Annotated in this window: 122 protein-coding genes and 4 pseudogenes (1 of these 126 cut by a window edge); 60 read left to right on the top strand and 66 right to left on the bottom strand. The window is 63.3% G+C overall.

Going from position 1 to position 110536, the window contains the following annotated elements; genetic code table 11:
• Together SKA58_RS18675 and SKA58_RS18670 are read left to right on the top strand one after the other, a co-directional pair.
• Nucleotides 1-409 carry the 3' portion of a DUF1622 domain-containing protein gene (locus SKA58_RS18675; RefSeq protein WP_004212663.1) on the top strand. It extends 35 nt beyond the left edge of the window, so 409 of the gene's 444 nt are visible here — the last part of the coding sequence; the start codon falls outside the window, past its left edge; it ends in the stop codon at nt 407-409.
• A gap of 14 nt (nt 410-423) precedes the next feature.
• The gene (locus tag SKA58_RS18670) at nt 424-864 is read left to right on the top strand and encodes a four-helix bundle copper-binding protein (RefSeq protein WP_026109687.1); all 441 of its coding nucleotides are present in this window, start codon (nt 424-426) and stop codon (nt 862-864) included.
• A gap of 146 nt (nt 865-1010) precedes the next feature.
• Here the strand turns inward: SKA58_RS18670 and SKA58_RS18665 are convergent, their stop codons facing one another.
• The 5 genes from SKA58_RS18665 to SKA58_RS20540 form a co-directional block, all read right to left on the bottom strand.
• Complete coding sequence (locus SKA58_RS18665; protein WP_009824013.1) at nt 1011-1757, bottom strand: HAD-IIB family hydrolase; 747 nt, start codon at nt 1755-1757, stop codon at nt 1011-1013.
• Nucleotides 1754-1876, bottom strand: coding sequence for an HAD hydrolase family protein (locus tag SKA58_RS19975; RefSeq protein ID WP_009824012.1), 123 nt, complete (start codon nt 1874-1876; stop codon nt 1754-1756). Before SKA58_RS19975 ends, SKA58_RS18665 begins: the two co-directional genes overlap by 4 nt.
• A 269-nt stretch (nt 1877-2145) precedes the next feature.
• Nucleotides 2146-3171 (bottom strand): IS110 family transposase, encoded by a 1026-nt coding sequence (locus SKA58_RS18660; RefSeq protein ID WP_009824011.1) that lies wholly within the window; start codon nt 3169-3171, stop codon nt 2146-2148.
• 55 nt (nt 3172-3226) lie between these two features.
• Nucleotides 3227-3766 carry a hypothetical protein gene (locus SKA58_RS18655; RefSeq protein WP_009824010.1) on the bottom strand — a complete coding sequence of 180 codons (540 nt, stop codon included), beginning with the start codon at nt 3764-3766 and terminating at the stop codon, nt 3227-3229.
• A gap of 2 nt (nt 3767-3768) precedes the next feature.
• Nucleotides 3769-4782, bottom strand: coding sequence for a universal stress protein (locus SKA58_RS20540; RefSeq protein ID WP_083784943.1), 1014 nt, complete (start codon nt 4780-4782; stop codon nt 3769-3771).
• A gap of 180 nt (nt 4783-4962) precedes the next feature.
• On the opposite strand from SKA58_RS20540, the gene SKA58_RS18645 reads away from it, so the two are divergent.
• Nucleotides 4963-6021 carry a DUF6538 domain-containing protein gene (locus SKA58_RS18645; RefSeq protein WP_009824008.1) on the top strand — a complete coding sequence of 353 codons (1059 nt, stop codon included), beginning with the start codon at nt 4963-4965 and terminating at the stop codon, nt 6019-6021.
• Here SKA58_RS18645 and SKA58_RS18640 read toward each other — a convergent pair.
• Nucleotides 5987-7113, bottom strand: a protein-coding gene (locus SKA58_RS18640) for an IS3 family transposase (RefSeq protein WP_115288562.1) whose coding sequence is annotated in 2 segments (ribosomal slippage) — nt 5987-6882 and nt 6882-7113 — 1128 coding nt in all. Because the reading frame shifts where the segments join, the coding sequence is not laid out codon by codon here. The genes SKA58_RS18645 and SKA58_RS18640 overlap by 35 nt on opposite strands.
• Between SKA58_RS18640 and SKA58_RS18630 the strand changes: the two genes are divergently transcribed.
• The 3 genes from SKA58_RS18630 to SKA58_RS19250 all read left to right on the top strand — a co-directional run bounded on the left by SKA58_RS18630 (nt 7102) and on the right by SKA58_RS19250 (nt 9264).
• Nucleotides 7102-7974 (top strand): site-specific integrase, encoded by an 873-nt coding sequence (locus SKA58_RS18630; protein ID WP_083784942.1) that lies wholly within the window; start codon nt 7102-7104, stop codon nt 7972-7974. The genes SKA58_RS18640 and SKA58_RS18630 overlap by 12 nt on opposite strands.
• 151 nt (nt 7975-8125) lie before the next feature.
• Complete coding sequence (locus SKA58_RS18625; RefSeq protein ID WP_009824005.1) at nt 8126-8641, top strand: hypothetical protein; 516 nt, start codon at nt 8126-8128, stop codon at nt 8639-8641.
• Nucleotides 8641-9264 (top strand): hypothetical protein, encoded by a 624-nt coding sequence (locus tag SKA58_RS19250; RefSeq protein WP_050763084.1) that lies wholly within the window; start codon nt 8641-8643, stop codon nt 9262-9264. The genes SKA58_RS18625 and SKA58_RS19250 overlap by 1 nt, the downstream gene beginning before the upstream one ends.
• On the opposite strand, the gene SKA58_RS18615 is transcribed toward SKA58_RS19250, so the two are convergent.
• From SKA58_RS18615 to SKA58_RS18545, 15 genes are all read right to left on the bottom strand, one after another.
• Nucleotides 9216-9761 carry a multicopper oxidase domain-containing protein gene (locus SKA58_RS18615; RefSeq protein WP_009824004.1) on the bottom strand — a complete coding sequence of 182 codons (546 nt, stop codon included), beginning with the start codon at nt 9759-9761 and terminating at the stop codon, nt 9216-9218. The genes SKA58_RS19250 and SKA58_RS18615 overlap by 49 nt on opposite strands.
• A gap of 103 nt (nt 9762-9864) precedes the next feature.
• Nucleotides 9865-10251, bottom strand: coding sequence for a copper-binding protein (locus tag SKA58_RS18610; protein ID WP_228222244.1), 387 nt, complete (start codon nt 10249-10251; stop codon nt 9865-9867).
• Complete coding sequence (locus SKA58_RS18605; RefSeq protein WP_009824002.1) at nt 10230-13397, bottom strand: efflux RND transporter permease subunit; 3168 nt, start codon at nt 13395-13397, stop codon at nt 10230-10232. Before SKA58_RS18605 ends, SKA58_RS18610 begins: the two co-directional genes overlap by 22 nt.
• Nucleotides 13394-14890 (bottom strand): efflux RND transporter periplasmic adaptor subunit, encoded by a 1497-nt coding sequence (locus tag SKA58_RS18600; protein WP_009824001.1) that lies wholly within the window; start codon nt 14888-14890, stop codon nt 13394-13396. The genes SKA58_RS18605 and SKA58_RS18600 overlap by 4 nt, the downstream gene beginning before the upstream one ends.
• An 8-nt stretch (nt 14891-14898) precedes the next feature.
• A complete protein-coding gene (locus SKA58_RS18595; RefSeq protein WP_228222245.1) occupies nt 14899-16065 on the bottom strand; it encodes a TolC family protein in 1167 nt (388 codons plus the stop codon).
• Nucleotides 16066-16250: 185 nt separating this feature from the next.
• Entirely contained in the window at nt 16251-16610 is a 360-nt protein-coding gene (locus tag SKA58_RS19245; protein WP_232209509.1) for a hypothetical protein, read from the bottom strand.
• A gap of 117 nt (nt 16611-16727) precedes the next feature.
• Entirely contained in the window at nt 16728-17432 is a 705-nt protein-coding gene (locus tag SKA58_RS18585; protein ID WP_009823999.1) for an NAD(P)-dependent oxidoreductase, read from the bottom strand.
• A gap of 108 nt (nt 17433-17540) precedes the next feature.
• Nucleotides 17541-18029 carry a DUF6692 family protein gene (locus tag SKA58_RS18580; protein ID WP_009823998.1) on the bottom strand — a complete coding sequence of 163 codons (489 nt, stop codon included), beginning with the start codon at nt 18027-18029 and terminating at the stop codon, nt 17541-17543.
• Nucleotides 18026-18490 (bottom strand): DUF305 domain-containing protein, encoded by a 465-nt coding sequence (locus SKA58_RS18575; protein WP_008603933.1) that lies wholly within the window; start codon nt 18488-18490, stop codon nt 18026-18028. Before SKA58_RS18575 ends, SKA58_RS18580 begins: the two co-directional genes overlap by 4 nt.
• Before the next feature lie 70 nt (nt 18491-18560).
• Complete coding sequence (locus SKA58_RS18570; RefSeq protein WP_008603934.1) at nt 18561-18977, bottom strand: potassium channel family protein; 417 nt, start codon at nt 18975-18977, stop codon at nt 18561-18563.
• Entirely contained in the window at nt 18974-19705 is a 732-nt protein-coding gene (locus tag SKA58_RS18565; RefSeq protein WP_009823997.1) for a glutaredoxin family protein, read from the bottom strand. The genes SKA58_RS18570 and SKA58_RS18565 overlap by 4 nt, the downstream gene beginning before the upstream one ends.
• A 130-nt stretch (nt 19706-19835) precedes the next feature.
• A complete protein-coding gene (locus SKA58_RS18560; protein WP_269572094.1) occupies nt 19836-21137 on the bottom strand; it encodes an APC family permease in 1302 nt (433 codons plus the stop codon).
• 337 nt (nt 21138-21474) lie between these two features.
• Nucleotides 21475-21939: a DUF411 domain-containing protein gene (locus tag SKA58_RS18555; RefSeq protein WP_008603937.1), complete on the bottom strand. Its 465-nt coding sequence runs from the start codon at nt 21937-21939 to the stop codon at nt 21475-21477.
• A complete protein-coding gene (locus tag SKA58_RS18550; protein ID WP_009823995.1) occupies nt 21936-22640 on the bottom strand; it encodes a class I SAM-dependent methyltransferase in 705 nt (234 codons plus the stop codon). The genes SKA58_RS18555 and SKA58_RS18550 overlap by 4 nt, the downstream gene beginning before the upstream one ends.
• Nucleotides 22641-22960: 320 nt before the next feature.
• Nucleotides 22961-23992 (bottom strand): IS110 family transposase, encoded by a 1032-nt coding sequence (locus tag SKA58_RS18545; RefSeq protein WP_009823918.1) that lies wholly within the window; start codon nt 23990-23992, stop codon nt 22961-22963.
• A gap of 139 nt (nt 23993-24131) precedes the next feature.
• Here SKA58_RS18545 and SKA58_RS18540 point away from each other — a divergent pair, with 139 nt between their 5' ends.
• The 9 genes from SKA58_RS18540 to SKA58_RS18505 all read left to right on the top strand — a co-directional run bounded on the left by SKA58_RS18540 (nt 24132) and on the right by SKA58_RS18505 (nt 30811).
• Complete coding sequence (locus tag SKA58_RS18540) at nt 24132-24428, top strand: hypothetical protein (RefSeq protein ID WP_009823994.1); 297 nt, start codon at nt 24132-24134, stop codon at nt 24426-24428.
• A gap of 3 nt (nt 24429-24431) precedes the next feature.
• Complete coding sequence (locus SKA58_RS18535; RefSeq protein WP_009823993.1) at nt 24432-24866, top strand: Spy/CpxP family protein refolding chaperone; 435 nt, start codon at nt 24432-24434, stop codon at nt 24864-24866.
• Between the two features lie 6 nt (nt 24867-24872).
• The gene (locus SKA58_RS18530) at nt 24873-25457 is read left to right on the top strand and encodes an RNA polymerase sigma factor (protein ID WP_009823992.1); all 585 of its coding nucleotides are present in this window, start codon (nt 24873-24875) and stop codon (nt 25455-25457) included.
• A gap of 31 nt (nt 25458-25488) precedes the next feature.
• Nucleotides 25489-27297, top strand: a complete 1809-nt coding sequence (locus SKA58_RS18525) for a copper resistance system multicopper oxidase (RefSeq protein WP_037544129.1) — start codon at nt 25489-25491, stop codon at nt 27295-27297.
• Nucleotides 27294-28607, top strand: coding sequence for a copper resistance protein B (locus SKA58_RS18520; protein ID WP_009823990.1), 1314 nt, complete (start codon nt 27294-27296; stop codon nt 28605-28607). Before SKA58_RS18525 ends, SKA58_RS18520 begins: the two co-directional genes overlap by 4 nt.
• A 24-nt stretch (nt 28608-28631) precedes the next feature.
• Entirely contained in the window at nt 28632-29150 is a 519-nt protein-coding gene (locus SKA58_RS18515) for a YybH family protein (protein ID WP_009823989.1), read from the top strand.
• Between the two features lie 27 nt (nt 29151-29177).
• On the top strand, nt 29178-29909 hold the full coding sequence (locus tag SKA58_RS18510) for a PepSY domain-containing protein (protein ID WP_009823988.1): 732 nt from the start codon (nt 29178-29180) through the stop codon (nt 29907-29909).
• Between the two features lie 4 nt (nt 29910-29913).
• Nucleotides 29914-30048: a hypothetical protein gene (locus SKA58_RS20535; protein ID WP_266101055.1), complete on the top strand. Its 135-nt coding sequence runs from the start codon at nt 29914-29916 to the stop codon at nt 30046-30048.
• A 91-nt stretch (nt 30049-30139) separates the two neighbouring features.
• Nucleotides 30140-30811, top strand: coding sequence for a DUF2231 domain-containing protein (locus tag SKA58_RS18505; protein ID WP_009823986.1), 672 nt, complete (start codon nt 30140-30142; stop codon nt 30809-30811).
• Nucleotides 30812-32170: 1359 nt separating this feature from the next.
• On the opposite strand, the gene SKA58_RS19240 is transcribed toward SKA58_RS18505, so the two are convergent.
• Both SKA58_RS19240 and SKA58_RS19235 read right to left on the bottom strand, forming a co-directional pair.
• Nucleotides 32171-33118, bottom strand: a complete 948-nt coding sequence (locus SKA58_RS19240; RefSeq protein WP_009823985.1) for a TIR domain-containing protein — start codon at nt 33116-33118, stop codon at nt 32171-32173.
• Nucleotides 33111-33923, bottom strand: a complete 813-nt coding sequence (locus SKA58_RS19235; protein WP_009823984.1) for a helix-turn-helix domain-containing protein — start codon at nt 33921-33923, stop codon at nt 33111-33113. Before SKA58_RS19235 ends, SKA58_RS19240 begins: the two co-directional genes overlap by 8 nt.
• Before the next feature lie 79 nt (nt 33924-34002).
• Between SKA58_RS19235 and SKA58_RS18490 the strand changes: the two genes are divergently transcribed.
• Both SKA58_RS18490 and SKA58_RS19970 read left to right on the top strand, forming a co-directional pair.
• Nucleotides 34003-34878 (top strand): hypothetical protein, encoded by an 876-nt coding sequence (locus tag SKA58_RS18490; protein ID WP_009823983.1) that lies wholly within the window; start codon nt 34003-34005, stop codon nt 34876-34878.
• Between the two features lie 1089 nt (nt 34879-35967).
• On the top strand, nt 35968-36414 hold the full coding sequence (locus SKA58_RS19970) for a hypothetical protein (protein WP_156784277.1): 447 nt from the start codon (nt 35968-35970) through the stop codon (nt 36412-36414).
• A 143-nt stretch (nt 36415-36557) separates the two neighbouring features.
• Here the strand turns inward: SKA58_RS19970 and SKA58_RS18485 are convergent, their stop codons facing one another.
• Both SKA58_RS18485 and SKA58_RS20155 read right to left on the bottom strand, forming a co-directional pair.
• Nucleotides 36558-38024: a multicopper oxidase family protein gene (locus tag SKA58_RS18485; RefSeq protein ID WP_009823982.1), complete on the bottom strand. Its 1467-nt coding sequence runs from the start codon at nt 38022-38024 to the stop codon at nt 36558-36560.
• A gap of 621 nt (nt 38025-38645) precedes the next feature.
• On the bottom strand, nt 38646-38867 hold the full coding sequence (locus tag SKA58_RS20155) for a hypothetical protein (RefSeq protein ID WP_009823981.1): 222 nt from the start codon (nt 38865-38867) through the stop codon (nt 38646-38648).
• Between the two features lie 397 nt (nt 38868-39264).
• Between SKA58_RS20155 and SKA58_RS20150 the strand changes: the two genes are divergently transcribed.
• The 13 genes and pseudogenes from SKA58_RS20150 to SKA58_RS18410 form a co-directional block, all read left to right on the top strand.
• The gene (locus SKA58_RS20150; protein WP_021224453.1) at nt 39265-39663 is read left to right on the top strand and encodes a hypothetical protein; all 399 of its coding nucleotides are present in this window, start codon (nt 39265-39267) and stop codon (nt 39661-39663) included.
• 149 nt (nt 39664-39812) lie between these two features.
• Entirely contained in the window at nt 39813-40121 is a 309-nt protein-coding gene (locus tag SKA58_RS18470) for a hypothetical protein (protein WP_009823980.1), read from the top strand.
• 89 nt (nt 40122-40210) lie between these two features.
• A pseudogene (gene istA / locus SKA58_RS19675) lies at nt 40211-41707 on the top strand (IS21 family transposase); the annotation flags it as partial.
• A gap of 11 nt (nt 41708-41718) precedes the next feature.
• Entirely contained in the window at nt 41719-42525 is an 807-nt protein-coding gene (gene istB, locus SKA58_RS18455) for an IS21-like element helper ATPase IstB (RefSeq protein ID WP_009821099.1), read from the top strand.
• A 361-nt stretch (nt 42526-42886) separates the two neighbouring features.
• On the top strand, nt 42887-44407 hold the full coding sequence (locus SKA58_RS18450) for an aldehyde dehydrogenase family protein (RefSeq protein ID WP_009823976.1): 1521 nt from the start codon (nt 42887-42889) through the stop codon (nt 44405-44407).
• A gap of 26 nt (nt 44408-44433) precedes the next feature.
• Nucleotides 44434-45459, top strand: a complete 1026-nt coding sequence (gene adhP / locus SKA58_RS18445) for an alcohol dehydrogenase AdhP (protein ID WP_007683342.1) — start codon at nt 44434-44436, stop codon at nt 45457-45459.
• A gap of 25 nt (nt 45460-45484) precedes the next feature.
• Nucleotides 45485-47191: a copper resistance system multicopper oxidase gene (locus SKA58_RS18440; protein ID WP_007683343.1), complete on the top strand. Its 1707-nt coding sequence runs from the start codon at nt 45485-45487 to the stop codon at nt 47189-47191.
• The gene (locus tag SKA58_RS18435) at nt 47188-48174 is read left to right on the top strand and encodes a copper resistance protein B (RefSeq protein ID WP_009823975.1); all 987 of its coding nucleotides are present in this window, start codon (nt 47188-47190) and stop codon (nt 48172-48174) included. The genes SKA58_RS18440 and SKA58_RS18435 overlap by 4 nt, the downstream gene beginning before the upstream one ends.
• Complete coding sequence (locus tag SKA58_RS18430; protein WP_007683345.1) at nt 48168-49409, top strand: MFS transporter; 1242 nt, start codon at nt 48168-48170, stop codon at nt 49407-49409. Before SKA58_RS18435 ends, SKA58_RS18430 begins: the two co-directional genes overlap by 7 nt.
• 79 nt (nt 49410-49488) lie before the next feature.
• Nucleotides 49489-49926: a DUF411 domain-containing protein gene (locus SKA58_RS18425; protein WP_007683347.1), complete on the top strand. Its 438-nt coding sequence runs from the start codon at nt 49489-49491 to the stop codon at nt 49924-49926.
• Nucleotides 49927-50310: 384 nt separating this feature from the next.
• Nucleotides 50311-50574 (top strand): type II toxin-antitoxin system RelB/DinJ family antitoxin, encoded by a 264-nt coding sequence (locus tag SKA58_RS18420; RefSeq protein WP_004212689.1) that lies wholly within the window; start codon nt 50311-50313, stop codon nt 50572-50574.
• Complete coding sequence (locus SKA58_RS18415; protein WP_004212690.1) at nt 50561-50842, top strand: type II toxin-antitoxin system YafQ family toxin; 282 nt, start codon at nt 50561-50563, stop codon at nt 50840-50842. Before SKA58_RS18420 ends, SKA58_RS18415 begins: the two co-directional genes overlap by 14 nt.
• A 401-nt stretch (nt 50843-51243) precedes the next feature.
• Nucleotides 51244-51558 (top strand): annotated as a pseudogene (locus SKA58_RS18410) (CorA family divalent cation transporter); the annotation flags it as partial.
• Nucleotides 51559-51620: 62 nt separating this feature from the next.
• On the opposite strand, the gene SKA58_RS18405 reads toward SKA58_RS18410, so the two are convergent.
• The 9 genes from SKA58_RS18405 to SKA58_RS18365 all read right to left on the bottom strand — a co-directional run bounded on the left by SKA58_RS18405 (nt 51621) and on the right by SKA58_RS18365 (nt 59296).
• Nucleotides 51621-52028, bottom strand: coding sequence for a response regulator (locus SKA58_RS18405; protein ID WP_007683354.1), 408 nt, complete (start codon nt 52026-52028; stop codon nt 51621-51623).
• 81 nt (nt 52029-52109) lie between these two features.
• The gene (locus tag SKA58_RS18400; protein ID WP_007683357.1) at nt 52110-52733 is read right to left on the bottom strand and encodes a response regulator transcription factor; all 624 of its coding nucleotides are present in this window, start codon (nt 52731-52733) and stop codon (nt 52110-52112) included.
• Nucleotides 52723-54258: a two-component system sensor histidine kinase NtrB gene (locus SKA58_RS18395; protein WP_007683359.1), complete on the bottom strand. Its 1536-nt coding sequence runs from the start codon at nt 54256-54258 to the stop codon at nt 52723-52725. Before SKA58_RS18395 ends, SKA58_RS18400 begins: the two co-directional genes overlap by 11 nt.
• A 58-nt stretch (nt 54259-54316) precedes the next feature.
• Nucleotides 54317-54790 carry a DUF305 domain-containing protein gene (locus tag SKA58_RS18390; protein WP_007683361.1) on the bottom strand — a complete coding sequence of 158 codons (474 nt, stop codon included), beginning with the start codon at nt 54788-54790 and terminating at the stop codon, nt 54317-54319.
• A 90-nt stretch (nt 54791-54880) separates the two neighbouring features.
• Complete coding sequence (locus tag SKA58_RS18385; protein WP_007683363.1) at nt 54881-56029, bottom strand: copper resistance protein B; 1149 nt, start codon at nt 56027-56029, stop codon at nt 54881-54883.
• Nucleotides 56029-57954, bottom strand: a complete 1926-nt coding sequence (locus SKA58_RS18380; protein WP_007683365.1) for a copper resistance system multicopper oxidase — start codon at nt 57952-57954, stop codon at nt 56029-56031. The genes SKA58_RS18385 and SKA58_RS18380 overlap by 1 nt, the downstream gene beginning before the upstream one ends.
• Nucleotides 57955-58020: 66 nt before the next feature.
• Complete coding sequence (locus SKA58_RS18375; protein ID WP_007683367.1) at nt 58021-58587, bottom strand: RNA polymerase sigma factor; 567 nt, start codon at nt 58585-58587, stop codon at nt 58021-58023.
• Entirely contained in the window at nt 58584-59024 is a 441-nt protein-coding gene (locus SKA58_RS18370) for a periplasmic heavy metal sensor (RefSeq protein ID WP_007683368.1), read from the bottom strand. The genes SKA58_RS18375 and SKA58_RS18370 overlap by 4 nt, the downstream gene beginning before the upstream one ends.
• Nucleotides 59024-59296, bottom strand: a complete 273-nt coding sequence (locus SKA58_RS18365; protein ID WP_007683370.1) for a hypothetical protein — start codon at nt 59294-59296, stop codon at nt 59024-59026. Before SKA58_RS18365 ends, SKA58_RS18370 begins: the two co-directional genes overlap by 1 nt.
• Before the next feature lie 133 nt (nt 59297-59429).
• Here SKA58_RS18365 and copC point away from each other — a divergent pair, with 133 nt between their 5' ends.
• The 4 genes from copC to cueR all read left to right on the top strand — a co-directional run bounded on the left by copC (nt 59430) and on the right by cueR (nt 63903).
• Nucleotides 59430-59807, top strand: coding sequence for a copper homeostasis periplasmic binding protein CopC (copC, locus tag SKA58_RS18360; RefSeq protein ID WP_007683372.1), 378 nt, complete (start codon nt 59430-59432; stop codon nt 59805-59807).
• Between the two features lie 4 nt (nt 59808-59811).
• Nucleotides 59812-60756 (top strand): copper homeostasis membrane protein CopD, encoded by a 945-nt coding sequence (gene copD, locus SKA58_RS18355; protein ID WP_007683373.1) that lies wholly within the window; start codon nt 59812-59814, stop codon nt 60754-60756.
• Between the two features lie 394 nt (nt 60757-61150).
• Entirely contained in the window at nt 61151-63508 is a 2358-nt protein-coding gene (locus SKA58_RS18350; RefSeq protein WP_007683374.1) for a heavy metal translocating P-type ATPase, read from the top strand.
• Nucleotides 63505-63903, top strand: coding sequence for a Cu(I)-responsive transcriptional regulator (gene cueR, locus SKA58_RS18345; protein WP_004212744.1), 399 nt, complete (start codon nt 63505-63507; stop codon nt 63901-63903). Before SKA58_RS18350 ends, cueR begins: the two co-directional genes overlap by 4 nt.
• Nucleotides 63904-63929: 26 nt before the next feature.
• On the opposite strand, the gene SKA58_RS18340 is transcribed toward cueR, so the two are convergent.
• The 4 genes from SKA58_RS18340 to SKA58_RS18325 all read right to left on the bottom strand — a co-directional run bounded on the left by SKA58_RS18340 (nt 63930) and on the right by SKA58_RS18325 (nt 69016).
• Nucleotides 63930-64565, bottom strand: coding sequence for a response regulator transcription factor (locus tag SKA58_RS18340; protein WP_007683376.1), 636 nt, complete (start codon nt 64563-64565; stop codon nt 63930-63932).
• Between the two features lie 562 nt (nt 64566-65127).
• A complete protein-coding gene (locus SKA58_RS18335) occupies nt 65128-66036 on the bottom strand; it encodes a ribose-phosphate pyrophosphokinase (RefSeq protein WP_009823969.1) in 909 nt (302 codons plus the stop codon).
• Entirely contained in the window at nt 66033-67571 is a 1539-nt protein-coding gene (locus tag SKA58_RS18330; protein WP_007683378.1) for a thymidine phosphorylase family protein, read from the bottom strand. Before SKA58_RS18330 ends, SKA58_RS18335 begins: the two co-directional genes overlap by 4 nt.
• Entirely contained in the window at nt 67568-69016 is a 1449-nt protein-coding gene (locus SKA58_RS18325; protein WP_013849921.1) for an MBL fold/beta-CASP domain-containing RNA metallo-hydrolase, read from the bottom strand. Before SKA58_RS18325 ends, SKA58_RS18330 begins: the two co-directional genes overlap by 4 nt.
• 252 nt (nt 69017-69268) lie before the next feature.
• On the opposite strand from SKA58_RS18325, the gene SKA58_RS18320 reads away from it, so the two are divergent.
• Together SKA58_RS18320 and SKA58_RS18315 are read left to right on the top strand one after the other, a co-directional pair.
• Nucleotides 69269-69532 carry a DUF2933 domain-containing protein gene (locus tag SKA58_RS18320; protein WP_007683380.1) on the top strand — a complete coding sequence of 88 codons (264 nt, stop codon included), beginning with the start codon at nt 69269-69271 and terminating at the stop codon, nt 69530-69532.
• Nucleotides 69529-70326, top strand: a complete 798-nt coding sequence (locus SKA58_RS18315) for a methyltransferase family protein (RefSeq protein WP_009823968.1) — start codon at nt 69529-69531, stop codon at nt 70324-70326. The genes SKA58_RS18320 and SKA58_RS18315 overlap by 4 nt, the downstream gene beginning before the upstream one ends.
• On the opposite strand, the gene SKA58_RS18310 is transcribed toward SKA58_RS18315, so the two are convergent.
• On the bottom strand, nt 70318-70887 hold the full coding sequence (locus SKA58_RS18310; protein ID WP_009823967.1) for a hypothetical protein: 570 nt from the start codon (nt 70885-70887) through the stop codon (nt 70318-70320). The two genes, SKA58_RS18315 and SKA58_RS18310, sit on opposite strands and share 9 nt — an antisense overlap.
• 221 nt (nt 70888-71108) lie before the next feature.
• On the opposite strand from SKA58_RS18310, the gene SKA58_RS18305 reads away from it, so the two are divergent.
• From SKA58_RS18305 to SKA58_RS20430, 16 genes and pseudogenes are all read left to right on the top strand, one after another.
• Nucleotides 71109-71870, top strand: coding sequence for a helix-turn-helix transcriptional regulator (locus SKA58_RS18305; protein WP_007683383.1), 762 nt, complete (start codon nt 71109-71111; stop codon nt 71868-71870).
• Between the two features lie 13 nt (nt 71871-71883).
• Entirely contained in the window at nt 71884-72630 is a 747-nt protein-coding gene (locus SKA58_RS18300) for a LuxR family transcriptional regulator (protein ID WP_007683385.1), read from the top strand.
• Nucleotides 72631-72705: 75 nt separating this feature from the next.
• Nucleotides 72706-73317, top strand: coding sequence for an acyl-homoserine-lactone synthase (locus SKA58_RS18295; protein WP_007683387.1), 612 nt, complete (start codon nt 72706-72708; stop codon nt 73315-73317).
• A gap of 11 nt (nt 73318-73328) precedes the next feature.
• Nucleotides 73329-74261 carry a phytanoyl-CoA dioxygenase family protein gene (locus tag SKA58_RS18290; RefSeq protein WP_007683389.1) on the top strand — a complete coding sequence of 311 codons (933 nt, stop codon included), beginning with the start codon at nt 73329-73331 and terminating at the stop codon, nt 74259-74261.
• 63 nt (nt 74262-74324) lie between these two features.
• On the top strand, nt 74325-74663 hold the full coding sequence (locus SKA58_RS18285) for a hypothetical protein (RefSeq protein WP_009823965.1): 339 nt from the start codon (nt 74325-74327) through the stop codon (nt 74661-74663).
• Complete coding sequence (locus tag SKA58_RS18280) at nt 74660-75325, top strand: lytic transglycosylase domain-containing protein (protein WP_009823964.1); 666 nt, start codon at nt 74660-74662, stop codon at nt 75323-75325. Before SKA58_RS18285 ends, SKA58_RS18280 begins: the two co-directional genes overlap by 4 nt.
• On the top strand, nt 75322-75660 hold the full coding sequence (locus SKA58_RS18275) for a TrbC/VirB2 family protein (protein ID WP_009823963.1): 339 nt from the start codon (nt 75322-75324) through the stop codon (nt 75658-75660). Before SKA58_RS18280 ends, SKA58_RS18275 begins: the two co-directional genes overlap by 4 nt.
• Nucleotides 75657-76007 carry a type IV secretion system protein VirB3 gene (locus SKA58_RS18270; RefSeq protein WP_009823962.1) on the top strand — a complete coding sequence of 117 codons (351 nt, stop codon included), beginning with the start codon at nt 75657-75659 and terminating at the stop codon, nt 76005-76007. The genes SKA58_RS18275 and SKA58_RS18270 overlap by 4 nt, the downstream gene beginning before the upstream one ends.
• Nucleotides 76000-78411: a VirB4 family type IV secretion/conjugal transfer ATPase gene (locus SKA58_RS18265; RefSeq protein WP_009823961.1), complete on the top strand. Its 2412-nt coding sequence runs from the start codon at nt 76000-76002 to the stop codon at nt 78409-78411. The genes SKA58_RS18270 and SKA58_RS18265 overlap by 8 nt, the downstream gene beginning before the upstream one ends.
• A gap of 3 nt (nt 78412-78414) precedes the next feature.
• Nucleotides 78415-79128, top strand: a complete 714-nt coding sequence (locus tag SKA58_RS18260; protein WP_007683402.1) for a type IV secretion system protein — start codon at nt 78415-78417, stop codon at nt 79126-79128.
• Entirely contained in the window at nt 79125-79343 is a 219-nt protein-coding gene (locus SKA58_RS20595; RefSeq protein ID WP_150132838.1) for an EexN family lipoprotein, read from the top strand. The genes SKA58_RS18260 and SKA58_RS20595 overlap by 4 nt, the downstream gene beginning before the upstream one ends.
• Nucleotides 79344-79364: 21 nt before the next feature.
• Nucleotides 79365-80309, top strand: coding sequence for a type IV secretion system protein (locus SKA58_RS18255; RefSeq protein ID WP_007683405.1), 945 nt, complete (start codon nt 79365-79367; stop codon nt 80307-80309).
• A gap of 336 nt (nt 80310-80645) precedes the next feature.
• Complete coding sequence (locus SKA58_RS18250) at nt 80646-81344, top strand: virB8 family protein (RefSeq protein WP_007683408.1); 699 nt, start codon at nt 80646-80648, stop codon at nt 81342-81344.
• Nucleotides 81341-81670, top strand: a pseudogene (locus SKA58_RS18245) (TrbG/VirB9 family P-type conjugative transfer protein); the annotation flags it as partial. The gene SKA58_RS18250 and the pseudogene SKA58_RS18245, both read left to right, overlap by 4 nt.
• A 32-nt stretch (nt 81671-81702) precedes the next feature.
• Nucleotides 81703-82386 carry an ATP-dependent endonuclease gene (locus SKA58_RS18240; RefSeq protein ID WP_009823959.1) on the top strand — a complete coding sequence of 228 codons (684 nt, stop codon included), beginning with the start codon at nt 81703-81705 and terminating at the stop codon, nt 82384-82386.
• A pseudogene (locus tag SKA58_RS20430) lies at nt 82364-82981 on the top strand (UvrD-helicase domain-containing protein); the annotation flags it as partial. The gene SKA58_RS18240 and the pseudogene SKA58_RS20430, both read left to right, overlap by 23 nt.
• Here the strand turns inward: SKA58_RS20430 and SKA58_RS20425 are convergent.
• Nucleotides 82979-83371: a hypothetical protein gene (locus SKA58_RS20425; RefSeq protein ID WP_232209506.1), complete on the bottom strand. Its 393-nt coding sequence runs from the start codon at nt 83369-83371 to the stop codon at nt 82979-82981. The pseudogene SKA58_RS20430 and the gene SKA58_RS20425 sit on opposite strands and share 3 nt — an antisense overlap.
• 174 nt (nt 83372-83545) lie before the next feature.
• Nucleotides 83546-84403: an ATPase, T2SS/T4P/T4SS family gene (locus tag SKA58_RS18230; protein WP_009823955.1), complete on the bottom strand. Its 858-nt coding sequence runs from the start codon at nt 84401-84403 to the stop codon at nt 83546-83548.
• Between the two features lie 71 nt (nt 84404-84474).
• Between SKA58_RS18230 and SKA58_RS18225 the strand changes: the two genes are divergently transcribed.
• The 3 genes from SKA58_RS18225 (at nt 84475) to SKA58_RS20145 (ending at nt 85978) form a co-directional block, all read left to right on the top strand.
• Nucleotides 84475-84744 (top strand): hypothetical protein, encoded by a 270-nt coding sequence (locus tag SKA58_RS18225; RefSeq protein ID WP_037544115.1) that lies wholly within the window; start codon nt 84475-84477, stop codon nt 84742-84744.
• Nucleotides 84745-85002: 258 nt separating this feature from the next.
• On the top strand, nt 85003-85695 hold the full coding sequence (locus SKA58_RS18220; RefSeq protein ID WP_232209504.1) for a hypothetical protein: 693 nt from the start codon (nt 85003-85005) through the stop codon (nt 85693-85695).
• A gap of 124 nt (nt 85696-85819) precedes the next feature.
• Entirely contained in the window at nt 85820-85978 is a 159-nt protein-coding gene (locus tag SKA58_RS20145; RefSeq protein WP_007683426.1) for a hypothetical protein, read from the top strand.
• A 48-nt stretch (nt 85979-86026) separates the two neighbouring features.
• On the opposite strand, the gene SKA58_RS18215 is transcribed toward SKA58_RS20145, so the two are convergent.
• The 13 genes from SKA58_RS18215 to SKA58_RS18165 all read right to left on the bottom strand — a co-directional run bounded on the left by SKA58_RS18215 (nt 86027) and on the right by SKA58_RS18165 (nt 94297).
• Nucleotides 86027-86230, bottom strand: a complete 204-nt coding sequence (locus SKA58_RS18215) for a hypothetical protein (RefSeq protein ID WP_007683427.1) — start codon at nt 86228-86230, stop codon at nt 86027-86029.
• A gap of 263 nt (nt 86231-86493) precedes the next feature.
• Nucleotides 86494-86892 (bottom strand): nucleotidyl transferase AbiEii/AbiGii toxin family protein, encoded by a 399-nt coding sequence (locus SKA58_RS20530; RefSeq protein ID WP_009823951.1) that lies wholly within the window; start codon nt 86890-86892, stop codon nt 86494-86496.
• Nucleotides 86889-87542, bottom strand: a complete 654-nt coding sequence (locus tag SKA58_RS20525) for a nucleotidyl transferase AbiEii/AbiGii toxin family protein (protein ID WP_009823950.1) — start codon at nt 87540-87542, stop codon at nt 86889-86891. The genes SKA58_RS20530 and SKA58_RS20525 overlap by 4 nt, the downstream gene beginning before the upstream one ends.
• Nucleotides 87535-88143: a DUF6088 family protein gene (locus tag SKA58_RS18205; protein ID WP_007688042.1), complete on the bottom strand. Its 609-nt coding sequence runs from the start codon at nt 88141-88143 to the stop codon at nt 87535-87537. The genes SKA58_RS20525 and SKA58_RS18205 overlap by 8 nt, the downstream gene beginning before the upstream one ends.
• A 168-nt stretch (nt 88144-88311) precedes the next feature.
• On the bottom strand, nt 88312-89433 hold the full coding sequence (locus SKA58_RS18200; RefSeq protein WP_007688043.1) for a relaxase/mobilization nuclease domain-containing protein: 1122 nt from the start codon (nt 89431-89433) through the stop codon (nt 88312-88314).
• The gene (locus SKA58_RS18195; RefSeq protein ID WP_031295761.1) at nt 89426-89962 is read right to left on the bottom strand and encodes a plasmid mobilization protein; all 537 of its coding nucleotides are present in this window, start codon (nt 89960-89962) and stop codon (nt 89426-89428) included. Before SKA58_RS18195 ends, SKA58_RS18200 begins: the two co-directional genes overlap by 8 nt.
• Before the next feature lie 230 nt (nt 89963-90192).
• Nucleotides 90193-91140 carry a ParB/RepB/Spo0J family partition protein gene (locus SKA58_RS18190; protein ID WP_007688045.1) on the bottom strand — a complete coding sequence of 316 codons (948 nt, stop codon included), beginning with the start codon at nt 91138-91140 and terminating at the stop codon, nt 90193-90195.
• Nucleotides 91140-91904, bottom strand: a complete 765-nt coding sequence (locus SKA58_RS18185; RefSeq protein WP_007688046.1) for a ParA family protein — start codon at nt 91902-91904, stop codon at nt 91140-91142. Before SKA58_RS18185 ends, SKA58_RS18190 begins: the two co-directional genes overlap by 1 nt.
• Nucleotides 91905-91916: 12 nt before the next feature.
• Nucleotides 91917-92093 (bottom strand): hypothetical protein, encoded by a 177-nt coding sequence (locus tag SKA58_RS20140; RefSeq protein ID WP_007688055.1) that lies wholly within the window; start codon nt 92091-92093, stop codon nt 91917-91919.
• A 191-nt stretch (nt 92094-92284) separates the two neighbouring features.
• A complete protein-coding gene (locus SKA58_RS18180) occupies nt 92285-92677 on the bottom strand; it encodes a DUF3768 domain-containing protein (RefSeq protein ID WP_007688057.1) in 393 nt (130 codons plus the stop codon).
• 307 nt (nt 92678-92984) lie between these two features.
• Nucleotides 92985-93212, bottom strand: a complete 228-nt coding sequence (locus tag SKA58_RS18175; protein ID WP_007688059.1) for a hypothetical protein — start codon at nt 93210-93212, stop codon at nt 92985-92987.
• 213 nt (nt 93213-93425) lie between these two features.
• Nucleotides 93426-93947 carry a hypothetical protein gene (locus SKA58_RS18170; protein WP_031295760.1) on the bottom strand — a complete coding sequence of 174 codons (522 nt, stop codon included), beginning with the start codon at nt 93945-93947 and terminating at the stop codon, nt 93426-93428.
• Nucleotides 93948-94054: 107 nt separating this feature from the next.
• A complete protein-coding gene (locus SKA58_RS18165) occupies nt 94055-94297 on the bottom strand; it encodes a hypothetical protein (protein ID WP_009823947.1) in 243 nt (80 codons plus the stop codon).
• Between the two features lie 227 nt (nt 94298-94524).
• On the opposite strand from SKA58_RS18165, the gene SKA58_RS18160 reads away from it, so the two are divergent.
• The gene (locus tag SKA58_RS18160) at nt 94525-94959 is read left to right on the top strand and encodes a thermonuclease family protein (RefSeq protein ID WP_009823946.1); all 435 of its coding nucleotides are present in this window, start codon (nt 94525-94527) and stop codon (nt 94957-94959) included.
• 75 nt (nt 94960-95034) lie between these two features.
• Here SKA58_RS18160 and SKA58_RS18155 read toward each other — a convergent pair whose 3' ends face one another.
• The 12 genes from SKA58_RS18155 to SKA58_RS18100 all read right to left on the bottom strand — a co-directional run bounded on the left by SKA58_RS18155 (nt 95035) and on the right by SKA58_RS18100 (nt 106645).
• Nucleotides 95035-95442: a single-stranded DNA-binding protein gene (locus SKA58_RS18155; RefSeq protein ID WP_007688067.1), complete on the bottom strand. Its 408-nt coding sequence runs from the start codon at nt 95440-95442 to the stop codon at nt 95035-95037.
• Between the two features lie 407 nt (nt 95443-95849).
• The gene (locus tag SKA58_RS18150) at nt 95850-96518 is read right to left on the bottom strand and encodes a hypothetical protein (RefSeq protein ID WP_007688068.1); all 669 of its coding nucleotides are present in this window, start codon (nt 96516-96518) and stop codon (nt 95850-95852) included.
• A 112-nt stretch (nt 96519-96630) separates the two neighbouring features.
• Nucleotides 96631-97572 (bottom strand): DUF2493 domain-containing protein, encoded by a 942-nt coding sequence (locus tag SKA58_RS18145; RefSeq protein WP_007688069.1) that lies wholly within the window; start codon nt 97570-97572, stop codon nt 96631-96633.
• Between the two features lie 347 nt (nt 97573-97919).
• Complete coding sequence (arsH, locus tag SKA58_RS18140; RefSeq protein WP_007688070.1) at nt 97920-98660, bottom strand: arsenical resistance protein ArsH; 741 nt, start codon at nt 98658-98660, stop codon at nt 97920-97922.
• Entirely contained in the window at nt 98660-99091 is a 432-nt protein-coding gene (arsN2, locus tag SKA58_RS18135) for an arsenic resistance N-acetyltransferase ArsN2 (protein ID WP_007688071.1), read from the bottom strand. Before arsN2 ends, arsH begins: the two co-directional genes overlap by 1 nt.
• Nucleotides 99088-100155 (bottom strand): ACR3 family arsenite efflux transporter, encoded by a 1068-nt coding sequence (gene arsB / locus SKA58_RS18130; protein WP_007688072.1) that lies wholly within the window; start codon nt 100153-100155, stop codon nt 99088-99090. Before arsB ends, arsN2 begins: the two co-directional genes overlap by 4 nt.
• Entirely contained in the window at nt 100152-100592 is a 441-nt protein-coding gene (gene arsC, locus SKA58_RS18125; protein WP_007688073.1) for an arsenate reductase (glutaredoxin), read from the bottom strand. Before arsC ends, arsB begins: the two co-directional genes overlap by 4 nt.
• Nucleotides 100589-101125: an arsenate reductase ArsC gene (locus SKA58_RS18120; protein ID WP_007688074.1), complete on the bottom strand. Its 537-nt coding sequence runs from the start codon at nt 101123-101125 to the stop codon at nt 100589-100591. Before SKA58_RS18120 ends, arsC begins: the two co-directional genes overlap by 4 nt.
• 12 nt (nt 101126-101137) lie before the next feature.
• Nucleotides 101138-101476 carry an ArsR/SmtB family transcription factor gene (locus SKA58_RS18115; protein ID WP_013849891.1) on the bottom strand — a complete coding sequence of 113 codons (339 nt, stop codon included), beginning with the start codon at nt 101474-101476 and terminating at the stop codon, nt 101138-101140.
• Between the two features lie 52 nt (nt 101477-101528).
• Nucleotides 101529-102452 carry an ArdC family protein gene (locus SKA58_RS18110; RefSeq protein WP_007688077.1) on the bottom strand — a complete coding sequence of 308 codons (924 nt, stop codon included), beginning with the start codon at nt 102450-102452 and terminating at the stop codon, nt 101529-101531.
• Nucleotides 102453-102544: 92 nt separating this feature from the next.
• On the bottom strand, nt 102545-104557 hold the full coding sequence (locus tag SKA58_RS18105; protein ID WP_007688079.1) for a ParB/RepB/Spo0J family partition protein: 2013 nt from the start codon (nt 104555-104557) through the stop codon (nt 102545-102547).
• Nucleotides 104558-104668: 111 nt separating this feature from the next.
• Entirely contained in the window at nt 104669-106645 is a 1977-nt protein-coding gene (locus tag SKA58_RS18100; protein WP_009823943.1) for a strawberry notch C-terminal domain-containing protein, read from the bottom strand.
• Between the two features lie 229 nt (nt 106646-106874).
• Here SKA58_RS18100 and SKA58_RS18095 point away from each other — a divergent pair, with 229 nt between their 5' ends.
• The 4 genes from SKA58_RS18095 to SKA58_RS18085 are packed head-to-tail and all read left to right on the top strand — an operon-like array spanning nt 106875 to nt 110453.
• Complete coding sequence (locus SKA58_RS18095) at nt 106875-107681, top strand: integrase (RefSeq protein WP_009823942.1); 807 nt, start codon at nt 106875-106877, stop codon at nt 107679-107681.
• The gene (locus SKA58_RS20420) at nt 107678-108100 is read left to right on the top strand and encodes a tyrosine-type recombinase/integrase (RefSeq protein ID WP_232209503.1); all 423 of its coding nucleotides are present in this window, start codon (nt 107678-107680) and stop codon (nt 108098-108100) included. Before SKA58_RS18095 ends, SKA58_RS20420 begins: the two co-directional genes overlap by 4 nt.
• Nucleotides 108097-109452: a tyrosine-type recombinase/integrase gene (locus tag SKA58_RS18090; protein WP_009823940.1), complete on the top strand. Its 1356-nt coding sequence runs from the start codon at nt 108097-108099 to the stop codon at nt 109450-109452. The genes SKA58_RS20420 and SKA58_RS18090 overlap by 4 nt, the downstream gene beginning before the upstream one ends.
• A complete protein-coding gene (locus SKA58_RS18085) occupies nt 109449-110453 on the top strand; it encodes a site-specific integrase (protein ID WP_009823939.1) in 1005 nt (334 codons plus the stop codon). The genes SKA58_RS18090 and SKA58_RS18085 overlap by 4 nt, the downstream gene beginning before the upstream one ends.
• Nucleotides 110454-110536 lie beyond the last annotated feature (83 nt).

Here is a 110536-nt window from a genome sequence, read left to right as displayed (position 1 = left end):
CTTCCGGCTCGCGGTGATCGGCCTGGAACTGGCGGGCACGCTGACCATCCTGGTCGGCGCGGGGCTCGCAACCTTTCTGTTTGCGCGGCGGGCGAGGGCGGGCGACCGAACCGAGGCCTATAGCGCGTTCCGATCGGCGCTCGGCCGCAGCATCCTGCTCGGCCTGGAATTTCTGGTCGCCGGCGACATCGTCAAGTCGCTGGTGATCAACCCGACGCTCGACGATCTCATCGTGCTGGCCGGGCTTGTGCTGGTGCGGACCTTCCTGAGCATCTCGCTCGGGGTCGAGATCAACGGCCACTGGCCCTGGGAGGAAACCCGGATGGCGCGGGAGAAGGCGCGTGCGGCGTCGGATGGGTCGCCGGCTACGGCTGAGGCCGCCGGATGCGGCACAGCGCTCAAGCGATAGCAGATGGAAGGCGCATCATGATCGAGAGACGCGAATTGCTGATGGCGGGCGCCGGCCTTGCCGCCGCCGGAACGCTGGCTGCGCCGGCGGCGGCGCAGCAGCATCGAATGGAAGGGATGGCGATGTCGATGACGGACTGCATCGACGATTGCGTGGCGTCTCACCGCATGTGCCTGGAAACCGCCGCCTGGCTGACGAAGCAAGGCGGCGCGTCAGCCACGGCGTCGCTGATCGCCATGCTGAACGACTGTGCGGAACTGTGCCAGGCGACCGCCAACTCGATGCTGCGCGAATCCCCGCTCCATACCATCCTGTGTCGCGCCTGCGCTGACGCCTGCGAACGATGTGCGCGGGAATGCCTGAGCCACGTCGTGGACGAGCGGATGAAGCGTTGCTCGGCTACCTGCAAGGACTGCGCCGCCAGCTGTCGGATGATGGCGGACATGGCGAGCTGAGTTTCCTCGAACGCGCCCAGGCGTAGTGAGGTCAAGCAGCTCCAGCACCATTGAAGCGATCCGTCGGCTCTACAATGTGGGACCGCTGCGAAGCTGGGTCGTATGGGTGCGAAAGCGGGACTGGTTAAGGATCGGCGGTAGCGCTTCTAGACCAGCCAGGCAGCGATCGCGCCAACCACCGACTTGGTTTCGGCAACGTCGCGGACTCGCACGGTATCCAGCCCGAGATGCTTGGCCGGATAATCATTTCCGCCCGGGAAGATCGCGTCACCGAAGAAGATCATCTCGTCGAGTGCGACGCCGGTCTGCTCGGAAAGGCGCTTAAGGCCATAGGCCTTGTCTATCCCTTCGCGGGTGATGTCGATCGATGTCGCCCCGCCGATATTGATGGCAAAGCCTGGCAGCAACGGCTGGAGCAGGGCCTGCAATTTCTTGCGCTTGGCGTGATCGGGATCCCACGTGTCCTTGGCCTCGAGCGGCGCCTGCTGACCGAGCGCGGAGAATGTGATCTGGCTGCCGCGATCCTCGATCTGCTCGCCCCAGATGTTCTCGTTTGCATAGCCCGCCTGCTCGACCGCCTTGGTCAGTGCTTCGCGGATGCGCTGGCTTTCGTCGCCGGTGAACAGATCGGCATAGATACGCGTCCATTGGCCGTCGGCGTGACGATATAGCTTGGTGCCCGTGGTCGGCTGGATGATAAAATTGTCGAGCCGCGCACGGGCGGGCATGCGCGACACCACCTGTTTCTCGAATTGCGGCCAGTCGCCTCCGGAGATGATCGCTACCATCGTCACGTCGAGCAGGCGGGTAAGCAGATCCGCCATTTCATCGTCGAGCGGCTGCTTGCTGAGCGCGAGCGTTCCATCGAGGTCGAAAGCGGCCAGTCGCTTCATGATGATCCTCCCACAAGCGGCAGCAGAAATGCGTCGATGGCATCGGCGATGCCATCTTTGTCGTTGCTGGTTGAAATGTAATGCGCTGCGCTACGGATCTCCTCAGGCGCCTTGCCCATGGCGTTCGTTAGTGCAACGTATGGCCCGCCCCGTCGGCAAGCGGTTTGTGTTGGATGTACTGAGCAGTCTGCGAAAACGTATCCGGCCTTTCGATGCGAGATCGTTGGCCAAGATGGAGATCCGCGCGTCCTGGTCCTCATAAAGGGGCCGGCATCGAGTGCCATTTTGCGCCATAGGGTTCCAAGACACCGGTCGACTGTCAGGCCATCTGTCACTTACCTCCCGCAGACGTCATCCAGTCGGTGCGAGGTGCATCGACCGAACTCATTCAGGCCGCTTGCGCAACCGGATTGAAGGTGCGCTCGTGGCGGAGCAGCGCCCAGACTATACGTGCCATCTTGGCAGCCAGGGCGACCACGACGGTGTTGGCGTGGGAGCGCGCAAGCAGACCGCGCAGCCAGGCGCCAAGGCGTGTGTCACTCTTGCTCATCGTTGGTAACGACGAACGCGCTCCCTGGATAAGGATCTTGCGAAGATAACGGCTACCGCGCTTGCTGATTCCCAGCAGTCGCGGCTTGCCCCCCGTTGTCGCTTGTCGTGGTACCAAGCCCAGCCACGCGGCAAGATCACGGCCACGCCCGAAAGTGCGGGCATCGCCAACTGCGGCCACAAGCGCGGTCGCATTAAGCGCCCCGATGCCGGGTATGGTCAGCAGGCGCCGCGTGCGCTCGTCCTCCTGCGCCGCTTGGGTGAACTCGGCATCGAGATCGCCGATCCGCTCGTCGAGTGCGGTCCAGCGCTGCCGCATATCACTTACAAGCCGGTGGATGCGGCAGCCAAGCACTGGCTCGTCTGCGTCAAGCAACTCGGCAAGCCGGACGGCGAGCTTTGCACGGCCTTGGGGTACGATGTGGCCACGTTCCAGAAGCAGGCTCCGAATCTGGTTCATTAGCGAAGTGCGTTCACCGACGAGCTGATCACGAATGCGATGCAGCGTCTGCATGTCCAGCTGTTCTTCGGACTTCAGCTCGACAAATCGCATAGTCGGCCGTGTCGCAGCTTCCGCGATCGCCTCGGCATCGCGGTCGTCATTCTTCTGGGCCTTGACGTAGGGGCGGACATACTCAGGTGACATCAAGCGAATGGTATGCCCCTGCCGCTCCAGCGCACGGCCCATGTGATGCGCACCGCAGCAGGCCTCCATGGCCACGACGCACGGCGGCAGAGTGCCTGCATATGCGATGACCGTCTCGCGCCGCATTCGCCGGCGGACGACGACCTTCCCGGTTGCATCCAGACCAACCACGCTGCAGCTGTTCTTGCCCAGATCTACTCCAAGAACCGATACGTCCATGACCGTCGCTCCTTCCTAAATCCCTCCCGCTGCTACGAGATGATAGCGGTTCGGTTTAGGGGCGGGCCATCCATAAAGGGGGAGCGACTTGAGGAAAAAGTTGGGTGAAACCCGTAACGATCATTTCAAGACAAACGATACGTAGCATCGTAGGAATCGCCCAGGTTTCAGCTATGCTGAGCGGCATCTTATTCTGATATCGAACGACGAATTCGACAGCCGAGGACAGTGAGACTTGCAGGTGAGACGCCAGAAGCAGAGACTGCGCGACTTGATGGGCGCGTGGTCGCCTGAGGCCGTCTTCAGCAAGACCGGGAAGTTTCGCGTAGAAAGCCTTCGGAAGACCCTCACCAATTTGCAGGATCGCGCGCTGGATCTGATAGTCGTTGTCGAGTAGCCATTCGGCTGCGGCGCTGCCGCGCTGGTCGGCTTGCGTGGCTGCCTGGCGGGCTCGAGCCAGCCAGTCTTTCATGGCGTCGAGATGCGCCCAGATGGGAAGAGGCGCTGAGCGACCGATCAATCCTGTCAGCTGATGGCGTGTGGCGGTCTCGTCGGCCGCCCCCGAAATAGGGTCGGTCCCCTCAATATCGGCCATGATCAGGCTTGGGCGGCGAGGGGTAGCCGGAGGCAATTATGCCCTACGGCGATCTGCGCTTTTCCCGAGCGGATTGTCGCAGGCGTTACGAGCATTGGTACATTGCAATGCGTCATCAGGTAGGAGGCGACCGTTCCATAGGGTACGTCGGAAACATGCCGATGGCTGTGGCCGCGCGCGGGCAGGACGGCAATATCGGCCCTCTCGCGCTGAATAAGATCGCACAGCACCTCGCGTACATCCTCGCCACGGATCGAAATCGTACGCATTCGTAGACCGGACGCCGAGAGGTTGGATTTCGTTCGATCCAGGTAGCTGCGTGCTGCTTGCTCATTTCGCTCTATAAGGGCTTGTTGAAGCTTCTTGTCCTCGACTTCCAGGGGCCGTGCCTCGATCATCTCGGGCGTAGGGACGACATGGACGAGCAGGAGTTCCGCTTCCGAGGCCTTCGCAAGACGCACAGCTAGGGGCAGCACGCTCTCAGCCCAACGAGAGCCGTCAAGCGGCACCACAACCCTTCTGTAGGGCGCTGCCGGAAGCGGGGCCTCTACCGGTACGAGCAGGACCGGGGCTGGCGTCTGCATGAGCACCTTGTGCACGGTTGCCCCCATGCCCGGGCGACCGGCCTCTTGCCTGCCTCGTCTTCCCAGTACGACCATGCCGTCGTCGCACTCTCGGACAAAGCGGCAAATTTCCTCCGCGGTTTGGCCTTCGGCCAATTCGATGGAGGTTTTGGTTGGAGGTGCGCTGGTCGCGGCGGCGCATCGATCGAGGGCGCGCAGGGCTTCGCGCCGCCGGAGGTTACATTCAATCGGGTCTGGACGAGAGCGCGTCGAGCCCTCGCCGTCAAGTACTTGTAGCAGGGTAATAGGGACGTCGAGCGTTGTCGCGAGCGCACGAGCGTGTGAGTAGATCCACGCATCATGATCGGAGCAATCGATACAGGCGACAATCCCGGACTGCGGTCGGGGGGACGCCTGCGCCAGAGCTGGAAATGCTGAAGCGGCTGATATCAAATGCTCCTCTTGCCTTGGATCTCCATCGAATTCGTGGCGGCTAGGACAGCGGGAACAACCGGCATTTCGGCCTGGCGTCCCCTCCCGTAGGGGTCACCAGAACGCTTGAAGCGCGCGGAATCTCAGGATTCAGCCCTTTTTTACCGCTGCTTGTACAGTAGACTTGTACAGCGAGACGGTATGAAAAAGACAAAAACCCCAGGACTCTACGTTCACCAAAACGGCGTCTATTACCTGCGCCGAGAGATCCCCGAAGCCCTGCGCAGCCAGTTCGGCGGCAAGTCCGAGTGGAAACAGTCGCTCGGCGTTCGCGACTATGAAGCCGCAAAGCAGCTGTTCGCGGCCGAAGATGCCAAGTGGCAGGCCCGAAAGAAGGTCGCCCTCGCCGCCCTCGGGCCGGACGCCGCGCCGATGACGGCCGAGCGAGCAGCGGACATCGCGGCCGAGTTCCTGCTCGGGAATCGGCGCGATGCTGCTTCGGTCAGGAAGGCGTCCGACCGCGCGGCCTTTGCGCTCGCCTTCGTCGCGGGCCACATCGAGATCGAGCAGACCGCCAAACAGAACCAACTGGCTGACGACGTGGAGTTCGGCCCCGACGGGACGGTCGCGGACGCCCGGGCGATGCCCTTCCCCGATCCGATCGAGGCGTTGCGGCAGGAGTTCGAACGCGGAGATTACAGCCGGGCGAGCATCATCCTTCCCGAAGTGCGCGAGTTTGCCGGTTTGCCCGACAAGCAGCCCGGCCGCCGCGAATCGCGTCTCCTCGCAGAAGCCTTGCTAGCCGAGCTCCTGAAGCCCGAGGTTCACAAGAATCCCACCAGCGTCGTGCCGGCCACCTGGGCTGCCCAGCTGGCGGCAGCGCCGCCGCCGGCCTGCGGCACCATGCGGGACGCCTATGAGCTGTGGAAGGAGTTCCAGGGCCCCAGCAGCCAGACTGCAGGCGAGTATCTGGTGGCCGTGAATCGGTTTCACGATCTGTTCGGCGACATGCCTCTGACGGCCGTCACCGCGCGGCATGGCCGGATTTTCCGCGACGCTCACATGGCGATCCCGGCGTACCTCACCAAGGATGAGCGCAGGCTCTCCTTTCACGATCTCTACGTCCATTTCGACCGGGTCGGACGCGAGGACCGTCCCGCGCTCTCGCCGGCATCGATCAAGAAGTATTGGACTTGTAACGGTTTTGTGCCGGTCACCTATCTCATTATGCCACCTTGGCTTCGAACGCGAGCGGGCTGATGCCGCCTAGATATGAATGGCGGCGACGGGTGTTGTAGAAGCCATTGATGTACTGAAAGATGGCGGCTTCTGCCTGACGCCGCGTCGGCCAGCTCTGCCGCCAGATGAGTTCCGCCTTCAGGGATTTGAAGAAGGTCTCGACGGACGCATTGTCGTAGCAATTTCCCTTGCCGCTCATTGATGGACGCAGGCCATAGGCCTGCAGCTTTTTCTGATAGTCGTAGGAGCAATATTGGCTACCGCGATCCGAATGGAAAAGGCAGCCCTCGGGAGGCTGGCGCAGGCGCACCGCCATATCCAGCGCCCTGATCGCCAGGTCTTTCTTCATCCTGTCGCTGACTGCCCAGCCTACGACGCGACGGCTATGCAGATCGAGAATGACGGCAAGGTAGAGCCAGCCTTCGGACGTCCAGATATAGGTGATGTCGCCGGCCCATTTACGGTTGGGCGCATCTGCGGCAAAATCGCCGTCCAGCCAGTTCGCTGCGACACCCAGGCGATGGTGGCTGTCAGTCGTAACCTTGTGCTTGCGCGTGCGGACTGGCTTGATCCCGTTGATCTTCATCAGCCGCCCGACCCGGCGCTCGCCAACATCGAGCCCTACCTCCTTCAACTCCATCGTCATGCGAGGACGGCCGTAGCTGCCAAGGCTCAGCCTGTACTGTTCCCGGATATGGGCCAGCACTTTCATATCTGTCCGCTCCCGCCTGCTGATCGGGCGCGAGCGCCAGGAACGATAGCCGCGTTCACTGACATCCATGACACGGCAGAGCAGTTCAACGGGCCACCGGTGCCGCCAGCTATGCACAAATGCGAACTTCACGGCCTTTGGCTCGCGAAGAACTGCGTGGCCTTTTTTAGCACTTCCCTCTCCTCCCGCAGCACACGGTTCTCAAGGCGAAGGCGTTCATTCTCACGCGCCAGATCTGCCTGCGGCGCTGAAACCAGATCACTGGGCCGATACTGCGATACCCACTTGCCCAGCGTCGACTTCCCTATCCCCAAATCCGATGCAACCCGATCGCGCGGCAACCCGCTGGTCAGCGCGATCCGTACCGCCTCTTGCTTGAACTCTTCTGTATGCTTGATCATCTCGTCGGTCTCCTGTTGCGAGCTCTAATCGCTCAGGTGACCGGCGCAAAACCGTTACAAGTCCAGTATGTCGGCGGCCTTTCGGCGATCATCTCCTCTGTCCTGGAAGAATATGATCTGGACGGAAACCCGATGGCTCGCATCCGCATGATCGGGGAGAAGCGCGGGCGGGTGGTCGCCCAGACGGAGCGTCGACCGTTCACGGACGCGCACATGCACAAGATCTTCGCCTCGCCCATGTTCACAGGCTGCGCGGGCGAGGCGGATTTCCGGCGCTGCCTGCCGGGCGAGGAGGTCTATGCGGACGATCTCTACTGGGTGTTCCTGCTGGCGGCTGCCACCGGAGCCAGGATCGAGGAGCTCGGCCAGCTCCTTGTCAGCGACGTGAGGACCGAGAAGGGCATCCACTATCTCTGGCTGGATAACCTGGGGGATGATCAGGAGCTGAAGACCGACAGCTCGAGGCGCCGGGTGCCCTTGCACCCGAAGCTGATCGAGCTCGGCTTCCTGGAGTGGGCGCGGCGGGGTCGCCAGCCGGACCAGCGGGTGTTTCGGGACGTGAAGCTCAATTCCAACGAGAAGCTGACGCACAATCTCAGCCGGCGTACCAACCGCTATCTCGACCGGATCGGCATCGATGAACGCAACTACGTGTTCCACAGCTTCCGCCACAAGTTCAAGGACGAGTGCCGGGACGCCGGGATCTCGAAGGAGATCCATGACCAGCTGACCGGGCACTGGAGGCCCGATATCGGCAGCAAATACGGCGATGGCGCACCGCTCACTCGCCTCGCTCGTGAGGTGGCCAAGCTCGAGCTGCCCTACTTCCCCGCGCCGGTGGCTCGGCGGGAGGCCGCCTGACGAAGATGCGCGGCGAACAGGCGTTCGCCGCTCACAAGTGGAGCAAATGAACAAGCGGGAAGCTGCGACTTCCTGAAGAGATGAAAATCGAAGGGAAGCCTAGGAGCCGATCAAACGGATCGGCTCCTCTCCAGCAAGAGGGTTTTCCCTGATGAACTATACCGAACCGCACTATGAAGGCTCGCGCACGTCCTCCAGCGTCCTGCGCCACACTCTGAAAATCCTGCCGCACCCGATGGGCCGCGCCGTCGCTTATGGCCTACCTGCCGGATCCATCCGCCTCAGCCAGGCTGGACTGATCCTCGCCGCCACTCCCTGTACCTATCCGCTCTTCCGCGAGGCGATGGAGCGTGCGGCAATGAAAACGGGCTGCGACGTCCTCCTGGCGCGGCACGGCCTCCATCCGGAGGTTCTGGATCCGGTGCTGTGGGATGCGGTGATCTGGAGCGGCGATCAGACGATCATGCTCCCCGATCTCATTCTTTATTCGGGGAATGGCGACCATTGGCTCGTGCCGTCCCGCAAGGGCGCCCACGTCCGAATGGCCGCTGATGGTCTGCATATCGAGGCGGAGCCAGATTTCGTCACCTGGCAGGAGCGCTGCGACGGCGTGTGCCGCGCGGCCAAGGAGATCATCAAGGCCACGCGCGGAACGGAGGTGCTGTGATGCCGGTCAGGAAGCACAACGCACCGCCAGGCCTCGATTACGATCCGATCACCGGCGAGGAGCAGAACATCTCCTATGGGGTGGTCGGCGCCGATGCTGGTCAATCTCAGCCGCGTCGCAGGCTGGAGGATGTGATTGGTCGGCGCCTCTATCCGACCGACAGGCCGGCTGTCGGCACGAAGTGGAACGATCCGACAGCGGAGCGGTGGGATGTCCTGCTGCCGCGGGGGGCGCCCGATGAATTTCGCGATCCCCAGCGAATGTGCGAGGCCTTTCACATCAACGACGATGGAGCCATCAAGCACCTTGCAGCCGTGATGACCTTGAAATTTCCGGAGGCAGACAGCATACCTTCCGAGATGCGCCTGCACGAGGTCTGGGAGCTGTCGCGAGGCTTCGGACTCCTGCTTGCTCTCCAGCTCGAGGTGGCGGCTGTTGCCGTTCTGCATGTGCCCGGAAGGCATTGGGGGCATGGTGTGCCCCACTGCCATCTGATCTGCCCGGTGCGGACGGTGCGACCCGGCTCGGGCTTCTCGACGTTCGTCATGCCCCTCATCAACGGTGAGGAAGGCCGCTACCGGCTCGGCAGATCGAGGCGATCCTCTTCCTCGTCGCGCACGTAGATCGGGGCAGCAAGTCCGGCATAGACCTGTGGTCCGGCCCGGCGATGCAGATGCGAATGATACCAGTATAACGAAGCGCGCTGGCGTAGTTCGAAGGACGGGCTCCAGCGCTCACCGGGCCGTATGAGCTGGTGCGGCCCGCCATCCGCTGTGGCGGGAAGTTCGAAACCATGCCAGTGGACGGTCGCATCTTCGGCAAGCTTGTTGTCGATGTGAAAGCGAACCTGTTCGCCGCGGCGCATTTCGAGGGTCGGGCCGAGATAGGATGCGTCGATACCGATCGTCGGAGACGGAGTGCCGGGCACGAATTCTTTCTCGCCCGGTGTCAGGGACAGGCGAAAGACACGCTCGCCCCGTTCGATCGTTCCTGCTTGTAGCGGAGGAATAGCAAGGGGACTGCTTGCGCCTGATCGATCGAGCGACATCTTGCCTTGCGTGTCGCAACCCAGCAGCGGCAGCGCCGCGAAACCCGTCGCCGCGAGGCCGGCGCTTTTCATGAAGTCGCGGCGATCCTGAAAGTTGGGCCTGTCGATACCTGGCATATTCACCTGTTTTCGCGTGGGAGGCACCGGCGCAACCGAGCGCCTCCCACCCACCGTCCTATCGCGGCGTTACCGAGGTAACGACGCTGCCTTCGGTTCCAGTACGAAATTCAAAGGCTATCCCCTCACCGACACTGACCTGTTCGAGGATTGGTTCGTCGGCTTCGAAGGCCATGGTCATCGCGGGCCATCCGATACTTTCGACCGGACCATGCTCGATGGTCACGGTGCCCGCCTCGGAATCGATGGCTGTTACCGTTCCCTCCGCGCTGGCGCTCTGCTCGCCGCCGGTCTCTTCCGCCATCGGCATTTCGCCTGACATGGGCATGCTGTCCGAGTTCGCCATGTCGTCAGACATCATGGTCTCTGAGCTGTCGTCTGCAGCGTCGCAGGCTGCAAGCGCCAGCGGTGCCGCGAGCAGGATCATGTAGGTTGGGGTACGCATTCTTCTTCTCCTTGAGAATTGGCCGATTTTTCCGGACGGGGGCGCCGCAACAACAGATAAGCGGCGGGAAGCAGGAACATGGACAGGAGCGGCGCGGTAATCATGCCGCCGACCATCGGCGCGGCGATGCGGCTCATGACTTCCGAGCCCGCGCCGGTGCCGATCAGGATCGGAAAGAGACCGGCAAGGATGACTGCGACGGTCATCGCCTTGGGCCGCACGCGCAGGAGCGCGCCCTCCCGGATGGCCTCGTCCACTTCTTCGGCGCTCAGGTCAGCTTGTCGCCGTTCCAGTGCGGCTTTCAGGTAGATCAGCATCACGACGCCGAATTCGGCGGAGACGCCGGCGAGCGCGATGAAGCCTACCGCAGTCGCCACCGACTGGTTGTAGCCCATCAGATAGAGCAACCAGTATCCGCCCGTCAGCGCAAAGGGCAGCGTGCCCATGATCAGCAAGGCTTCGTCCCAGCGTCGGAAAATGAGATAAAGCAACAGGAAGATGATCGCGAGCGTCGCGGGAACCACGATCTTTAGTCGCTCATAGCCGCGCGTCAGATATTCGAATTGGCCCGCATAGGACAGACTGACGCCGGCAGGCAGATCGACGCCCGCGGCGACGGCCTCCTGAAGATCGGCGACCACCGAAGTAAGATCGCGGCCCCGGACATCGACATAGATGTAGCTGGTCAGACGACCCTGCTCGCTCTTGAGCATCGGCGGACCGTCGCTGACGGCGATACGGGCGACAGTGCCGAGCGTAATCTGTTGGCCGGACGGCGTCAGAACCGGCAGGGCCCTGAGTTCATCGACGCTGTCTCTGATTTCGCGGGGATAGCGCACATTGATCGGATAGCGCGCCAGCCCCTCGACGGTCCGTGCGACATTGGCGCCGCCTATTGCACCAGAGACGATCTGCTGGATGTCGGCAATGTTGAGTCCGTATCGCGCGGCCGCCATCCGGTCGATATCGACATCGACATAGCGACCGCCCGACAGCCGCTCGGCCAGCGCGGAACTCACGCCAGGCACGGTCTTGGCGATACGCTCCACATCGAGTGCAACGCGTTCCAGTTGATCGAGATCGTCGCCTGACACCTTGACCCCGATCGGGCTCTTGATTCCGGTCGCGAGCATGTCGATCCGGTTGCGGATCGGCGGCACCCAGACATTGGCGAGGCCCGGCACCTGGACGACCCGGTCGAGTTCCTCGACCAGCAGATCGGGCGTCATTCCCTCGCGCCATTCTTCGCGGGGCTTGAAGCGGATCGTCGTTTCGAACATCGTCAGGGGAGCCGGATCCGTCGCCGTATCGGCGCGCCCCGCTTTACCGAACACCGTTTCCACTTCCGGGACCGACTTGATCAGGCGATCGGTGCGCTGCAGCAGCGCCGACGCCTCGCCGGGGGAAAGGCCGGGCAATGCACTCGGCATATAAAGCAAATCGCCTTCATCGAGCGGCGGGAGGAACTCGCCGCCAAGCCGGGTGAAGGGGATCGCGGTGGTCAGAAAGATCAGCGCCGCGATCGCCAGCGTTGCCTTGGGGCGCCGCATGACCCAGTCGAGCCCCGGACGATAGATTTTCGTCAGCCAGCGGTTTAGAAAATTGGAATCTTCCGAAGGGATCTTCCCACGGATCAGCCAACCCATCATCACCGGCACCAGCGTTACCGAAAGAATGGCCGCGGCAGCCATCGCATAGGTCTTGGTGAAAGCAAGCGGTGCAAATAACCGCCCTTCCTGCGCCTGCAGGGTAAAGACCGGTAGGAACGACAGCGTAATGATCAGCAGGCTGAAGAACAGCGCCGGTCCCACGTCCTTCGATGCATCGGCGATGATCCGCCAGCGTTCCTTCACCGCGAGCACGGTATCGGGATTCTCGTGTTCCCATCGCTCGAGATGCTTGTGCGCGTTCTCGATCATCACAACGGCGGCATCTACCATCGCACCGATCGCGATGGCTATTCCACCCAGCGACATGATGTTGGCATTGACGCCCTGGAAGCGCATCACGATGAAGGCTGCGAGCACGCCCAAAGGCAGGGTGATAATGGCGACGAGTGCCGAACGCGCGTGCCAGAGGAACAGTGCGCATACGAGCGCCACGACAATAAACTCTTCGATAAGCTTCGTGGTGAGGTTCTCGATCGACGCATCGATGAGCTGGGATCGGTCGTAGGTCGTGACGATCTCGACGCCTTCGGGAAGGCTTGCCTGCAACTCATCGAGTTTGAGTTCCACGGCCTGTATTGCGCTTCGCGCATCCGCCCCCTGGCGCAGGACGATGATGCCGCCGGCAACCTCGCCTTCGCCATTGAGCTCGGCGATGCCTCGGCGCAGTTCGGGGCCGACCTGGATCGTCGCTACGTCGCCCAGCGTGACCGGAACGCCGCCGCTCACCGCGCGCAGCGGGATCGCCCTGAAATCGTCGAGGTCGCCGAGATAGCCCGAGGCACGCACCATATATTCGGCTTCGCCCATCTCGACGATCGAGCCGCCCGCTTCCTGGTTGGCGGCCTGGATTGCGCTCACGATCTCGGCGTGAGTCACGCCGAGCGATGCCATCCGGTAAGGTTCCAGCACGACCTGGTATTGCTTGACCATTCCGCCGACGCTGGCGACCTCGGCAATGCCGGGAATCGTCTTGAGCTCGTAGCGCAGGAACCAGTCCTGCAGGCTGCGCAGTCCGGCAAGGTCGTGCCCGCCGGTCCGGTCGACGAGCGCATATTCGTAGATCCACCCCACACCGGTTGCATCGGGCCCAAGCGTGCTCGTGACGCCATCGGGCAGGCGGTTCTGCACCTGGTTGAGATATTCGAGCACGCGCGAGCGTGCCCAGTAGAGGTCGGTACCGTCCTCGAAGATGATATAGACATAGCTGTCACCGAACATCGAATAGCCACGGACGGTTTTCGCCCCCGGCACCGAGAGCATGGTCGTTGCCAGGGGATAGGTGACCTGTTCCTCGACGATCCGGGGGGCCTGACCCGGATAGTTTGACCGGACCACAACCTGCACATCGGACAGATCGGGCAACGCGTCGACCGGCGTCGTGCGCACCGCCCAGAAACCGGCCAGCGTTACCGCGACGGCGGCGAGAACGATAAACAGGCGGTTGGCGATCGAGGCATCGATTATCCGAGCAATCATTGTCCGGCCCTCGTGATAGACTCGATCCGGGGGCCGGCATCCTGCTGGGTGAAGGTGAAGCGCACCCTGTCTCCCGTCTCGAGCCCGCGCATTTGCGCCGCGCTCTTCGTGCGGAAGGTCATGGTCATCGCGGGCCAATCGAGCCGGGGCACAGGACCATGCCGCAGCGTCACCGAACCATTGGCGATCGACTGGATCGTGCCGGTGGCACCGAAGGTCGCTGGTGCGTCCTCGCCGCCGGTGGAAGCGTCATCTGCCTGATCTATCGGACGGACGTCCAGTCCGGTGAGGCTTGCTTCGGAATCGAGCAGGAACTGACCCGATGTCACGACCTGGTCGCCTGCCGACAGACCGGCCAGCACTTCGGTCCTTCCACCCGCTTCGCGGCCGATCCGGACCTCGGCGGGCATGAAACCGCCCTCGTCCTGCTTCACCATCACGATGGTTCGACGTCCGGTCCTGATAACCGCTTCGGACGGTACCAGCAGCGCGCGGCGTGTGTCCGGGGTCAGCGAGACCTGTGCGAACATGCCCGGCTTGAGGCGCCCGGATGCATTGGGCAGTTGCGCACGAACGGTGATCGTACGGCTTGCATCCTGCGCGCTCGGCAGGATAGCGATGATGGGCCCGGAGAAGCGTTCCTCGGGGAATGCGGTCAGCGTCGCGCTGACAGGTTGCCCGACGCGGACAGTCGCCGCCTGCCTTTCAGGCACCGCGGCTTCGAGCCAGATCGGTGAGAAACCGGTTATCTCGGCGAGCGTCTGTCCGGCCATGACTGTCATTCCCGGACGCACGCCGAGCGATGTGATGGCACCTCCAATCGGCGCGGTAACGGTGATCGTGGACTGCGGACGTCCATTGCGCCCTACCGATGAGATCAGGCCTGGAGGCATGCCCAAAAGGCGCATGCGTTCGCGCATGGCCTGCGCAAGTTCTTCATCACCGCTGTTCAGGACGGCCAGATACTCCTGCTGCGCTCCGCCCCATTCGGGAACCAGGATATCCGCGAGCGGCGCGCCCCGTCCAACGACATCGTCGGGCGCGCGGCCGTAGGTTCTTTGTACATAGCCTCCGGCACGTGGCTGGACGATCGCGACGTCGCGTTCATTGTAGGCCAGAACGCCTGTGACGGTTATTTCCGGCTCGAGGACGCCGTACTCGGCTTCAGTGGTGCGGATGCCGAAATTCTGCACCAGGCCGGGATCTATCCTGACGCCTGCAGTGGCCTCCTCGCCCGCGCACTTGGGCACCAGCTGCATATCCATGAAGGGCGACTTGCCCGGCTCGTCGAAGTGCTGCCCCGGCACCATCGGGTCGTACCAGTAAAGGACCTCCTCGCATTCGGTCGCACTGCCGCCCGCGTCGCTTGCACCACCCTGGCCTTCGCCGAGCTGCGAGAGACCATAGCCGGCGGCAAGACTGATGAGCGCGACCGTGCCTGCCATCATCCAGGATTTCTGGCGCGGCGACAGCCTGTCCCACGCGGCTCCCATTGCGGGTCTCATCGGCCATACTCCCCATAAGTCAGTCGCAGGTTCGCGGCGGCCTCGACGGACGCCTCTTCGCGTTGCAGAATTTCCACCCGCAGCATGGCGAGCGTTTTGATGGCGTCGATGATGTCGAGCAGATCCGCGCGGCCTGCGGCAAAGCTCGCGCGTTCGAGGTCCACGCGGCTTTCGGCAAGAGGGAGCAGTTCGTCCGTCGCGCGCTGCCATTGTCGATAAGCGCTGCGCCATGCGGCGAGATCGGTCTCGAACTGGGCTTCGAGTTCACGGAGCCGGTCTGCTCTGGCCGACTGCGCCGCCGCCGCCTCGGCGTCGGCGGCGGCTACACGCGGGTTTTGGCGCCGGTCGGCGAAAATCGGGAGCGTGATCGAACCCATCACCGAGACGACATCGCCAAAGTCGGGATCGCGCCTTCCATAGCTCACATTGACGCCGAAATCCGGACGCCTTTCCGATCGGGCAAGATCACTTCGCGCTTCCGCTTGACGAACCTGCGCAAGCGCCACGACAAGTTCCGGATTGCTTTGCAAACTTGCCCGCAAACCTTCGGGATCGAGATCGGGCGAAGGCGTGGTTCCGGTCGCGATAGCGTTCGTCAGAGCGGTATAGCGCGACAGCATGGCTTGCGCGGCCTCTCGGTCGGCTTCAATCTTGGTCCGCATATCTTCGACCTCGAGCACGGCACGGCGTATTTCGAGACTTTCGGCGGGTCTGGCCGAACCGGCGGCTACAGAACTGCGCGCGAGTGGCACGAGCCCCCCGATTTCAGCAAGCGCATCGTCGGCCACGGTCAGAGCCCGTTGGGCGTAAGCCAACGAGATCCATGCCTTTCCTGCGCTGACGCACACCCTGTAACGGGTTTGAATCAACTGTGCTGCGGCAAAGTCGATGTCGGCGTCCGCCATTCCAGACCGGGCCCTGCGCTTTGCGAGATTGGGAATCTCCTGTTCGATTCCGACTTGGATCTGCGTGGGAAGCTGGCGACCCAGATCAAACGCGGCCGGCCCGCTTACCGGCAGGTTCTGGATGCCCGCGCGAAGGCGCGGGTCAGGCAGTTCATCGGCAGCGTCGGCGATCTCGCGCCGGGCGTCCAGTCGCAGCTCGCTTGTTCGAACCTGCGGCTGGTCGCTAGCCGCTGCTCGCAAAGCTTCTTCATAGCCCACCGACTGGGCATTACTTGCCGGCGCAATGGCCAGCAGGACCGGAAGCGCGGTCCAGCATACTCGTTTCATGATTGTTCATTCCGCAAAAGGAGCGCGTCAGGCACGCGTTCCGGATCACCGGCCCGCGTCGAGCGCAGGCCGTTCATCCAGAGGCAGGAGCGCGCAGGCTTAAGCCTGCACGCGGGTCATGCCGGAAATTGCGGAGGTGGCGGTTCTGGCCCCAGCCTTGGGGCGGCGAGCGAATTGGAGATCAAACCGCTGAATTGAGCAGCCTGCGCCGGTAAGTCTTCGGAAAGGGTCGCATCAGCGCCGGGAGCGAGCGGCGCAATGCACCCGAGCGCCACCAGACAATCCAGCCGAAGGTTCTTGCAAGGTGCGCTGCCGTCATCTTCCGTGGAAGTCGCGCCCGCCATCGTTTCCATCTCTGCGCAGGCCGGATCGCCTGCGTCGACGACCTGAGGAAGAGCAGAAGCATGCGCGGCCGACTGGACGAATAGCCCGCAGGCGATCAATAACAGTCCTAGGGTACGCAAGGCTCGCATCACACTCACCTAGAGCTTTGCCGCTTTTAAGACAAGGTCATGCAGCCTGCGGAGAGTCTCAAAATTATCGTGACCCCTCCCGATTGTCGCCGTACGTGTCTCGAACATGCCGCCTCCTCCTCAGTCGATTCCCAGTTCGGCTTTCAGCGCTGTCATGCTTTCGAAGCGGTCTTCTTCTGGGCGGGCTATTGCGGGCTTGGCGTTGACCCAGGTGTTCTCGCAGACGAATTCGAGCATCGCTGCCGCAAGATCCGCGTGCCGGCAGCGAAAGCAACCTTCGGCAAGGCGCTCGTCGGAAATGACGGCTTCACCGGTATAGGGTTCGTCCAGGAGCCAGCCCGGTCGCGCAGCCGTCCATTCCAGGCCTTTCGCGCGCTCCAGAAGATCTTCCATTGCGCGCATCTGTGCGAGAATTTTGTGCAAGGCTGGTCTTGCTGTGAGCTCGAACCATGCAGGAACGCTGGACTGCGCCTCTACGAACGCTGCCGATATCACGACGATCCGGGAAATGCCGGTTGCCGACATCGCTTCCACCAGCCTGCGGGTTCCCTCCGTGTAAAGCGGAGGCGGATCGATCGCCGTCGATGGACTAAACCCTATACCGAGTGCGGAAATAACAGCACGGCAACCTTCGAGCTCGCTGCTGAAGTCGTCATTGAGTACATCGCATTGGAAGTACTCGACGTTATCGACCCGGTCCGATGGTTCGGGCAAGGTGTGCTCGAACGCTCGAACCGCGATGCCCTTGCGAACCGCATGGCGCAGTATTTCCGTACCGGTCTTTCCTCCGGCACCGAAGACCGCAATGGGTGCTGCATCGGTCACAGGCTCTGCTGCCACTGTCGTACCTCATTATGAATCTGGCCGCGCGTGCCGGGCCCGTCGTGATCATGGAGCGGGCGCCGACGCACGCTGGCGCCCGCTCGCTCGTGTTCACGCCTCGCTGTTGCCGCAGGTCGTGTACCCCCAGAACCCGAACTCGTCCTTCATCCGAGGTCCGGCGACGATGAGTTCCTGCATCTGCAGGCCCGCGTCTCCTTCGTCATCGAGAAGGCGCGTGCGGATACGAAGCTCACCATTCGCATACTCACCCGAGGCGCTTGCTGTGACAGGGATCAGCTTGCCGTTGATCTTGATCGCGCCGCCACCGCTGTTGTCGTAGACGAACGACGGAAACGCGACCTCAGTCAGGCGAAACTGACACGTGTTCTCGGCTCCCAGCGTGGCGAGGTCCGCGTCGCTCATGGTCTCGGGCAGCATGAGGCCCGGGCTGAGGTTGGCAAGAGCGCTCGCAGCACTCTCTATCGGCGCCGCAGTTGCCGGGGGATCGAGCTGTGCTTCGCGATCATTGCCGACCGCGGTATTGGTGTTGCAGGCCGCCAGAGGGAGGGCTGCAAGCGTCAGGATTGCGATCTTGTTCATTGCTGCATCTCCTCGGGCAGGCGTTCTTCGGTGCGCGGACCGTTTTCCTCGATGTCCTGGATGAGATATTTCATCTCGGCGATCTCGCGCCGCTGCGCGACGATGATGGCCTGCGCGAGTTCGCGAACCCGCGGATCCTTCAGGCTCGCCCTCTCGCTAGTCATGATCGCGATCGAGTGGTGCGGGATCATCGCGGCCATGTATTCCGTATCGTCCACCGTGGTCTGGCTGCGTACGAGCCATAGCGCGAGCGCGAAGACGACGGCTCCGACACCCAAGATGATGAAGTTCTTGGTCCGGTCCTTGTACATGCCCCACATGAAGAGAAGCATGACCACCATCATCATCGCGCCCATGACGAACATCATCCAGAAGCGCGTCTCGCTCCAGAAAACGTCGTCCATGTCGAAGCTGTTGGCATACATCAGGAAGAACATGATCACGGTCGAGGTCGATACCATTGCCATGAACCGCCAGTAGTTGCCGCCCCCTCCACCTTTTTCGTGTGCATCGTGCCTAGCTTCAGCCATATCAATTCTCCTTTTCGCTCATGGTTTGATAGACATATTGGGCGGTGCAACTGATCATCAGGAACCCGGTAAGGGCGGCGATGCCGGAAATGGCGCGCATGTGCCCGGCGGGCAGAATATCGCCGAGACCGACCGTCGAGATCGTGATCAGCGCGAAGTAGTAATAATCCATCCAGCTGTTGATGACGTCCTTCTCGAGCCCGCCAAGGCCCCAGACGGAAGCGAGATACATTCCGCCCGCGAATATGCCGGCGATGACCAGATGGCTGAGAAGAACGAGGCTGGAGCCTGCAAGCAGCCGGAAATGGCGTGGGTCCTTGCCTGGCGGAGAAACGGCTTTCGCCCCGCGCAGCATCAACATGTGGAAGTAGAGAGAGATCGCGAACAGCGCGAAACCGAGAAGCAGTGCCCAAATCATAGCGAGACCCAACCCAGGGCCTTGGCACCCATCCAAAGACCCATACCGATCATGAACAGGTTCTCGGTCAACGATACGAAGCCGAGCGGCACGTTGCTGCTTCCGCCGACGCAAGCGCATTTCAACTCGCGCTTGTCGATGTAGACCGCCTTGAACACGCTGACCGCGCCGACCGTCCCTATGAACAGCGATACCGGAACCGAGACGATCGGAAGCGCGTGCGCGACCATTAATATTCCAGCCAAACCCTCACCGAACGGATATAGAAATCCATATCGTACCCAGCGTCGCGCCAGCAGATCGTAGTTGAGGAACATGGTCGAGAAGCTGCGCACGTCCTGCAACTTCTGGATCGCGAGCAAGGCCATCGATAGGCTGACAAACCATTCGACCGCTTCCACCGTGAAAATCGTGTCGAAAACGTACCAGCTAATTGCCAGACCCAGGAGGAAAGCGACGCCGAAAATGGCAATGACGGGCTGGTAGCTGGTCTCGTCATCACCGGCTTGCGTTCTTTTCTTGCCGACATGCTCACGGACATCGTCGTAACCTCCGATGCGCTTCCCGCCGATGAAGGTTTGGGGGGTGGTTTCTACCCCATGCTGCTCTTTGAACGCATCGGTCTCCTCGCGCGTTTTCAAATGGTGGTCGTCCACCTCGAAACCTTCGCGTTTGAGCAAATCGACCGTTTTCAATCCATACGGACAAACGTGGTCCGGCATGACCATTCGGTAAACGGTGGCAGTTTTAGTCGTCACGATATGCTCCGTCTTGAATTTCTTTTGATCCGCGAACTTGGCGCCTCGATCCTCGTCGGCTTTTGGTCGCTGCCTTTGCGCTCGTGTTCTACTAACGGGGTCACCGCCTCTCTTCCGCCGGTCTTTCTGAAGCGGAGTCCATCGCTTGCGAACGCCTGGACAAATAGAACCATTCGGCGATGAAAACGGCGGCAATGCCTGCGACCGCATAGGCGACGACCGCAGGGTCGGTTTTGAGCTTGGCGAAGGCAAAAGCGGTCAGGACTACGCTGTCCGCCACGAGTGCCGACCATAGCACCCAGGCACGCGCACCGATCTCTTCCCGCAAACCGCGCAGCACGCCCCAATGCACAAGCATGTCCATTACGAGATAGAAAAATGCTCCGAGCGAAGCGATCCGCGACAGATCGAACAGGACCGCGAGCGTGCCGGCAATCACTACGGTATAGACCAGCATGTGACTGCGGATCGGTCCGCTCATGCCGAAATGGCTATGCGGGATCATCTTCATCTCGGTCAGCATCGTCAGCATTCGCGAAACGGCGAAAACACTGGCGATGACACCCGAGGTCGTGGCTGCGATCGCGATTGCGACTGTGAAATAGAAGCCAAGCTCTCCGAGCGCGGGGCGCGCAGCTGCCGCAAGAGAGTAATCGCGCGCCTCGGCTATTTCTGAAGTGCTGAGGCTGGCGCCGACCGCCACCGCGACGAGAAGGTAGACGACCACGCATACTGCGATCGAAATGATAATGGTTCTGCCGACATTCCGATGCGGATCGATGATTTCGCCGCCGCTGTTGGTGATGGTGGTGAAACCCTTGAAAGCGAGGATCGAGAAAGCGACCGAAGCGAGCAACGCGTCGAGGCCCGAAAGCGCGACCGGCTCTGCGAAGGCACCGCCTGAAAATCCGGTGGCCCAGATCGCCGCAATTGCGAACAGGGCGATGCCGCCGATCTTGATTGCCGACATAATGAGCGAAAACCCGCTGACCGATTTGTTGCCGGCAGCATTCACGAAATAGGCGAAAACGATGAGGGCCAGTGCCGCGACGGAGACCAGAATGCCGCTGCTTTCGAGCCCAAAGGGCCGCAAGGCATAGGTCGCGAAGGTCCGAGCGACCAGGCTTTCGTTGATGACCATCGACAGCGCCATCAGGAGCGATGCCGATGCTGCAACGACGCCCGGTCCGTAAGCCTTCTGAAGGATCATCGCGATGCCGCCAGAGGAGGGCCAGCGGTTCGACATCTTGATGTAGCTGTAGGCGGCAAGCGAGGTAACCAGCGCGCCGACTATGAAAGAAAGCGGAAATAACGGTCCAGCCAGTTCGGCAATCTGGCCGGTCAGTGCGAAGATACCTGCGCCAATCATGACGCCGGTCCCCATCGCGACACCGCCCAGCAACGTTATCGAGCCCGCATTCTCGCTATGTTGATCGTCGCCATCTGTCTGCAAGTCTTTCCCCTGTCTATGTCATCCCGTCCGAGAAGCATCACGACAAGCAGTACGTTGGGCAGAGGTTCACCCCTTAAAAAGATCCAGCATTTCTGACCGAGCTTTTGACTATCGCATTTCTCCTATTTCGTGCGTGCTGCAATCATACAAATTGGAAGGGTCCGGGACTGTGGGGGCAGCCAGCCCGGACCCGGCGAGAAGTTCGACAGGCTTCTGTGTCGCTTCCCGCAATTAGTCCTCATCGCCTGCAACCTTTCATGCCGACGCATGGAGTGGCTTCACCCCCTTACGGAAAGGACGCGAAGACGCTCTGTCCGGTTGGGCCAAAGGCGATGACGTCGTAAGGCTGGATCCGGTTTCCGGCCTCCATGCCGGGCGATCCCAGAGGCATTCCCGGAACCGCGAGGCCGGCAACGCCGGCGGGCCGTTCGCGCAAAAGCTTGGCGACGGCTTCTGCAGGCACGTGACCTTCGATGATGTATCCATCGACCTCCATCGTATGGCATGACCATAACTCTTGGGGTACGCCCCGCGCGGTCTTGATCGCCGCCATGTCGTTGCTGTCGACCGATGCCACCTTCGTGTTCATCCCGTCTTCGACATGGCCTGCCCAGTTGAGACAGCACCCACATCCTGGATCCCGGAACATCGTATAGGTCGCTGCCTGAGCCACGTTCGAACAGGCTGCCAGCACGAGCAAGGCCGCGCCGCTAATCGATCGCCGGAGCAGCGAAGGCTTTTTCAAATTCATTGTGCAATTCCTTTCTTGTATCCGCGCCATAGCGAGATCGTCCCGGTTGCCGTCGGGAACCGTTGGAGCAGGCATGGCTCGGTGAAGATTTCGGCGAACAGTTTTTCGACTTCGCCGTCGGCGCTGGGCTGCGTGTCGCTTATGCCGTCAAGAGACTGGACGGTCGCCCGGAAGAGGCTCCGCATGAGTGGGCTATCCTGCTTCATATAATCGGAGATCAACACGGTTCCGCCTGGCACGAGCAAGCTTTCGATGGTTTCCGGGATTGTCTGCTTCTTGCGCAAGGGGACCTGGTGCAGGACGAGGCTGCTGACGATCTTGTTCGGCTGCCACCCTGCGGGTAGCTTGAGGCTTTCGAGAAAGCCATTGTGCCATTTCACGAGATCGGCTCCCGCGCCAAACTTGCGCCGCGCAAGCGCGAGCGCATCCGGGTCGGGTTCGACACCGATCAGACCCGCTTCCGGACAATCCGTCATCAAGGCCTTGAGAAGAGTGCCGGTTCCGCTGCCAACATCGATCACCCGGTCGCCGGGGACAAGGTGCAGCTCTTCGACAATCCTTTGGCGCCAGAGATGTTCGCGGGTGAACAGACCGATCGCCCGGTCGTAAAGCGGCGTCAGAAAGCTCTTGCCAAGAAGAGGCGTAAATTCGCCGTGATCTTCAGGTGCGGTGATATTGCTCACGAGTTGGTTTCCATTCATCCCGGGTTCGACCCGATTCTGACAGACCCGTCTCGATTACGTATGGTGGTGGACATTCCCTCAAAAAACGTATGGCCCGCCCCGTTTGCAAGCATGATTTTGAGGTGATCTGATCAGTCTGCGTCAACGTATACGGTCTCACGAGCAAGCCCGTGGCCAAGATGGAGATCCGCGCATCTGGAGCCGCAATAAAGACGTCGGCAGCAAGTGCCATTTTTTTGACCGGGCTTTCCAGATGCTGGTCGACTGTCAGGCCATCTTTCCAATCCTTCCTGCAAACAACGTTGGCCTATGCCCAGATGAGCATCAGGCCGATCGGTTCAAACGGCGACGGGGTAGCTGCGTTCGAAGGTTGCGCCCTTGCGCAAAGCGGCCCAGGCGATCCGCGCCAGCTTATTGGCCAGGGCGACCACGGCAGCATTGCGGTGAACACCTCGTTCCAGCATCGCTTTGAGCCATCGCCCGAGCGGTGTGTCACTTCGAGAGATCGAGGGCAGGCTGGCCCTGGCACCATGGATCAGCAGGGTTCGCAAGTAGGTGTTGCCGCGTTTCGAGATGCCCAGCAGTCGTGGTTTGCCTCCGGTGGTATGCTGGCGTGGGACAAGACCAAGCCATGCCCCCAGATCTCGGGCCTTGGCGAAGCTACCGGCATTGCCGACCGCTGCGATCAGCGCGGTGGCGTTGAGCACCCCGATTCCGGGGATGGATGTCAGACGCCGGGCGGCGGCATCATTGCGGGCAAGTTCAACAAACTCGGCGTTCAGGCTCTCGATTTTCTCGTCGAGGTGTCGCCATTCTGTACGAAGATCGCCGATGAGCCGGCGAATTCGAGGGGACAACCCTGCCTCCCCCTGAAGGAGCAAAGCATCAACACCGAGTTCCAGCTTGCGGCGACCAACCGGAAAAATCGTGCCGCGCTCCAGCATGATGGCGCGCAACTGGTTGATCAGGCTCCTGCGCTCAGCCACCAAACGGGACCGGACGCGGTGAAGGGTCTGGATATCTAACTGATCCTGGCTTTTGAGTTCTACGAAGCGCATCGTCGGGCGTGATGCTGCCTCAGCGATGCCTTCGGCATCCCGGTCGTCATTTTTCTGCGCTTTCACGTAAGGGCGAACGTATTCCGGTGACATCAGCCGGATCTCGTGCCCATGACCGGCGAAGAGACGGCCCATATGATGAGCGCCGCAACACGCCTCCATCGCTACAATGCATGCTGGTAGCTTCGAGACGTAATCGATCAATGTTTGTCGGCGCATCGACCGGCGCAGGACAACCGCCCCGGTCGCATCCACACCGACGATGCTGCAAGCGTTCTTGCCCAGATCAACGCCAAGGATCACAATAGACATCGGTCCGTTCCTTTCCCTTCTCAAGCACCGGCATCATACCCGCTGCCGGGGAAAAGGGGCGGGCCATCCTATAAAGAAGTTTAAGGGATTGTGCAGGCGAGCGCGTATAGGACACGTGCAACCCACAGGAGTTTTTCGGATGCGTGACAATCACTCTCTTGATGCGGTGCTCGGAACCCTTTCCGCCACCGGCACCAGCGAGGTCCCCGCGGACTTCATGGATGGCGTTTGGCAGCGCGCCGGACAGCTTGGCGAAATCGCCGACCGACGCCGCCGGACGGCTCTGTTCGTCGGTCTGTTCGTCGTCGGGCTTGGAGCTGGCGCCGGAACGAGCGGTTGGCCCGGCGGCTATGGCACGTCTTCCGCGTCATTTGGCGAGAGTCTTATCCTCGGCGAACAGCTGTCCCCATCGGCGCTCCTCCATGTGGAGCAATAGGGTTTGAAGACGACGCATATCGTTCTCGCGGTGCTTCTCGCAGCACTTGCAGGATGCCTCGGCGCGATTGCCGCGGACCGCTGGGCCAATCACGAGGCTGGCTCCGGCCTCCACGATTTCGTGCACGACGAACTCACCCTGACGGCCGACCAGGAGCAGCGTCTCGATGCGCTCGAGGCTCGTTTCGCTGTCGAAAGGGCACGGCTCGAAGGATCGGCGCGTGCAGCCAATGCCCGGCTCGCCCAGGCGATGGAAACCGAGCATGAGTACGGTCCCGAGGTCTCGGCCGCGATCGACGAGGTGCATGCACGCATGGGCGATCTGCAGAAAGCAACGGTGCGCCATGTCTTCGACATGCGCGAAATTCTCGAACCCGAGCAGCAACGCCAGTTCGACCGCAAGGTCTCCGACGCCTTGACCCGCGACCCTCGCGACTGAAGCGCCATGTCGGGGGCGGGCGACAATCCGGATGAGGCCCTTGTTTCGCAGGCGAGGGCTGGAAACAAGCGGGCTTTCAGCCAACTCGTCGAGCATGAAACTGGTCGGCTTCTCGCGCTCGTGACACGCATGCTTTCCTCTCCTTCTCAGGCCGAGGACGTTGTTCAGGACAGCCTCGCTTCGGTGTGGCTGACGCGCCATCGGCTTGATCCGGACAAGCCGATCGGACCCTATCTGACAACCGTCGTCCTCAACCGCTGCCGGGACCGTTTGCGCAGGCGCAAGGTCGCGGGCTTTTTCGGACTGTCGGGTGATGACGAACTCCATTCCATCGCCGACGATTTGCCGGGTCCTGAAGCGTTGGCCGTTTCCAGGGAAGAGCTCAATCTCGTTCAGGCCGAGATCGCGCGAATGCCTGTAAGGCTGCGCGAAGCGCTTGTGCTCGTGACCATCGAGGGGCGTAGCCAGGCCGAGGCGGCCGATCTTCTCGGAACGACCGAAAAGGCGATCGAAACCCGCGTATATCGCGCGCGCAACAGGCTGAAGGAGCGCTTCGAAAAACTTTGGGGGGTTGGCTGGGCGCGCGCGTAAGTAACGGTAAACGCCAAGTCAGGAGCCCTTTATGATCGCCGTCAATCGACGCAAGTTTCTCGGAGCCGGAGCAGGAGGAATGGGTCTGCTCGGCCTTGCCGGGGCGATGCCTGCCTGGGCACGGGGCGCGGACATCCTCGCAGGTAACGCCCGCAAGGGGCTGGACGAGATATCCGGCCCCAATATCGACCTCACCGTTGCCCGATCGGCCTTCGCGACCGGCAACAGGCGCGGCGGCGCGATCGCCGTCAATGGCACGATCCCCGGTCCGCTGTTGCGATTGCAGGAAGGCACGACCGTCCGGCTCAATGTCCATAACCAGCTCGAGGAAGATACCTCGATCCACTGGCACGGTCTGCTCGTGCCGTTTCAGCTCGATGGAGTGCCTGGCGTGAGCTTTCCCGGCGTCAAACCGGGAGAGACCTTCACCGCCGAATTTCCGGTTCGCCAGTCGGGTACCTACTGGTGGCACTCGCATAGCGGCCTGCAGGAACAGGCCGGGCATTACGGCGCGATCGTGGTCGACCCCGCCGGACCCGATCCGGTCCAGGCCGACCGCGAATATATCGTGGTGCTGAGCGAATTCAGCGAAATGTCGCCCCACACGATTTTCGACAAGCTCAAGAAGGGCGAAGGCTACTTCAACTACAACCAGAACACCTGGACCGACGATTACCCGCTTTCGGGCGAGGATCGCCGGATGTGGGCGAAAATGCGCATGATGCCGACGGACATCCTCGACGTGTCGAGCGCGGCTTATACCTATCTTCTGAACGGCCATGGCCCGCTCGACAATCTGGAATACCTCTTCCGCCCGGGCGAACGCGTGCGGCTGCGCTTCATCAATGCCGGCGCCATGACCTTCTTCAATATTCGCATTCCCGGCCTGCCGATGACCATCGTTCAGGCGGACGGGCAGAACGTCGAGCCGGTGGAGGTCGACGAGTTCCAGATCGGTGTGGCCGAGACATACGACGTCGTCGTGACGCCGGGCGCGCAACAAGCCTACACGCTGGCCGCGGAGTCGATGGACCGCTCGGGCATGGGTATTGCCACACTCGCGAGCGCAACCGGCGCTCGCGCCGCCATTCCGCCGCTGCGCGATCCGCCGCTTCTGACCATGGCCGACATGGGCATGAGCGGCATGGACCACGGCTCGTCTGGCGATGCCGGCATGTCGGGCATGGACCACGGAAGTGGCGGCGACATGGCGGGGATGGATCATGGTTCGTCCGGCCAATCCGAGATGGCAGGCATGGCCGGCATGTCGGGGATGCAGATGCGCGACACGTCGCTTCTGCCGCCCGATGTGAAGGTCGGGCCCGGTCTCGACATGGTCTCGATGAACCCGGTCGACCGCATGGGCGATCCCGGCATCGGTCTCGCCGATGTGCCGCATCGTACGCTCGACTATCGCAAGCTGCGCGCTCTGACTCCACACCGCGAGGGCCGCACGCCGTCCCGGCGAATGGAAATTCATCTGACCGGCAATATGGAGCGCTACATGTGGTCGTTCGACGGCAAGAAGTTCTCCGCCGTCTCAGACGAGCCGATCCGTTTCGCCTATAACGAGCGCGTGCGCGTGAAGCTCGTCAACGACACGATGATGGCGCACCCCATTCACTTGCACGGTCATTTCTTCGAGCTGGTCAATGGCGCGCCGGCCGATCGTCAACCGCTCAAGCACACGGTAATCCTGCAGCCGGGTGGCAGCGCGCAGTTCGACCTGACGGCGGACGAGCCGGGCGACTGGGCCTTCCACTGTCACCTTCTCTACCACATGCATGCCGGGATGTTTCAGATCGTCACGGTCGCCAATCCCGACGGGAGCGAAGCATGAAAATTCGTATTGTCAGCCTGCTCGCATCGGTCGCAGCCGGCTCAGTTCTCGCCTCCCCCGCGGCGGCGCAGCATGCCGGTCATTCGCCGGCGGAGCCGCAGCAAAGCGCCGAGGCGCAGGCTGACGCGAAGACGAAGTGCGAGGAAGAAGCCGAGCGCCATCGCGCGATGGGGCATCCGGTTGCAGATGGAGCATGCGAACCGGCTGCTCAACCTGAAGCCGCCATGGACCGCTCGCAGATGGATCACTCAACCATGGATCATGGTGCGATGACCGCTCAGGATGGCCATTCTGGCATGACAATGCCTGTGGACGCTGCCCGTCCACAGGCATTGCCCGAAAGTCATGAAGGAATGGATCACGGCTCGATGCCGCAGGGCAAGCCCGCCGAAGGCGCGATGGATCATTCGCAGATGAATCACGGCGAGATGGGTCAGGCGGAGGCCAGTTCGTCGATGGACCATGGGCAGATGGATCACAGCCAGATGAACCATGGGGAGACGCCTTCGCAGGACAGGCAGGGCATGGACCATTCGGCGATGCAGATGGGCTCGGACGATGATATCCCGCTGCTGCCGCCTCCTCCAGAAGCAGGGAGCGGCCCAGCGCGCGCGGCGGTCGCCATCTGGGGCGAGGAAGCCATGAACGAAGCGCGCCGCGAGCTTGTCCGCGAGACCGACGGAGGAATGCGCTTCTGGTTTCAGGGCGACCGGCTCGAGTACCGCGCCCGCGAGGGGAAGGATGGATATCTGTGGGACATCCAGGGATATTATGGCGGCGACATCGACAAATTCTGGTTCAAGTCCGAGGGTGAGGGCAGCTTCGGCGAACCCATAGAAGGCGCCGAGGTCCAGGCGCTCTGGAGCCGCGCCATTGCGCCCTTCTTCGATTTCCAGGCGGGTGTTCGCCAGGACCTGACCGGTCCGGAACGCACGCACGCGGTTATCGGTATCCAAGGGATCGCGCCTTACCAGTTCGAGGTCGATGCCGCGGCCTTCGTCTCCACCAAGGGCGATGTGACGGCGCGTTTTGAGGGCGAACTTGATCAGCGCATCACGCAGCGGCTGATCCTTCAACCGCGTGCCGAAATCGCACTTTCCGCTCAGGATATTCCCGAACTCGGCATTGGCGCTGGCCTCGACCGGATCGAGGCAGGTCTGCGTCTTCGCTACGAGTTCGCACGCGAATTCGCGCCCTATGTCGGCGTTTCCCAGGAATGGCGCATCGGCGACAGCGCGGATTTTGCGCGGGCCGCCGGAGAGGATCCGAGCGTCACCAATTATGTCGTCGGTGTGCGATTCTGGTTCTGAAATCTCAAAAAGGATAGAACTTCCATGACCAAGACTTTGACACGCATCGCGGCGACTGCGCTTGTTGCCACGCTGATACCGCTGCCAGCCTTCGCGCAGCAGATGGACCACTCTTCCCATGCGAACCATCAGATGCACGCGATGGACGCTTCGGCGGACGATGTCGCGGGCGCTGAAGAAACCCTCAAGGCCTATCGCACCGCTCTTGAAGCGCGCGACGCGCAGGCAATGCGCGCGCTCTTCGCCGAGGACTCGGCGATCTTCGAGAATGGCAAGGCCGAAGGAAGCTTTGCCAATTACATGGAGCACCATTTGGGCCCCGAGCTCGACGCGATTGTGAGCTTCACCTTTACCGACCCCACGCTGACCGTCACCCGGATGGGGCACATGGCCCATGCCTATGAGACGTATGGCTATCGCATCGAACTTAGCGATGGCCGGGTGATCGAGCGCGACGGCGTGGCGACATCGGTGCTTGCTCACGATGCGGACGGGTGGAGAATCGTCCAGTACCATTCCTCGTCGCGCGCGCCGCGCAACTGATTACGGCTTTCGAAGAGGTAGCACCGGTTGGCAACGCCGTCGCTGAAGCTGCGCCTGCATGTGCTCGGCAGCAAGATCCACAAATGGCTGGCGATTTTCGTCGGTGTCCAGGTTCTCTTGTGGATGGGAACCGGCGCCCTCATGTCGTTTCTCGACCTGGAAGAAGTTCGCTCCGAACATGTCGTTTCGCGTGAACAAGAGGCGCTGCCCGCCGATGCCCCGCTCCCGGCCTGGGTCGCAAACGACGGTACTCTTGCAGCGGTAACGACACGTTCGCTCGACGGCGATGCCGTGACCGAGGTCCGCAAGGTTGACGGTAGCGTGAGCCTCCACGATCCGGTGACTGGGCGTAAACTCTCCCCCATCTCGGCGGCAACGGCAAAATCCATCGCCTTGCGCGCATGGACCGGGCCGCGCACGACCATCGAGGCCGCACGGATCGTCGATGACCCCATCGGAACCGAGTTTCGCGGCCCTTTTCCGGCCTGGCAGGTCACCTATGCTGACGAGGCTTCGACGCGCATCTACATCGATGCCGCCAGCGGCACGCTCGGGGCAGCGCGCAGCGATACATGGCGCCTGTTCGATTTCATCTGGGGCCTCCACATCATGGACTGGACCGAGCGCGACCGCATCAACAGTTGGTGGCTGCTGCTGTTCGGCATTGGCGGCACGATCATAGCCCTGTCGGGTTTCGTCCTGCTGGCGAACCGGATGCCGAGGCTGCGCCGCCGCGCAAAGAAGAGCAAGCTCGCCTGAGCCCATGGGGCTTATTCGCGTGGGCGAACGCTTTACCCTCGTTCGCCAGGCCGAACGCGGCCAGGAGCCGAATGCGTTCGACGATCGCGATGATGCCGCCAGCAAGCGTGACCACCCGGGCGCACTTCAGTCGCGCTGAACTATCAAATTAATGCGAGGGGCACGCGGCTGCCGTGCGTATCAGGCACATAGGTCGCACTTTAACTGCAGGGTCGGGAGACATACGAGACATGAAAGCCCCCTCATTTCTGGCGCTGCTCGCCGCAAGCCTGCTCTTCGTCGGACCCGTTCAGGCTCATGGCGACGAAAAGCACGGCGAAGAGGCGAGCGCCGCGCCTGCTGCCACCAATGGCGATGTGCACGACCAGGCGGCCATGGCGCAGATGGGCGAGACTGCGGATGCTGGCGAGTCCTCCGGCGCGCACGATGAAGCGGGCGCAGCCCATGACGAGGCCGGTGGCCATGCGGATGAGAGCGAAACCGGCGTCATGGCCGTACTGAAAAAGCTGCATCCGGCAACGATCCACTTCCCGATCGCCTTGTTTTTCATGGCTGCGGCCACCGAATTGTTCGTGATGCGCCGGAAAGGAGCGGGCCTGGAAAGTGCGGTGCGCGTACTCGTCTACGGCGGAGCAATCGGCGCAGTCGTCGCAGTTCTGTTCGGATGGATTCACACCGGTCTGTGGTTCGGCGGCGATACTGTCATGCAAGTCCATCGATGGACCGGTATGCTGATCGCGGTTCTCGGTATTGCGATGGCATACCTCGCGAGCAGGCCGAGCCAGAGCCGCGCATGGTTGCGCGCGTCGATCTTCTCCATGGCGGCACTCGTTCTCATCCAGGGGTTCCTTGGCGGCGAGCTCGCGCACGGACCGGACCATCTTGGCGTTTCGTGGCTCTGAAGGAGTTGAATAACATGCGAATTCTGAAATCGAACACCGCGATAGCATTTCTCGCGACCGCGCCATTGACGTTCGCTCTCGCCGCTTGTGACCAAGCGCAGGAGAGCACACCGGCTGCTGAGGTTTCGCCTATGGGCGGAACTGCGGTGATGCCTGGCACGGCACCCGAGGCGGGTCTTGCAGACCCGGCAACCTCTCCCTCCGAAAATGAGGCAGCGGCCGCACGTCAGGACGCTCTTTCGACAATTGGCGCCGCCACGCCTGCGTCACGGCGCGCTGTCCCGCCCGCATCACGCGCAACTGCCACACCCGCAGCGCCAGCAACGCGCACGCAACCCGCGAGCGAGGCGACCCCGCCCGCCGATCCCCATGCGGGCCATGACATGTTCTCGATGGCCGATCACGACATGGACAGCATGTGATCGGGCGCGTTCCCCGGTGACACGGCTATTCAGGAGATACCCTGGGCAGGAAACCGCAACGAACATCGCAAGATCAGGAAAGGACGGCCCCGCCTCCCCCCGAAGCCCTGCGGGTCGCAGGTGCCCCCAAGGGGCCGTCCAGGAACCCCGCGTGAAGCCCAACCCGACTCGCGGGGTTCCGCTTGCCCGGCTTTGCTGTCCCGGTGCCAGGCGCTTGCCGGCATGGCATTGTGCTATGTGAGCAGCGCGCAGAAAATCGCCTCGATGATTATGAAAGCAACCGCATCTGTCGGAATCGGGAAAAGCCGGAGCGTTGTCGGCTTGGGAGGACGAAGGTAAGCGGTTCACTTAGCGTCTATGGATTGAGCCCGAAGTACAACGGCCGCATTCGTCCAATCGACGAGCAGAGTATTTCATTCGATCTCATACGCAAAACCAGCGCGGAAATAGACGGATATCCGCCAAAAAGGGCTGCTAGTCGCTGCCAATCGCAGATCCGTAGGCGGAGACCTAAACTGCTAGCGATTGGTGATTGATCGCTTTTTGCCGTGGATTGAGAGTTTGGCCGAACGGCTTGTCTGCTTGAGAACAACACTAATAGCCGACTGACCGCTAGCGGCCCAGTGCCGGTCGTTACTGCGACTCTGTCGCTCCGGTCGGGCAAGCGACCGATATCGGGCCGTGAGTTGCCAGGCAGCTTATATATTGCAGAGAGTACCAAAGCCGACGTTCGAACCAGCGGTACTGTCGATGTAAACGCGAGGCTCTACTAGCCGGCAGAATGGGGCGGTAGCGGAAAAGCAGGTTTTGGCAAACGGACGCGACGGGCGAGAGGGTGCAGCGGCAATGTTTCAACCACGCTGTAGAGCCACGGCAGGCGCGGAAGGCTTAGTGCCCGAATTCTCGATCGGCAATGTCACAGCAATGACACGCGGGGCTAAGGAGCCTGCCACCAAGTCGGCGAGACCGGCACATTGGCGGCGTGCAGCTCGGTGACAAGCTTGCGCTGCCATCCTTCCTGATCATCGAAGGGCACATAAACGATGCCATCATAGTCGGAAGGCCGTTCGACGTTCGGCGGAACGAGCGCGCAAACGCGATCGGCGCCGAGCTGGCCGATGAAGAAGCCCATCTCGAAAATCACGTTCTGGCGCGGGCGCGGCGCGGGATCGGCGGGCGCCACGCCGGCCGGCAGAAGCCCCGGACGCAACTGGCCCAGATCATCGGGCGTCATCAGGATGACAGCGTAGGCGGCGCCATCGGCCTCCTCCTGGAACTTGGTGAGGATCGACCGACCCTGATTGGGGCGCTCGCTCAGGATGATCACGCCGAGGCCGACACGGGTTTCTAGGAACCGCGCGACCGCATGTTTGGCGGCCTCGTCACGGCCATGGACGAGAAAGACCTTGGCTGGCACGACATCAACGGCGGGCGCGGCTTCCGGCTCGGCCGGCGCTGCGACCGCCTCCGGCGCGGCGTCCGGGATCAGCCCCTTTTGGCGCAGGATCGCGTAGAGATCGCCTGCCTTGACCGCCCAATGGGTGCGGCTGAACTCGAAATCAGCGAGCTGCAGATCCCATTTGGTCGCCGCGATCTGCTCGAGCGAGAGCGCCGGCACGTCCTCGTCGAACTCAAAGATCACACGAAATTCCGAGCCGCGCTGCTGGATGCGCTTGATCGTGCCGAGGCGCGGCGTGCCTTCGGTGTGCTGCTCGTACATGAAAAGGGTGGGAAGCTTGGCGAGCTCCTCCAGCGCGTCTGGGGTCAGCGCCTTTAGGGCATCGCGAATGACGTCCTCGGTATATTCGAGCATCCGGGTGCGATCCCAGACATAGACGCCTTCTTCCCAGGCATTGTCGCCAGCGGTGACCATCACATTATACATTGGCGCCCGAACCTTCCCCGTCCGACGGCGGATCGGAGCCGATCCCGCTCCAATCTTCTGCCCAATCGCCATCCTCGCGCGAGCCGGCCGGATAGACTAGCGCGTAACCCTTGGGCGTCTCCCATTGTCCCAGGCTGTCGAGCACATAGGCGCGATCGAGCGTCCGCCCGACCCCGACGCGCAGCACCGCGATGGTCTCGTCCCATTGCGCGAACAGGATGGCGATGCCGGCGCCGCCGTCATCGTCGACCTCATGTGCCGTGATCGCGAGCGCCGCCCCGCTCACGACGAAGCCGCGCTCGGACAGCGCCGTCAGCTTCGCACGCCCCTCGAGCTCGCTGCGAGTGATGGCGAGCGGTGTTGCCGGGGCGCCATCGCCGACCAGCCCGGCGCAGAAATCGTGGAACGCCTCCAGCATCTCGGCCTGATCCAGGGTGTCGAGCTCGTCGAACCCGAAATCGAGACGCGAGCAGCCCGTCATCAAGCCGACCAGCGCGCGGCCGCCATTGATCGTCGCGAGCGGCAGATAGGGGCGGTCATCATTTGGCGCGGCGGTCAACGCCTCGGCGGTAATGTCGAACGCGGCGGCGATCGAGGCGATGGTGTAGGCGCTGACCTTTTCGCCGCGTTCGATCCGCTGCACCGACGCGACGCTGCGCCCCGCCAGGGCGGCGAGGTCTTCCTGTGTCAGCGCGCGGGCGGCGCGCAGCGCTTTGATTCGGTCGGCGGTGGCCTGCATCAGCGGCGAAGCAATCATAGTGGCGTCTCCGTGTCGATGCGTTTTCATCGCGCGGTCGCCGCCCATCAGGCCACGTCAGAAATCCTTCAGCGCCTCCGCAATCGCGGGCACAGTAGGGCCAGCGAAGACTCGAGAGTAACGACCCATGGCCAAAGTGACGTTCGGCAACCGCCAGGCCGGCATCTTGTGTAATCTCCCTACCGAGCGGCGACTCGACCTGATCGCTGAAGGATTGCCGGTGATCCTCGCCAGCGCCGAGAGCTTCTGGACGGCGGCCGCCAGCCTGACGCAGGCGCCCCGCGAAGCCCGCGTGCTTGAAGGGTTCGCCGAGGAGGAAGCCGCCAAGATCCTGATCCTGATGGATCTGGTGCGCTGCCCGCCCAAGCTAGTCGCGAGCCTCAGCGGCAAGATCGTGCGGACCTTCTACGATCACCTCGGCCGATTGATCTATGGTGACGCGCAGAGTTGGCGTCCGGTCGATGTGGCGCAGCTGCGCGACTATGTCGATAACACGCGACAGGGCCATTATCTCGAAGGCTATGCCGGCGAATATATCGTGCCGAACTGGAGCCGCTATAGCCGCGAGGCGGCGATGTACGCCGATATCGAAGTGCTCGATAATGGCAGCGCGCACTGGAGCGAGCCGCTGCAATTCGGTTCGGTCAGGAGGCCAAGCGAGCCAGCCGCGCTGATGCTCGGCAAGGCGATGGCGGCGGTGGGGATGTTCACCCGCGCGGGGCTGCAGGCGGTCGCCGAGGTCTGGGGCGAAGTCGAGTTCGTCGACACGCAGGGCTATACCGAACAGGAAAAGCTGACGCAGGCGATGTTCGAACGGCTCGATGCGGCGCAGGTCGTAACGGAGGCGGCCAGCGCCGATCACGTCAGGTTGCTGCGGCATTATTGGCAGCTTCCGATGTACCACCTCGACTTCAAGGAGGCGGCGGTGCCGCTTGAGACGCTGCAGGCGGATCGCGAGGCGCAGCTTTGGGCCGAAGCCGGCTATGGGCCGGAATACGGCTGATTGTCGGCCGCCTCCCAGCGCTAAACCTGGCGAGAATACGCGGCACGGCGACTTTCTCGACCTCCAGATGGCTTCGTCAGCAGCGAAATGACGCCTCGTAAGACGCCATGACATCAAGGTCCAAGAAGCGCGAGGCGGCGTCTTTTCATCCGACGCCGTGCCTCAGCCGCTTACAGCAGAGTATAAGTGATCGCCTGAGCCTGGTCATAAAGGCGTCACGGAGATGGCCACCACGATCTCGACCAATGGCTCCTGTTGGGGTTACAGGGCGTCTCACGAGCGACCGGAAAGGGCGCCTTGCTGCCATCTCTGCGTTGGATGAACGAACGACCGCTCCAGCCAGGTGGCCGCCCGGAAGCGGACTTACCGGACAGTCCGACAGCGCCGCCATTCCACCCGCATCGTCCGCTTTCAGGCTGCCGGCAGCGAGGGTTTCAACGACCGAGATGGGCGCAAGCCGCCTTAAAAAGGATTGATCATCCCAGTGTAGCGTGCTTCAACAGCCTCGTTGCGTGACCAACTGGTACAGCAGCATGGTACAGCAGTGGTTTCTGTGGGAAGAAAAATCCTCGGATTTCCGCCGTTTTCTGAGTTCCAAGACCCCTCCACGACTCGAACCTGCTCTGACCCTATCTGGGGGGAACGACCCGCGAAATTGTGATATATACGAATGGCGATCGGTCGGTTGACTGGGGCGCAAGAGCATCAGAACCGAAAACCGGTCGCTTGCGATTAGTACATCGGGCGGGCCTATATGCCTCCGCCTCGGCACCCGGCTTGAGCGTCCAAACCAACATGTCGGGATAGAATGAAGGTCACCTGGTCACCTTTTCCTCGTCCGGAAGCGAACTCGTCACCCCCGTTACCGCTCATGTGGTTGCTCGCTTGCACTGCGCATGAGACGATCACCGTCATCCCAAGTTCTGCGCCGGCTGCCTTGTCCTGGGCGATCTGCGATCAGATGCCATCGCAGGCGTCTCTTCTGTCTAGCGACAAATACGCATTACCACCGGCAGATGGTCGGCATAGTCTGCCCAGGGCAACCAACGAAGCTCGCAGCGGAGTGAGTGTGGATCGGAAGGGAACAGTATGACGATCGCGCTTAACGGGTTATATCGATGCCGGCTGCTCACTTTCACACGGTGGTCGTGTTCCATCTGGGCGATTTTCGCCGCGCTCACTGTGCCAACGCTACCTTCGCCGGCCAGGGTCGTTCCCGCAAGGGAAGATACCTCGACCACCAAGCTCGCGGGTGTCTGGTCATTTGATGGCCGATCCGGCTGTAAGTCGGGGATGGCCTGGGTTCTTAATCGCAACGGATCTTACAGCGAAATCCGATTGCCTGACCAGACGCCGCTTGGCGGAGGAAAGTGGTATGAACGCGGCGATACCATCTATTACTCATTGCCGCGAGTACTGACAGCGGCCGCGGGACGGCCCGACAAGCGTATGGTCATTATAGAGCGCGGCCCGCAGCGCCTGGTGGCCGTGACGAACCGCAGGGTTCGTCATGTGATGCACAAGTGTCCGGGATGATCGAATGCCTTCGATCGAGATGTGCGAAACGTTCTGGCCCAAGCCCGAAAAGGGACCAAAAACGAGAGTGGAGTTCGAAGTCACACGTCGAGCATTGCCCCCTTATTGGCATATGCAGGATTTCGCTTCTTGAGTTGTTCCCACTACGTCACGGAAAACTGACCCATCATGCCTTCGTCCTCGTGCTCCAGGATATGGCAATGGAACAGGAAGGGCGCTTTTGAAGCAGGCTGGTCGAAGCGGATTAATAACTCGACCGGTTCGTCCACGACGATGGTGTCACGTGGCCCCTGATCAAGAAGATCTGGTTCCTCGCCATCGCGACGTAGCACGTCGAAGTGCACTCCATGAATGTGGAAGGGATGGGCCATTTTCTGCCCGGAGACTTTCCATATCTCGACGGCGCCAAGCTCGACTTCCTCATCGATGCGATCAATATCGAATCGCCTGTGGTTGATCGTTAGCGGCTCTTCGTCGCTATCCATCATACCTCCCAGCCTCATGTTGAGCACCAGACGTCGCCGTGCGACGACCGTCGCCGGATCTGGCACCGCGCGGGACGCCAGGAGGAGCGGAAGCGTGGTGCTACCTCGCTTACTCGATGCCAAGCGCGGTGAAAATGTGAGGACAGTTTCATCCCCTGCGTTGTTTTCGCTAGCCTCGTGCCGATGCATCATGCCCATGCCATGCATCCTGAGGGTGCTTTGGTCCGGAGCCGATACCAACGAGACCGGTTTGCCATCGCTGAAGTCCACCAAGATCTCAGCCCGCTGACCGGAGGCCAGAGTGAGGGACTGCAATTCAACGGACTTTTCCAAAAGGCCGCCCTCGGTGCCGATCCAATAAAAGGCTCGTCCGTCGCTGAACGAAAGATCGTAAGTCCGGGCATTCGAACCATTTACGAGCCGCAGCCGCACTAAGCTTCTGGGAACGTCTGCTCGCGGGTTGTACGCGCCGTTTACGAGAATAACGTTGCCCCGCCTCCCGTCCAGCGCCACCATCATGCCCGCCGGTAACACCAGACGGCCATCCACGAACTGCCGATCCTGGATCAAGATTGGTAGATCGTCGACGCCGTAATCCGAAGGCAAACCGAGACCTTGCTCTTCCTCGTCGGTGACGAAGAGCAATCCCGCTAGGCCTGCATAGACCTGCTCCGCCGTTCGGCCGTGTGCATGCGAATGATAAAAGAGAGTGGCCGCCGGCTGACGGATCGGCAGCGTCGGACGCCAAGTCTCGCCTGGACTAATGGTCTGGTGGGGGCTGCCGTCCAGCTCTCCCGGTACGAGCAGCCCGTGCCAGTGAACCGTGGTATCAGCAGACAGATTGTTGCTGACAGTCACCGTCACGTCGTCCCCGCGATGTACCCGCAGAGTCGGGCCGAGATAGCTTCCGTTGTATCCCATGGTGGCGCTCCGCCGCCCTGGGAAGAAAGTGGTTTCCCCTTCCTGCGCCCTCAGTCCAATTCTCTGCCCATGGTCGCGTGCATCTAACAGGCGAGGAATGGGCAGCGTGCCTGCTTGGTCCGGCGTCGCAAATCTGCGCGTGCATGCCGCCCCCAGCAGGAGGCCTCCGCCCGCCAAGACAGTTCGCCGGCTCAGAAAAGTCATTTCGAAGCCCCTCCTGAGCAATCGTGAAACTGACGCAAACGCGCTTTTCTCGATCCGATGAGATCCACCGAGGCGAAGCGCCGCTCTTCCCTTAAAGGGCGCGCGGGAGGGCAATATCCGTAATACCCGAACCGATCGCTTTTGTGCCCGCCCCCTCTGGGAAGACAAAATTGCCCTTCTAAGCTGGTTGCGGCCCTCGCCAGTTGATCAATAATCAGCCAGGCGAGCGTTCAATCACTGCGGCACCGATCCGAGCGAGCGTCTATTCCGACAATTTAGCCTGGGCCAGTCCGAGTGGCTGGTTCGGCGGTGGGCCTTGCCACGATCGCGCCGAAGCAAAAGCGGCGTGCGATTTACGTTTCGCTGTTCGCCACTGCAGCAGGCGGCGTCGCTTTCCAGTGCTCGGGCTAGGCGGAGGCTTTGATGGCCGCCGTCGTCGGTCATCCGCGCCCAGCTTTTGCTAGTAGCCGAACTAAAGCTGACATTGCAGGCTGACCGCCAGCTTCGCAAATTACGTATACTGCCACCTCCAGGCCGATACCATCTCAACGGCAAGCTCCCTGGGGAGCGAGAATCGACCGGGCATGTGTCCGGTCGCACTGAAACTCAGACTTGAAGGAATCATATTTGCGCAAGAAAGCAGCGATTATCGCTTCGCTCGCAGCCTTTGGCGTCCTTGCCGTCGGCGCCGGGCCAGTTCTCGCCGATGGGATGCCGCCGGGCATGCCCGACCTTGAACAGACGCTCAAGGCGAAGCCGGCGCCGGCTCGGTCCGACACGGCCCAGATGCAAGGCATGCGACACCGCGAAGTACGGATGCACGGTGAGATGATGCAGGACCATCGGATCGCTATGCGGGAGATGGGAACCCAGGACGGAGCCTCCCGCATGTTGCATAGGTCGCGGGGCGGTTGCTGACCCTGCATTAAGCCAGCTCCGACCACGAGGCTGGGCGGCCAACGACCGTGGCCTAGTTCAACCGCAGCTTTGGCCCGCCGTTCTCCCACGGCGGGCCAATTGGCTTTTGCACTTCGCTGCCGGCCGCCATCAAGCGGGATCATGAATTCGCTTGAACTTGGGCCATGGTCCACCCCGCACGATCCCGCGCATGCTTGTCGCGATCCAAAGCGGATTCGTAAGTTACGTATACAGACTGCGTCTCGCTAGCAGCATTGAAGCTTCGGAATTGCCGGGATCGGAACGTCGACCGGGCAACAGGACGAACACTCGGAGACCCTCAATGCGACAGACGACATTTCGCGCGGCGACCATCAGCCTCTTCGCGACGCTAACCTTCGCCGCCGGCACCGCTCTCGCCCAGTCGACGCCCGCGCCCGCGCAGACTGCGCCGGCCCATGCCCACCAGCAGGGCATGGATCATGGCGGGCAGCAGATGCACGATCAGATGATGAAGGAACATCAGGCCGGCGCGCAGAAGCAGCAGCGGCAACCGGCCCAGCAGGATCAACAGGGCATGTCGGGGATGGCCGGCATGTCCGGCGGGTCGCCTGCATCGAACGGCTCGGGCATGGCCGGTAAGGCGAAGAGTGGCTGCTGCAAGATGCCGATGAAGAAGGCCAAGCCGGCCGCGAAGAAGACCGCCAAGCCCATGGCCGACAAGCCGATGAGCGACATGTGAAGTTTCCAGCCCCGATAAAACACCCCCCGGGGCTGAGGGCCCGCCGCCGCCCCCGCGGCGGGCCAGTTCTTTGACGATGCCCAGCGTCGCCCCGTGCTCCCAACTTTCAAAGCCGGGACCGAGCAACTGACGTGAGAGAGGAAACAGTGATGCGAAAACATCTTGGCGTCGGTGCTGCTGTTGGCTTTCTGCTCTTTGGCAGCACGCCGCTCCTCGCACAGGGTATCGGCCATAGCTTGTTCATGCGCGGCAAGATCGTCCGTACGGATGCGGGCGGCACAGTGGCCTGCCTGGGCAAAGCCGATGGCGCGCACATCGGGCAGATACTCGAAGTCTATCACGCAACGCCGCGCCACCGCCGCCTTGTCGGTCATGTCGAAGTCGACCAGATTTTCGACGACCATTACGCTCATTTCCGCGTGAGGGACGGGACGCTGTTGATTTCCACTGAGAAGTGACCCGGGTAGGGCGTAAATTTCCACTGAGAATTGACCCATGTTGAACTCGTCCCTGGCTTTGACAAGCGAGGGTATATGGAGTGTTGGACATGGCGTTATTGAGCGTTATCCGGCGCTGGCATTTTCGCGATCATCTACCGATCCGGGAGATAGCGCGGCGCACCGGACTATCACGCAACACGATCCGCAAATATTTGCGGTCCGAGACGATCGATCCGCGGTTCAAGGTGCCTGATCGACCAAGCAAACTGGACCCATTTGCTGAGCATCTGGCGGCCTGGCTGCGGCGCGATATGGGCCGATCGCGCAAGCAGAAGCGCACGATCAAGCAGTTTCACGCCGATTTGGTGAGCCTGGGTTATGAAGGATCCTACAACCGGGTTGCCGCTTTTGCTCGGGACTGGCGCGAAGATTATCGGCGCCAGCAACAGATTGGCGGGCGTGGGACATTCGTGCCCCTGTCGTTCGCGCCGGGGGAAGCTTTCCAGTTTGATTGGAGTGAGGACTGGGCAATCATCGCCGGGGTTCGGACCAAGCTGCAGGTCGCGCATTTCAAGCTCAGTTACAGCCGGGCATTCATCGTGCGCGCCTACCTGCTGCAAACCCATGAGATGCTGTTCGACGCCCATAATCACGCCTTCCGCGTGCTGGGCGGCGTGCCGCGCCGGGGTATCTATGACAATATGCGCACGGCCGTCGACAAGGTCGGGCGTGGCAAGGAACGCACCGTCAACGCACGCTTCCTGACGATGGTCAGCCACTATCTGTTCGAAGCTGAGTTCTGTAACCCGGCTGCGGGATGGGAAAAGGGGCAGGTCGAGAAGAATGTCCAGGATGCGCGGCACCGTCTGTGGCAACCCACGCCGCAGGTCGAAAGCCTTGATGCGCTGAACCTGTGGCTGGAGGAGCGCTGCAAGGCGTTATGGGAGGACATCCCTCACGGGATCGAACCCGGATCGGTTGCCAATGCCTGGGCCGATGAATCTGAGTGTCTGATGGTTGCGGGCAGGCCCTTCGATGGTTTTGTGGAATATCGCAAACGGGTATCGCCGACGTGCCTCATCCACTTTGAGCGCAATCGCTACAGCGTACCGGCCTCTTTCGCCAATCGCACTGTCAGCCTGCGCGTCTATCCTGATCGCTTCCAGGTCGTCGCCGAGGGGCAGCCAATCTGCGCACATCAGCGCATCATCAACCGCTCTCACGACGGTCCAGGTCATACGGTTTATGACTGGCGCCATTATCTGGCGGTCGTGCAGCGCAAGCCCGGCGCCCTGCGCAACGGTGCGCCCTTCCTTGAGCTACCCGATGCGTTCCAGCGTCTGCAGCGACATCTGTTGCGCAATCCCGGCGGCGACAGGGAAATGGTCGAAATACTGGCGCTGGTTCTTCATCATGATGAGCAACTGGTGCTGACGGCGGTCACCATGGCGCTGGAGGCTGGCGTTCCGACCAAGACCCATATCCTCAATCTGCTCTATAGGCTGGTCGACGGAAAACCGATCTCCACGCCGCCGGTGACGGCGCCCCAGCGCTCAGCTGTCAGCGAACCGATGGCCAATGTCGAACGCTATGATGATCTGCGCAAGAGAGCGTCATGCGTCATGACCCTGCCAGCGGCGCCATCGTCGTCATGCTCCGCAGCCTCAAGATGCATGGCATGGCGCAGGCCGTCACCGATCTCATGGAACAGGGATCTCCAGCGTTCGAAGCCGCCATCCCGATCCTCTCCCAGTTACTCAAAGCCGAGACAGCAGAACGGGAGGTTCGGTCTGTGGCCTATCAGCTCAAGATCGCGCGCTTCCCTGTCTATCGCGATCTGGCCGGCTTCGACTTTACCAGTAGCGAGGTCAATGAAGCTCTGGTGCGTCAGTTGCATCGCTGCGACTTCATCGACATCGCCGACAATATCGTGCTGGTCGGCGGTCCTGGCACCGGCAAGAGCCATGTGGCAACGGCGCTGGGCATCCAGGCCATCGAACATCATCGAAAGCGCGTCCGCTTCTTCTCGACGGTCGAACTGGTCAATGCGCTCGAGCAGGAAAAAGCACAGGGCAAGGCCGGTCAGATCGCCAATCGCCTCCTGCACTCCGATCTCGTTATCCTGGATGAGCTTGGATATCTGCCGTTCAGTGCTTCAGGTGGCGCGCTGCTCTTCCACCTGCTGAGCAAACTCTACGAGCGCACCAGCGTCATCATCACCACAAACCTGAGCTTCAGCGAATGGGCCACCGTGTTCGGCGACGCCAAAATGACCACGGCGCTCCTCGATCGGCTTACCCATCACTGCCACATCCTGGAGACCGGCAACGATAGCTTCCGCTTCAAAAACAGCTCTGCCAAGCAGGCCAGAACCCAAAAGAGAAAACCACGGGTTGACCCACCCGTGACACCCGAAACATAATCCGCAGACGGGTCACTTCTCGATGGAAAACCCGGGTCACTTCTCAGTGGAAATCAACAGGGACGCTTCAGAAAGGCGATTGGGTGAGCCTAAAGCGCGTCCGGGCGTAACGCCAGAATTGGAATGCCAAGCGCCGCCCTCCCCAAAAGAAGAATCAGCCGAGTAGCGTGTCTCGGCATAATTCCGATCATGCGTGCGCGAATAGGTTCGGGAGTCGATGAATACTCATCGGCTCCGTTGGCGTGTCTGACCCTCAAAGACCGCGACACCGATACCAAACTACCTTCTGCGGAACTTACTTATAGGCCGCCCGGGCAAAGAGATTACTCCGTCAGGCCATCGATAGAGATGGAGTCAGGTAATGTTCGAGAAGGCGATCGGGACCATCAATGCGGCGGCCTCCTTCCGACACCGCTATGATAATTTCATCGGTGGTCGATGGAATGCTCCTGCGAGCGGCGAGTATTTCGCCGACAAGAGCCCGATCAATGGTGCCCAGATCGCAGAGTTCGCGCTGTCGACGCCGGAAGATGTCGAGCGCGCGCTCGATGCGGCGCACGCCGCCAAGGATCAATGGGCAAGAATCGCCCCCGCCGAGCGCGCCAGGATTCTCAATCGTGTCGCCGACCGGCTCGAGGATAATCTGGAGCTGCTGGCGCTTGCCGAGACGATCGACAATGGCAAGCCGATCCGCGAGACGCGTGCTGCCGACGTTCCGCTTGCGATCGACCATTTCCGCTACTTCGCCGGCTGCATCCGGGCGGAGGAAGGCGGCATCTCGACGATCGATGCGGACACCATCGCCTATCATTTCCGCGAGCCGCTCGGCGTCGTCGGCCAGATCATCCCGTGGAACTTCCCGCTGCTGATGGCGGCGTGGAAGATCGCGCCGGCGCTGGCGGCGGGCAACTGCACCGTCATCAAACCCGCATCCCAGACGCCGCTCACCTTGCTGATGTTCGCCGAGCTCACCGCCGACATCCTGCCGCCCGGCGTGCTCAATGTCGTCACCGGCCCGGGACGGACCGTTGGCCAGGCGATCGCCGCCAATCCGCGCATCGCCAAGGTCTCGTTCACCGGCGAGACCGTCACCGGCAAGCAGATCATGCACGCCGCGGCGGACCATCTGATCCCCCAGACGATGGAGCTTGGCGGCAAGTCGCCCAACATCTTCATGGCGGACGTGCTCGACGAGGACGATGCCTTCTTCGACAAGGCGCTCGAAGGCTTTACTTTGTTCGCCTTCAACAAGGGCGAGGTCTGTACCTGCCCGTCGCGCGCCCTGATCCATGAGTCGATCTTCGACCGCTTCATCGAGCGCGCCGTGGCGCGCGTCGCCGCGATCCGCCAGGGCGATCCGCTCGACCCGTCGGTCCAGGTCGGCGCGCAGGCGTCGGAGGACCAGCTCCACAAGATCCTGGGCTATATCGATATCGGCAAGGCCGAGGGCGCGCAGTGTCTGGTCGGTGGCGCCAGGGCGCTGCCGGGCGGTGCGCTCGACCAGGGCTATTTCGTACAGCCGACCGTGTTCGTGGGTCAGAACCACATGCGCATCTTCCAGGAGGAGATCTTCGGTCCCGTCCTGGCGGTCACCACCTTCAAGACGGTCGAGGAGGCGATCGCACTTGCCAACGACACCGCCTACGGTCTTGGCGCGGGCGTCTGGACCCGGAGCGGCAACACCGCCTACCGTCTGGGCCGCGCGATCGAGGCCGGGCGGGTCTGGACCAACTGCTATCACCAGTACCCCGCCCATGCCGCCTTCGGCGGATACAAGGCGTCGGGCTTCGGGCGTGAAAATCACCGGATGATGCTCGACCATTATCAGCAGACCAAGAACCTGCTCGTCTCCTATGACGAGCACGCGCTCGGCCTGTTCTGACCCCTCGCTCAAAAGGAGAAACGGACATGGCGAAAACCATGAAGGCGGCGGTCGTCCGCGAATTCGGCAAGCCCCTGGTCATCGAGGACGCGCCGATCCCGACGGTCGGCCCCGGGCAGATCCTGGTCAAGATTGCGGCAACCGGCGTGTGCCATACCGACCTGCACGCGGCAGAAGGGGACTGGCCGGTCAAACCCAACCCGCCCTTCATTCCTGGCCATGAAGGCGTCGGGCATGTCGCCGCCGTCGGTGCGGGCGTCACCCATGTGAAGGAAGGCGACCGGGTCGGCGTGCCCTGGCTCTACACCGCCTGCGGGCATTGCGTGCATTGCCTGGGTGGCTGGGAGACGCTTTGCCACGAACAGCAGAACACCGGCTATTCGGTCAATGGCAGCTTTGCCGAATATGTCCTCGCCGATCCCAACTATGTTGGTCACCTTCCCGACAATGTCGACTTCCTCGACATTGCGCCGATCCTCTGCGCGGGCGTCACCGTCTACAAGGGATTGAAGGCCACCGAGGCCCGACCCGGCGAGTGGGTGGTCGTCTCAGGGATCGGCGGGCTCGGCCACATGGCGGTGCAATATGCCCGTGCCATGGGTCTCAATGTGGCCGCGGTCGACATCGACGATAGCAAGCTCGACCTCGCTACACGCCTTGGCGCCACACTGACGGTCAACGCGCACAGCGAGGACCCTTCGGCAGCGCTCAAGAAGGCGATAGGCGGCGCGCACGGAGCGCTCGTCACCGCCGTTTCGCCCAAGGCGTTCCAGCAGGCGCTCGGCATGGTCCGGCGCGGCGGCACGGTCGCGCTCAATGGTCTGCCGCCGGGCGACTTCCCGCTGTCGATCTTCGACACCGTGCTGAACGGCATTACCGTGCGAGGCTCGATCGTCGGCACGCGGCTCGATCTGCTCGAGGCACTGGCGTTCGCCGGCGACGGCAAGGTCAAGGCCACGGTCCATGCAGACAAGCTGGAGAACATCAACGACGTCTTCTCCCGCATGCACCATGGCGACATCGAGGGCCGGATCGTCCTCGACCTCGCCTGAACCCGACTTCGCGAAAGTACAGTTCATGTCTCCCTTACATATCCGGCCGATCGCACGGCGCCGTTTCGTCCAGGGGCTGGCGATCGGCGGCGCGGTTGCCGGCTTCGCCCCGGCGCTTCTCGCGCGATCCGCCCCAGTCTCGCCCGCCGAGCTTAGCGGGACCGAGTTCGACCTCGAGATCGCCGAGCTGCCAGTCAACTTCACCGGCAAACGCCGTATCGCGACCGCCGTGAACGGCAGCGTGCCCGCGCCGGTCCTGCGCCTGCGCGAAGGCGACACGGTCACGCTCCGTGTGCGCAACGGCCTCAAGGAGATGTCGAGCATCCATTGGCACGGCATCATCGTGCCGGCGGAGATGGACGGCGTGCCCGGCATCAGCTTTGCCGGCATCGCGCCGGGCGAGACCTTCACCTATCGCTTCGAGGTCCGCCAGAGCGGAACCTACTGGTATCACGCTCACACGCTCGCCGAGCAGACGGGACTCTATGGAGCGATCATCGTGGAGCCGAAACAGGCGCCGGCGGCGCGGGCGCCCGATCGCGACTATTGCATCGTGCTCAGCGACTGGTCGGACGAGCCGCCGCTGCAGATCTTCCTCAATCTCAAGAAGCAGAGCAGCTACTATAATTTTGCGCAGCCGACAGCCGGCGACTTCCTCAAGGATGTCGGCGCCATGGGCCTTGGGAAGGCGCTCGAGCGGCGGCGGATGTGGAACAGCTCGCGGATGAACCCGACCGACTACAGCGATGTCTCTGCCGCGACCTACACCTATCTGATGAACGGCGCGCCGCCCGCCGGCAACTGGACCGGTATCGCCGCGCCCGGCGAACGCGTGCGCCTGCGCTTCGTCGGCGCGGGGACGGCGACGTTCTTCGACGTGCGGATCCCGGGGGTCGAGCTGACGGTCGTATCGGCCGACGGGCAGCCGGTCGAGCCGGTCACGGTCGAGGAATTCCGGATCGGCCCGGGCGAGACCTATGACGTCGAGTTCACCATGCCCGAGGGCGGCGCCCGCACCATCTTCGCGCAGGCGATCGATCGGAGCGGCTATGCCCGCGGCACGATCGCACCGGCTCCGGGCATGGCGGCAGCCGTGCCGCCGCTCGATGCCCGGACCTGGCTCGAGCCGGTCGACATGATGGGCGCGATGGCGACGATGGGCGCAATGGGAGGCGACGCGCATGCCGGGCACGGCATGACCGAGATGCCGGCCAGGGCACAGCACGCCCGCACCGAATATGGCGCCAATACCGACATGCGCGTCGACTATCCCCGCACCAATCTGGACGATCCCGGCGCCGGGCTGCGCGGGCGCGGCTGGCGCGTGCTGACGCTGGCCGATCTGCGCACGCCGGGCGGCGATCCCGACCCGCGCGAGCCCGAGCGCGACATCGAGCTGCATCTGACGGGCAATATGGAACGGTTCATCTGGTCGCTCGACGGCATCAAGCTCAACGATTCCCGGCCGCTGCATTTCAAGCCGAACGAGCGGCTGCGCGTCACCTTCGTCAACGACACGATGATGGCGCATCCGATGCATCTGCACGGCATGTGGAGCGATGTCGAAGGCCCGGACGGCGCCTTCCAGGTCCGCAAGCATACGGTCGTGGTCCAGCCCGCCCAGCGGGTGAGCTTCCGCGTCACCGCCGACGCCATGGGCCGATGGGCCTTCCACTGCCATCTGCTCTATCACATGGCGGCCGGCATGTTCCGGGAGGTGGTGGTCGCATGATCCGGATTATCCCCTCGCGCGGCATTGCTCTTGGCGTTGCCCTCTTCCTGGCGCCGGCGATCACGGCTCCCGCCCTCGCGCAGGATGCCTTGCCCCCGTCGCCCGCCGCCACCCCTGCCCAAACGGCCACTCCCGATCCAAACTCACCTTCCGCGCAAGGCTCTCAGGAGCATGCGGGCATGGACATGCCGGGCATGGATATGACCGACACGAAGGCGTCCGGTAACGGCGCCACGATGGACATGGGCTCGATGCAGGGTGGCAAGGCCCCGCCGGACGCGCGCAACTCGGACGATTATGCCGACGGCTATCGCAACTCGACGCTGCCGGGCTATGAGATGGCCGACAAGCTCTCGATCCCCAAGATACTTGTGGATGAGCTCGAGTTCACCAGCGGCAACGAGGGTCAGGGCGTGGGCTGGACCGTGCTCGTCACCAAGGGTCAGGACAATGACAAGCTCTGGCTGCGCAGCCAGGGGCTCAAGAACTCCCGCGACCAACGTCTCGATCCGGAGAGCAGCGTCGAGGCGCTGTGGTGGCACAGCAAGAACCCGTTCTGGGGCACGCTGCTCGGGGTCAGGCAGGATCTCGGCAAGGGTGCGACCACCTGGCTCGCCGCCGGCGTCGAGGGACTGGCGCCCTATTGGTTCGACGTCCAGCTCACCGGCTATGTAGGAACCGATGGGCGTCTCGCGGCGCGCGCCAAGGCCTCCTATGAGGTCCTGTTCACCAATCGGTTGATCCTTACGCCGCAGGTGGAAACCAATATCTATTCGAAGCGGTCGAGCGATCGGCAGCTCGGCAGCGGCTTCAGCAATGTCGAGCTGAGCGGACGGTTGCGCTACGAGGTGTCGCGCAAGTTCGCGCCCTATATCGGCTTCGTCTGGGAGCGCGCATTTGACGGCACGGCCGATTTCCGTCGCCTGCGCAGGGAAGGGCCTTCCGAACACAGGCTGGTGATCGGCTTGCGCGCCTGGTGGTGATCCGCGGATGGCCACTCGAGGGATCGACCGCGAACGCGCCGCGTGACAAGGCTGGATCGCAAGCCAACGGTCGCTGGCCGGCCTCCTTTTTCGTCTTGTTGCTCGCGGCGGCTGCGGCGTCGGCGGGACAGACGGCCATTCTCGCCTTCCTTCCGGCACTGGTCGACCCGGCTCGTGGCGCGCTATCGTCAAGCGCTCATGATTTTCACGTCGCGAGCCTGACTGCGGTCCATCCCCTGGCAGCCTTGCTGGCGGCGCCGCTCTGGGGCTGGATCGCGGACCGGGTCGACTATCGGGCGATGTTGCGCGCAGCGCTGGTCATCCTCGCGCTGGTGACCGCGCCGATCGGCCTCGTCGGGTTGCCTGAGCTTTATGCATTGCGTCTGGTGGCGGGGATGGCGTCGGCCGCCATCATACCGTTGGGCTTGCTCTGCGCGAGCTTTGCCGCAAGCGGGCGCGCGGACCAGGCGCGCCGCTTCACCTGGCTGACCGCCTTCGTGTTTCTGGGCGATCTCGCCGGTCCGCTGGTGGCGGAGGTCTCGGCCGCGATCCTGCCCCGCGCTCCCCTCATGATCCTCGCTCTCGGCATCGGTGCCGTCGGGGCGGCGCTTTGCGCCGTGCGTCTGCCGCGCTGGTGTGCACCTTGCATCGATGGCGGAGACCTGCCCGCGCCTACGCTCGGCGCGACGTTGATCCTGCTTTTTATCACGATCGTCGCGGGCGGCGGGCTGGCGGCGATGCATGTCAATCTCCTGGTGACGCGGAGCGCCATTTCGCTGAGCCGCGAAGAGATCGCCTGGATGCTCAGTCTCTGCGGATTGGGCATGCTGGCGGCACAGATCTTCCATGCAAAGCTGGATTGGCTGGTCACTGTGCCGAGGCGGCTTGCCGGATTGACGCTGGGCCTGCTGGCTGTGGCACTTTTCATGTTTCCTGTCGCCGCGAGTATGGCCGAGCTCAGTGGGATCATCGTTGCTGCCGGCTGGAGCTCGGCAACCCTTCGATTGGTCACCAGCTTCTGGATCAGCGGCGGCGGGGCCCCTTCAGGCGTGAAGCTCGGTTTCCAGCATTCCGCCGCCAGCATCGGGCAGGCGCTCGCGCCGCTGGCGATAGCCATCGTCGCTCCCGGGGCGCAGCCGCTCGTTCTGTGGGGGATTGGTGGTCTATCGCTAGCGCTGCTTGTGTCCCTGCCGCTAGCCTGGAGGCCGCCCGCCATCGTAAAATCATCTGCGTGATGAGGGGAGGGGCGCATTGATGCGTATAGAAAAGAAGGGGCCTCTGCCCCATGCTTATCGTTCTTCCGGGAGTCATTTCATGAAGACCCGCCTATTCGTCGCCTTGCTGTTCCTCGCCATGCCCGGCGTAGCGCTTGCGGCCAGTGATATCGTCGTCCACCGGGATCCGGGATGTGGATGTTGCGAGAAGTGGGCGCAGGCCGTGCGCGCGAAGCTGGGACGCAAGGTCGTCATGCGTGACGATGCGTCGCGCAGCGAGCTTCAGCGCAAGGCCGGCATGCCCCGGACGCTGGCATCTTGCCACAGCGCGATCGTCGATGGCTATATGATCGAGGGCCATGTCCCGATATCCGACGTCAAGCGCTTGCTGGCGACCCGTCCTGCGGGCGTCAAAGGCATTGCGGTTGCGGGGATGCCGATCGGTTCGGAGGGCATGGAAGTGGCAGGCGCTGCCCGCCAACCCTATACGGTGGTGGCCTTCGGCAGCGCCGGTCAGCGAATTTTCGCCCGCCATTGATATCGCGCGGTTTGCAGCATCCTGCAGAATTGCCCGGTGGTAGAGGACCCCGCTGTCGAGTGTAGAACCTTGTGTCAAGCGAGCTGATGGCGTCCCTACCCCTACCTACACTGAAAAAGCAACGATTTGTCTTGTAAGTTGTTCGCGGTCGTCTCCATGATTTGCCTGAATTTGGCCCAAAATGTGGGAACGATTGTGGGACCGTTTGCCCACCGAAAGTGTGAGAACGGCCCCAACATTCCCGATCAGGGCCCCGAACCGATGGCACTCACAGCATTGAAGGTGAAAAACACGAAGCCCGGTCGCCATGTCGATAGCCGGGGCTTTGCCTGATTGCACTTTGCGTTCGCTTGCATTACATCGTCATGCAGAAAGGAAATCGACATGGCCGCAAACGCTCTTGTGCAGACCCGGATCGACGGAGCGGTGAAGGAGGAAGCCGCGACCGTGCTGGCTGCTATGGGGCTGACCGTCTCCGATGCCGTGCGCCTGATGCTGACCCGCGTTGCCCGCGACAAGGCCTTGCCGTTTGAACCGCTGGTGCCCAATGCCGAGACGATCGAGGCCATGAAGGAAGCGCGCGAGGGAAAGGGCAAGCGGTTCGCCACGGTGGTCGACCTGATGGCCGACCTCAATGCGGACGATTGAACGCTTCGGGCGGTTCAAGCGCGACTACAAGCGGGAGAAGAAGGGGCAGCACGCCAAGACGCTGGACGCTGACCTGATCCCGATCATCGAGGCGCTGGCATCCGACGAGCCGCTTGAACCGCGCCACCGCGACCATGCGCTGACCGGCGACTGGCGCGACCATCGCGATTGCCACATAAAGCCCGACCTCGTGCTGATTTACCGCAAGCCCGATGACGACACCTTGCAGCTTGTGCGCTTGGGATCGCACGCGGAATTGGGTTGGTGACGCCCGCGCATGGCGAGCTTATACGTTTGTCGGGTATGTCAGCCAGAGGCACGATTACGGGTTAGGTGTGATCAGCGAGCATCCGATGCCAACAAGCTTTTGCAGAAGACATCAATCGCAGAGATGCATTCGGCAGGCGCTGCTTGAAACAAAAATGAGGGCCATAAATCACTTTCACCCTCAAATTCTGACAAATTTGCCGTTAGTTCACGACTGGTGAGCGAGAAATGAGCCGATCGCGTTGGGCTTGAAGAGCCGACCGCTCGCTCCACCGTCGTGACCCCTACGTTGATGACCGGCGGATGCTGGCCCGGTAGACGATGCTGCCGAGAGCGACGACGACGCCCATGATGGCAAAAGATTCCATGCTCGAATGGCTCAAAAGCCAGATCGTGAGAAGGAAACCCTATTTCCGTGATTTGCTCGATCACATGCTCAGGGTTGAGAGCGCCATCACCGGCATCCGCGACATCCTGATCTCGGTGTTCGAGGCGAGTCACCTGCTCGAACAGCAGCGCCAGGGTGCGATCACGCGTCAGCTTGCCGCCTGGGCCGCGATCCTCGCGGTGCCTACCGCGATTGCCGGAATCTACGGCATGAATTTCGAGAATATGCCCGAACTGAAGACGCAATGGGGATATTTCGTCATCCTCGGCGTCATCGCTGCGGTCTGCATTGGGCTCTACATCCGGTTCAAACGTAGCCACTGGCTTTGACGGCGCAGATCGGCTTTCCACATCGCGCCGGGCTGAGGCTGCCGGGGGCCGGCCGCCATAACTCAATGCTTTCGCAGAACCTCGGCGCGGTGCCGGTCCAACGCATCGAGCAAAGCCCTGCCGATCAAAGGCTTTGCGAGAACGTGATCGAAGCCCGCCTCGGCGGCCCGCCAGGCCAGCAGCGTGTCGTGAAAGCCTGAGATCATGATGGCGCGTCCCGACCATCCGATCTCGCGAAGGTGACGCAGCATCGCGAATCCGTCGATGTCGGGCATGCGATAGTCGAGGATGACGCAGTCTGCCTCCTTCGCGCGGGGGTCGGCCAACAGCGCGTGGCCGGTCGTATATCCCCACACGGCATAGCCGCGCGATCTCAGCAGCAGCTGGAGGCCACGCCGCACGCCGGGATCGTCGTCGGAGACGAGGATGGTGTATCTGCCATCATGCTGAGTGGAACGGACCGATGGCATTGCGAGAAGCGGACACCCGTGTGACGATTGCACCATCGATCGCATATCGCGCCTCGTCCCGTCGCTACGTAGAGGTCGCAGTCACTTCGGCTTGCGGCCCATGCCCGCGGCAAAGGCGATCCGCAGGGCTTCGGACAAATTGCGGACCTCGAGCTTGGCCATCAGGCTCGCGCGATGGACCTCGACCGTTCGCGATGAACAGCCCAGGTCATAGGCGATCGTCTTATTGGGCAGGCCGTTCGCCAGCCCTTCCAGCACTTCACGCTCCCGGGGCGTCAGTGCAGCGACCCGCACGCCGGCTTCAGAGGTTTCCAGAGTGCGAAAGTCGACATCGTCGAGACGCGCGAACGCGCGGCTGACGGCGCCGAGCAGGGCCGCTTTCTCGAAGGGCTTCTCGAGAAAGTCGACCGCGCCGCCTTTCATGGCCTGCACCGCAACCGACACGTCGCCATGGCCGGTCAGGACGATGACCGGCATGTTGACCCCGCGTGCTGCCATGGCGGCCTGAACCTCGAGACCGTCCATCTCGGGCATGCGCACGTCAAGGATGACGCAGCCGACGGCCGCCGACTTCGCCTCCTTGAGAAACTCCACGCCCGAGGCATAGGTCACGACGTCGTAGCCCGCGGTCTTGAGCGCAAAGCTCGCCGCCTTGCGGATGCTCTCCTCGTCGTCGACCAGATGGATGACGCGTCTATCCCCCATGTTCCTCCTCCGCCCGCGCATGGATCAAGGTAAAATGAAAGCGGGTGCCGCCGCGGTCGGGGCGCTCCATCCAGATACGGCCGCCATGCGCTTCGATGATGGTCCGGCAGATCGAGAGGCCGAGGCCCATGCCGTCGGCCTTTGTCGAGTTGAACGCCGTGAAGAGCTGCTCGCGGATTCCGTCCGCGATGCCGGGACCGGTATCCTCCACGGTCACCTCGATCAGCCCGTCAGGGCGCAACCTGGTCGCCACCTTGAGGTCGCGAACCGGACACTCCGCCATCGCCTCGATGGCATTGCGCATCAGGTTGACCAGCACCTGCTGGATCTGCACCCTGTCGACGAGGACCAGCGTCGCGGCGGGATCGACCGCAAAGAAGCTGCGGATGCCGCGCTCGCGTGCACCGACCAGCGCGAGCTGGCTCGCCTCGGCGATGACCTGCGGCAGCTCGTGGAGGCTCTTGTCGACCTCGCCGCGGGCGACGAAATCGCGCAGGCGCCGGACGATATGGCCGGCCCGCAGCGTTTCCTGTGCCGCATCATCCATCACCGACCGTAGCGACACGAAGGGTTCGTCGTCCCGCTCGTCGAGCATGTCGCGGATCGTCTCGAGATAGAGCGCGACCGCGGCAAGCGGCTGGTTGAGCTCATGCGCGAGCGTCGAGGCCATCGTGCCCATCGCGCTCAGCCGAGAGACATGGACCAGCTCTGCCTGCAGTTCCTTGAGCCTGAGCTCATCCTGCTCCTTGGCGGTGAGATCCCGGATAAAGCCGGTGAACAACCGCTGCCCGTCTTCACCGGCCTCGCCGACCGACAGCTGCATCGGGAAGGTTGAGCCGTCGCGGCGCTGGCCGACCACGACGCGACCGAGGCCGATGATCCGGCGCTCGCCGGTCTGCAGATAATGCGCGAGATATTCGTCGTGACGGTCGCGATCGGGCTGGGGCATAAGGCAGGAGACGTTGCGGCCGACGAGCTCGGCTTCGCTGTAGCCGAACAGGCGTTGTGCCGCTGCGCTGAACGACGTGATGGCGCCGGTCTCGTCGATGATGATCATCGCATCCGGCACCGTCGCCAGAATCGATTGCAGATGCTGCTCGCGGGTCTCGATCGATGCGCGGACCGCCGCCTCGTCGGTGACATCGCGGCTGATGCAGGCGAAGCCGCGATGTGTGTCGCCTTCGAACAGTGCGGTGATCGTCAGGCGCGCCAGATATTCCGCGCCGTTCTCGCAGACCCGCCACGCTTCGCGCTCCAGCGTGCCCTCGTGAAGGGCGGCCGCCAGGTCTGCGCCTGGACGCCCCGCCGCAATCTCGTCGGGCGGGTAGAACAGGTCGTGGGGCTGTCCCAGGACGCGATCGAGCGGCCAGCATTCGGCACGCTCGCCTTCTTCATTATAGCTCAGCACCATCCCGGAAGGATCGAGCAGCGTCAGGACGTGGCCGCCAGCCTGTCGCAGGAACAGCGGCGCAAGCCGCGCCACCTCCCTGGCAATCTCGTCGGGCCCGCGCCTCGTGTAGACCATCGGCCGGCTCACACGCCCGGCCGGGCGCACGTATCCGGGCGTAGCCGGACCGTGCCACTCAGCGCCGCGCGAGTATGGCCTTCATCTCGTCGATTTCCTGCCGCTGCGAGCGCTTGATCGATTCGCAAAGCCGGATGACTTCGGGATCGCTCAGCTTTGCTTCCTGGCACATCAGGATCGCGCCGGAGTGGTGTGGGATCATCGAGCGCAGAAAGGCCGTGTCGCCGATCGTGGTCTGCGTGCGGATGAACGCGAAGCTGCCCAAGAAGGCGACCAGCGACGCGGCGATCAGCGCGATGTTGGCGGCCTTCGACGGGAACATGTGCCGCATGGCGAGGATCATGAGCACCACCATCGGTGAGACCATCATCAGCGTCATGTAGAGCATGTTGAGGTTGTTGTAGAAGCTGTCGAGCCCGTCGATCATGACGAACATCACCAGATACATGATGACGCCGCTGATGACGGTCTGGAAGGCCAGGCTCCAATAGGCGCCCATCTTCCGTGTGCTCATGTGGGACGAATGATCCATGGCGTATCTCCTTCGTTCGGCGCAGGCCGACCTGGGTCTCAGTGTAACGCCCCGCTCTCCTGTTCGCCCCCGCCATCAGCCGTCCCGATGCTAGAACCAGAAGCGGATGCCGGCGACGAAGCTGGTGGCATGGACGTCCTCGCCGGCAAGCCTCGACAGCCGCGCCGTGTCGCCGGCTTTGCGCAGATAAGAGACGCCGATATAGGGTGCGAACTGGCGGCTGAACTCATAGCGCAGGCGCGCGCCGAGCTCTATGTTGACCAGCCCCGAACCGATGTCGTTCTCCGGAATATCCTGCGCGGCGAAATTGACCTCGGCGCGCGGCTGCAAGATCAGGCGCTGGGTAATGCGCTGGTCGTAATAGCCCTCGACCCGGCCCAGAACATCGCCCTTGGTCGAGAGGAACAGCGCGCCTTCGACTTCGAACATGCCGGGAGCCAGGCCCTCGACGCCGACCGTCGCGTAAGTGCGGTCGGGCCCGCGGCCGAAGTCCTGGCGGATACCGCCCTGAAGATTGAAATAGGGGTCGATGGCCCGGCTATAGAGCACCTGCACCTCCGCGCTGTCGATGCCGCGGCCGAACTCGCCTTCGCCCTCGCTCTTGAGCCAGAGCCGGTTGATATCGCCGCCGTAAAAGCCTTCGCCATCCCAGCGATAGCCATCGCGACCGCTATGCGCTTGATACTCGAACAGGTTGAGCAGCACCTGCCCGAAATTGTTGCCGCCGCTGTCCTTCATCATGATGTCGCGTGAGCGCGCCATCTCGGCGCCGGGAAAATCACGATCGGCGAAGTGGTCGCTGGGGGGAGGCGGCGGGGGCGCATTGCCGGCCGGAAGCGCCGTGCCGGTCATTTGCATGCCGGGCATGGCGGTCTGGCCATGCTGCGAATGGTCCATCCCGGGCATGTCCGGCATCGCGCCGTCCTGATGCTGGGAGTGGTCCATGCCCGGCATGTCCGGCATCGCGGGAGACGCGGGTTGCGGCTGACCGGCCGCATCTCCCTGCGGCGCAGGACTGGCCTGGTGCTGCGAATGGTCCATCGCCGAGGTGGCGTCTGGCGCTGGTGTCTGAGCGCGCGGCCTGGCGGCGGCCTTGTCCTTCTTCTTCTCCTGCGCCGGCGGCACCTCGCCCGGCGGCGCCATGCCGGGCATGCCGTGCATTGAATGATCCTGGGCAAAGGCGGGCGCGGCAGCGAAAAGGGCGATCGCGCTCACCAGCGGCGTGAGGATGCGGGTCATTACGCGTCTCCCTTCGGACGGACGCTCACGACCCGCATCATCCCGGCATGCATGTGGTAGAGGAGATGACAGTGGAAGGCCCAGTCGCCGACCGCGTCGGCGGTGAAGTCCCAGGTCACCTTGCCGCCGGGCTGGACGATTACCGTATGCTTGCGTGGCGCATGATCGCCATGCCCCGTCACCAGCTCGAAAAAATGCCCGTGAATATGGATCGGATGCCCCATCATCGTGTCGTTGATGAGATTGACGCGCACCCGCTCGCCTTCGATGAAGGGGATCGGCTCGTGATGGTCCGACATTTTTTCGCCGTCGAACGACCACATGAACCGCTCCATGTTGCCGGTGAGGTGAATGTCGATGCTGCGGCTCGGCGCGCGCACGTCCGGATTGCGATCGAGCGCCATCAGGTCCCTGTAGACAAGCACCTTGTGGCCGACGTCGGCGAGGCCCTGGCCGGGCTCGCCGGTGCGGTCGACGGGCATCGGCGAGATGGTCTGGACGCTCGGGTCGCGCTTCACCTGCGGCGCGTTCGAGAAGTCTCGCATCTTCATCGACCCCATCGCGTGCCCGCCATGGTCCATGCCCGCCATCTGGCCATCGGCGCCCATCGCGCCGTGGTCCATCCCGCTCATCGCGGAATGATCCATCCCCGAATGATCCATGCCTGCCATGGCGCTATTGTCCATGGTCGCCATCGCTGCCGCCGCGCCGGTCGCGAGGCGCGCGGACGCGTTCTTCTCGGCCGTCGGATCGACGCCCCGCATAGCGCCGCCCGACATGTCCATGCCTTCCATGCCCGGCATCGAGGACATGTCCATGCCCATGTCCTTCATGTCGGCGAGCGGCCGTTTGCGTAAGGGGGGAACCTCGCCGGCCATGCCGGCGCGCGGCGCGAGCGTGGCACGCGCCATGCCCGAGCGGTCGATCGCCTCGCCGACAAGGGTGTAGGCCTTGTCATCGCCTGGGCTGACAACGACGTCGTAGGTCTCGGCAACACCAACCTGGAACTCGTCGACGGTGACCGGCACCACATTCTGCCCGTCGGCCTGGACGATGGTCAGCGGCAGGCCGGGGATGCGGACGTTGAAGGTGGTCATCGCCGACGCATTGATGACCCGCAGCCGCACCCGTTCGCCCGGGGTGAAGAGCGCGGTCCAGTTGTCCATCGGACCATGGCCGTTGACGAGATAGGTGTAGGTGGATCCGGTCACATCGGAGATGTCGGCCGGGTCCATCCGCATCTGGCCCCAGTCGAGCCGGTCCTTGAGCGGCTGATCCTTGCCCGACAGGAGCCCGGCCAGGGTCTGGCGCTGGAAATTGAAATGGCCGGGGTTGACCTTGAGGCGCCGGAAGATCGCCTGCGGCGAGAGCGCGCTGTGATCGGCGAGCACGATGACATGCTCGCGGTCATAGGCGACCGGATCGGCACCGGCGGGATCGATGATGATCGGGCCGTAATGGCCTTCCTGTTCCTGCAGGCCTGAATGGCTGTGGTACCAGTAGGTGCCGCTTTGCACGACGGAGAACTGGTAGAGGTAGTTCGAGCCCGGCTTGATGCCCGGAAAAGACACGCCCGGCACACCGTCCATATTGGCCGGCAGGATCAGCCCGTGCCAGTGGATCGAGCTGTCCTCCTCCAGCTGATTGATGACGTTGAGCCGCACGCGCTGGCCCTCGCGCAGCCGGATCAGCGGGGCGGGGACCGTGCCGTTGAGGCCGATTGCCCGGAACTTGCGCCCGTCGATGGTCATCGACTGCCGGGCGATGGTGAGCGTAATGTCTTCGCCCGACACGGTCGGCAGCGTCGGTCGCATCCCCGGCGAGATCGTCTGCGCCCAGGCCGGCAGCCAGGCTGACAATGCTGCGCCGCCGCCGGCGAGGGCCGCGCCGCGGAGGAACTGGCGGCGGTCGAGAGCAGAAATCATTCGGTTGTCTCAGCTTTAAGAAAGAGGGCGTACCTATTGGGAATACGCAGCATGGCCTCATCCCCCTCAAACTTTCTTTAATATTTCCGAAAGGCGTGCCCTAGCTCGATAGAGGCGCGTTTCGACCGCCTTCTGGCTGATCCCGAGAATTTCGGCGGTTTCAGCTTCCGATTTCTCGTCGATCGTACGCAAAATAAGCGTGTCCTTGAGGGAAGACGGCAGGGCAGCAATCGCTTTCATTGCTTGCGCGAGCTGCTGTTCGGCCCCGATCGCCTGATCGGGCAGCGGTGCGTCGTCGGCGACGCCGTCCGCCTCGCCGAGCGGTAGGGCTAGGGCAAAGAAATTTCGAACCGCTCGCCGACGCCGCCAGTCATGGCATTTGTTGATGACAATCCGGGACATCCAGACCTGGAAGGGTCGGGTTACGTCATAGCGGTTGAGTGCGGCAAAGGCCGCGACGAAGCTCGCCTGGGTGACATCCAATGCCTCATCCATAGATCCGACATGGCTGCGCACGAGCCGGTGAACCCAACCTTGATGCCGGCGGACCAGCTCGCCATAGGCCGCTTGCCGGCCTCCAAGCGCCAGAGCCGCGAGCTCCCCGTCCGAGCAGTCGGGGAGGCACGCGGTCATTCGGATTTGGCCGTCAGCGCTTTCACCACGGCGTCGTCGAATTTGTCCGTCTGATCCGGGCGCAGCACGGCCCGCATCGCGAAGATATGCTCAAGTGTTTCTTTCTGCAGCGCGCCCATGGCCTGGTGCGAGCGATCCACCGCAGTTGCGACTTGCGGGCCATAGCCATGCTCCGCTTCGATCGCTTCCGCGAGACGCGCATTGTCGGCGCGCAATTCGGCCTCCAGCGCTTGACGCCGGATCGCGTAGTTCTTCTCGATTGTCTCGAGTCGGCTGTGTTGCGCTGAATTCAGCTTCAGATCGCGATGGAGCAGCTCGTGCAGCTCATTTTCGACCGGGCGCACTGGAACCACATAGACGCGGCCAATGACAACGCCAGCGATCGCCGCGGCGAAGGTCACCAGGACGAGGAGCAGGAGCCGGCGGCGGTCGCGCATCACTGCGAGCTCAGCAGCGTCGAGGGCGCAAGCGCGAGCCGAGCATCGAAGGGCGATAGCGGTTTGGCATCAGCAGACCGTGTCGAAACTGCCGAGCCGGCAATTCCGATGAACAGCGCGGTTGCGGCCGCGATGCCGAACGTCATAGCGCCAAGGCTTGGTATGGCCCGGATGCGCGCTATTTCCGCCATGACCCGGCTTTCCAGGCCGCCGAGCCTGGGATCGAGAGGCGCATCGCGCAACCGCGAGAGCAGGTGGTCAAGTTCATCCATGGTGCTTCTCCGTCTTCATCCATCAATACGCACGATGGTCCAGGAACCCTTGCTGTAGATTGAAAAGAATGATTGCGAGGGGTGGGGGCTCGGGCTGCGTATTGTCTCATGGGATCTACAGGAGAATGTTCCAATGCGTTTCTTTTCGCCTCTCGCAGTTATCGCCGCCGTCGGCCTGAGTGTTTCTGCTCCGGCCTACGCGCATCCCAAGCTTGTGTCCTCGACGCCCGCCGCGAACGCCAGCGTCTCGGCGCCGTCGCGTATAACGCTCACCTTCAGTGAAGGTCTGATGCCGAAGCTGTCGGGCGCCGAGATCGTGATGACCGGCATGCCCGGCATGCCCAACCACCGCATGGCGGTAACCGGCTTCAAGACGTCCGTCGAAGGCGACAAGACGCTCGTGCTGACGCTCGCCAAGCCGCTCATGGCGGGCAGCTATCAGGTCGCCTGGCACGTCGTCTCGACCGACACGCACCGCATCCAGGGCAATCTCGCCTTTACCGTCAAGTGACGCCATGAACGACGTGGCACTCGTCGCCGTCCGCTGGGCGCTCTACGTCGATCTCGGCCTGTTGTTCGGCCTGCCGCTGTTCGCGCTCTATGCGCCCGGCGGCGGCCGGATGGTACAGCGGCATCTGCCGATGGTAGCAATGGTGGCCGGTCTCGCCTGTCTCGCCCTCCTGCTGTCGGCGCTGGGGTTCGCGTTGCAGGCAGCGGCCATGACCGGGCTGCCGCTCACCCAGCCTGATCTTTCCATGGTCGCAGAGCTGTTCAACGGCACGTCCATGGGAACGGCGCTGAAGGCGCGCCTCGTCGCGCTCCTCGTTCTTCTGCTCTCCATCCCCTTCTATCGCCGGCAATCCCGTCCTGCCTTCATCGCCTCCACTCTGGCAGGCGCGGTCGCACTCGCGACCCTCGCCTGGAGCGGGCATGGCGCGGCCGGCGAAGGCGAGGCGGGCTGGCTGCAACTGGGGGCCGATCTCATCCATCTGCTCGCCGCGGGCGCCTGGGTCGGCGCGCTTGCCGCATTCCTTGCGCTGGTTCTTACCAGGCTCGCAACCGATGATCTCGCCACTGAAGACATGGACCGGGTCATGCTCGCCGAGGAAGCGCTGCGGGGCTTCTCCTTCGTCGGCACGATCATCGTCGCCCTGCTGATCCTGACCGGGACGGTGAACGGCTGGTTCCTGGTCGGCCCGGGCAACATCGCGTCTCTCGGGCAGTCGACCTACGGCCTGCTGCTCATCGCCAAGCTGCTGCTCTTCGCCGGCATGCTGGGCCTGGCCGCGCTCAACCGTTATCGCCTGACCCCGGCACTTGCGCAGGCGATCGAGGAAGAGGACGCGCCACGGGCGCAGGCGCTGCTGCGCGCGAGCCTCGTCGTCGAAGGCGGTCTTGCGATCGTCATTCTCGGGCTGGTCGCCTGGCTGGGGACACTGTCGCCACCCATGTCGATGTAGTTTATCGTTTCGAACGCCTCGCGTTGGGAGAAGCCAATGCAATCGTACACCCCGCCGCGCGGGACTGGATCGACGAAAGACTATGATCGCGCGATCCGCCTGTGGGCGCGGGAGAAGCGGTGGCGTGCCGCCATGCTTGCCATGCTGCGCCCGGATTGGCGCCTGGTAATCGCCGATTATGGCCGCCAGCACGGGTCTCATGCGGCTCGCCTTCCGCCTGACCGTGCAGCGGCTCGATGGCATCGACGATACCCAGCCCAATGCCGACGGCGTGCTCCCCGGCCTGATGGCGGCCAAGCGAACGGGCCCGCCGATTTGGCCACTTAGGCGATTACGTATTGACCCTGACACGGTGTCAGACCCTAGATCGTCAGGCGTCGAAAGGAGCGAGGCGATGAACGAGACACATGGAGCGGCGCATGGCGGCGGTTGCTGCGGCGGCCACGGCACCGCTAAAGCGGCGACCGGCGTCAAGGACCCGGTCTGCGGCATGACCGTCGACCCGGCGACCACGGCGCATCACGCCGAGCATAGCGGTGAAAGCTATCATTTCTGCAGCGCGGGCTGCCGGACCAAATTCATCGCCGATCCCGAGCGCTATCTCGGCCCGCCGACGCCGCCGGTCGCGGCGCCCGAAGGCACGATCTGGACCTGCCCGATGCATCCCGAGATCCGCCAGGACCATCCCGGGTCCTGTCCGATCTGCGGCATGGCGCTCGAACCCGCGACCGTGACCGCCGACAGCGGCCCCAGCCACGAGCTAGTCGATTTCACGCGGCGCTTCTGGGTCGGCCTCGTGCTGGCTCTCCCGGTGCTGATCCTCGAGATGGGCGCGCATGTCTTTCCCGCGATCCATCGCCTCGTGCCGATGTCTATCTCGGTATGGATCCAGTTCGTGCTGGCGACACCCGTCGTGCTGTGGGCGGGCTGGCCGTTCTTCGAGCGTGGCTGGGCCTCGCTCAAGACCCGCAACTTCAACATGTTCACCCTGATCGCGATGGGGACCGGGGTCGCCTGGATCTACAGCGTCATCGCGACGCTCGCGCCTCAGCTGTTCCCGCCGGCCTTCCGCGGCGAGGACGGCATGGTTGCCGTCTATTTCGAGGCGGCCGCGGTGATCACCGTCCTCGTGCTGCTCGGCCAGATGCTCGAACTGCGCGCGCGGGAACGCACCTCGGGCGCGATCAAGGCGCTGCTCAACCTTGCACCAAAGACCGCGCGCCGGATCGGTTCTGATGGGAACGAAGAGGAAATCAGCCTTGATCTGGTTGCGGTGGGCGACCGCCTGCGGGTGCGGCCGGGCGAGAAGGTGCCGGTCGACGGCGTAGTCGAGGACGGCCGCTCCTCGCTCGACGAGTCGATGGTCACCGGCGAATCCATGCCCGTCACCAAGGCAAAGGCCGACACAGTGATCGGCGGCACGCTCAACCAGACCGGTGCGCTGGTGATCGTCGCCGACAAGGTCGGCCGCGATACCATGCTCGCACGCATCGTCCAGATGGTCGCTGAGGCGCAGCGCTCGCGCGCGCCGATCCAGCGCATGGCCGATCAGGTGTCGGGCTGGTTTGTGCCCGTGGTCATCGCGGTCGCGGCCGTCGCGTTCATCGCCTGGGGCATCTGGGGTCCCGAGCCGCGCTTCGCCTATGGGCTGGTGGCGGCGGTCGCCGTGCTGATCATCGCCTGTCCCTGCGCACTGGGGCTGGCAACGCCGATGTCGATCATGGTCGGGGTCGGCCGCGGCGCCGGGCTCGGTGTCCTCATCAAAAATGCCGAAGCACTCGAGCATATGGAGAAGGTCGACACTCTCGTCGTCGACAAGACAGGCACGCTGACCGAAGGCCGGCCTGCCGTCACCCAGGTCGTGCCGGCGCCCGGCTTCGACGAAGCCGAGCTGCTGCGTCTTGCCGCCTCGGTCGAGCGGGCGTCCGAGCATCCGCTCGCGTTGGCAATCGTCGAGGCCGCGAAGGATCGCGGCATCGTCACGAGCGACGTCATCGACTTCGACTCGCCGACCGGGCGCGGCGCGCTCGGCACGGTCGAAGGGCGGCGCATCGTCCTCGGCAATGCGCAGTTCCTTGCCGACGAAGGGGTTGCGACCGATGCGCTCGCCAGCCAGGCCGACGCGCTGCGCCGGGATGGCGCCACCGCGATCTTCATCGGGGTCGACGGCACAGTCGGCGGCGCCTTCGCGATCGCCGATCCGGTGAAGGCCACGACACCAGAAGCGCTCGCCGCGCTCAAGGCGGAGGGCATTCGCGTGGTCATGCTGACCGGCGACAACCGCACGACCGCGGAAGCGGTCGCCCGACGCCTGGGCATCGACGAGGTCGAAGCCGAGGTGCTGCCCGATCAGAAGAGCGCCGTGGTCGCCAGGTTCAAGCGCGAGGGGCGGGTCGTCGCCATGGCCGGCGACGGTGTCAACGACGCCCCCGCGTTGGCCGCCGCCGACGTCGGCATCGCCATGGGTTCCGGCACCGACGTCGCGATCGAGAGCGCTGGCGTCACGCTGCTCAAGGGCGACCTGACTGGCATCGTCCGGGCGCGGCGGCTCAGCCAAGCGACCATGTCGAACATCCGCCAGAATCTCGTCTTCGCCTTCATCTACAATGTCGCGGGCGTGCCCGTAGCGGCGGGTGCGCTCTATCCGCTGTTCGGTATTCTGCTCTCGCCCATTATCGCGGCGGCGGCGATGGCGCTCTCTTCGGTGAGCGTGGTCACCAACGCGCTGCGCCTCAACCGGAAAGCACTGTGAACATCGGCGAGACGTCACGGCAGAGCGGCGTCTCTGAGCGGATGATCCGCCATTATGAAAAGATCGGCCTCATCCCGGCGCCGGCGCGTCGGGGTGCTGGCTATCGTGACTATGGCGAGCGCGACCTCCATCGCCTCCGGTTTATCGCCAATGCCCGCGATCTCGGCTTCCCGATCGAGGAGATCCGCACGTTGCTCAGCCTTTGGGCCAATACCGGCCGTGCCAGCGCGGAGGTGAAGCGGCTTGCCCTTGCCCGCGCCGATGAGTTTCAGCGCAAAGCCGAGGCGTTGACGGCGCTGCGCGACACGCTAATCGACCTGGCTGAGCGCTGCCAAGGCGACGAGCGGCCGGATTGTCCGATCATCGCCGAACTGGCCGCGGCCCGATCCGCATAGCATCCGGCATCGCACGGCCGAGAATTTTAGGGGTGCCCGTTTTCGGTCGATTCGTGCAGGTCGACGGCGAAAGCGATCCGCAACAGGTCGGGCAGGCTTTGCGCGTTGAGTTTGATCATCAGACTGGCCCGATGCAGCTCGACCGTGCGCGACGTGACGCCGAGTTCATCTGCGATAAGGCTATTTGGATAGCCTCGCGAAATTCCTCTCAGAACGGCCCGTTCGCGCTGCGTCAGTCTCGCGGCTTTCGAAAGAGCGTCGGCCTGTTCGGAGGCACGACGGGCTATACTCTCAAGCCAGCTGAAGCCGCGGTCGATCGCGCCGAGCAATGCGGCCTTCTCGACCGGTTTGGCGAGAAAGTCGGCAGCGCCCGCCTTCATCGCCTGTACGGCGAGCGTAGGATCGCCATTGCCCGTCAGCACCACGACGGGCATGTCGATACCGCGTCGCGTCAGCTCCGCCTGAACCTGCAGGCCGTCCATGTCGGGCATGTGCATGTCGAGAACCACGCAGCCTTTCTCGGCGTCCTCTGCGCTCAACAGAAACTCCGGCCCCGAAGCGTAGGCTTCTACGGCAAACCCTGCGGTCCGCAACGTGAAACTTAGTGCTTTTCGTATTGTCTCTTCGTCATCGACGATATGCACGACGCGCTTGTTCCCCATAGCCCCCGAGATCGATCAATACGCAGTGCCGCGAGGGCAGCGCTTCAAGGGATACTTCTCTGCACGTTGGACTATGGTCCCAGGTCAAGAGTAAAAATTTGGCGAGGCAAAACGGCGAAGGACAGCGAAACTGTGAGGGTTCGGCTACTCCGCTCACACCAATGCCGCGGTCGCTGCGGCTCATTGCCGGGTCTCTGCTCCGGACGATGCATGCGAGTTGCCCGCGCCGCCCTCGGCGCGATCGAGCCATCGCTACGCTTCCATCACATCGTCGACCGGCAGCGGGTTACTGGCGCCCGGCGGGCGAGGGGGGCGGGTTGGCCCTTGACGGCTGCGCGATCGGACGCCCAGGATAGCAGGGTGGCGCGCTTTACTTCGGGCTCAAGCTTCAGGTGCCCAGCAACGTCGAGGGGATCGATGAACGAGCGTGTGTGCGACACGACATATCCTCCTTCCCTGCCGCGATTTTCTCCGAAAGGGAGATCTCAGGAGATTGGTTCGGACTCGTTTAGGGTCAATGGATGAGGACGCGCACAGCGTTTGCCGGGCGTTCATTTCCGTCTTAGAACTGACGCGCAGCACGCCATTCAATCCGGTGGCGAACGGCCTCCGCGATCGCTGGCATGACGTCTATATCATTCGACGCATGTGCAACCGCGTTCGTGCTGACGATCCTTTCGACAAGCCCACCCAGAACCTGCGCTGCATCGCCGGCAAAAAGCGGATGCACGACCACGCAATCCGGTCGCGCGAACCCCATGCCGACCAGTTGGCGCGCCGCCTCGGTGAGGGTCCGACCGGATGAGGCGATATCGTCGACCAGCACCGGCTGGCGATCGAGAAACGCTGGGGCATTCGGAATCGAGATGGTGACGTGACGGTCGCCGGATCGGATTTTCTCGCACACGAGAAACGGAGCATCGGCATCGGCCGCCACCTGCGAGACCCACTGTTCGCTTTCCAGGTCCGGACCGATGATCAGCGGGCGAGCGACATTGCGCTTGATCCACGAGGCCAAAAACGGCGCGGCATGAACAACCTGGGTTGGGATGCGGTAGATTTCCGACAATTCATGGTAGCGATGGAGATGCGGATCGACCGTCACCAGCCAGTCGAGATGGCGAGACAGGATCGCAGCAAAGGTTCGCGACGTCACCGCCTCGCCGGCATGGAAGCGTATGTCCTGGCGCATGTAAGCGAGGTAAGGGGCGACGAGCCCGATCCTGCGAGCGCCAAGATCGCGCGCGGTGTCGGCTGCGAACAGCAGCGGCAACAGCTTGGCGTCCGGATGATCGAGACTGGACAGCAGGATGACCTCGCGGTCGCTGACGTCGTTTCCGACCCTGAGATAGGTTTCCCCGTCAGGAAACTGACGATGCTCGATCGTGCCGACCTCTGCATCGAGCGCGGCGGATAGCGGCTGTGCCAGGGCCTCGCTGCCAGACAGCGCGAACAGCACGGGACGGTTCATAGCGCTTCAATCCCGAAGATCGGCCCGTCGCTCACCGCATAGGCCGCCGCATAGTCGAGCTCGCCCGGGCTCTCGGCATGAATGCTACACAAGGGAGCCCCGGCATCCACCATCTGGTTCAGCCGACACTGCAGCGCGACGCCGGCGGCCTTGGCCATCGGCGCGCCGGCAAGCTTCGCGACCGTCGCGAGCTTGCGATTGTCGATACTCACCAGGCGGCCGCTATAGGGAGCGATCATATCCTGTTGGAACCGGGCGACCGGTGGAGCCCGCATGCCGCCCTGCGCTTCGCAGATACGTTGGAACTTGGCCCAGGCCCGGCCGCTTTCGAGGCACGCCCGCGCACGCGCATAACCTTCGCGGGCCGGGGCTGCGTCCGCGAGCTCAAGCAGTCCTCCCGCCAGCTCGCAGGCCCGGTGGGCGAGATCCTCGGCGCCCGGCTGCCCCTGGAGCACGGCAAGGATATCCTGCGCCTCGAGCGCCGGACCGATGCCCCGTCCGATCGGCTCGGCGCCGGGGCCGCGCATCACGCGCGTGCGAAGCCCGAAGGCTTGGGCGACAGAGCTCAGCGCCCGCTCGAGCGTGTCGGCGGCATCGGCGCCGCGTACCTTGGCGGTCGGCCCGACCGGGATGTCGATGACCAGATGGGTCGCACCGGCCGCGATTTTCTTGGACAGCACCGAGGCGACCATCTGCCCGACGGCATCGATATCGAGCACCCGTTCCACGCCGATGATCACATCGTCGGCAGGGCTGAGGTTGACGGCGCCGCCCCAGGCGATGCAGCCGCCTTCGCGCTCGACCACCTTGCGGATTGCGGAAACGTCGAGGTCGACAGGTGCCAGCACCTCCATCGTGTCCGCCGTGCCGGCCGGTGAGGTGATCGCCCGCGACGATGTCTTGGGCATGATCAGGCCCTCCGCGGCCATGATCGAGACGATGATCGGCGTGGTGCGATTGCCCGGCAAGCCACCGACGCTATGCTTGTCGACGATGACCGTTCCGGGCCACTGCAATCGCTCGCCGACATCGACCATCGCCCTGGTCAGGCTGATCGTTTCGTCCGTATCGAGCGGGACCGCTGAGCAGGCCGTGACGAACGCCGAGAGATGGACATCGCTATAGCGTCGCTCGGCGATGTCGGTGATGATCGCTGAAAAAGCCCCGTCACTGAGACGATTGCCATAGATGCGCCGACGCACTTCGGCGAGCGAGGCGAGAGGCTGGGCGTGCGCGATCTCGACCGGATCGCCATCGCTGACGCCGAGCCGCTGCCATGCGGATTCGGAGAGGCCGATCTCGCCGGGCGCTGGAGTCTCCGCGGAGCTGTGCAGCAGCGAGACGACGATTTCCCGCCCGCCGGCGCGCAGCGCGACCTGCGCGCGGGACGCAAGACCTTCCGAGCGGCAGACGGGACAGTCGTGGCGCATGACCGCGATCAGATCGCTTCCGGCAGCCGACAGGCCGATGCGGCGTGCCCGCAGCGTCGTCGCGACAGGCTCTGCTTCGGCGTCCTCGATGATCCCGGGCTTCACGCGAGCATGCCCCAGCTACCCAGCGCCGGTACGCTGCATGCCCAACCCAGTTCCTCCGAGACACGCTTCGCCAGGACCTGGGCGCCGGTCGGCTCGCCATGGGTGACATAGACGTGGCGCGGGGCCTCGTGCAGCGACCCGAGCCAGCGCATGAGTTCGTCGCTGTCGGCATGCGCCGAGAGCATCGTCAGGTTGGCGACCTCGGCTTCGACCGGGATATACTCGCCGTGGATCTTGATCGTCCGGGCGCCGCCGATCATGGCGGCGCCGCGGGTGCCCGCCGCCTGGAAGCCCGAGAAGAGGATGAGGTTCTTCCCATCCGGCGCGAAGCGCTTGAGATGGTGGAGCACGCGGCCGCCCGTTGCCATTCCACTGGCCGAGATGATGACCTTGGGGGTGGGGTTGGCGGTGAGTTCCTTGGATTCCTCCACTTCGCGCACATAGTGCGCGACGCTGCACGCCGCTTCGCACTCGGCGCGAGCCAGGCGATGCTCGTCCATGAAATCGCACATCAGCCCGCTCGCGTTGATCGCCATCGGGCTGTCGAGGAAGATCGGGATGTCGCGGAGGCGTCCCTGCGCGCGCAGACGCGAGAAATGATAGAGAAGCGACTGAACCCGTCCCACGGCGAAGGCCGGGATCACCACCGTCCCGCCTCTCTCGACGCATCGCTCGACATGATCTCCAAGCGTCTTTGTCGGATCGACCTGCTCGTGGCGCCGATCGCCATAGGTCGATTCCACCAGGACATAGTCGGCGCGCGCGGGCGGCTCGGGATCCTTCATCACCGCATCGCCGTAACGGCCGATATCGCCTGAGAAGAGGATTGTCCGCCCCTTCCAGTCGATCTCGATCGACGCCGCGCCGAGGATGTGGCCGGCGCGATGGTAGCGCACCCTGATGCCGTCCGTGACTGCATGCCACGCTCCGAACTCGATCGGGCGGAAGAGCTGCAATGCCAGACGCGCGTCGGCCTGGGTGTAGAGGGGCAGCGCCGGCTGGTGCCTGGAGAAGCCGTGCTGGTTGGCGAACTCCGCATCCTTTTCCTGCAGATGGCCGCTGTCGGGAAGAAGGAGCTCGCACAGGGCCGCGGTCGCCCGCGTGGCAAGGACGGTCCCGTCCCAGCCCAGGCGCGCCATGCGCGGTAGTGCGCCCGAGTGATCGAGATGGGCGTGGGTCAGCAGCACCTGGCCGACATCCGCGACTTCGGGTGGGATCGATGCCCAATTAAGGCGGCGCAGATCCCTGGGTCCCTGAAACAGGCCGGAATCGACCACGATCTGAGTTTCACCATCGTCCACCAGATAACGCGACCCTGTGACCGTTCCCGATGCGCCGAGAAAGGCAACGCCGAGACCATCGGCCGGGCGCTTGGCCAGATCGATCCTTGCTTCACGCTCGAAGATGGTCACGCGGGAATGGTGCCGTTTCTTTCTCTTTTGCATGGACGCGGGCCTGCCTCTCACGATTATGTTCGTGAGCGCAGCATTGGTTCGCGGACGCCGCACGCCTATACGCAAAATCCGCAGCACGACTGCTGCTCCCCGACAGCTGCGTCGCCCGAACGCCGATGGCCGATCCCATCGATCGCCTTACCCATGCCTGCGCGATGCCCGGGGGACTTCGGTCTCTACTTATACCTTGCTCCTTGGACTCGAGCCTATGCTGCCCGGACGTTGACCAGAAGAGGACGGCATATGGGCGAACATGACCATCGCATGCGCAAGCGCGGCAAGATCGTTCTGATCGGCTTCCTGCTCGTCGCTAGCTTCTTCCTCCTCACCGAGCATACCGCGCACTTCCTGGGTGTGCTGCCCTATCTCATCCTGCTCGCCTGCCCGCTCATGCACCTGTTCATGCACCGCGGCCATGGTGGGCATCAGCATGGCCATGAGCCCGGTCAGGCACCCGCCGGCTTACCGGCCAATCCCAACGGCCGCATCGAAGGAGAGTCGCGATGACGCACGCCGACTATGGCTATGGTCTGTGGGGGCTCGCGCTGGTTAACGCCGCCGTTTTCATCCTCTTTGCGTTCAGCTTCTTCAAGCCGGCAACTAAACGAGACTGGCGCAGTTTGGGGGCGTTCAGCGCTTTCATCATAGCGCTCTTCGCGGAAATGTATGGCTTCCCGCTCACGATCTTCGTGCTTTCGGGGTGGCTCCAGTCGTATTTCCCCGCTGTCGACTGGTGGAGCCACGATGCTGGACATCTCCTGGAGATGATGTTCGGCTGGCGAGTTAATCCCCATTACGGTCCATTCCACATCGCCAGCTTTGTGCTGATCGGCGTGGGTTACTGGCTGATCTCGGTTGCATGGACGGCCCTTCACTTGAGTCAGCGCAAACACCAATTGGCCCTTACTGGGATTTATGCCCGGATCCGGCACCCGCAATATGTCGGCTTCATTCTCGTCATGCTCGGCTTTTTGCTACAATGGCCGACCCTTTTGACCCTTGCTATGTTTCCGGTGCTCGTCGTGATGTATATTCGGCTGGCTCGGCATGAGGAAAAGGAGGCGCTAGCCAACTTCGGCGAGGTTTACCGCGATTATATGGCTCGCGTGCCCGGCTTCATTCCGAATCTGACAATCCATTCGCGTCGAAGAAGGCCATGGCGATCCTTGACGGGAATGGCTGATGTAATTGCCGGCAAGGTCAATGCTGACGTTCTGACTGGCCTTATTATTCGGACATCGTTACCCGACCTCACAGCACACTACTGCAGCAATCCCGGTTCGACTGCGCAATCATCTTGAGAGGGCAAGTTCGCCTTGCACGGGCAGATTCGGTGTGGAGCTGATGCCCGGCACTAGACGCAGAGCATCGCCGATCAAGGTATAGACGGCGTGGCGCTGGCCGCCACGGTTCCGATGGTCGACGCGATAGCCCTGATAATGTCGGCGGAGCAGGCCTGCATTCACCAGTTCGGAAACGGCGCGACTGAGATTACTCTTGCCGGCTGTGCGAATGCGTGCCCGCATTTCCTCCGCGATCACGCCGCGCCTTTTCTCCGGATCGCCGGGGAGCAGTCCGTTTCTAGCGAGGTCGCTCTCGACCCGCTTGGCCAGCGTAATGCTGCGCGGACCACGCTGGGCCATCGGGGTCAATGCGTCGCATAGCCAATCGCGCAGGGAAACGAGCCCATCGTTCCGCCTGACCCAGGGACCGGCGCTTCCATCTGGCCCCGCCACCTGGGCGATCAGGTTGAGCAGCATGAAGGCATAACGGGGCCGGCTCGATACGGTCGCCAGCGTCTCGAGCACGGCCGCGACATCACAGCCAATGGAGGGTTCAAGAGGCTTGCCTGCATGAAACATAACATGATGGAATCAAGCACAAAGCAGGATCAATGTGAATCCCAAATCGGCGGCTACAGACGGGTTGTCAGCTATGACACTTTGCCGGCGGATAAAGTGTCATAGGCGATCCATTCTAATCGTAGATTGTTGCGAATCGTTCTCAACTCATCCTGATAATCATGGCGCTCGCCGCTTAGGTGTGGACGAGCCGTCTCCTCGCGAACGAGCTTCCGTCGCCTATGGCGAACAGGATAAAAGACTGCGGCCGCCTTGATGATCTCACGCGCTTTGCGACGGACTGTCAGCGTGCTGAAACCCTTGGCGATCTGCATGGCACGATCGATGCCGCCGTGCGCGATCTTGGCTTCCGCTGGTTCACGCTGCTTCACAATATCGACCTTCGGCGCGGCGACGAGCAAAGCCTGTTCCTCACAACCTATCCGTCGGCCTGGCTCGAGGAAGTGCTCGAAGAGCGCCATTATCTCGAAGATCCCATCCATGCGGCCTGCGCACGTACGCCCTCTGGACTGGCCTGGGACCGTGTCGGCGACGTGCTGGAGCTCACGCCGCGCCAGCGAGGCATCCTTGACCGCGCCCGGGATCATGACCTTGCATCGGGCTACAGTTTGCCGATCCGGACCCCGGGCGAGCCCGAGGCGATCTTCACTGCGGCCCGATCACGCGACGAGCCGCTGAGTGCAGAAGAGGTTCTGACCGCCCGTCTGCTCGGCTCGGTCGCTTATGATCGGGCGCGCGAGCTGCTTGGCGAAAGGGCAGGGCCATTGGCCTGCGTCCCTCTCAGTCCTCGCCAGGTCGAATGCATCGCGCTCGTCGCGCAAGGCAAAAGCGACTGGGAGATCGGCCAGATCCTCGGCCTCAGCCGCGATACCGTGCACGAATATGTTGAATCGGCCCGCAGGCGTTATGGCGTGCGACGACGCACGCAGCTGGTGCTGCGCGCGGTTCGCGATGGTCATCTCAACATGGAAGCGCTGCTCTGATCTCGCCGGCCATATGATGATCGGGCTTGGGCAAGTTCAGGATTTCTGCGCTGTCGCTGGCGCGATCAAGGACGCTACGGCCTTGTCTGACCTGATGGCCGAAATCACGAAGGCCATGGGCTTTCGGCACTATGCCCTGGTCCATCATGTCGACCTGAAGCCTGCGGTTCGCTCGGTCCACATCGTCGACTATCCGCAAGACTGGGTGGAGCGCTTCCAGGCGAGACGCCTCTATGCGAGCGACCCGATCCACCGCGCCAGCCATCGCACCAATGTGGGCTTTGCCTGGTCGGCGGTTCAGTCGATCATCTCTCTGACGGCCGCCGATCGCTCGATCCTGGCAGAAGCCTACGAGGCCGGGCTGGGCGACGGCTTCACCGTTCCGGCCCATATTCCTGGCGAGCTCAATGGATCCTGTTCCTTCGCGATGGCGGCGGGCGAGATGCTCGACCATCGGCAGCTGCCGTTCGTGCAGCTCGTCGGCAGCTTCGCGTTCGAAGCGGCACGCAAGATTTCCCGGATCCACGCGCCGCAATCCGAATGCCCGAGCCTGACCGAAAGGCAGGCCGAATGCGTGGCGCTGGTCGCGCGGGGCAAGACCGATTGGGAGATCAGCCAGATCCTCGGCATCGGCCAGGAAACGGTGATCCAGCATGTGAAGGATGCGCGCGACCGCTATGGCGTCACCAAGCGCACCCTCCTCGCCATTCGCGCCTTGTTCGAAGGGCAAATCAGCTTTGCCGATGTGTTCGGCCGATGATCTCCCCAGAACTGGGGATAACGCAAAAAAAGCCGCCTCTGATCGACTGACAGGCCTCACCAAAAGGAGGCTGTCATGCACATCGGGACCGGCTTTTCGCAAGCCATGGAACACCGCCTGTTTCGCTCCATGTTCGAGGAGCGCAAGCGGGTCTTCGTCGATCTTCTTCGCTGGGACGTTCCGGTCATCGCCGGTCGCTACGAGATCGATCAGTTCGACAATGATCGCGCCGTCTACATCGTTGTTACCGGGGACGACGGGGAACACCGGGCCTCCGCACGGCTTCTGCCGACCACGCACGAGCATATTCTCGGCACGATCTTCCCGGATCTTTGCGAGGAAGCGCCGCCGCGCGGCAGTGCTATCCTGGAAATCACCCGCTTTTGCCTTGCGCGAAAATTGCGCGCCCGGGAGCGTCTCGAGCTGCGCAATCAGCTGGTCACCGCGCTCGTCGAATATGCCCTCGCCAACCAGATCCACAGCTTCACCGGGGTCGCCGAGTGGCCGTGGTTCCAGCAGATCCTGGGTTTCGGCTGGACTTGCCGACCATTGGGTCTTCCCACGTCCGAGCAAGGGCGAAGTCTCGTCGCCTTGCAAATCGATGTGGACGACCGAACGCGCGAGCAGCTGCGCGCGAGCGGCATTTTCCGCCCTGTCGGCCTTGCCGATCTTCCCGCCGCAGCATGAGGAGGGCGATCATGGCCACGATCGCACGGCGCGGCGTCTCCGCCGCGACCAAAGCCGACGAAAATCTGCGGCAGCACGGCTTCTGCATCCTGCGGGATGTCGAGTCTCGGTCACGCATCGAGGAGATCAATCGATCCCTCCATCCGCGTTTTGCCGCCACGCCTTTCTGCCAGGGCGGATTCTACGGCCCTCGGACAAAACGCTTCGGTGGCCTGCTGAAGCGCGCGCCGACGGTTGAAAGTCTTGTCCAAAACCCTGCCGTCATGCGCCTCGTCCACGCTATCCTCGAGCCCTGGTGCGACACGGTCCAGCTCAACCTCACGCAAGCGCTCGAGCTGCACCCGGGGGCGCCAGCGCAATTTCCGCACCGGGATCAGGACATGTGGCGCGGTCCGACCGGCGAGCTCGAATATCTCGTCAACGTCATGTGGCCGATTTCGCCGTTCAAGGCCGAAAATGGGGCGACGCTGGTCTGGCCGGGGAGCCACAATGGCGGGCAGGGCGACGACGGCGCGGAGCCGGTCGCCATCGAAGCGGATCCGGGATCGGCGATCATATTCCTGGGATCGACCCTCCATGGCGCCGGCGCGAATCGTTCAAACGCGGTGCGCCGAGGCATCATCGTCAGCTACTGCCTCGGCTGGCTGAAGCCCTATGAGAACCAGTGGCTGACCTATCCGCCCGAGGTGGCCAGCGCATTCTATCCCGAGCTTGCCGCGCTGGTCGGCTACCAGCAGCACCGCCCCAATCTCGGCAATTATGACGGGCAGTGCCCGTCCATCCTGCTCGGCGGCGATCCGCCAGACCATCTCGCCGCAATCGATGCTCTCCGGCCCGACCAGGAAGGCGCTCTGTCCGAATTCCTGCGGCAGCAAACCGATCAACTCCCCCCCCGGCTAGGGGGATTGCCGAAATCGAGCGCGGTCGGAACAAAAGAGAGGTGAAATCCAACGGATAGCTGACGGCATTTCCCGACGCGGGAGCTGTCTCTCGCGGGGGAAGACCCGATGCAACGTGCAATATTCGGCATGGCGATGCTCGCCCTCGCCACAGCCCTTCCAAGCGCACCGGCAGCGGCGAATGACCTGGGCTGCCAGGTTCTCCTGTGTCTTTCCAATCCCGGTGGCGCGACCCAATACGCGCAATGCGTGTCGCCGATGACCAAGCTATGGCAACGCTTGGCCACCGGCGGCGCCTTTCCCGGCTGTAGCGGCGGCGTCGCCCGCACGAAGGTCTATGATCGCGATTCCACAACTCGCCGCCGGGTGGTCATCACGTTCAACGACGGCCGCAGCCAGACCTTCTCGCTGGCCGGCATCGAGCGTTTGGACGGCGGCCGCCGATGATCCTCGATGTCGCCACCCTTCTTTCGCTTGCAGGAGCTTGCGCACCGACGGCGGCGCCTGAGACGCTCATTTCGATCGTCCACACGGAGAGCCGGTTCAACAGTCTCGCAATCGGGGTCAATAGTCCCGGCGTGCGCGCGCCAAAGCCCGCGACCAAGGCGCAGGCAATCGCTGCGGCGCGCAGCCTGATTGGTCGAGGCTACAACATCGATCTCGGCCTGGGACAGATTAACAGCGCCAATCTCGGCTGGCTGGGGCTTTCGGTCGAAAATGCGTTCGAACCCTGCTCCAATTTGGCCGCCGCCGCCCGCGTCATCGCGACCAACTACCAGGCGGTCGCGCGCCTTGCCCCGAGCCGGGATCATGCGATCGCGACCGCCCTTTCGCTGTACAATACCGGCGACCGGCGGCGCGGCTTTCGCAACGGCTATGTCGCCAGGGTCTATGCCAGTGCGTCAGCCGTCATTCCGTTGATCCGGAGTACGGCGCCGGCGACCAGAAACTCGGTCGTTGCCCCAGCGGCTCCGGCCTTCGCTCCGCCACCCGACACCCCTGTTTCGCCACCGGCCGCAGCCGGGTGGAACACAGCGGCGAGGGCGAGCCAGGCCTCGCTCATGGTGTTTGGCGACGGGGCCGCATCTCAGAAAGGACAGCATCCATGACAGCAATCACCGCCCATCAGGGCGGACGGCGCCAATGGGCGCGACTTCTTCTGCGCGTCATCGGCGTGATGGCATTGGCGCTGCTTGTCTCGATGCTGCTGAGCGATCCTGCACACGCGCAGGGGGCTGACGGCATCACGTCGATGGCGGAGAACATCAAGACCTGGCTCACCGGGACTTTCGCCAAGACCATCGCGGTGATCGCGGTCGTGATCGTCGGGTTCATGTTTTTCACCGGGCGCGCCAGCCTCGGCCTTCTGGTGACGGTCATCGTTGGCATCTTCATCGTCTTCAGTGCGCAGTGGATCGTCGACACCATCACGGGTGGCGCGTGAAGGAGAGCGCCGCCCTGGACGAGCGGCTGCGCGAGGAGACGTTGTTTCTGGCGGTCACGCGCCCGACGATGTGGCTCGGCGTGCCGCTCGAAGCCTCGTTGCCGATCGCGCTTGCCGCCTGTCTCACTTTGATCGTCAGCGGCAACCCGCTCTATGCCGGCGCCATCGGAGGCGCCTGTCTCGCCGTCGCACGGCTCATCGTGCGGCACGATGCCAACGCCTTCCGGCTGCTGTGGCTCTGGACCATGACCAAGGCGCGAAGCCGGAACCGCGTCTGGTGGGGCGGCAGTTCCTATTCGCCGCTCCCGGTCGCGGGGCTGAAACGCAAGGGCTTTGCGCGTGGCTAGCGCGGCTGCCCAGCTCCCGCCGCGCAAGACGCCGTGGCGCATATTGCGGCAAGAGGCCGAGCCGGGTCGCTATCTGCCCTATGCGCGCCACGTGACATCGGAGGTGATCGCGCTCGATAGCGGCGACCTCATGATGATGTTCCGCCTTGAAGGGCTTGCGTTCGAGACCGCGGATCCGATCCACCTCAATGACTGGCACGAGAAGCTCAACGGCACCTGGCGCAACATTGCCGACGATCGGCTCGCGCTCTGGACCCACATCGTTCGCCGCCCGGTCGATGACTATCCCGAAGGCCAATTCCGCTCGGACTTCGCGGCCGATCTGGACGAAAAATATCGCGCGCGGGTGACTGCCAAGCGCATGTTCGTCAACGAGCATTATCTGACGCTGATCATGCGACCGGCGGTCGGCTCGGCCGATCGGACCGGGCTTCTCCTCAAGCGCATCGCCAAAGCCAGGGCGGCCGATGAGGAGGTCGACCCCGACGAACTGGCCCGCTTCGAGGAGAAGGCGCGCGATATCGAAAAGCTCCTCCGGCGGTGCAGCCCCGCGCGGCTCGGCCTCTATGAGCAAAATGGCCTCCTATTCTCCAGGCCGCTCGAAGTGCTCGAGCAGGTCATGATGGGCGCAAAGGCCAAGGTGCCGCTGGTCCGAGGCCATCTTGGATCCGCACTCTACGGCGAGCGGGTGATCTTCGGACGCGAGACGGTCGAGATCCGCGCCCATGATGCGAGCCGCTGGCTGGGCATTTTCGGCATCCGGGAATATCCCGCGCTCACCCGTCCCGGTCAGATGAACGCTCTGCTCGGCCAGGATTTCTCGTTCGTCGTGTCGCAATCCTTCACCTTCATGGGGAAGGCGCGCGCGGCCGAAAGGCTGCGGCGCCGGCAGAACCAGATGGCTTCGACCGAGGACGCGGCAGCAAGCCAGGCGCTCGACCTTGAAGACGCCGCCGACGATCTTCAAAGCAATCGGTTCGTCCTTGGCGAACATCACTTCTCGCTTGGGGTGTTTGCCGAGAGCCAGAGGCGACTCGCCGATAATCTGTCGGCCGCGCGGGCCGCGCTCGCGGATGCTGGCCTGGTATCAGCGAGGGAAGGGCCGGCGCTCGAGGCGGCCTTCTGGGCTCAGCTTCCCGGAAATTTCGCGTGGCGGGCGCGGCCGGCGGCAATCACATCGCGGAATTTCGCCGCATTGGCGCCTTTTCATACCTATCCCGCGGGCCGGCCGAGCGGAAATCATTGGGGTCCGGCGATCGCGCTGATGAAAACGGCCGCGCAATCGCCCTACTATTTCAACTTCCATGTCGGGGATCTCGGCCACACGCTCATCATCGGTCCCTCGGGCGCGGGCAAAACGGTCGTTCAGAACTTCCTGATGGCGCAGCTCGAGAAGACGGGCGCGCAGCAGATCTTCATCGACAAGGATCGCGGCGCCGAGATCTACGTGCGGTCTGCTGGCGGGATCTATCTGACGCTGAAGAACGGGGAGCCAACCGGCTTCGCGCCGCTGCGGGCGCTCGAATATGGGCCGCGCAACCTCGTCTTTCTCGGTCGTCTGATCCGGCAGCTGGTGACGCCGCCCGGCAGCACGCTGGGCGTCACCCAGGAGCGCATGATCGACGAAGGCTTGGCGTCGCTCGGGCGGCTCGCGCCGGAGAACCGATCCATTCTGGCCCTGCGCCAGCTGCTCGGCCAGCGCGATCCGGAAGGCATCGGCGCTCGGCTTGAGAAATGGTCGCGAGGCGGATCGCTGGGTTGGGTGTTCGACAACGAGATCGATGCTTTGTCGCTCGATGCGCCGTTCCTCGGCTTCGACATGACCGACTTCCTCGACAATCCGGAAGTTCGCACGCCGATCATGATGTACATGTTCCATCGCATCGACGGCCTTCTGGATGGCCGCCGACTGGTGATCGACATCGATGAGTTCTGGAAGGCGCTGGGCGATGACGCTTTCCGCGCCTTTGCCCAGGATGGCCTGAAGACCTACCGCAAGCAGAACGCCTTCCTGGTTTTCGGCACGCAGAGCCCGGCCGATGCGCTGCGCTCGGATATCTCGCACAGTATCATAGAGCAGGTCGCGACCAAGATCCTGCTGCCAAACCCCTATGGGCGTGAAACGGATTATATCGACGGGCTGGGCCTGACCCAGGCGGAATTCAAGCTCGTCCGTCACGACCTGAACCCGGAATCTCGCCGCTTCCTCATCAAGCAGGGTCATGACTCGATCGTGGTGGAACTGGACCTGGGCGGCCTCTCCGACGAGCTCGCGGTGCTCTCGGGCACCACGGAAACCGTGACACTCCTCGATGCCATTCGCGCTGATGTCGGCGACGACCCGGCGAAATGGCTGCCTCTTTTTCACCAGCAGCGTCGGTCTGCATCGATCAGGAAAGGATGAGCTATGGGTAAGGGCATATACGCAGCACTTGGCGCCATCGCCCTTGGAATGGCGGGGCCTGCAGTCGCGCAAGGTATCCCCGTCTACGACAGCTCCGGCTATCTGCAGGCGCTGGCCACGGTGAAGAACACCCTGTCGATGATCGATCAGGGGAAGGAGCAGATCGCAGAAGCGAAGCAGCTCTATGGCAGCTTCAACCAGGTCACCGACGTCAACGGCATCGCATCATCTCTTTCCACCGATGCCATGCGCCACCTTCTGCCGCGGGAGGCCCGTGACATCAGCCGGCTGATGTCGTCGGACAATGCCAGCCTGGGCTCGCTCGGGAGCTCCGCGACCCGTATCCGGGACGCCAACCGTATCGCTTTGCCGGAATTGCGACCAGGTGCGTCGGCGTATGAGCGCGCTTCCCGCGACAACCTCTTGCGGAACGGCGACCTCGCAGCGCGCGATGCCGCGATCGCGGAGGCGGCCTATGGCGTGTCGGCCCAGCGTACCGCCGGGCTCGAAGAACTGAGAACCTCGCTGGATACGGCTTCGGACGCCAAGCAGGTCATGGATATCCAGGCGAGGGTAGGGGTCGAGAATGCCCATATCCAGAACGACGCCTTGCAATTGCAGGCGCTGCGAATGCGGCAAGAAGCAGACGTCCAGTTGCGATCACAGCGCGAAAGCGAAGCGATACTGGCGACGAAGCTAGAAAGCTTGTCGCAATGACCGCGAGAGCTTTGCTGCTTGGGTTTGCCGCAGCGGGAATGCTCGCAGGATGCGAGCGGGCACCGCGCGGGAAGGACTATCTAACCTCTCACCCGGAAGAGCTCAGAGGACTCGTCAAGGCCTGTGCCGACGGATCACATCCCAACGAACAGGAGTGTTCCAACGCTGAAAGCCTCCGGATTCTCGACAACAAGATGCGGTCGCTTTCGAAATAATCCAGCGCCTTGGAGCTTCGCATGGCCACGGACATGTTCAATTCACTTTACGCGAACGTTGATGGGAAGCTTGATCTTTTCCTCAACGAGCGTCTCCAAAACGTCGTAGAGGTTGTCCGTGGTCCGCTCGCTGTCGGGCTGGTTATCTACATCGCCCTGTTCGGCTACATGGTGATGCGGGGCATCATCAGCGAACCATGGGGTGAGCTATTCTATCGGATGGTGAAGCTCTGTCTGCTGTATGTTGCTGCGACGACGGTCGCCTATTCCGATTGGATCACGACGCCGCTCTTCCACGGAATGCCCGATGCGATCTCCCAAGCTCTCGCCGGTAAGACGATCGACACAGTAGGAGAGGCCTTCGACGACTATTACACTCAAAGTGATGCTATAGTTGCACGGATAGAGACTGAAGCCGCAACGTACAGCGACATTAACCCATATAAACTGGTCCTCTATGCGCTGAGCCTGGGGCTGAAGGCATTAGCTGGGCTCTCGGCAGCGGTTGGATTTGCTATTACTATATTTGCCAAAGTTGCGTTGGCGATCATTATCGCACTTGGCCCCATCTTCATCGCTCTAGCTCTCTTCGAGCCAACGAGGCGTTTTTTCCACGGCTGGCTGGGGCAAGTATTCAACTATATCGTTCTCCTTGCTGTAATCATAGCCATCACGACCCTGATCACAGACCTCGGAGCGGCTGCAACAGCAGCATCTGAAGGCGTCGTGGATACGGCTTTCGGTGCTGTCCTGTTTGCAGCGTACATATTTTTGGGCACGATCTTCTTCTTCCAGGCTCCAGCCATTGCAACGGGAATAGCCGGGGGAGCCGCTGCCGGCGTGGGTGCCTTCGCCGGAACGGCCTGGGGCACGATGGCATCTCCCTTCCGACAGCGTCGCGTCATGCGCAACAGCCGCAACTTGGAGCGCGCCGCTCACCGCGGCGGCACCATCGAAGCGGCGTAGCGAGGCATCTCATGGCTTTTTCTTCACCAATATTCGCGCCTAGCTTCCGCCGTAGCGTCACCTGCCTGGGCGTTGTTCTGGCTGCGCTCGGCGTCGTCGGCTGTGCATCCGGTCCAAAGAAGCTCGCGGTTTGCAATGGCCATCACCTGCGCGACGTGAACATCTATGGAAGCGTCTTACCGGGCTCACCTGTGCCTGCGACCACGGCGCCGAGAGCTGCGCCGCCCATACCGCCGCTATCGCATCCAAGAGACGGCGATCCACCCCCACCGCCCGCCGTGCCTTCCGCGTCATCTTCCGGAGACAAAGTATCGTTCGCACCAAGGGGACCGCATTATGCGAGCTGCTGATGACCGCTCGGAGGCGGTGCCGGCATCGGGGCTGCAGCGCTATTTCCGGGACGCACGAAGCTGGGATCAGGACAGGATCCGGAACGCGCTGCGCTCGACCCGCATCGCTTGGAGCATCGCGGCCATCGCCTCACTCCTGGCCGCGGCCTCGATCTTCGCAGTTGCGGCTCTGACGCCTCTCAAGACTGTCGTGCCCTATGTTATTCGCGTCAACCAGACCACCGGCGCGGTGGATGTCCAGACCGCGCTCACGCAGCGGCCGATGCGCTACGATGAGGCGGTCACCAAATACTTCCTCGCCCAGTATGTGAGAACCCGCGAAAGCTGGATCCCGGCAGCGGCCGAAGAAAATTTTCGGTTCGTGACGATCCTCTCGCAGCCGACCGAACAGCAGCGCTGGGCGCGCTTCTACAGTAGCAACAATGGTGCCAGTCCCCAAAATGTCTGGGGCAAGAACGCAGTTGTGCAGGCGCGCGTGCGCAACATCGCCTTCATCAACGATCGCGTCGCCAATGTCCGGTTCACGCGGACAGTCCAGACCGAGACCGACATCCAGAACAGCGATTGGATCGCCACGATCACGTTCGCCTACGCCAACGCGCCCATGGCGGAAGGCGATCGCTACCGGAACCCGCTGGGATTCCAGGTCGAAAACTATCGTGCCGATCCGGAGGTGATCCGATGAGGGCGCTCTCCGCCGCCATCATTTGCGCGCTGGTGCCTGTAACGGCGGCGCACGCGGTCGAAGTTCCGCGAGGTGGTCCGTCCGACCCGCGCGTCAAGTTCGTCGAATATGAAGAGACCGAGGTCTATCGGATCGTCGGCACGTTCCGGACCGCAACACAGATTGTCCTGAGCGACGATGAGACGATCCAGCACGTCGCGCTGGGCGACACCGTATCTTGGGAGGTCGCCGTCGCCGGGCACATCCTGTTCCTCAAGCCGCGTGAGCGTGCCGGACCGACCAATCTCATCGTCACCACGTCGCGCGGAGGCGAATTGCGCAGCTATCCCGCTGCGACCTTTTCTTTGCGGACAAGGCGGTGCTGATCGAAGGAACCGCTGAACGCCTTCTCCTTCCGGCGATGATCCGCAAGACCGACGCTGCCGCGCAAGGCGAGCCGCAACTAAGCAGTCAGTACCTCACTGTCATGGAGGTCGGCGGCGCCTACGCCCATCGCTTCTTCGGCCTGCTGGCGTTCCTCGAGTTGCGCACGCTGATCATCACCGATATCGATTCCGTTGCGCCCGGGGCCAAGAACAAGCGCGTGGCGGTTCGTGTGGCCGAGGGCACATTCACCAGCAATGCCTGTATCAAAAGCTGGTACGAGCCCGACGTGAGCCCAGCCCAGCTGCTCGACAAGTCGACCGAGGAGAAGACCGACGGCGGACGACGGCTCGCCTATCAGATCCCCGAGCAGGATGGCGGTCCATGTGCTCGCAGCTTTGAGGATGCCTTCATCCTCGCCAATCCAGAACTCTTCGATCTCGGCGAGGGCGACCAGGCGACGCTCGCCTATGAGCATGCGGCCGAACAGAAAAAGTCCAGCTTTGCGCTTGAACATGCGATCGTAAACACCGAGTGGCGGACGCCGCGCTACATCGGCGAAGGGTTGCGGTGGCTTGCCCAAGGCAATCCAGCGCCGACCCTCGGGCCAGACGCGATCGCCGCCGAGTTGGTCGCCGAAGTGATTGACGCGGCTGATGGGGCCCAGGTCGATGGCTGACGAAGAGACCGCCGCCGACGCGGCCGGCCGCCTTGCACTTGAGCGTGTCTATGCGTGCTTCGATGCCGGACAAAGCTTCCGGCTCGAGGCAGGCGCGGGCGCAGGCAAGACATATTCCCTAGAAAAGGCGCTGCGCCGCCTGATCGAACTTCGCGGTACGGAACTTGTGCGTAAGCGCCAACAGATTGGTTGCATCACGTTCACGAACGTGGCGAAGGATGAGATTATCGCGCGCGTTCAGGCCCACCCGGCGGTTCGGCCGGAGACCATTCACGGATTTTGTTGGTCAGTATTGCAGGACTTTCAGCCCCAGCTCCGCGCGATCGTGCCTGACTTGCCGGGATGGGGAGAACGTCTCGCCGATGCCGGGGTGGGGGGGCTAGGCGCGAGGAAGGTCAATTACGACCTCGGCTATCCCCGGGTGACGCCAGACGAGGTGTCATTGAAGCACGAAGACGTGCTGACGCTGATGACGGAGCTGCTGGCACGGCCCAAGTTTCGCTTAGTGCTAGCGAAGCGCTATCCCGTGCTGCTGATTGACGAATATCAGGACACCGATGCGGGCTTCGTAGAGGCTCTAAAGCAGCATTTCCTAGGTACGGGTACGGGGCCTATCATTGGCCTGTTCGGCGACCATTGGCAGAAGATCTACGGTGAGGGATGCGGTGCGGTCGAGCACGCAGCACTCGAGGTGATCGACAAAAACGCCAATTTCCGATCCGCCGAACCCATCGTCGCGGTGCTCAATCGCATGCGACCCGATCTCGAACAGATCCCCAGCGACCCGGATGCGCCGGGTGAGGCTCGAATCTTTCACACGAATGCATGGCCGGGCCAGCGCCGAACGGGCCAGGGCGGTGGTCACTGGACTGGCGACACGAGCCCCGAGGCGGCACGCGCCTATCTCGATCACCTGAAGCAGCGATTGTCGGATGAGGGCTGGGACTTTGCCGTCGAACGCACCAAGATCCTGATGCTCAGCCACAGCGTGCTGGCGAAGGAACAGGGCTATCCGACCATCCAGAGCATTTATGGCCAGTTCAACGATGCCTGGCTCAAGAAAGAAGACCCCCACATCAAATTTCTGGCCGACCAGCTCGAGCCAGCATGCGCGGCCTTTGGGGAGCGGTGGATTGGTTGGTGCCGGGAAACTCGCCGATCAGATCAGCGGCCCAGGCGAGATCGGCGGAGCGCAGGAAAGAACCGGCGAGGCCTTCCGCGCCGTGCTCCGCGAGAATGCCGTCAATTCGCTTCTGGCTGTCGGGATCGGACGCACCGCAGAGTGCCAGTGCGATTGGACCCAGGCCGAGTTCGAACAGGCGGTTGCCGCGCGCCGATTGCAGATAATAATGCCGCTTGCCCCGAGCGCTTGCAGCGCAAGATCGGCGACCAGGCGGCGCGGCACGGTGACGACGGCTTCCTGGATGAGCTGTTCGATCCTGTAGAGCGCGGAAGACGCGCTGTTGGCGTGGACGGTCGCGATCCCGCCGGGATGGCCGGTGTTCCACGCCTTGAGCATGTCGAGCGCTTCGCCGCCGCGCACCTCGCCGACGATGATACGGTCGGGCCGGAGCCGCAGCGTCGAGCGCACCAGGTCGCCCATGGTGACGGCGCCTGCCCTTGTCCTGAGCGCCACCGTGTCGTGGGCGGGCGACTGCAGTTCGCGCGTGTCCTCGATCAGGATGACCCGCTCGTCGAGATGCGCCATCTCGGCGAGCAACGCATTGGCGAGCGTGGTCTTGCCCGAGCTGGTGCCGCCGGCGATCAGGATGTTCCGGCGATCGACCACTGCCAGCGAAAGCATACGGGCAGCCTCGGCCGACATGATGCCGTCAGCCACATAGTCCATCAGGGTATAGACCCGCGCCGCGGGCTTCCTGATCGAGAAGCAGGGCGCGGTCGAGACCGGCGGGAGGATGCCTTCGAAGCGCTCACCCGCACCTTGTCCATGCGGCGGCAGTTCGGCAGACACTATCGGACGCTCGCCGTGGACCTCGGTACGGGCGTGCGACGCCATCCGGAACCGCCCCCTCTTTCCAGCGACAGAGCGCGATTTACACCGGCCCCTCAGCACCATAGATTATGCCCATGGCCGATCGTGATCCCAATCTTGTCGTTTCCGGACTCTCCAGCACCGTCACACAGGACGGTGTCACCGTGGAGGTCAATATCGTCCGGCTCGAGGACGAAACCGACTGGTCGCTCGAAGTGGTCAACTCCAGTGGCACTTCGACGGTGTGGGATGATCAGTTCGCCACGGACGCGGCCGCTCTGGACGCATTCCGGCAGGCGGTTGCCGAGAAAGGCATGGCCTGCTTTCTCGACAGCGCCACGGTTATTCCATTCCCGAGCCGCTAGCGGGACCGGCAGTTCGCGACCCAATTACGCCGTCCAGCGGCAGAGGCGTAAATGTCGGGTTGTTATCGAGACCCCCGGTAGGACAAATGCGGGACAGCCGGGAGGCAACCATTTGAGGTAGCGTCATTTAATCGAGATGCTCCTGTGCCCCGATATATTTGATTGTCAGAACATGGATCGGCCGAGCAAATGCGAGACGGCATTGACCGCTCGCTTCCCTCGCCGTTACAGCCGAGCACTCCGGCGATGAGGGGCTTCTTGAAAGACAGCATTCTGGTCATGGTCATTCTCCGGGGGCTGGAGGTTCAGGCGAAGCGCTATGGCGAGATGTTTGAGAGCCTAGGCGCCGGCAGGCCGTGCATCCGTCGGCATCACGACAAGGTCGCATGGACGCAGTCTCTCGAACAGCTTATCCAATTGCGAGCGACCGGCACGATCGGCGCCGTCATCGACCTCATCAAAGGCCAGGCTCACATGCATCTGCCCGAGGCGGTGCTGGACCGCGAGCAACGCTTGGCCGACGCCGGACCCGAACCGGTCGAAGGCGAGTCTCGGAGGATCGCCCAGCTGCGAAGGCTACGGGACGTCGCCTACACCGAGCTGATGGCGGTGGATGCGTTCATCGATGGTCACACGCCCTTCGCCACCAAGCACGGCGTGAAGGGTGCGGAGTTCGAGAACGTGCTCGTCATCGTCGGCCGTGGCTGGAACAAGTATAATTTCGCGCAGATGCTGGAACGGCTCGACCCAGGCCCCCCGGCAGACAAGGTCGAATCCTTCGAGAGCAATCGCAACCTGTTCTACGTCGCGTGCTCCAGACCGAAGCGCCGATTGGCGCTGTTGTTCACCCAGATTCTAAGCGAGCTCGCGATGGCGAAGGTGACAGCTTTGTTCGGCGAGGCCAATGTGATCCCGCTTCCAGCAGATCCCGCGGGCGGGGCCGCGCCATGACCAAGGGAGAGGCACCACCGATGGTGACGATCGCTGCCTAAACGGACCACGATCTTAGCCAGATTTTCTCTTGGCTCGAAGCGGAGCCGCCGCGGGAGACAGCACCTCTCATCCCAACAACAGCATGATCGCGAAGAGACACAATGCCGGCGAGCTCATCGTCCTGAAGGCCGGCAACGACATCGCGGCTTTCGCGCTCGGCGCTTTCGATCTCATCGATATCTTTAAGACCAAGCCGCCGTTCAGACGGATCGGCATCGGCCGGACGCTGGCGCACTATTGAATCAGTCGAACTGCGGATACCGATAAGTAACCCCTTCCTATCCACTCATCACACGGGTGGGGTGATGTCGGCCCAGTAGATGACTTCTTCCAGGATATGCATGCTTTCGGGATTTTCCCAGCCCTCACGGTCGCTATCCCATCGCCCGATCACAGGGAGGTCAACCTCCCAGAGCAGCAAGCGACGGCCGTCTTTCCGGTCTTCCGGCAAAGTGCCGATCGGCTCCCAAGGGATGTGCTTGGCGGTGATCATGCAAGTTCCCTCGCTCGATTCCATTGGTCCCGCATTTAGCCCATCTTTGTGCAGGCACGAAACCCAGCTGGTTGCCAACCTGTCGGGTTTCGGCAGCCCGAGCAGCTTTTCGGTGCGCCTTCGGCTTTTGACGCCAGACTTCGGTGCGTGAGCCGCCACTCGCTTGTGCGATGCTGGCACTGATTTAACATAAGATATATTATCAGTCTTTTATCGTTCTATTTCAAATACTTAGATTACTTGCTCATTCGCGGTCTCCGGCATCAACGCCCGTTGATCGTCCCCTCGATCGCCGCCAGACCCTTCATCAACGCCTCGAATTTCGGCGGCGCGGCCATGAACATCTCCGACATCGCGCCATAGTCCCGCTCAAGCTTCTCCCAAGTCGCGCCATCGGGCGACAGGCGCAGCGTTCCAACCACGGCGGTGTCATAGGAGGCCGACCTGTCCGCGAACATCAGGCTCTTGTTGTGCACGACCTGCTCGAGCAGATCGATCCGCCCCATCGCCTCGTTCGTGATGCCCGCCTGGTCGAGCATCAGCACGTCATAATAATGGCGCGACATGCCCTCGCGCAGCTTGCCGTTATGATGGAGCGCATGAAGGATCGTGACCTTTTCCCAGAAGGTCCGCGCAACGGCCAGCGTCGGCACCTCGGTCACCGGATCCGGCAGTTCCTCGGGAAAGTCTTCGGCCAGATAGGCAAGATCGGTCGAAGCGCGAACGGTTCCGTGTCGCCGCGGGCGCCAAATTCCAGCTTGATGCGCGGCTTGATGTAACCGCTTTCATCCGCGCCGCCGTAATTCTCGCCATAGGCGAGCCCGTAACCCGAGGTGCGCGGATAGACGAAGAGCAGCGTCTGCTGGTCCTTGTCGTCGGGATCGAGCGCCAGGCTCCAGCCCTCGGCCGTGCCGAGAGCGACTTCGATTTCGCGCGCCAGGATCGGCATGGCGACCGTGGCGACATAAGCCTGTGCCGCCGCCTTGAGCGCCTTGGTCCGGCGCTCGCGCTCCTTGCCGGTAATGTCGCTGTCCATCGGCGAGGCGACTTCGCTGAGCAGCGGCGCCGCGCGGCTGATGGTGAGGTCGATATCTTCGGAGAAGCGCGCGATGATCCCATAGGCTTTCGACAGCGAGGTCCCGCCCTTGAAGGTCATGTGACCGGCGAGGTCGGGACACATGACGAGGCGGCGTAGCGTCCAGCAGACCCAGAAATCCTTCTCGATGATGATCGGCGTCAGATCCCGCCGCGCCGCCGCTTCATCGATAAAGGCGCGCCGATCCTCGGCTGGTCTGCGTGCGAACTCATCCATTGCGGGCGGCGCCGATCTTTAAGACGACGTCGCCCATCCATCCGGGCATCTCGGCCCTGGCCTGGGCGAGCATCCGCATGTCGCGATCATCGAGGCGGGCGGCGAAGTGCCGGATCTTGTCGCTATCGATATTGTCCTTCCCCAGATGCGCGAGCGCCTGCACGACCGCGTTGACCGAGTCCGGCGCATTGTCGAGCACCGGTGCGCGGCTGTGCTTGAGCGTCAGGCTGCGCCCGCCCGCTTGCCTGACCCGGGTGCGGCCGGTCGTGGCATAGCTGGCCCGGGCGGGAACCTGGGTCGATAGCCCGAGCCTGTTCGCCGCCGCCGCGCCCGACGGTGCGAGCTTGTCCCCGCTCTGCGTCGAGAGGGCCTTGGCGACATTGGCGGGATCGGGACTGAGCGCACCGAGCTTGTCATGCTGGCGCGGATAGTCATAAAGACCCCGGCCGATGCGCCGGATGTCGCCGGCGGTCACGAGGCGCGACAGCGCCATGTCGACCGACCCACGCGTCCCGAAGTCGACGAAGCTCTTGGGCGTGAACACCCAGCCGCGGCCCTTGCCGCGCACGCGCTTCATGATCCGATCGGCTACCGCAGACACTGGCTGTGCTCCTATCTGTTAGATAATAGCACGCTTTTTTCTAACAAGCTAGAAGCGCGTATCAGCGCCTAAATTCGCTATTTTCCAAGATATTTTGGCATCGCATCCAGATAGGATGCCAAGGCCACACAGGCAAGGTAGGCAAGCCGCCCGCGGGAGCGCCGGCCATCATCGTTCCCGATCCCGGTGAGGCGGTGGCCGCCCCTCGTCCGCACCTGTGGGCGGCGAAACGCCCTCCGGCTCGTTTCGGCGCTCCTGCGGCGGCCGTTCGGATTGCAGTATCTCCCGTGCGCGCGCGAGCCGCCGCGACACCGCCGGCGGCATCGCCGCCAGAAAGCCGGCGATTTCCTGCCCCAAGGCCCGATCTTCCGGTTTTCCGGTGGCGGCGAGCGCGACGGCGGCCTCGGCATAGGCGCCGCGGATCTGCTTCTGGCGCGCCAGCGCCATGACATCTTCCGGCCGGCGCTCCTGGTCGGCCGCACGCACGAAGCTTTGCGCCCGCAGTTCGTTGAGCTGCGCGAGATTGAGCCTGCGCCCCTCGGCCCCAAGCCGGGCATCGAGATGGAGCGCGGCTGACCGCACGCGCTTCTGGACATGACCGCGCGCCCGCCGGGGTGTCGCTTCCGCCGCGACACCGCGCGCGCGCAGCTCATGCGCGAAGGTCTCACGCATATGATGGAGATCCGCCTTGCGCGGATTGAAGCGGGTTCCGTCCGCCCCTTCGGTCGCCACCGTCAGATGGACGTGGGGATGATCGGTGTCGGTATGGAGCGCCAGCATATAGGCATGGTTCCCCTCGAACAGGATTCGCGCGAATGCCTGCGCCGCATCATGGAGCGTCTCGGCGTCGGTCGATCCCCCGGGCATCGACAGCACCAGCGACATCGACGTCGGCCGTTCCCGGCCATGTTCGTTCATGGCCTCGTCGAGCATCGCCCAGTCCTGAGCGATCGCCTTGAGCCGATCCGGCTCGGTGATAATCTCGCCCTCGCTCGATCGGACGGCGAGCTTCCCGTGGCGCGCCACATAGCCGAAATGCTCGGCGACATGATGAGCGCCATATTGCTTGCCGGAGACCTTCACCATCACCTCGGGCGCCTTGCGCACGATCCGCTCGAGCTTGGCGCGCGCCTCGGCCTGGCCCATCGACATCGGCCGGGCGGCCCCGCCCCCGCTTCCGCCCGGTTTGATCCGAACATAGGCGCCGCGCAGGGTCCGCTTGCCGCCTGCCGGCGGCCGCCAGGCCTCCATCAGGCTGGGAAGCGGGAGAACCCCCTCCTCCTCACGCATCGGCCATGTCCCAGTAGCGAAGATCGCCCTTGAGCGCGGCCCCGAGACCGGCGAGCGCATCGACGATCTCGGACCTAAAGCTTGCGACCCTGGCCGCTTCCCGCGCGACGTCGAGGCCGGATTCGACCATCACCGAGGCGTTGAGCGCGCGGGTCGCCTGGTTGAGGTTGATCCCGATCCGATTGAGCTCGCGCCACGCCTGCGCGACGGCCGCCCGCTCCTCGCGCGGCAAGGGCGCGTTTGCGCGCAAGCGCCGCGCCAGCAACGTGGTGATCCAGTCGGTACGCTTCATCCCCAGCACATCCGCCGCGCGGTCGAGCGCGGCGATCTCTTCCGGGATCAGCCGAACCTCGACCCGGCAGGTTGCGCGCTGGCGGGCGCGCGGCGCCTGATGCCCCTCCCCCGCCTCCATGGCCAAGGCGTCACCGATCAAGCGGCGCAGCAGCGCCGAGCGGCCGCCCGATACCGCCGCGAGCGCGGCGAAACGCTGGGCGACATCATCGTCGAGCCGAAAGGTGAGGACGGGCATGTCCCCAACGCTATTGTCATACATCCCCGGCGCCAAGCCTATCCGGCCCTTACCTTTACTCAACTCATCTTATAGTCTGCTTGGGCAGACTATTGTTCTTCGGCCAGCGAACCCCTCTCGAACACCGATCGTCCGCAGCAAGGGGCGGCGCCTTCGGCGCTGCCCCCGCCCATCGACACGAAAAGGGCCGCACCCCGAAGGGTACGGCCCAAACCATCGTGCAAGATAAACTACGAACGCGGAGGAGGCGGGTCAGTTGTTGGCAAGGCCTCGCTTCTCTCGCCGGTCGGACCGATCGACGAGGCAGCGACTTCACGCTCGCGGCCATCCTCGAAAATCACCGTGACCAAAGGCGCCAGCGGGAGCCACGCAGGGAAGCCGTCGACCAAGACCGGTAGTCTAGGAGATCGGATCGGCGCGGAGGGTTTGTCCGTGAGGCCCGATCGAACCGGATCGCGGTCGGTGGGGGCCAATGGCTGTGCCACAGGCGCCCGCGGAGGGACCGGCGCCGGGTGCGTCTGCTTGAGTTCGGCGATGAAGCGCGATCCTGCGGCGAGCGTTGCGCCGGCGTCGCCCCAGCTGGCGACATAGGCCTCGACCTCGGCAGGGTAGTCCCTCGCCGTCCGGTGCAGATCATAGAGAAGGCGAATAGGCGCAAACGGCAGGGCCGCCTTGAGATAGGCCGGCATGTCGCCATAGGCGGCATAGAGCGAGACGAACTGCTTGGATCGGCCGAGTGCCGCCGCGATCTCGACCTGGTTCATCCCGCCCTTCAGCATCCGGGCGATCGCATGGGCGAGCTCGACCGACGACAGATTGGCGCGCTGGTCGTTCTCGACGATCTGGTCGGCCAGCAGTTGCACTCCCTCGCCGACCGGCACGACGATCGCGGGGATCGTGGCAAGGCCCGCCAGCTGCGATGCGCGGAAGCGGCGCTCGCCCAGACGTATCCGGTGCATGCCGTTCGCGTCGGGCGGCGTAACCGTGATCGGCTGCAGCACGCCGCGCGACGCGATCGAGGCGGCCAGCTCGGCGAGCGCGTCATCGTCGAAGCTGCGCCGGGGATTGCCGGGGTCGGGCAGGATGCGCGCAAGTTCGATATCCTCGACCCGGCGCGCCCGTTCATGGTCGCCGACAAGAAGTCCGAACTCCTCGATGCGCTCGTCGAACTTGCCCATCAGGCGGCCGCGACCTCCTGGCTTGTCATGCGCCCCTCGATCTCGGCGAGCACCGCGCGGATCTCCTCGGCCGCCGCCTTGGCGCCGCTGCCGGTCTCCTGCCATACCGGACGATGATTTTCCGCGGCATGCTTGTAGGTCGGCCGCGCCTTGATGAAGGCCGGGAACATGAGCTTCTCGCCGACCGCATGCGCCAGCTTCACCGCATTCTCCATCTCGCGCCGGTCGAACGGATTGACCATCGAGGGGAGGAGCCCGAGGAAAGCGATCTTGCGGCCGGCGCGCGCGGCCTCGGCCTTGCGCAGCGCGGTCAGCAGCATCTTGGCGCATTCGACCGAATCCTCGGCAACCTGCACCGGCGCGATCACGGCATCGGCGACCGCCATCGCGCTCAAGGTGAGCTCGTCCCACTTGGGACCGGTATCGATAACGCAATAGTCGAAATGCGGGCGGAGCGCCGGGAAGCGGCCGATGAAGTCGCGCACATCCTGCGCCGCCTTGACCATCTGGAGACGGGGATCGGCACCGAGCACGGTTAGCCCGGCCTGCCCGTCGGCGCACAGGGCAGCGGCAGGATCGAACAGGTCGGCGGAAAATCCGCCTTGCCGCTCGGCGCCCAGGCGCCGCGTCGAGCTGCCCTGCGGGTCGAGATCGACGAAGGCGACGCGGCGCTCAGGCGGTTCAGCAAGATACCAGGCGAGATGACTGGCGAGGAAGGTCTTGCCGACCCCGCCCTTGAGCAGGCTGACGACGATCGTCTTCATGACCGCGGCACCTCAGCAATAGTCGTCAGGACCATCGCGCAGGTTGCGCTCATAATGATCGCGCGAGGACCAGTCGCCGCCACCCCCAATGCCGGGACCGGCATAGCGGAACAGATAGACGGTGAGGGCGAAGCAGCCGAACGCGAAGAGAAACGCGTGATCGGGATGCGCGGCGAAATATGCGGCCATGATAAGTCTCCTTGGAGCCAGTGAACGGGCAAGCGAACGGCGCCACTGGCGCCGGCCACGCGCAATCGCGCGACATCTCGGACCCGCGCCCTCCCCTCCCGCATTTGCGGATGCGGCGTCCGTTGCCCGCATAGTCTGCTCAAGCAGACTATGCGGGCCATCCCCCCGGTCGGGGGGATGGCTGCGCCGGATCAATATTCGTCGGCCAGCAGGATAGTGAGCACGCGCGTCGTGACCTCGGGGTTCGCGGCATCCGGCGAGCCATAGGCGAGCTCGAGATCGTAATAGTCGATCTTCCAGTAGAGGATCGCATCCTCGAACTCGAAGCGGCCGAAATCATGCTCGTCGATCGGATCGTTGTCGGGCGTGAAGCTGTCATAGTCGCGCACGATCCGGAGGATCTCCGCGCGGCGGCGAAAGCCGCGGAACAGGGCGACGTCGCCGATCAGCGCCGCAACGCCCGCAGTCATCACGATCTGGTTGCGGCCCGGGCTATGGATGGACCGGCGAAGCGCGTCATTGAGTTCGGCGACGCGGGCGATCCGCTCGGCCTGGCTCATCGCATTCGGGGAGGATTGGGACATGAGAACGCTCCTGATCTGTCCGGCCCCGCCCGCCGGGGCCTTCCGACAGGCGTGCCAAGGGCCGGCGGCAGAGCGCGGCCGCGCACCGGCAGGGTCGCAACGGCAGTGGAGAAGCCCGCAAAGCGGGCTTGCGCGGGCGCGCGCGCCGGCCAGGCAAGCCGACAGGAGGAAGGTCTTGGCGGGCGGGATCGCGAAGAGATGATCGCGGTGTCCTGATTCTCTGGCTCCGCGGAGAGCCCGGCGCTATCCTCCGCCCATCATGACGAGCAGCGCCACTCTCTTCCGCCTTGCCCCGGCCTGGACCGCGTCACTCCAGGCGATGCGGCTGCGCCAGATCCTCGTCCGATCGCAATGCCGCCGCTGCGGTGCGTTGATGCGCGAGGATGTCGATGCCCTGATCGGGCTCCATGGAGCAGGCGCCAGCCTCATCGACCGGCAGGCCCGATGCCGCATGGTCGGCTGCGACGGCGCGGCCTATTATCTCGCGGCGCGGGGCCATGACCGTCCCTGGCACATATTGCTGCACGATGAGCACCTGCGTGCGGGCCTGGCCAACTGCCCTCCAGCGCGCGGCGCGACCGGCCGGGCCATAGTTTGCGCGCAGGGTTGAGAAGTGCGAGCAGTCACGGCAGGGATCGTCACCCGAATGGGCTGAGACTTGGCACAAGGCTCAGGGCGAAGCCTAGAGCCCGGTCCGGCCGCGCCGGAGCCGCCATTCTCAGCGCATAGATGCAGAGAAATCCGACTTTCAGACGGCAACCGCCCGTCGCAGATTGCCAAGTGCAGAACACAATTTCTGCGATACCTTACGGAGCTGCTGAAGCCTCTCCGCCGCCTCGTTCTCTTCGATCACGAGCGTCGAACGATCAGCCTGCCGTGCCCGGATCGCGATCACACGAAAGATGGCGGCCCATCGACTGGTCCGTTCGACTGTCAGCTTCGCCTGGCCATGGGCGAGCATCGTGCGCAGCCCTTCCTGGTGCCGAAATTCCGCCAGCAGGCTCGCGACACCCTTTCCCTCCACGGAAAAGGGGCCGCCCTCATTGACGAGTGCAGCAAGGTCATCGAGCCGTTGCCCGACCAAATGCCGTAGCTTCACCGACTGTCCTCGTCCCGGCTGAGCGCTCAGATGCAGCAAAGTCTCGGTAACGGCCACCTCCACCGCGGCGAAGCATTGCAGACAGGCACCGCGCCAGGCGTTCACCTCCTGGGTGACGCGCGCCCACAGGGCATCATCGCCGGCATTCGCTATCGCAGCCTCAATCGTCATTATCGCAGCATAGTCGCGGCATCTGAACAATCGGTTCTCGTCTTCGGCGCAAGCCGCGAGCGAAGCGCGGGGAATAACCGGGAGCCGAGCGGCTCCCGGTCGAGCCGTCAGGCAAAGGGATCGAATTCGGTGACGATGGCGACGCTGCCGTCGGCGTCTTCGGCGGTGATAACCCCGTAATGCTGCCCGATCGCGATGACGAAGGTGACCATCATGAGGCTGCGCGAGAGGCTGAAGGCGTGGCGGCGAGCGATTGCGATGTCGGTGAACATGTCGAGGCTCCTTTGCGCGCCGGCGGGTTCGTCCCGCTCGACAGGCGCCCGATGTGTCCGGCCGGTGGCCGCGATCACTTTTTTGGCTGGAGGCCCAAAAAGCCGTAGCGAAGCGACCGGACCCCTTGCGGGTTGATCGCAAAAGGTCACCGGGTGGACCAAGGATCGCGCCGATTGAGAGCGGGCGAACCCGCCGGCCAGGAGGCCAGGTCCCCGCCGATGTCGCGCCCCACCCCTTGCCCTGCCTGCCGCTCCATCCAACGGGTCCGGATGACAGGCCGCCGCTTGTCGGTTAGCCCCGCCGGATGCTGTTCCCGCTCCTGCTTGCCGCCGCCGTGGTCCCCAATGATCAGACCTTCGCCTGCACACCGACGCGCGTCTGGGATGGCGATGGCCCGATCTGGTGCCGCGAGGGCGCCCATGTGCGGCTCGCCGAAATTGCCGCGCGCGAGATCGACAACAGCTGCCGCCCCGGCCAGCCCTGTCCGAGAGCAAGTGGCCCGGCCGCCCGCGATGCGTTGGTGCGCCTGCTTGGCGGACCGCGCGGCCAGACATCCACCGGGCATATTCGCGTGGCTGGCCCCACCATGCGCTGCGTCTCGACCGGCGAAGCCAAGGGCAACCGGACCGGCGCCTGGTGCAACGCGCCCGGCATCGGCGATCTCAGCTGCGCGATGATTGCGACCGGCACCGTGCTGCGCTGGGAGCGCTATGCCAAGGGGCGATGCCGATCCCGCTGATCCGCTTGGGACCATGCCGCGCCTGAACAGGATAAGAGGCCCGGCGGCGATGCCGCCGGGCCGCCCTGTCCGAGCTCAGAAGGGGATTTCATCGTCTTCGGGCTCGTTGCCGCCGCCGCTATTCTCGTTGGACTTGGCGCGGGTGAGGAAGGTCACCTCGTCGGCGATGATCTCGACGCCGTAGCGTTCGATATTCTCGCTGTCGGTCCAGCGGGTGTAGTGGATACGGCCCCGGACCATGACCTTCATACCCTTGTCGACATATTGCTCGACCGTCTTGCCGACGCCGTTGAAGCAGGTGATCCGGTGCCATTCGGTGTCCTCAAGGCGGCGATTGTTGTCGTCGCGCAGGATCTTGCCGTTGCTGTCGCGCTTCGGGCGCGAGGTGGCGAGGCTGAAATGGGTAATGCGGGTGCCGCCCTGGGTGGTGCGGGTTTCCGGCGTGCCACCGACATTGCCGGCGAGGATGACGAGGTTCTGCATGGCCTGAGTTCCTTCGATGTGGGTCCAAGGGACCGTCCCTTCGACTGATCCCCGGCCAAGGCGGACAAGACGGCCCATCCACCGGCAGCGCAGCGCCGGGGAACCCCGAGACAAGGGGTGGTGCGGGCAGCCGTGGCACACGGCAACTCGGCCCGATGGCTTGCGGGTTGGATGGGCCGGACGGCCGGCTTAGGGGTCAGATGAGGAGAAGGACGGTGCGTCGCTTGGGCCATGACCGGAGCCCACCCAGCGAAACCGCCGATATTGCCGGCTTTGCCGAGCACGCCGGTCCGGCATCTCGCGGACCTTACGCCCGTGCCTTATCTGCCCGTCCCTTGAGCCGCAGGACGGGATTGTAGATCCTTCGCATGGCCACTCGCGGGCTCGACACGACGTCCGTTGCACGATCACGCGGAGGGGGAAGAGGAGGTACGCAAGGTGGCGGCGCCTGGCGTGGCTGGCCTCAGGCAGGCCGCCACGGCATCGAGGAGCTGCCCGGTCTCGCAAAGCACGGCGCCGATGTCGCAGGCATAGCCACCTGCCACCAGCGCGTCGATCCGATGCACGGCATAGGCCGGGCCGAGGCTCTTGATGAAATCGGCCAGCGGACGACCGGGCGCCGGCAGGCCTAGCTGCCGCGCCTCGTCGAGGGCGCGGACAAGGTCATGACGGATATCGCGGGCCAGCGCATCGTCCGTCCAGCCATGACCCAAAAGATGCGCCTTCAAACCCAGTTCGCAGGAGATCGCGAGCAAGTGCAGTGCCGGCGCAAGCGCAATAGGCGCGCCAATCTGCGCGCCGCGATGAAATTCGCGCGCTCGATCGAGAAACACGGCTGCAAGCACCGGATCGCCGGGCGCCGCCAATCTTTCGATCGCGCGCCAGCGGCGCGGCGTCAGCTGGCGGAGCCAGGAGGGACCGGCCTGGTTGCGAAGATGCCGTAAGTAAGCGCCATCGGCTTCGTCCACATCGCGGCCTGTCGACCATAAGGACAGCAGCTTCGCCTTCCAGTGGCGGCCATGCGCGGCGCGGAAGGCAAGGAGCGCGCACGCACTGGCGCGATCGGGCATGAACATGATGCGGAACCTCCGAAGGGAACAAGGGACGCATCCGCCCCGCCCCCTCCCCTCCGGCACCGGAATCCGCGAGATTGAGAAAAGCCGGCCGCCGAAGCGGCCGGCACGGCGGTCAGCCGCGAGATAAAGCCGCCGGCGGCGTTCCGAGCGGTCCGCGGCGATCGACGACATGGATGCCGCGCGCCTTGGCCTCGACCACCAGCCTTTCGGTGACGCCGTTGCCCTGGAAGGCAATGACGTAGCGCGGCTTGACCGAGAGCATCTGCTCGTTGCGCCGGAAGCCGGCACGATCGCCAAGCTTGCGATCAAGGCCGAACCGCAGCTGCTGGATGCCGTTCTGCTCGGCCCAGGATGCTGCAAGACGCTCGATGCCCTTCATGTCGCCGCCATGGACGAGATACATGTCGCCCACACGTTCGCGCACGGCCTTGAGGGTCCGCAGCAGATTGTCGGCAAACTGCTTGGCCTCGTCGTCGCTGGCGAAGCGAAGGCGCCCGCCGGCGAAGACCACGGGCGTGCCATGGACCATATTGGCATCGCGCACCCGCTCGCGCCGCGCCTGCAAATAGGCCCGGCCATCGACGATCGCAGCGGTCGTGCCGAGCGAGATGCGGTTGCCGGTCGCGGGCACCCAGGAGCGGCCGGTCTCATGCAGATAGTGGCGCGCCGCGGTGTCGCGCATCCCCTCATAGGCCTGGGCGGACTGCTCGACCTTGCGGGCGAGATCGATCTTGTCCTCGAGATCAGCGGTCGCGATCTCCGATCCGTCCTGCTCGGCGAGCAGGAGCCGGATCTCGTCGGTCAGGCGGTCGATCAGCTGATGCTTCTTGGCGGCCGCGCGGTGGAAGAGATTGACGAAGCCCCAGCCCAGATCCTCGATGTCGCGTTCGAGCGCGGTGAAGGGGAAGAGCGCGAAGAGATCGCTCCAGATGGCGCTGACGGTCTGTTCGAGCGCTTCGGCCGGCGGCGGCGCTTCCATCGAGCGTTGGTCGCCCATCAGGTCGAGATGGCCGAGTTCGAGTGCTTGGAGCACTGCTGAAAGGGAGCTGGTCATGAGGGATTGCCTTTCCGTGTCGCAGGGCCGGCGGCCTTCCCGCCGGATGCGCACCCTCCGGGCCATCGAAAAAGCGGCGGCGGCACCGCCGGGCAACGCCCAAGGGGAACCCGATAAGGTCCGGGTGGTGCGGGCAGGCGCGCCTCGGCGCGCCAACACGGCCGGAGCGTTCGGGTTGCCGCCGCCAGCGCGATGGCCCATGTGCCGCATCCTCTGGCGAAAGGCGCGAAGGCCCTGTCGCGTCAGGCATTCATGACGCAGAGGACCTTAAGAAGGGCACCCGCAACCCGATCTCCCGATACGCACAGGACGGCATGAAAGCGCGTCGCATCGGAAGAGCCCGGCCGTCAGGCCTTCGACCGTGAGGCCAGATCTTGGGCCGCGTCGCGCTTGGCGGCTGCCGCCTTGCGTTCCGAATAGCGGTCCACGAGTTGATCGGCATGGCGACGTGTCAGCACCGTGAAGCGCACCAGCTCCTCCATGACGTCGACGATCCGGTCATAATAGCTTGAGGCACTGAGACGGCCGTCCTCGTCGAACTCCTTGAACGCCATAGCAATGCTCGACTGGTTGGGGATGGTGAACATGCGCATCCACCGCCCGAGCAGCCGCAACGTGTTGACCGCGTTGAACGACTGCGATCCGCCCGAAACCTGCATGACGGCCAGGGTCCGGCCCTGGGTCGGACGCATGCCGCCGAATTCGAGCGGCAAATGGTCGATCTGCGCTTTCATGATGCCGGTGATCTGGCCGTGCCGTTCGGGACTGCACCAGACCATGCCCTCGGACCAAAGCGCATGCTCGCGAAGCTCATGCACCGCCGGGTGATCATCGTCCTTGATCTGGTCGGGGAGCGGGAGATCGGCCGGATCGAAGATCCGCACTTCGGCGCCGAAGAGGATGAGCAGCCGGGCCGCTTCCTCGACCGCGAAGCGACTGAACGACCGCTCGCGCAGCGAGCCGTAGAGGAGGAGGATGCGAGGTTTCGGCTCAAGCGCGCCGAGCCCGGCGGCGAGATCGGGCCGGATCATTGCACGGTCCAGCGCGGGCATGTGATCGGGTTCGGGAAGGATACGAAGACGCGACATCAGGCAATCCATTTGTACAAAAGGGCGGCGCTCGCCGGGCATAGCGATCGGAACTCGGCCGATTGCGCGATGACGGCAGGAACGTCGGTCCGTTCGGCTGTTTCATAGCCGTGACGGCGAAAGAAAGGCTCGGCGGTCGTGGTGAGCAGGTACAGGCTAGTCGCGCCCTCATCAGCTGCAGCGCGTTCGACTGCCGTGAGAATGGCACCGCCCAATCCGCATCCGCGCCGATCGGCCTTCACGACCAGCGAGCGCAGCAGGCGGTCGGAGCCGTCGCCTTCGATCCCGCCATAGCCGACAAGGCCAACATCATCCTCGAACCGAAAGAAGCGGCGTCCCGCCTCGGCGAGATCACTGGCAGGCAGACCCGCCGCGCTCAGCTCCGCCATCAGGTCGGAAAGCGACCTGGAATCCAGCAGTGTAGCGATCATGCAGGAACGCGTTGCTCGTACCAGGGCCGCGTCTTCTTGACGATGCTGACGACAGACAGCATTACCGGCACCTCGACCAGCACGCCCACCACGGTCGCGAGCGCGGCCCCGGAATTGAGGCCGAACAGGCTGATCGCGGCTGCAACCGCGAGCTCGAAGAAATTGGACGCGCCGATCAGCGCGGCCGGAGCGGCGACGCACCAGGCCACGCCGAAGCGCCGGCTGAGCCAATAGGCCAGGCCCGCATTGAAGTAGACCTGGATGAGGATGGGAATGGCAATCAGTGCGATGACCAGCGGATGAGCCAGGATCGCCGGGCCCTGGAAGCCGAACAGGAGGACGAGCGTCGTCAGCAGCGCAACCAGCGACACCGGCCCAAGCGTTGCCAGCAGCCGATCGAGCGCCGGCTGCCCGCCTGACGATAGCAACGCCCGACGAATGATCTGCGCGACGATGACGGGCACGACGATATAGAGCAGGACCGAGATGAGCAGCGTGTCCCAGGGCACTGTGATCGAGGCGACCCCGAGCAGCAGTCCGACCAGCGGTGCGAAGGCGAAGACCATGATCACGTCGTTGAGCGCCACCTGGCTCAGCGTATAGGTCGGCTCGCCGTCGCACAGGTTCGACCAGACGAACACCATCGCCGTGCAGGGGGCGGCGGCGAGCAGGATGAGCCCGGCGATATAGGCGTTGATCTCGCCCTGCGGCAGCAGCGGCCGGAAGAGCCATCCCAGGAACAGCGTGCCGAGCAGCGCCATTGAAAAGGGCTTCACCGCCCAGTTGATGAAGAGGGTGACGCCGACGCCCTTCCAGTGTTGGCGAACCGACCCCAACGCGCCGAGGTCGATCTTGAGCAGCATGGGGACGATCATCAGCCAGATCAGCACAGCCACGACCAGGTTCACGCGCGCGATCTCAGCCGATGCGATGGCTGCGAACAGATTCGGCAGCGAATAGCCGAGCGCGATGCCGACAGCGATGCAGAGCGCCACCCAGACGCTCAAATAGCGTTCGAAGCTGTTGATCGCCGGCTTGGGTCGTGCCGCAACGGTCGCGTTCACGCCCCGATCCTCTTGCCGGCGGCGTCGATGACCTGCTCGCCATCTTCCTTGGTGAAAGCCCCGCGCTGGGCGGACGGGAGAAGATCGAGCACCTCTTCCGATGGACGGCAGAGTTTCACGCCGAGCGGCGACACAACGATTGGCCGGTTGATGAGGATCGGATGTTCGATCATCGCATCAATGAGCTGGTCATCGCTGAGCGTCGGATCGGCAAGACCCAGCTCGGCGAAGGGCGTGCCCTTCTCGCGGAGCAACTGGCGTGCGCTGATGCCCATGCGGGCGATGAGCGAAACCAGGCGCGGGCGGTTGGGCGGCGTCTTGAGATATTCGATCACATGCGGCTCGATCCCGGCGTTGCGGATCATCGCCAGCGTGTTGCGCGACGTCCCACACTCGGGATTGTGATAGATGACGATATCGATTGCGGCATTGCTCATGCGCTGGGTGCCTTTTCGCTTGGGAGGTCGGCGCGGCCCTGTTCCTTGCCGATCCGGTTCAGCCGGTTCTGTAGACTCATCTTGTCGAGGCCTTCGAACGGCAGGTTGGTGAACAGCGAGATGCGATTGAACAGCATCCTGTAAGTATCGAAGAAGGCCGCGTGCTGCACCGTTTCGCTGTCCTCGATAGCGGCCGGATCGGGCACCCCCCAATTGGCGGTCAGCGGCTGCCCCGGCCAAACCGGGCAAAGCTCATTGGCGGCATTGTCGCAAACGGTGAACACGAAATCCAAGGACGGCGCATCGGGGCCGGAAAACTCTTCCCAGCTCTTCGAGCGGAACCGGCTTGCGTCGTAGTTCAGCTTCTCCAAGAGATGAATGGTGAACGGATGGACCTCGCCCTTGGGCTGGCTGCCGGCGCTGAACGATTTGAAACGGCCTAGCCCCTCACGGCTGAGGATCGCCTCGGCCATGATGGAACGGGCGGAATTGCCCGTGCAAAGAAACAGTACGTTCAACAGGCGATCCGTCATGTTGATGTCCTTTCAGGCAGCACGACAGGCAAGCAGTTCATCCGCAAGTGGATGGCAGAGCTCGGCCCGGCCACCACAGCAGTCCTTGACGAGGAACAGCATCACGGAGCGTAGCGCATCGAGATCGGCGCGGTAGTTGATGATCCGGCTGCGCCGCTCGGATGTGACCAGGCCGGCACGCGCCAGGGTCGCCAAATGCACCGACATCGTGTTCTGCGGGACATCCAGCGCCTTGGCGACCTCGCCGGCGGGAAGGCCTTCGGGTTCGTGACGCACCAGAAGGCGGAAGGCGTCGAGGCGCGTGGCTTGGGCAAGCGCGCCCAACGCGACGATGACAGATTCGTTATCCATATATCCACGATAGCGGATATATGGATATAGTGCAATCGGCGACATGGCGAGATCAAGCAGCCGCCTGCTCGTCCAGATCATCCTCGCAAGCGAGATCGGTTGCCCGCAGCAGAAACCCGGCGGCTTCCTCGGCTCGCGCAGCCGCCGTCAGCAATGCGCGATTATCCTTGCGCAAAATGGCGAGCCAGGATCCGATATAAGCCGCGTGGTCGTCGAGATGGGTGGTTGGGAGACCCACATCGGCGCCAACCAGCGCTGCTGTCAGTTCGGCGACCAACTCCTCGAACGCATATGCCTGATCGCCGAAGCGCTTCCCGAACGATCGGGCAAGCCGGGCTGGATGGCCTGTCCAGTGGCCGGCCTCATGCGCAATGGTGGCTGCCCAGGCGGCGCGCGTGTCGAATTGCTCGACCGGCGGCATGGTGATGACGTCCGCGCGCAGATCATAATAAGCACGATCGCCGCCGCATCGCAGCCGCGCGGGCAGCCGATCGACGAAGCGCTCCGCCCGCGGACCGAGCCGGTCGCCCGGCGGGACGAGGGAGAGGGCTTCGGGATAGAAATCGCCCGGCAGTGTATCGATCTGATCGGCATTGAAGACCGCATAGGACCGCATGACCCGGCGCTGCTCATCGACGAGCTCACCCGGACGTTCGTAGGAATCGACCTTCTTCGAATAGGCTTTGTAGAAGATCGCAAATTGCGACTGCTCACCGGCACGGACCTGCCCGCCGAGGCTTTGTGCTTGCCGATAGGTCATCCAGTAGCGGGACCGATAGCCGCACTGCTCGGCGGCCAGCCATAGCCAAAAGGTGTTCATGCCGCGATAGGGCTCGCCATTGGCGCGCAGCGGGCGCCCTTGCGCGGCGCATGATCGCCAGGGCCGTACCCAGGGACGCACACCGGCCTCGAGCCGGTCGATGATGGCGCGCGTGATGGTCTCGGCCGGCGAGGGCCGGCCCGATGATTGGGTCATGGTGGATACTCCGCGAAAGAGCGGCTGTCTCAGCGCCGCCGATGAAGGGCGGCGGGCGACACGAAAGCGCCGCCCGCCGTTAGGCGTTCGCCTCAGGCGGCCTGTTCGAAGTCGCCAGCATCGCCATCGGGGGCGATCTCCCCTGCCCCGCCGTCGCTGTCGTCTTCATCGCTGAGGAAAGCGGAATAGCTCCGGAAGCTTTCGGGCTTTTCGATCGCGCCGAACCGCATCTCGTCGGGCAGCCAGGAGAGCGCCTTTTCCCGGACTTCGGCCTCGACGATGCCCTGCCCCGAACAGAGCGCAGCGCAGGCATTGGCAAGGTCACCCTTCTTGGCGTCCTTGTATCGGCCGCGCAGCACCGGCCCGCCGATCTCGTCGAGCGCTTCGAGCATGACGTCCTTCTTCACCCGCCCGAAAAAGTTCTGGGCATCGGGCCGCCACCATTGCGCGACATCAATGTCGAGCAGCCGTCCGAGATGATCGTGGAAGCCGTTGCGGCGCCCGCCATCGTCGACGTTGAGTGTCGGCTCCAGCGTCTGCGCCATGACATGGGCGAGCCAATCGGCGCGCGCCTGTTCATCCAGTTGCCGGAAGGCATCGAAGCGGGACGACAGCGTGTTCCCGCCTGCCCAGCTCACATCGAGCGCCTGGCGCTGTTCGGTCAGGACATTGCTCGCCGCGCTACCTTCATCGCGGAAGCTGACGATCGGGAAGCTCGCGGCGGCGGCCTGCAACGTCGCGTGGTCCCGGACATAGCTGCTGGCGAACACCGTCCGGTGCGCCATCAGGAATATCGTGAGATCGAGCGCGAACCCGGCATCCGAGGCGACATGGGCTGCCAGGATCTGCCGGCGCTGGGTCGCGAGTTCGTCAACCAGCGTCGCGCTGAGCCGGGAGGCCGCGACCTTGCCGGACGGTGCTTCGGGTTCTGCATCCTCGCCCGCCTGCCGGATGGCGCGCTCGCTGAACATGCGGCTGTGCACCCGCGGACTGCCATCGGGCGCCAGATAGATGAAGGTGCCCAGCTGGTCCTTGATCGCATCATCGACCATCGTGCGCGACGCCTCGATCGTATCGAGTTCCCGCTCGATGTCGGCGAGACGCGCCGAAGCCGCCTCGGCCTCGGGCGTGCCGTCCTCGAGTTCGGTCTCAAGTTCGCGGATGAGCGCGTCGCCCTCATCCGAGAGACTATCGACGCGCTCCTGCTCGTCCCCGCTCAATTCGCGCAGCGGCGGATGATATTCGTGGAGCTGGCACTCCGTATCATAGGGCACATGCGTCGCGAGAACCGGCGTCACGAACGCCAGCTTCTGTTCGGCAGCGAGCGCTTCCGCGGCCGCTTCAAGCTTCTGGGCGGCCAGCTGCTCGATGAGCTCCACGTCGATCCAGCTCTCGTCCACATCTTCACCGAACAGGTCGCGCTCGATCCGGCCGCCCGCGCCGACATAGGCCTCGCGGCCGACGAACCGTGCCTTGGCGTCGGTCGCCTTGACCGTTCCGTTGAGGAGCGCACGGCGGATATTGTCGGGATTGTCGCCATAATAGGACCGGCTCATGCTCTCGAACACGCGCGCCTGGCGATCGACGTCGGGCGTGACGGCATAAGCCTGGGCGACCCCCAGCGTGATCTCGCCCGCCGCCAGCGCCGCGAATACGAGAGGAGCCAGTTCGGCAAGCCGTACCCGCTGCTCAACGAAGCGGGTCGTGACGCCGAAACGTTTCGCCACATCCTCGGCACTCGCGCCCTTGTCGAGGAAGTGCTTGAAAGCCGAGCACTCATCCGCCGGGTTCATCGCGACGCGGTGGAAATTCTCGGCAAGGCTCGCTTCGGCCGATCCAGCATCATCCTCGAGCACCAGCACCTGAACCTCATGGTCCCCGGCAAGCCGACCTGAATCGATCAGCCGCTGGAGCGCCCGCAAGCGGCGGCCACCCGCCTTGACGGTGAAATGTCCTGCCTTCTTGAGCGGCGTGACCACGAGATTCTGCAACAGGCCATGCGCGGCGATATTGTCGGCGAGGCTGTCGAGGTCGGCATCGCGATTGGATTTGCGGACATTGTCCTTCGAGAGCGAGAGGTTCTTGACCTTCACGGACTGGATCATCGGTTGTCTCCTTCGAGGGTTGCGCCGACCTCGTCGGCCGGCTTGAGCCACTCAGGCCCACCCGGCCGAAGGCCCCCTCCCCTCTCTTCGGTCGCTTGGCGCGGCCGCGGGTCAGTCCGTGATCCTGGCGAGGATCTCGAGGGCGCGGCTCGGGGGAACGAACAGCCGCGTGCGGTGCTGGATGATCTCGGTGAAGCAGCCCGCCGCCTTGAGATGCGGCAGCGCCTCGGGCTTCCAGTCCAGCAATTCGAGGCGTTGATCGCCGGCGACCAAGGCGCGCTTCAGCCGCAGCGCTCCGATCGGCATGATCTCGCCCGAGGTGCGGACGTGCTCGACCCGCGCGCCGAGGTCGATCTCGACATGGGCCGCGATGCCGAATGCGCTGGCAATCCGCTCAACCAGCGGCGCCGGAATAAGACGCCCGAGAAGCGACTGGCCGTCATCGCTCGTCAGCCGCCAGACCTGGACATGATCGTCGGGCAGCTTGCCCCACACCGGAAGCAGCAGGCCAGTGACCAGATAGATGATCTGCGTGCGCGTCTGCGCCGCCATTGCGTCGCATTCGGCCTGCCAGGCTTCGTCGAAGCTCGCCCGGTCCACGTCGGTCCAATGGGTTTCGGCGAAGAGGTCCTGCCGGTGCCGTTCGGTGCGCGTCGGCCGCACCAGCTCATAGCGGCGCACGGTCCGCCCCTCTTCGTCCGTCAGCGAGAAGGTCGGCCGGCAAATGGCGGCCTTGCCGGAACGCGGGTTGATCAACCCGCGCGCTTCCGGGTCGGCCAGAAGCCAATGCGCTCGCTCCAGGGTCAGCGGCCGATATCGCTCCTCGGTTTCGATACGCAGGATCTCGGTTTCGGCGCCGCTCACGGGATCGCGCCGGATCACCGTCCGGTCGAGGATCGAAATACGGTCGGCCGCGATCGTTTCGACGCCAAGATCGAGGGTGCCGGCCTCGCGTGCCTTTTCCACCCGTGCTTCGATCAAGCCGAGATATTCGTCGAAGATCGCGTTCTGCAGGTCGATGCGCAGCGCCAGGATGCGGTTCAACCACCGCTGGATCGTGGGCAAGGTCTCGGTGAGCCCCCCGCCCTCCCCGGCCAGGTTCAAACCGGTGAGCGCCTGGAACTGATCGAAGTGGACCGATTGGAGTTTTGCCTGGAACAGCAGGCGAAACCACTGGTCGAGCGATTCCCGCGCGAAGTCGGACTCCAGATTGTCGCGGGGGTCGAAAAGTCCCTGCCCGCCGGTCTGGCGTTGGCCACGGGTCAGCGCGCCCAGGCTGTCGAGGCGCCGGGCGATGGTCGAGATGAACCGCCGTTCGCCACGGCAATCGGTGGAAACGGGCCGAAACAAGGGCGGGCAGGCTTGGTGGGTGCGGTGCGTGCGGCCCAGCCCCTGGATCGCCGCGTCCGCGCGCCAACCGGGCTCGAGGAGATAGTGAATGCGGCGGCTCTGATTGGGCGCGTCGAGGCTGGCGTGGTAACTCCGCCCCGTGCCGCCGGCGTCGGAGAAGATCAGGATGCGCTTTTCGCCGCGCATGAAGATGTCGGTCTCCGCGAGGTTCGTGCGCGCGCTGCGCCGTTCGATCCGCTGACGGCCGTCGGCATCGACGACGATCCGCCGGCTGCGGCCCGTCACCTCGGCCACAGCCTCCGTCCCGAAATGCCCGATTATGTGATCGAGCGCCGAGCCGACGACCGGCAGCGCACAGAGTTGCTCGAGGAGCTGGTCGCGCATGGCCATCGCTTCCCGGCACAGCACGGGCTGCCCGGCCTCGTCGATCATCGGTTCCGAGCGCACCGTGCCGCTATCGTCGGTATAGGTGCGCATCTGGCGCACGGGAAAGGCCGCGGTCAGATAATCGACCAGGAATTCGCGCGGGGACAGCTCGATATCGAGCCAGGCGCGCTCCTCGGGGGACAGGTCGGCAAGGGCACGATCGAGCATCGCTTCCGAGGTCGACACGAGCTGGACGACGGCGCAGTCGCCGCGCGCGAGATCGGCGGCGATCGCCGGGATCAGCGAGGGCAGCTTCATCGACAGCAGGATCTGGCCGAAGAAGCGTTGCTTGGTCGATTCGAAGATCGACAATGCCGCGGCCTTCGCGCCGCTATTATAGGTGGCACCGCTGAAGCCGTCGGTGACGCGCGTGGCGGCGAGCGCGGCCTGCAGATTGTTGTGAATGATCGCTTATCGCGAGGAAGCGGTAATGCGGAGGAGCGCGGCGTAACCGGCGAATTCCCATGATAGTGTGCGCAGTTGCTGCGCATTATATTGGTTGCGAACCTCGGCGGTCCCTGGACCAGCTGAGGAGGCAATCATGTTGAAGTTGCATGACGAGTTGATCACCGAACTCTCGAATTCGCTCACCACACAGAATTACAATCCCGTGGTCGTGGCGAACCACCGTCTCTACGCCCGCGCGTTTCTCGATTATCTGGCCGAGTGCGATATACAGGTCGAGACTGTGACGCCGCAGCAGGTCGATCAGTATTTTGGCTATGCGGTTCAGGATTTTGAGATCCAGTACGGTCGGCCTCCCAGTGCGCGTTGGCACATGTTGCCCCGCACCGCGATCGCCAAGCTCCTCCGGCTTGCTCAAGGCAATTGGCCCCCGGACGCAGAAATGATCGGTCCCGATGACGAGCATCGACATGAAATTTGCCGCGAATACGAGGCATGGCTGCGCGAGGAGCGCGGTTTGGCAAGCGCGTCCATTGCGGCGCTGATGTGGGAGGCGCGAAACTTCCTGCGATGGCAGTTCGACCGGGCCGGTGCCGCCAGCCTCGAAACGTTGAGCATCGTGGACATCGATCTCTACATGGACATGCGCGCGCCTGGTTTACGGCGCAAATCATTGGCCGATGTCGCTGAGCGTCTCCGTTCGGTGGTTCGCCATCTGCATCGGACGGGTCGCATCCCGACCGATCTGACGCCACACATCATCGGCCCCATGCTCTATGCCTACGAAGATGTGCCGTCGACGCTGGAAAGGAGCCAAATCGCCGCGGTTCTGGCGACAACGCAGGAGGACAGATCGCCACGCGGACTACGCGATTATGCGATACTTCAGCTGCTTGCCACGTATGGGCTGCGCGAAGTGAGATATGCCGCTTCGGCTCGATGACGTGGACTGGCGCGCAGATCCTTCGGATCTGCACACAAGACAACGCGTACTCGTACATGCCGCTAATGGTGACTGTTGGTGAAGCGCTGCTGGATTATCTGCGCCTTGGGCGGCCCCAGGTTGAAGTGCGGGAAATCTTCGTCCGATCCTGCGCACCCTATATCGCAATGACGAACCTGTACGGCATGATCCGCGGTCGGTTGGCCGCCGCAGGCGTAGTGCCAGCAGGAAAGCGGGGGCCGCATGTCTTCCGCCACGCACGTGCGGTCGAAATGCTGCGGGCATCGGTCCCGCAAAAGATCATCGGCGACGTGCTCGGGCATCGATCCACCGAATCCACCAATACTTATCTCAAACTGGCAACAGATGATCTCCGAGCCGTGGCACTCGAGGTGCCTGGAATGGAGGTGCTGTCATGAGCGCCTGGCACGATCCCGATCGCACCGTCGTCGACGCCTTCCTGGTAAAATCGCAGTTCCGGCCGGGAAGCGTACCGACATATCGCTGGTTCCTTTGCACCTTCGAAGATGTTGCCCGCCGGCATCCGGCGGTGGACCGGCAGATGCTCGACGCCTGGCTGAAGGAGATGCAAAAACGTTGGCGATTGTCGACGCTGCTCAATCAGGTCTGCATTGTCGACCGCTTCCTCGACCACCTCGTCGAAATCGGGCTGATCGCCGACAACCCTGTTGCTGCACTTCGCCGTCGGTACAACGTCAAGCAAAGCAAGCCGATCTGGCGGGCCTTGGCTTCCCCGAATCCCGACGAATCCTTGGCCGCGTTACGACGGCCTGCGCCCTTCGGCAGCGTGCTGGGTGACTTCATGCAAGACCATGTCATGCTGATGCGCAGCCGGGGATATCAATATGAAGCGCAGGCTCACTGGCTGCTGCGGTTCGATCGGTTCCTTCAGGCCCGTCCCGACCTCGCGGAGCAACCACTTGAGGCAATGATTGCGAGCTGGGCGGCTGCCAAGCCGACCCGCAACCACGCGGCTGAATGCCAGAAGCTGGCGCGCATCCTGACCAAGGCGCGGTTCCGCCTCGATCCGACTATCCCGCCAAAGCGCTTCAATCCCCGGCCAGAGCGGGAAGTAGCGCGGGAGCATCGGCAACCGCATATCTTCAGCCCGGCTGACGTTCGGCGTATGCTCGATACCGCACGGACTTATCCGTCGCCGGACGCTCCGCTGCGGCCGTTGACCCTCTACACCATGATCATGCTGGCCTATTGTGCCGGGCTACGGCGAAGCGAGCTGGCATGGCTCGATCTTGGTGACGTGGACCTGCAATCAAGCACGATCACGATCCGGGAAACGAAGTTCTACAAGACCAGGATCTTGCCTCTATCCGACAGTGTCGCGGTCGAACTGCGCGCGTACATCGATGCGAGGCGGCGCGCTGGCGGCCCACAGAACCCGAAATCAGGGCTGTTCTGGCATGCCCACTTAAATGACCGCTACAGGCCCGAGGCGGTTACGACAATGATTACCAACGTCATGCGCCGTGCTGGGCTCAAGCCCGCTTCGGGCCGGACCGGGCCGCGGGTCCATGACCTTCGTCACTCGATGGTGGTGAACCGCATCCTCCAGTGGTACCGGTCCGGCATTAACCCTCAGGAAAAACTGCACTTCCTCTCGACCTACATGGGGCACCGGGATCTCCACTCCACGCTGGTCTACATCACCGTCACGCAGGATCTGTTGCAGGAAGCCAGTGAACGGTTCCGCGCGCTCGGCGCCCCGTGCCTTGTCACGGAGGCGCGGCCATGAGGAAAGGCAATCCATTGCCCGCGTTGTTGCGGGCGTTCTTCCAGGAGTGGCTGGCCGAGCAGCGCAGCGCGTCAATCCACACGATCCGCTCTTATCGCGACACCTGGCGGCTGCTGCTTCGGTTCGTCGCGGAGCGAAAAGGCTGCGGGGTCGCGCGGCTGACGCTCACCGACGTCTCGGCCGGCGAGGTGCGCGCGTTCCTTCATCATACCGAGCATGGCCGCAAGACCACGATCGGCACGCGGAACTGCCGACTGGCCGCCATCCGCAGCTTCTTCAGCTTCGTGGCGGACAAGAATCCGGAATACATCGCGCAGTGCTCAGAGGTCCTGGCTGTTCCGTTGAAGCGGGAGCCCACCTCCGCGCCGTGCTACCTCGAGCCCGAGGAGGTCGAGGCCATCCTCGCCCAGCCCAACCGATCGACACTCGAAGGGCTGCGCGACCATGTACTGCTCTCGTTCCTCTATAACAGTGGCGCGCGAATCCAAGAGGCGCTTGACCTCTGTCCCGAAGCAATCCGGTTCGATGCACCGAACTTCGTGCGTCTTTACGGCAAGGGGCGCAAGGAACGCATCTGCCCGCTCTGGCCAGAAACCGTGGCATTGCTCAGGAAGCTACTGGAGCGACAGCCGCGTGCGCCCGATGAGCGGATCTTCGTCAATCGATACGGTGAACCGCTAGGGGCGTCAGGGGTGCGGTTCAAGCTCAACGCCTACGTGGAACAAGCCGCGAAATCGACGCTGACCCTCCAGTCAAAACACGTTACGCCTCACAGCTTCCGGCACGCGACCGCCGTCCACCTCGTTGCCGCCGGGGTCGATATCACCGTCATCCGCAGTTGGCTCGGGCACGTCAGTCTCGATACGACCAATCACTATGCTCAGGCCAATCTGGAGACCAAACGAAAGGCGCTGGAACAGGTTGGCGCCCCGGCGGCGAGCAACGTGCCACCTTCGTGGAAGCGAGATGCCAATCTGATGGGATGGCTCGACACCCTATAGAATAATGTGAAGGACGTGGCGAAATGTTCCGCAGCTTTGCAGGACTACGCCGCGTTCCTCCGCATTACCGCTCCTCGCGATAA

Source organism: Sphingomonas sp. SKA58, assembly GCF_000153545.1.
In the GTDB taxonomy this organism is placed as follows: domain Bacteria; phylum Pseudomonadota; class Alphaproteobacteria; order Sphingomonadales; family Sphingomonadaceae; genus Sphingobium; species Sphingobium soli.
The sequence above is the reverse complement of the archived record's forward strand: the minus strand, read 5'-3'. Positions and strand labels throughout refer to the sequence as shown.

Bases quoted from the DNA above. Each gene is read 5' to 3' on its own strand.
- adhP (WP_007683342.1), top strand. From the start codon at position 44,434: ATGGCGAAAACCATGAAGGCGGCGGTCGTCCGCGAATTCGGCAAGCCC.
- SKA58_RS18365 (WP_007683370.1), bottom strand. From the start codon at position 59,296: ATGGATGAACTTGACCACCTGCTCTCGCGGTTGCGCGATGCGCCTCTC.
- SKA58_RS18280 (WP_009823964.1), top strand. From the start codon at position 74,660: ATGATCCTCGATGTCGCCACCCTTCTTTCGCTTGCAGGAGCTTGCGCA.
- SKA58_RS18425 (WP_007683347.1), top strand. From the start codon at position 49,489: ATGAAGACCCGCCTATTCGTCGCCTTGCTGTTCCTCGCCATGCCCGGC.
- SKA58_RS18085 (WP_009823939.1), top strand. From the start codon at position 109,449: ATGAGGAAAGGCAATCCATTGCCCGCGTTGTTGCGGGCGTTCTTCCAG.
- SKA58_RS18520 (WP_009823990.1), top strand. From the start codon at position 27,294: ATGAAAATTCGTATTGTCAGCCTGCTCGCATCGGTCGCAGCCGGCTCA.
- SKA58_RS18600 (WP_009824001.1), bottom strand. From the start codon at position 14,890: ATGGGAGCCGCGTGGGACAGGCTGTCGCCGCGCCAGAAATCCTGGATG.
- SKA58_RS18605 (WP_009824002.1), bottom strand. From the start codon at position 13,397: ATGATTGCTCGGATAATCGATGCCTCGATCGCCAACCGCCTGTTTATC.
- SKA58_RS18660 (WP_009824011.1), bottom strand. From the start codon at position 3,171: ATGGACGTATCGGTTCTTGGAGTAGATCTGGGCAAGAACAGCTGCAGC.
- SKA58_RS18395 (WP_007683359.1), bottom strand. From the start codon at position 54,258: ATGGTCTACACGAGGCGCGGGCCCGACGAGATTGCCAGGGAGGTGGCG.
- arsC (WP_007688073.1), bottom strand. From the start codon at position 100,592: ATGAGCAATGCCGCAATCGATATCGTCATCTATCACAATCCCGAGTGT.
- copC (WP_007683372.1), top strand. From the start codon at position 59,430: ATGCGTTTCTTTTCGCCTCTCGCAGTTATCGCCGCCGTCGGCCTGAGT.
- SKA58_RS18170 (WP_031295760.1), bottom strand. From the start codon at position 93,947: ATGACGATTGAGGCTGCGATAGCGAATGCCGGCGATGATGCCCTGTGG.
- SKA58_RS18440 (WP_007683343.1), top strand. From the start codon at position 45,485: ATGTCTCCCTTACATATCCGGCCGATCGCACGGCGCCGTTTCGTCCAG.
- SKA58_RS18350 (WP_007683374.1), top strand. From the start codon at position 61,151: ATGAACGAGACACATGGAGCGGCGCATGGCGGCGGTTGCTGCGGCGGC.
- SKA58_RS18225 (WP_037544115.1), top strand. From the start codon at position 84,475: ATGGCCGATCGTGATCCCAATCTTGTCGTTTCCGGACTCTCCAGCACC.
- SKA58_RS18190 (WP_007688045.1), bottom strand. From the start codon at position 91,140: ATGGGCAAGTTCGACGAGCGCATCGAGGAGTTCGGACTTCTTGTCGGC.
- SKA58_RS18375 (WP_007683367.1), bottom strand. From the start codon at position 58,587: ATGACCGCGTGCCTCCCCGACTGCTCGGACGGGGAGCTCGCGGCTCTG.
- SKA58_RS18255 (WP_007683405.1), top strand. From the start codon at position 79,365: ATGGCCACGGACATGTTCAATTCACTTTACGCGAACGTTGATGGGAAG.
- SKA58_RS18485 (WP_009823982.1), bottom strand. From the start codon at position 38,024: ATGACTTTTCTGAGCCGGCGAACTGTCTTGGCGGGCGGAGGCCTCCTG.
- SKA58_RS18380 (WP_007683365.1), bottom strand. From the start codon at position 57,954: ATGATTTCTGCTCTCGACCGCCGCCAGTTCCTCCGCGGCGCGGCCCTC.
- SKA58_RS18320 (WP_007683380.1), top strand. From the start codon at position 69,269: ATGGGCGAACATGACCATCGCATGCGCAAGCGCGGCAAGATCGTTCTG.
- SKA58_RS20525 (WP_009823950.1), bottom strand. From the start codon at position 87,542: ATGGATGAGTTCGCACGCAGACCAGCCGAGGATCGGCGCGCCTTTATC.
- SKA58_RS18580 (WP_009823998.1), bottom strand. From the start codon at position 18,029: ATGAACAAGATCGCAATCCTGACGCTTGCAGCCCTCCCTCTGGCGGCC.
- SKA58_RS18405 (WP_007683354.1), bottom strand. From the start codon at position 52,028: ATGCCATCGGTCCGTTCCACTCAGCATGATGGCAGATACACCATCCTC.
- SKA58_RS18180 (WP_007688057.1), bottom strand. From the start codon at position 92,677: ATGTCCCAATCCTCCCCGAATGCGATGAGCCAGGCCGAGCGGATCGCC.
- SKA58_RS19975 (WP_009824012.1), bottom strand. From the start codon at position 1,876: ATGGGCAAGGCGCCTGAGGAGATCCGTAGCGCAGCGCATTACATTTCA.
- SKA58_RS18195 (WP_031295761.1), bottom strand. From the start codon at position 89,962: ATGCCCGTCCTCACCTTTCGGCTCGACGATGATGTCGCCCAGCGTTTC.
- SKA58_RS18505 (WP_009823986.1), top strand. From the start codon at position 30,140: ATGAAAGCCCCCTCATTTCTGGCGCTGCTCGCCGCAAGCCTGCTCTTC.
- SKA58_RS18575 (WP_008603933.1), bottom strand. From the start codon at position 18,490: ATGGTATCGACCTCGACCGTGATCATGTTCTTCCTGATGTATGCCAAC.
- SKA58_RS20595 (WP_150132838.1), top strand. From the start codon at position 79,125: ATGACCGCGAGAGCTTTGCTGCTTGGGTTTGCCGCAGCGGGAATGCTC.
- SKA58_RS18305 (WP_007683383.1), top strand. From the start codon at position 71,109: ATGGCGAACAGGATAAAAGACTGCGGCCGCCTTGATGATCTCACGCGC.
- SKA58_RS18230 (WP_009823955.1), bottom strand. From the start codon at position 84,403: ATGGCGTCGCACGCCCGTACCGAGGTCCACGGCGAGCGTCCGATAGTG.
- SKA58_RS18145 (WP_007688069.1), bottom strand. From the start codon at position 97,572: ATGACCAGCTCCCTTTCAGCAGTGCTCCAAGCACTCGAACTCGGCCAT.
- SKA58_RS18150 (WP_007688068.1), bottom strand. From the start codon at position 96,518: ATGTTCATGCCCGATCGCGCCAGTGCGTGCGCGCTCCTTGCCTTCCGC.
- SKA58_RS18415 (WP_004212690.1), top strand. From the start codon at position 50,561: ATGCGGACGATTGAACGCTTCGGGCGGTTCAAGCGCGACTACAAGCGG.
- SKA58_RS18250 (WP_007683408.1), top strand. From the start codon at position 80,646: ATGCGAGCTGCTGATGACCGCTCGGAGGCGGTGCCGGCATCGGGGCTG.
- SKA58_RS18370 (WP_007683368.1), bottom strand. From the start codon at position 59,024: ATGCGCGACCGCCGCCGGCTCCTGCTCCTCGTCCTGGTGACCTTCGCC.
- SKA58_RS18565 (WP_009823997.1), bottom strand. From the start codon at position 19,705: ATGGTCATGCCGGACCACGTTTGTCCGTATGGATTGAAAACGGTCGAT.
- SKA58_RS18090 (WP_009823940.1), top strand. From the start codon at position 108,097: ATGAGCGCCTGGCACGATCCCGATCGCACCGTCGTCGACGCCTTCCTG.
- SKA58_RS18615 (WP_009824004.1), bottom strand. From the start codon at position 9,761: ATGAAAAGCGCCGGCCTCGCGGCGACGGGTTTCGCGGCGCTGCCGCTG.
- SKA58_RS18275 (WP_009823963.1), top strand. From the start codon at position 75,322: ATGACAGCAATCACCGCCCATCAGGGCGGACGGCGCCAATGGGCGCGA.
- SKA58_RS18625 (WP_009824005.1), top strand. From the start codon at position 8,126: ATGAACTATACCGAACCGCACTATGAAGGCTCGCGCACGTCCTCCAGC.
- SKA58_RS20145 (WP_007683426.1), top strand. From the start codon at position 85,820: ATGATCGCGAAGAGACACAATGCCGGCGAGCTCATCGTCCTGAAGGCC.
- SKA58_RS18470 (WP_009823980.1), top strand. From the start codon at position 39,813: ATGCGAAAACATCTTGGCGTCGGTGCTGCTGTTGGCTTTCTGCTCTTT.
- istB (WP_009821099.1), top strand. From the start codon at position 41,719: ATGCGTCATGACCCTGCCAGCGGCGCCATCGTCGTCATGCTCCGCAGC.
- SKA58_RS18525 (WP_037544129.1), top strand. From the start codon at position 25,489: ATGATCGCCGTCAATCGACGCAAGTTTCTCGGAGCCGGAGCAGGAGGA.
- SKA58_RS18110 (WP_007688077.1), bottom strand. From the start codon at position 102,452: ATGACCCAATCATCGGGCCGGCCCTCGCCGGCCGAGACCATCACGCGC.
- SKA58_RS18655 (WP_009824010.1), bottom strand. From the start codon at position 3,766: ATGGCCGATATTGAGGGGACCGACCCTATTTCGGGGGCGGCCGACGAG.
- SKA58_RS18515 (WP_009823989.1), top strand. From the start codon at position 28,632: ATGACCAAGACTTTGACACGCATCGCGGCGACTGCGCTTGTTGCCACG.
- SKA58_RS20535 (WP_266101055.1), top strand. From the start codon at position 29,914: ATGGGGCTTATTCGCGTGGGCGAACGCTTTACCCTCGTTCGCCAGGCC.
- SKA58_RS18260 (WP_007683402.1), top strand. From the start codon at position 78,415: ATGGGTAAGGGCATATACGCAGCACTTGGCGCCATCGCCCTTGGAATG.
- SKA58_RS19250 (WP_050763084.1), top strand. From the start codon at position 8,641: ATGCCGGTCAGGAAGCACAACGCACCGCCAGGCCTCGATTACGATCCG.
- SKA58_RS18610 (WP_228222244.1), bottom strand. From the start codon at position 10,251: ATGCGTACCCCAACCTACATGATCCTGCTCGCGGCACCGCTGGCGCTT.
- SKA58_RS18545 (WP_009823918.1), bottom strand. From the start codon at position 23,992: ATGTCTATTGTGATCCTTGGCGTTGATCTGGGCAAGAACGCTTGCAGC.
- SKA58_RS18290 (WP_007683389.1), top strand. From the start codon at position 73,329: ATGGCCACGATCGCACGGCGCGGCGTCTCCGCCGCGACCAAAGCCGAC.
- SKA58_RS18450 (WP_009823976.1), top strand. From the start codon at position 42,887: ATGTTCGAGAAGGCGATCGGGACCATCAATGCGGCGGCCTCCTTCCGA.
- SKA58_RS18215 (WP_007683427.1), bottom strand. From the start codon at position 86,230: ATGATCACCGCCAAGCACATCCCTTGGGAGCCGATCGGCACTTTGCCG.
- SKA58_RS20150 (WP_021224453.1), top strand. From the start codon at position 39,265: ATGCGACAGACGACATTTCGCGCGGCGACCATCAGCCTCTTCGCGACG.
- SKA58_RS20155 (WP_009823981.1), bottom strand. From the start codon at position 38,867: ATGGTCCTGCATCATCTCACCGTGCATCCGTACTTCGCGGTGTCGCAT.
- SKA58_RS18115 (WP_013849891.1), bottom strand. From the start codon at position 101,476: ATGGATAACGAATCTGTCATCGTCGCGTTGGGCGCGCTTGCCCAAGCC.
- SKA58_RS18185 (WP_007688046.1), bottom strand. From the start codon at position 91,904: ATGAAGACGATCGTCGTCAGCCTGCTCAAGGGCGGGGTCGGCAAGACC.
- SKA58_RS18435 (WP_009823975.1), top strand. From the start codon at position 47,188: ATGATCCGGATTATCCCCTCGCGCGGCATTGCTCTTGGCGTTGCCCTC.
- SKA58_RS18105 (WP_007688079.1), bottom strand. From the start codon at position 104,557: ATGATCCAGTCCGTGAAGGTCAAGAACCTCTCGCTCTCGAAGGACAAT.
- arsN2 (WP_007688071.1), bottom strand. From the start codon at position 99,091: ATGATCGCTACACTGCTGGATTCCAGGTCGCTTTCCGACCTGATGGCG.
- copD (WP_007683373.1), top strand. From the start codon at position 59,812: ATGAACGACGTGGCACTCGTCGCCGTCCGCTGGGCGCTCTACGTCGAT.
- SKA58_RS18285 (WP_009823965.1), top strand. From the start codon at position 74,325: ATGCAACGTGCAATATTCGGCATGGCGATGCTCGCCCTCGCCACAGCC.
- SKA58_RS18385 (WP_007683363.1), bottom strand. From the start codon at position 56,029: ATGACCCGCATCCTCACGCCGCTGGTGAGCGCGATCGCCCTTTTCGCT.
- SKA58_RS18630 (WP_083784942.1), top strand. From the start codon at position 7,102: ATGCTTGATCATCTCGTCGGTCTCCTGTTGCGAGCTCTAATCGCTCAG.
- SKA58_RS19235 (WP_009823984.1), bottom strand. From the start codon at position 33,923: ATGGGCGGCGACCGCGCGATGAAAACGCATCGACACGGAGACGCCACT.
- SKA58_RS18155 (WP_007688067.1), bottom strand. From the start codon at position 95,442: ATGCAGAACCTCGTCATCCTCGCCGGCAATGTCGGTGGCACGCCGGAA.
- SKA58_RS18335 (WP_009823969.1), bottom strand. From the start codon at position 66,036: ATGAACCGTCCCGTGCTGTTCGCGCTGTCTGGCAGCGAGGCCCTGGCA.
- SKA58_RS18555 (WP_008603937.1), bottom strand. From the start codon at position 21,939: ATGAATTTGAAAAAGCCTTCGCTGCTCCGGCGATCGATTAGCGGCGCG.
- SKA58_RS18325 (WP_013849921.1), bottom strand. From the start codon at position 69,016: ATGCAAAAGAGAAAGAAACGGCACCATTCCCGCGTGACCATCTTCGAG.
- SKA58_RS20420 (WP_232209503.1), top strand. From the start codon at position 107,678: ATGACGTGGACTGGCGCGCAGATCCTTCGGATCTGCACACAAGACAAC.
- SKA58_RS18200 (WP_007688043.1), bottom strand. From the start codon at position 89,433: ATGCGTGAGGAGGAGGGGGTTCTCCCGCTTCCCAGCCTGATGGAGGCC.
- SKA58_RS18420 (WP_004212689.1), top strand. From the start codon at position 50,311: ATGGCCGCAAACGCTCTTGTGCAGACCCGGATCGACGGAGCGGTGAAG.
- arsH (WP_007688070.1), bottom strand. From the start codon at position 98,660: ATGTCGCGTCTTCGTATCCTTCCCGAACCCGATCACATGCCCGCGCTG.
- SKA58_RS18490 (WP_009823983.1), top strand. From the start codon at position 34,003: ATGGCCAAAGTGACGTTCGGCAACCGCCAGGCCGGCATCTTGTGTAAT.
- SKA58_RS18310 (WP_009823967.1), bottom strand. From the start codon at position 70,887: ATGTTTCATGCAGGCAAGCCTCTTGAACCCTCCATTGGCTGTGATGTC.
- SKA58_RS20140 (WP_007688055.1), bottom strand. From the start codon at position 92,093: ATGGCCGCATATTTCGCCGCGCATCCCGATCACGCGTTTCTCTTCGCG.
- SKA58_RS18120 (WP_007688074.1), bottom strand. From the start codon at position 101,125: ATGACGGATCGCCTGTTGAACGTACTGTTTCTTTGCACGGGCAATTCC.
- SKA58_RS18530 (WP_009823992.1), top strand. From the start codon at position 24,873: ATGTCGGGGGCGGGCGACAATCCGGATGAGGCCCTTGTTTCGCAGGCG.
- SKA58_RS18645 (WP_009824008.1), top strand. From the start codon at position 4,963: ATGAAAAAGACAAAAACCCCAGGACTCTACGTTCACCAAAACGGCGTC.
- SKA58_RS18400 (WP_007683357.1), bottom strand. From the start codon at position 52,733: ATGGGGGATAGACGCGTCATCCATCTGGTCGACGACGAGGAGAGCATC.
- SKA58_RS18295 (WP_007683387.1), top strand. From the start codon at position 72,706: ATGCACATCGGGACCGGCTTTTCGCAAGCCATGGAACACCGCCTGTTT.
- SKA58_RS18160 (WP_009823946.1), top strand. From the start codon at position 94,525: ATGCTGTTCCCGCTCCTGCTTGCCGCCGCCGTGGTCCCCAATGATCAG.
- SKA58_RS18540 (WP_009823994.1), top strand. From the start codon at position 24,132: ATGCGTGACAATCACTCTCTTGATGCGGTGCTCGGAACCCTTTCCGCC.
- SKA58_RS18315 (WP_009823968.1), top strand. From the start codon at position 69,529: ATGACGCACGCCGACTATGGCTATGGTCTGTGGGGGCTCGCGCTGGTT.
- SKA58_RS18340 (WP_007683376.1), bottom strand. From the start codon at position 64,565: ATGGGGAACAAGCGCGTCGTGCATATCGTCGATGACGAAGAGACAATA.
- SKA58_RS18550 (WP_009823995.1), bottom strand. From the start codon at position 22,640: ATGAATGGAAACCAACTCGTGAGCAATATCACCGCACCTGAAGATCAC.
- SKA58_RS18390 (WP_007683361.1), bottom strand. From the start codon at position 54,790: ATGGATCATTCGTCCCACATGAGCACACGGAAGATGGGCGCCTATTGG.
- SKA58_RS18300 (WP_007683385.1), top strand. From the start codon at position 71,884: ATGATGATCGGGCTTGGGCAAGTTCAGGATTTCTGCGCTGTCGCTGGC.
- SKA58_RS18095 (WP_009823942.1), top strand. From the start codon at position 106,875: ATGTTGAAGTTGCATGACGAGTTGATCACCGAACTCTCGAATTCGCTC.
- SKA58_RS19970 (WP_156784277.1), top strand. From the start codon at position 35,968: ATGACGATCGCGCTTAACGGGTTATATCGATGCCGGCTGCTCACTTTC.
- SKA58_RS19240 (WP_009823985.1), bottom strand. From the start codon at position 33,118: ATGTATAATGTGATGGTCACCGCTGGCGACAATGCCTGGGAAGAAGGC.
- SKA58_RS18570 (WP_008603934.1), bottom strand. From the start codon at position 18,977: ATGATTTGGGCACTGCTTCTCGGTTTCGCGCTGTTCGCGATCTCTCTC.
- SKA58_RS18665 (WP_009824013.1), bottom strand. From the start codon at position 1,757: ATGAAGCGACTGGCCGCTTTCGACCTCGATGGAACGCTCGCGCTCAGC.